Annotated in this window: 101 protein-coding genes, 1 other RNA gene and 3 pseudogenes (1 of these 105 running past the window's edge); 40 read left to right on the forward strand and 65 right to left on the reverse strand. The window is 62.9% G+C overall.

Annotated elements, in window-relative coordinates:
* Positions 1-171: 171 nt before the first annotated feature.
* Positions 172-564, forward strand: a pseudogene (locus tag C1720_RS10290) (transposase); the annotation flags it as partial.
* Positions 565-575: 11 nt separating this feature from the next.
* Here C1720_RS10290 and C1720_RS10295 read toward each other — a convergent pair.
* The 4 genes from C1720_RS10295 to C1720_RS13815 all read right to left on the reverse strand — a co-directional run bounded on the left by C1720_RS10295 (position 576) and on the right by C1720_RS13815 (position 4217).
* On the reverse strand, positions 576-1091 hold the full coding sequence (locus tag C1720_RS10295; protein ID WP_102284134.1) for a hypothetical protein: 516 nt from the start codon (positions 1089-1091) through the stop codon (positions 576-578).
* Entirely contained in the window at positions 1088-1516 is a 429-nt protein-coding gene (locus C1720_RS10300; RefSeq protein WP_146006981.1) for a hypothetical protein, read from the reverse strand. Before C1720_RS10300 ends, C1720_RS10295 begins: the two co-directional genes overlap by 4 nt.
* Before the next feature lie 187 nt (positions 1517-1703).
* Positions 1704-3194 (reverse strand): SafA/ExsA family spore coat assembly protein, encoded by a 1491-nt coding sequence (safA, locus tag C1720_RS10305; protein ID WP_158241706.1) that lies wholly within the window; start codon positions 3192-3194, stop codon positions 1704-1706.
* A gap of 861 nt (positions 3195-4055) precedes the next feature.
* A complete protein-coding gene (locus C1720_RS13815) occupies positions 4056-4217 on the reverse strand; it encodes a hypothetical protein (protein WP_158241707.1) in 162 nt (53 codons plus the stop codon).
* A gap of 110 nt (positions 4218-4327) precedes the next feature.
* On the opposite strand from C1720_RS13815, the gene orn reads away from it, so the two are divergent.
* The 3 genes and pseudogenes from orn to C1720_RS14745 form a co-directional block, all read left to right on the forward strand.
* A complete protein-coding gene (gene orn, locus C1720_RS10310) occupies positions 4328-4909 on the forward strand; it encodes an oligoribonuclease (protein WP_050714438.1) in 582 nt (193 codons plus the stop codon).
* Positions 4910-5398: 489 nt separating this feature from the next.
* Positions 5399-5548: pseudogene (locus C1720_RS14740) on the forward strand (hypothetical protein); the annotation flags it as partial.
* A gap of 15 nt (positions 5549-5563) precedes the next feature.
* A pseudogene (locus C1720_RS14745) lies at positions 5564-5849 on the forward strand (IS5/IS1182 family transposase); the annotation flags it as partial.
* A gap of 137 nt (positions 5850-5986) precedes the next feature.
* Here C1720_RS14745 and C1720_RS10320 read toward each other — a convergent pair.
* From C1720_RS10320 to ptsP, 6 genes are all read right to left on the reverse strand, one after another.
* On the reverse strand, positions 5987-6265 hold the full coding sequence (locus C1720_RS10320; protein ID WP_199170993.1) for a hypothetical protein: 279 nt from the start codon (positions 6263-6265) through the stop codon (positions 5987-5989).
* 233 nt (positions 6266-6498) lie between these two features.
* Positions 6499-8298 (reverse strand): fructose-specific PTS transporter subunit EIIC, encoded by a 1800-nt coding sequence (locus C1720_RS10325; protein WP_102284627.1) that lies wholly within the window; start codon positions 8296-8298, stop codon positions 6499-6501.
* Between the two features lie 23 nt (positions 8299-8321).
* Entirely contained in the window at positions 8322-8789 is a 468-nt protein-coding gene (locus tag C1720_RS10330) for an SMI1/KNR4 family protein (RefSeq protein WP_102284139.1), read from the reverse strand.
* A gap of 66 nt (positions 8790-8855) precedes the next feature.
* Positions 8856-9806, reverse strand: a complete 951-nt coding sequence (gene pfkB, locus C1720_RS10335; RefSeq protein WP_102284628.1) for a 1-phosphofructokinase — start codon at positions 9804-9806, stop codon at positions 8856-8858.
* A gap of 201 nt (positions 9807-10007) precedes the next feature.
* The gene (locus C1720_RS10340; RefSeq protein WP_102284140.1) at positions 10008-11438 is read right to left on the reverse strand and encodes a phospholipid carrier-dependent glycosyltransferase; all 1431 of its coding nucleotides are present in this window, start codon (positions 11436-11438) and stop codon (positions 10008-10010) included.
* Between the two features lie 57 nt (positions 11439-11495).
* Positions 11496-14048: a phosphoenolpyruvate--protein phosphotransferase gene (ptsP, locus tag C1720_RS10345; RefSeq protein WP_102284141.1), complete on the reverse strand. Its 2553-nt coding sequence runs from the start codon at positions 14046-14048 to the stop codon at positions 11496-11498.
* A 577-nt stretch (positions 14049-14625) separates the two neighbouring features.
* Here ptsP and C1720_RS10350 point away from each other — a divergent pair.
* A complete protein-coding gene (locus C1720_RS10350; protein ID WP_102284142.1) occupies positions 14626-20640 on the forward strand; it encodes an alpha-2-macroglobulin family protein in 6015 nt (2004 codons plus the stop codon).
* Here the strand turns inward: C1720_RS10350 and C1720_RS13180 are convergent.
* Positions 20583-20873, reverse strand: a complete 291-nt coding sequence (locus tag C1720_RS13180) for a hypothetical protein (RefSeq protein WP_146006984.1) — start codon at positions 20871-20873, stop codon at positions 20583-20585. The genes C1720_RS10350 and C1720_RS13180 overlap by 58 nt on opposite strands.
* On the opposite strand from C1720_RS13180, the gene C1720_RS10355 reads away from it, so the two are divergent.
* The 4 genes from C1720_RS10355 (at position 20872) to purH (ending at position 25033) form a co-directional block, all read left to right on the forward strand.
* Positions 20872-21153 (forward strand): hypothetical protein, encoded by a 282-nt coding sequence (locus C1720_RS10355; RefSeq protein WP_102284143.1) that lies wholly within the window; start codon positions 20872-20874, stop codon positions 21151-21153. The genes C1720_RS13180 and C1720_RS10355 overlap by 2 nt on opposite strands.
* A gap of 652 nt (positions 21154-21805) precedes the next feature.
* A complete protein-coding gene (gene dusB / locus C1720_RS10365) occupies positions 21806-22831 on the forward strand; it encodes a tRNA dihydrouridine synthase DusB (RefSeq protein WP_102284145.1) in 1026 nt (341 codons plus the stop codon).
* A 74-nt stretch (positions 22832-22905) separates the two neighbouring features.
* Positions 22906-23139, forward strand: coding sequence for a helix-turn-helix domain-containing protein (locus C1720_RS10370; RefSeq protein ID WP_050714428.1), 234 nt, complete (start codon positions 22906-22908; stop codon positions 23137-23139).
* Positions 23140-23395: 256 nt separating this feature from the next.
* Entirely contained in the window at positions 23396-25033 is a 1638-nt protein-coding gene (gene purH / locus C1720_RS10375; RefSeq protein WP_102284146.1) for a bifunctional phosphoribosylaminoimidazolecarboxamide formyltransferase/IMP cyclohydrolase, read from the forward strand.
* Between the two features lie 478 nt (positions 25034-25511).
* Here the strand turns inward: purH and C1720_RS10380 are convergent, their stop codons facing one another.
* From C1720_RS10380 to C1720_RS10405, 6 genes are all read right to left on the reverse strand, one after another.
* A complete protein-coding gene (locus tag C1720_RS10380; protein ID WP_102284147.1) occupies positions 25512-26288 on the reverse strand; it encodes an arginyltransferase in 777 nt (258 codons plus the stop codon).
* Positions 26276-27094: a leucyl/phenylalanyl-tRNA--protein transferase gene (gene aat / locus C1720_RS10385; RefSeq protein ID WP_102284148.1), complete on the reverse strand. Its 819-nt coding sequence runs from the start codon at positions 27092-27094 to the stop codon at positions 26276-26278. Before aat ends, C1720_RS10380 begins: the two co-directional genes overlap by 13 nt.
* On the reverse strand, positions 27091-27672 hold the full coding sequence (locus tag C1720_RS10390) for an NUDIX hydrolase (protein ID WP_233199930.1): 582 nt from the start codon (positions 27670-27672) through the stop codon (positions 27091-27093). The genes aat and C1720_RS10390 overlap by 4 nt, the downstream gene beginning before the upstream one ends.
* Before the next feature lie 164 nt (positions 27673-27836).
* On the reverse strand, positions 27837-28655 hold the full coding sequence (locus tag C1720_RS10395) for a segregation and condensation protein A (RefSeq protein WP_050716326.1): 819 nt from the start codon (positions 28653-28655) through the stop codon (positions 27837-27839).
* Positions 28656-28825: 170 nt separating this feature from the next.
* On the reverse strand, positions 28826-29062 hold the full coding sequence (locus tag C1720_RS10400) for a DUF3460 family protein (RefSeq protein ID WP_050714423.1): 237 nt from the start codon (positions 29060-29062) through the stop codon (positions 28826-28828).
* 35 nt (positions 29063-29097) lie between these two features.
* Entirely contained in the window at positions 29098-29796 is a 699-nt protein-coding gene (locus C1720_RS10405) for an RnfABCDGE type electron transport complex subunit B (RefSeq protein WP_050716325.1), read from the reverse strand.
* A 304-nt stretch (positions 29797-30100) separates the two neighbouring features.
* On the opposite strand from C1720_RS10405, the gene C1720_RS10410 reads away from it, so the two are divergent.
* Positions 30101-30652, forward strand: a complete 552-nt coding sequence (locus tag C1720_RS10410) for a hypothetical protein (protein ID WP_102284629.1) — start codon at positions 30101-30103, stop codon at positions 30650-30652.
* Between the two features lie 170 nt (positions 30653-30822).
* On the opposite strand, the gene C1720_RS10415 is transcribed toward C1720_RS10410, so the two are convergent.
* Together C1720_RS10415 and pssA are read right to left on the reverse strand one after the other, a co-directional pair.
* Positions 30823-31299: a VOC family protein gene (locus C1720_RS10415; RefSeq protein WP_050714422.1), complete on the reverse strand. Its 477-nt coding sequence runs from the start codon at positions 31297-31299 to the stop codon at positions 30823-30825.
* A gap of 58 nt (positions 31300-31357) precedes the next feature.
* Positions 31358-32284, reverse strand: coding sequence for a CDP-diacylglycerol--serine O-phosphatidyltransferase (pssA, locus tag C1720_RS10420; RefSeq protein WP_102284150.1), 927 nt, complete (start codon positions 32282-32284; stop codon positions 31358-31360).
* Between the two features lie 178 nt (positions 32285-32462).
* Between pssA and hpnD the strand changes: the two genes are divergently transcribed.
* Entirely contained in the window at positions 32463-33305 is an 843-nt protein-coding gene (gene hpnD, locus C1720_RS10425) for a presqualene diphosphate synthase HpnD (RefSeq protein WP_050714421.1), read from the forward strand.
* A gap of 225 nt (positions 33306-33530) precedes the next feature.
* Here the strand turns inward: hpnD and C1720_RS10430 are convergent, their stop codons facing one another.
* The 11 genes from C1720_RS10430 to C1720_RS10495 form a co-directional block, all read right to left on the reverse strand.
* Complete coding sequence (locus C1720_RS10430) at positions 33531-34784, reverse strand: MFS transporter (protein ID WP_102284151.1); 1254 nt, start codon at positions 34782-34784, stop codon at positions 33531-33533.
* Between the two features lie 518 nt (positions 34785-35302).
* A complete protein-coding gene (locus C1720_RS13190) occupies positions 35303-35692 on the reverse strand; it encodes a hypothetical protein (protein ID WP_146006986.1) in 390 nt (129 codons plus the stop codon).
* Between the two features lie 12 nt (positions 35693-35704).
* A complete protein-coding gene (locus C1720_RS13195; RefSeq protein ID WP_146006987.1) occupies positions 35705-36130 on the reverse strand; it encodes a hypothetical protein in 426 nt (141 codons plus the stop codon).
* A 1127-nt stretch (positions 36131-37257) separates the two neighbouring features.
* Positions 37258-37629, reverse strand: coding sequence for a hypothetical protein (locus tag C1720_RS10440; RefSeq protein WP_102284153.1), 372 nt, complete (start codon positions 37627-37629; stop codon positions 37258-37260).
* A gap of 285 nt (positions 37630-37914) precedes the next feature.
* A complete protein-coding gene (locus tag C1720_RS10445; protein ID WP_102284154.1) occupies positions 37915-38436 on the reverse strand; it encodes a hypothetical protein in 522 nt (173 codons plus the stop codon).
* A gap of 837 nt (positions 38437-39273) precedes the next feature.
* Complete coding sequence (locus C1720_RS10455) at positions 39274-40263, reverse strand: hypothetical protein (protein WP_102284155.1); 990 nt, start codon at positions 40261-40263, stop codon at positions 39274-39276.
* Positions 40264-41609: 1346 nt separating this feature from the next.
* On the reverse strand, positions 41610-42539 hold the full coding sequence (locus tag C1720_RS10465) for a hypothetical protein (protein WP_146006988.1): 930 nt from the start codon (positions 42537-42539) through the stop codon (positions 41610-41612).
* Positions 42540-42997: 458 nt separating this feature from the next.
* A complete protein-coding gene (locus C1720_RS10470) occupies positions 42998-46336 on the reverse strand; it encodes a transglutaminase-like domain-containing protein (protein ID WP_102284158.1) in 3339 nt (1112 codons plus the stop codon).
* Positions 46333-51252: a carboxypeptidase regulatory-like domain-containing protein gene (locus C1720_RS14515; protein ID WP_158241708.1), complete on the reverse strand. Its 4920-nt coding sequence runs from the start codon at positions 51250-51252 to the stop codon at positions 46333-46335. The genes C1720_RS10470 and C1720_RS14515 overlap by 4 nt, the downstream gene beginning before the upstream one ends.
* 129 nt (positions 51253-51381) lie before the next feature.
* Positions 51382-52686 (reverse strand): branched-chain amino acid ABC transporter substrate-binding protein, encoded by a 1305-nt coding sequence (locus tag C1720_RS10490; RefSeq protein ID WP_102284159.1) that lies wholly within the window; start codon positions 52684-52686, stop codon positions 51382-51384.
* A gap of 670 nt (positions 52687-53356) precedes the next feature.
* A complete protein-coding gene (locus C1720_RS10495; protein ID WP_102284160.1) occupies positions 53357-54847 on the reverse strand; it encodes an ABC transporter substrate-binding protein in 1491 nt (496 codons plus the stop codon).
* A 340-nt stretch (positions 54848-55187) separates the two neighbouring features.
* On the opposite strand from C1720_RS10495, the gene C1720_RS10500 reads away from it, so the two are divergent.
* Positions 55188-55790, forward strand: coding sequence for a hypothetical protein (locus C1720_RS10500; protein ID WP_146006989.1), 603 nt, complete (start codon positions 55188-55190; stop codon positions 55788-55790).
* Positions 55791-55972: 182 nt separating this feature from the next.
* Here C1720_RS10500 and C1720_RS10505 read toward each other — a convergent pair whose 3' ends face one another.
* Complete coding sequence (locus tag C1720_RS10505) at positions 55973-56563, reverse strand: YggT family protein (protein ID WP_102284162.1); 591 nt, start codon at positions 56561-56563, stop codon at positions 55973-55975.
* Between the two features lie 344 nt (positions 56564-56907).
* Here C1720_RS10505 and C1720_RS10510 point away from each other — a divergent pair, with 344 nt between their 5' ends.
* Positions 56908-58128: an aromatic amino acid transporter gene (locus C1720_RS10510; protein WP_102284163.1), complete on the forward strand. Its 1221-nt coding sequence runs from the start codon at positions 56908-56910 to the stop codon at positions 58126-58128.
* A gap of 87 nt (positions 58129-58215) precedes the next feature.
* On the opposite strand, the gene C1720_RS10515 is transcribed toward C1720_RS10510, so the two are convergent.
* Positions 58216-58431, reverse strand: coding sequence for a YgaP family membrane protein (locus C1720_RS10515; protein WP_102284164.1), 216 nt, complete (start codon positions 58429-58431; stop codon positions 58216-58218).
* A 52-nt stretch (positions 58432-58483) separates the two neighbouring features.
* The gene (locus tag C1720_RS10520) at positions 58484-58846 is read right to left on the reverse strand and encodes a carboxymuconolactone decarboxylase family protein (RefSeq protein WP_102284165.1); all 363 of its coding nucleotides are present in this window, start codon (positions 58844-58846) and stop codon (positions 58484-58486) included.
* 54 nt (positions 58847-58900) lie between these two features.
* On the opposite strand from C1720_RS10520, the gene C1720_RS10525 reads away from it, so the two are divergent.
* The 3 genes from C1720_RS10525 (at position 58901) to hpnC (ending at position 60754) form a co-directional block, all read left to right on the forward strand.
* The gene (locus tag C1720_RS10525; protein ID WP_102284166.1) at positions 58901-59227 is read left to right on the forward strand and encodes an ArsR/SmtB family transcription factor; all 327 of its coding nucleotides are present in this window, start codon (positions 58901-58903) and stop codon (positions 59225-59227) included.
* A gap of 475 nt (positions 59228-59702) precedes the next feature.
* Positions 59703-59799, forward strand: an RNA gene (gene ffs, locus C1720_RS10530) — signal recognition particle sRNA small type.
* A 58-nt stretch (positions 59800-59857) separates the two neighbouring features.
* Positions 59858-60754, forward strand: a complete 897-nt coding sequence (hpnC, locus tag C1720_RS10535; RefSeq protein ID WP_102284167.1) for a squalene synthase HpnC — start codon at positions 59858-59860, stop codon at positions 60752-60754.
* 222 nt (positions 60755-60976) lie between these two features.
* Here the strand turns inward: hpnC and C1720_RS10540 are convergent, their stop codons facing one another.
* The 11 genes from C1720_RS10540 to C1720_RS13215 form a co-directional block, all read right to left on the reverse strand.
* Positions 60977-61606 carry a GDSL-type esterase/lipase family protein gene (locus tag C1720_RS10540; protein ID WP_102284168.1) on the reverse strand — a complete coding sequence of 210 codons (630 nt, stop codon included), beginning with the start codon at positions 61604-61606 and terminating at the stop codon, positions 60977-60979.
* A gap of 329 nt (positions 61607-61935) precedes the next feature.
* A complete protein-coding gene (locus C1720_RS10550; RefSeq protein ID WP_233199931.1) occupies positions 61936-63477 on the reverse strand; it encodes a glutamate--cysteine ligase in 1542 nt (513 codons plus the stop codon).
* A gap of 330 nt (positions 63478-63807) precedes the next feature.
* On the reverse strand, positions 63808-64866 hold the full coding sequence (cobT, locus tag C1720_RS10555; protein WP_102284170.1) for a nicotinate-nucleotide--dimethylbenzimidazole phosphoribosyltransferase: 1059 nt from the start codon (positions 64864-64866) through the stop codon (positions 63808-63810).
* A gap of 80 nt (positions 64867-64946) precedes the next feature.
* Positions 64947-65477, reverse strand: coding sequence for an NUDIX domain-containing protein (locus tag C1720_RS10560; RefSeq protein ID WP_102284171.1), 531 nt, complete (start codon positions 65475-65477; stop codon positions 64947-64949).
* On the reverse strand, positions 65474-66403 hold the full coding sequence (locus tag C1720_RS10565) for an ATP-binding protein (RefSeq protein WP_102284172.1): 930 nt from the start codon (positions 66401-66403) through the stop codon (positions 65474-65476). The genes C1720_RS10560 and C1720_RS10565 overlap by 4 nt, the downstream gene beginning before the upstream one ends.
* Positions 66400-66828 carry a holo-ACP synthase gene (gene acpS / locus C1720_RS10570; RefSeq protein WP_102284631.1) on the reverse strand — a complete coding sequence of 143 codons (429 nt, stop codon included), beginning with the start codon at positions 66826-66828 and terminating at the stop codon, positions 66400-66402. The genes C1720_RS10565 and acpS overlap by 4 nt, the downstream gene beginning before the upstream one ends.
* A gap of 184 nt (positions 66829-67012) precedes the next feature.
* Positions 67013-67537 carry a phosphoribosyltransferase gene (locus C1720_RS10575; RefSeq protein ID WP_050714398.1) on the reverse strand — a complete coding sequence of 175 codons (525 nt, stop codon included), beginning with the start codon at positions 67535-67537 and terminating at the stop codon, positions 67013-67015.
* Positions 67537-67779, reverse strand: a complete 243-nt coding sequence (locus C1720_RS10580; RefSeq protein ID WP_050714397.1) for a hypothetical protein — start codon at positions 67777-67779, stop codon at positions 67537-67539. The genes C1720_RS10575 and C1720_RS10580 overlap by 1 nt, the downstream gene beginning before the upstream one ends.
* Positions 67776-69152, reverse strand: coding sequence for an adenylosuccinate synthase (locus tag C1720_RS10585; protein ID WP_102284173.1), 1377 nt, complete (start codon positions 69150-69152; stop codon positions 67776-67778). Before C1720_RS10585 ends, C1720_RS10580 begins: the two co-directional genes overlap by 4 nt.
* A 56-nt stretch (positions 69153-69208) precedes the next feature.
* A complete protein-coding gene (locus tag C1720_RS10590) occupies positions 69209-70453 on the reverse strand; it encodes an ATP phosphoribosyltransferase regulatory subunit (RefSeq protein WP_050714395.1) in 1245 nt (414 codons plus the stop codon).
* Positions 70454-70749: 296 nt separating this feature from the next.
* Positions 70750-71112, reverse strand: coding sequence for a hypothetical protein (locus C1720_RS13215; RefSeq protein ID WP_146006990.1), 363 nt, complete (start codon positions 71110-71112; stop codon positions 70750-70752).
* A 258-nt stretch (positions 71113-71370) separates the two neighbouring features.
* Between C1720_RS13215 and C1720_RS10605 the strand changes: the two genes are divergently transcribed.
* On the forward strand, positions 71371-71664 hold the full coding sequence (locus tag C1720_RS10605) for a hypothetical protein (protein ID WP_146006991.1): 294 nt from the start codon (positions 71371-71373) through the stop codon (positions 71662-71664).
* Positions 71665-71710: 46 nt separating this feature from the next.
* On the opposite strand, the gene C1720_RS10610 is transcribed toward C1720_RS10605, so the two are convergent.
* Positions 71711-72163: a four-helix bundle copper-binding protein gene (locus tag C1720_RS10610; RefSeq protein WP_050714393.1), complete on the reverse strand. Its 453-nt coding sequence runs from the start codon at positions 72161-72163 to the stop codon at positions 71711-71713.
* A gap of 198 nt (positions 72164-72361) precedes the next feature.
* Between C1720_RS10610 and C1720_RS10615 the strand changes: the two genes are divergently transcribed.
* The 6 genes from C1720_RS10615 to C1720_RS10640 all read left to right on the forward strand — a co-directional run bounded on the left by C1720_RS10615 (position 72362) and on the right by C1720_RS10640 (position 76177).
* Complete coding sequence (locus C1720_RS10615; protein WP_050716320.1) at positions 72362-72892, forward strand: GbsR/MarR family transcriptional regulator; 531 nt, start codon at positions 72362-72364, stop codon at positions 72890-72892.
* 246 nt (positions 72893-73138) lie between these two features.
* Entirely contained in the window at positions 73139-73543 is a 405-nt protein-coding gene (locus tag C1720_RS13220; RefSeq protein WP_158241709.1) for a hypothetical protein, read from the forward strand.
* Between the two features lie 42 nt (positions 73544-73585).
* On the forward strand, positions 73586-74002 hold the full coding sequence (locus C1720_RS10625) for a hypothetical protein (protein ID WP_102284178.1): 417 nt from the start codon (positions 73586-73588) through the stop codon (positions 74000-74002).
* Complete coding sequence (locus tag C1720_RS10630) at positions 73999-75024, forward strand: NAD-dependent epimerase/dehydratase family protein (RefSeq protein ID WP_102284179.1); 1026 nt, start codon at positions 73999-74001, stop codon at positions 75022-75024. Before C1720_RS10625 ends, C1720_RS10630 begins: the two co-directional genes overlap by 4 nt.
* A 263-nt stretch (positions 75025-75287) precedes the next feature.
* Complete coding sequence (locus tag C1720_RS10635) at positions 75288-75689, forward strand: DoxX-like family protein (RefSeq protein ID WP_233199932.1); 402 nt, start codon at positions 75288-75290, stop codon at positions 75687-75689.
* Positions 75686-76177: a DUF2269 family protein gene (locus C1720_RS10640; RefSeq protein WP_102284632.1), complete on the forward strand. Its 492-nt coding sequence runs from the start codon at positions 75686-75688 to the stop codon at positions 76175-76177. The genes C1720_RS10635 and C1720_RS10640 overlap by 4 nt, the downstream gene beginning before the upstream one ends.
* 334 nt (positions 76178-76511) lie before the next feature.
* Here C1720_RS10640 and C1720_RS10645 read toward each other — a convergent pair whose 3' ends face one another.
* On the reverse strand, positions 76512-77015 hold the full coding sequence (locus tag C1720_RS10645) for a tetratricopeptide repeat protein (protein ID WP_082202756.1): 504 nt from the start codon (positions 77013-77015) through the stop codon (positions 76512-76514).
* 43 nt (positions 77016-77058) lie between these two features.
* Between C1720_RS10645 and C1720_RS13225 the strand changes: the two genes are divergently transcribed.
* From C1720_RS13225 to C1720_RS10670, 6 genes are all read left to right on the forward strand, one after another.
* A complete protein-coding gene (locus C1720_RS13225; protein ID WP_146006993.1) occupies positions 77059-77277 on the forward strand; it encodes a hypothetical protein in 219 nt (72 codons plus the stop codon).
* A 167-nt stretch (positions 77278-77444) separates the two neighbouring features.
* Positions 77445-78851 carry a YihY family inner membrane protein gene (locus C1720_RS10650; RefSeq protein ID WP_102284181.1) on the forward strand — a complete coding sequence of 469 codons (1407 nt, stop codon included), beginning with the start codon at positions 77445-77447 and terminating at the stop codon, positions 78849-78851.
* Positions 78852-78912: 61 nt separating this feature from the next.
* The gene (locus C1720_RS10655; RefSeq protein ID WP_102284633.1) at positions 78913-79551 is read left to right on the forward strand and encodes a bifunctional adenosylcobinamide kinase/adenosylcobinamide-phosphate guanylyltransferase; all 639 of its coding nucleotides are present in this window, start codon (positions 78913-78915) and stop codon (positions 79549-79551) included.
* A gap of 154 nt (positions 79552-79705) precedes the next feature.
* On the forward strand, positions 79706-80689 hold the full coding sequence (locus C1720_RS10660; protein WP_102284182.1) for an ABC transporter substrate-binding protein: 984 nt from the start codon (positions 79706-79708) through the stop codon (positions 80687-80689).
* Positions 80690-80898: 209 nt separating this feature from the next.
* A complete protein-coding gene (locus C1720_RS10665) occupies positions 80899-81996 on the forward strand; it encodes an NADH-dependent flavin oxidoreductase (RefSeq protein WP_050716317.1) in 1098 nt (365 codons plus the stop codon).
* Between the two features lie 5 nt (positions 81997-82001).
* Entirely contained in the window at positions 82002-83105 is a 1104-nt protein-coding gene (locus C1720_RS10670; protein WP_233200050.1) for a DUF1176 domain-containing protein, read from the forward strand.
* A gap of 327 nt (positions 83106-83432) precedes the next feature.
* Here C1720_RS10670 and C1720_RS10680 read toward each other — a convergent pair whose 3' ends face one another.
* From C1720_RS10680 to C1720_RS10695, 4 genes are all read right to left on the reverse strand, one after another.
* Entirely contained in the window at positions 83433-84560 is a 1128-nt protein-coding gene (locus tag C1720_RS10680; protein WP_102284185.1) for a M48 family metalloprotease, read from the reverse strand.
* A gap of 77 nt (positions 84561-84637) precedes the next feature.
* Positions 84638-85120 carry a hypothetical protein gene (locus C1720_RS10685; RefSeq protein ID WP_102284186.1) on the reverse strand — a complete coding sequence of 161 codons (483 nt, stop codon included), beginning with the start codon at positions 85118-85120 and terminating at the stop codon, positions 84638-84640.
* 66 nt (positions 85121-85186) lie between these two features.
* On the reverse strand, positions 85187-85774 hold the full coding sequence (locus C1720_RS10690) for a LemA family protein (protein ID WP_102284634.1): 588 nt from the start codon (positions 85772-85774) through the stop codon (positions 85187-85189).
* Between the two features lie 119 nt (positions 85775-85893).
* Positions 85894-86886: a hypothetical protein gene (locus tag C1720_RS10695; RefSeq protein ID WP_102284187.1), complete on the reverse strand. Its 993-nt coding sequence runs from the start codon at positions 86884-86886 to the stop codon at positions 85894-85896.
* Between the two features lie 361 nt (positions 86887-87247).
* On the opposite strand from C1720_RS10695, the gene C1720_RS10700 reads away from it, so the two are divergent.
* Entirely contained in the window at positions 87248-89506 is a 2259-nt protein-coding gene (locus C1720_RS10700) for a M48 family metallopeptidase (protein ID WP_146006994.1), read from the forward strand.
* A 397-nt stretch (positions 89507-89903) separates the two neighbouring features.
* Here C1720_RS10700 and rplS read toward each other — a convergent pair whose 3' ends face one another.
* From rplS to C1720_RS10730, 6 genes are all read right to left on the reverse strand, one after another.
* Positions 89904-90293 carry a 50S ribosomal protein L19 gene (rplS, locus tag C1720_RS10705; RefSeq protein ID WP_050714381.1) on the reverse strand — a complete coding sequence of 130 codons (390 nt, stop codon included), beginning with the start codon at positions 90291-90293 and terminating at the stop codon, positions 89904-89906.
* Positions 90294-90451: 158 nt separating this feature from the next.
* The gene (locus C1720_RS10710; protein WP_050714380.1) at positions 90452-91960 is read right to left on the reverse strand and encodes a tripartite tricarboxylate transporter permease; all 1509 of its coding nucleotides are present in this window, start codon (positions 91958-91960) and stop codon (positions 90452-90454) included.
* 76 nt (positions 91961-92036) lie between these two features.
* The gene (locus C1720_RS10715; protein WP_102284189.1) at positions 92037-92525 is read right to left on the reverse strand and encodes a tripartite tricarboxylate transporter TctB family protein; all 489 of its coding nucleotides are present in this window, start codon (positions 92523-92525) and stop codon (positions 92037-92039) included.
* 166 nt (positions 92526-92691) lie between these two features.
* Positions 92692-94104 carry an FAD-binding oxidoreductase gene (locus C1720_RS10720; RefSeq protein ID WP_102284190.1) on the reverse strand — a complete coding sequence of 471 codons (1413 nt, stop codon included), beginning with the start codon at positions 94102-94104 and terminating at the stop codon, positions 92692-92694.
* 46 nt (positions 94105-94150) lie between these two features.
* Positions 94151-94603 (reverse strand): DUF2069 domain-containing protein, encoded by a 453-nt coding sequence (locus tag C1720_RS10725; RefSeq protein ID WP_050714377.1) that lies wholly within the window; start codon positions 94601-94603, stop codon positions 94151-94153.
* Positions 94604-94779: 176 nt separating this feature from the next.
* Positions 94780-95010: a hypothetical protein gene (locus C1720_RS10730; protein ID WP_146006995.1), complete on the reverse strand. Its 231-nt coding sequence runs from the start codon at positions 95008-95010 to the stop codon at positions 94780-94782.
* A gap of 444 nt (positions 95011-95454) precedes the next feature.
* On the opposite strand from C1720_RS10730, the gene hemC reads away from it, so the two are divergent.
* Positions 95455-96372: a hydroxymethylbilane synthase gene (gene hemC, locus C1720_RS10735; RefSeq protein ID WP_233199938.1), complete on the forward strand. Its 918-nt coding sequence runs from the start codon at positions 95455-95457 to the stop codon at positions 96370-96372.
* Positions 96373-96774: 402 nt separating this feature from the next.
* On the opposite strand, the gene C1720_RS13230 is transcribed toward hemC, so the two are convergent.
* The gene (locus tag C1720_RS13230) at positions 96775-97038 is read right to left on the reverse strand and encodes a hypothetical protein (protein ID WP_146006996.1); all 264 of its coding nucleotides are present in this window, start codon (positions 97036-97038) and stop codon (positions 96775-96777) included.
* Here C1720_RS13230 and C1720_RS10740 point away from each other — a divergent pair.
* Positions 97037-97882: a uroporphyrinogen-III synthase gene (locus C1720_RS10740; protein ID WP_102284192.1), complete on the forward strand. Its 846-nt coding sequence runs from the start codon at positions 97037-97039 to the stop codon at positions 97880-97882. The genes C1720_RS13230 and C1720_RS10740 overlap by 2 nt on opposite strands.
* Here the strand turns inward: C1720_RS10740 and C1720_RS13235 are convergent.
* The 4 genes from C1720_RS13235 to C1720_RS10755 form a co-directional block, all read right to left on the reverse strand.
* On the reverse strand, positions 97797-98324 hold the full coding sequence (locus C1720_RS13235) for a hypothetical protein (RefSeq protein WP_146006997.1): 528 nt from the start codon (positions 98322-98324) through the stop codon (positions 97797-97799). The two genes, C1720_RS10740 and C1720_RS13235, sit on opposite strands and share 86 nt — an antisense overlap.
* Before the next feature lie 104 nt (positions 98325-98428).
* Positions 98429-99322: a 3',5'-nucleoside bisphosphate phosphatase gene (locus C1720_RS10745; protein WP_233199940.1), complete on the reverse strand. Its 894-nt coding sequence runs from the start codon at positions 99320-99322 to the stop codon at positions 98429-98431.
* A gap of 236 nt (positions 99323-99558) precedes the next feature.
* Positions 99559-100989, reverse strand: coding sequence for a DNA recombination protein RmuC (locus C1720_RS10750; protein WP_102284193.1), 1431 nt, complete (start codon positions 100987-100989; stop codon positions 99559-99561).
* A gap of 20 nt (positions 100990-101009) precedes the next feature.
* The gene (locus C1720_RS10755; protein ID WP_102284194.1) at positions 101010-101906 is read right to left on the reverse strand and encodes a DMT family transporter; all 897 of its coding nucleotides are present in this window, start codon (positions 101904-101906) and stop codon (positions 101010-101012) included.
* 231 nt (positions 101907-102137) lie between these two features.
* On the opposite strand from C1720_RS10755, the gene C1720_RS10760 reads away from it, so the two are divergent.
* From C1720_RS10760 to C1720_RS10785, 6 genes are all read left to right on the forward strand, one after another.
* Positions 102138-103844 (forward strand): electron transfer flavoprotein-ubiquinone oxidoreductase, encoded by a 1707-nt coding sequence (locus tag C1720_RS10760; RefSeq protein WP_102284195.1) that lies wholly within the window; start codon positions 102138-102140, stop codon positions 103842-103844.
* Between the two features lie 37 nt (positions 103845-103881).
* Complete coding sequence (locus C1720_RS10765; RefSeq protein WP_102284196.1) at positions 103882-105849, forward strand: O-linked N-acetylglucosamine transferase, SPINDLY family protein; 1968 nt, start codon at positions 103882-103884, stop codon at positions 105847-105849.
* Between the two features lie 10 nt (positions 105850-105859).
* Positions 105860-106243 carry a glycine cleavage system protein GcvH gene (gene gcvH, locus C1720_RS10770; RefSeq protein WP_102284197.1) on the forward strand — a complete coding sequence of 128 codons (384 nt, stop codon included), beginning with the start codon at positions 105860-105862 and terminating at the stop codon, positions 106241-106243.
* Between the two features lie 372 nt (positions 106244-106615).
* Entirely contained in the window at positions 106616-107269 is a 654-nt protein-coding gene (locus tag C1720_RS10775) for a C40 family peptidase (RefSeq protein WP_082202754.1), read from the forward strand.
* Between the two features lie 276 nt (positions 107270-107545).
* The gene (locus tag C1720_RS10780) at positions 107546-108307 is read left to right on the forward strand and encodes a class I SAM-dependent methyltransferase (protein ID WP_102284198.1); all 762 of its coding nucleotides are present in this window, start codon (positions 107546-107548) and stop codon (positions 108305-108307) included.
* Positions 108292-109140 (forward strand): class I SAM-dependent methyltransferase, encoded by an 849-nt coding sequence (locus C1720_RS10785; protein WP_050714369.1) that lies wholly within the window; start codon positions 108292-108294, stop codon positions 109138-109140. The genes C1720_RS10780 and C1720_RS10785 overlap by 16 nt, the downstream gene beginning before the upstream one ends.
* Before the next feature lie 153 nt (positions 109141-109293).
* Here the strand turns inward: C1720_RS10785 and C1720_RS10790 are convergent, their stop codons facing one another.
* The gene (locus C1720_RS10790; RefSeq protein ID WP_102284199.1) at positions 109294-110418 is read right to left on the reverse strand and encodes an FAD-dependent monooxygenase; all 1125 of its coding nucleotides are present in this window, start codon (positions 110416-110418) and stop codon (positions 109294-109296) included.
* A gap of 248 nt (positions 110419-110666) precedes the next feature.
* On the opposite strand from C1720_RS10790, the gene C1720_RS10795 reads away from it, so the two are divergent.
* Positions 110667-111032 carry a DUF2628 domain-containing protein gene (locus C1720_RS10795; RefSeq protein ID WP_158241710.1) on the forward strand — a complete coding sequence of 122 codons (366 nt, stop codon included), beginning with the start codon at positions 110667-110669 and terminating at the stop codon, positions 111030-111032.
* An 813-nt stretch (positions 111033-111845) separates the two neighbouring features.
* Here the strand turns inward: C1720_RS10795 and C1720_RS13240 are convergent.
* Positions 111846-112040 (reverse strand): hypothetical protein, encoded by a 195-nt coding sequence (locus tag C1720_RS13240; RefSeq protein ID WP_146006998.1) that lies wholly within the window; start codon positions 112038-112040, stop codon positions 111846-111848.
* An 18-nt stretch (positions 112041-112058) separates the two neighbouring features.
* Between C1720_RS13240 and C1720_RS10800 the strand changes: the two genes are divergently transcribed.
* Positions 112059-112238 (forward strand): hypothetical protein, encoded by a 180-nt coding sequence (locus tag C1720_RS10800; protein ID WP_102284201.1) that lies wholly within the window; start codon positions 112059-112061, stop codon positions 112236-112238.
* Here the strand turns inward: C1720_RS10800 and ispF are convergent.
* Together ispF and ispD are read right to left on the reverse strand one after the other, a co-directional pair.
* Entirely contained in the window at positions 112228-112749 is a 522-nt protein-coding gene (gene ispF, locus C1720_RS10805; protein ID WP_233199942.1) for a 2-C-methyl-D-erythritol 2,4-cyclodiphosphate synthase, read from the reverse strand. The genes C1720_RS10800 and ispF overlap by 11 nt on opposite strands.
* Positions 112736-113118 carry the 3' portion of a 2-C-methyl-D-erythritol 4-phosphate cytidylyltransferase gene (gene ispD / locus C1720_RS10810; RefSeq protein ID WP_102284202.1) on the reverse strand. 373 nt of this gene lie beyond the right edge of the window, so the window shows 383 of its 756 coding nt (coding positions 374-756); its start codon lies beyond the right edge, outside the window — the gene reads right to left on this strand; it ends in the stop codon at positions 112736-112738. Before ispD ends, ispF begins: the two co-directional genes overlap by 14 nt.

Consider the following 113118-nt stretch of genomic DNA (forward strand, 5'->3'; position numbering starts at 1 on the left):
CAGAGACTGTTCTCAAAGAGAGAATTTGCGGCAAACGATCGTCATGTATCCAAGTGACATGACCGGTGAACAGACCGTCGATAGCGCGCACCACCCAAGGGCTACCCGCCCTGGAAACAGGTCTACAGCACCTCTGCCCGCTGGTGCGGCTGCGTCAGCAAGCGCCAAGCCCAGCGCGGATATGACGCAGGCAAAAGAGTCAAGGGGCGCAAGCGCCACATAGCCGTAGACACAATGGAGCGGCTGCTGGCCGTGGTGGTGCACTCAGCAGGCATTCAGAGCCGAGTGGGTGTCAGGGCTTTGCTGGCGAGGCCGTTCTTGCGCTTTGAGTGCCTCAAGACTGTTTTTGTGGATGGCGGCTACTCGGGCCGTCTGATCAATTGGGCGCTGAGCTTGTTTGGCTGGAACATGCAGGAGATCAAGCCAAATTCCGCGCCCACCGGGGCTAGAACCCTTGCGAAACCAGGCGTCTCCGCAGTCAGAAGCAAAGCGGAGACAGCATGGATGTCAAAAAAGCGGATGGGTGCAAATGCATTCCGCATGCGCACCCATCCGCTTTTTTGAAGAATCAGGCGTCAGCGCCCGCCCGCTGCACCGGACGCGCTGCCTTCTGGGCAAGATGCCTGCGTGTACACACCCCAGGCGAGGCGCTCGCCCTTGGCCAGCTGCTTGTCGCTGGCAAACACAGCCACTTCCAGATCACACGCCTGCTTGGCGCTGCGCTGCACGCGCAAATGGCTGACAGGCGTGCCGTCAAGCTGGCAGGCTGGCTGGCCCACCAGCTTCAGCAGATGGCCCGTGCCATCTGCTTGTTCTTGTAATTGCATGGCATGGGCCGCCGCGCCACAAGGCAGCCAGATCAGGCTTTGCGTCTGTAAGGTCAGATTGCCTGCTGACTCCAGCGCGCGGCTCACCGGCTCCCACTCGCCTTGAAGGGCGGCGGGCAGGCTTTCAGCGGCTGCAGGCGCGGTTTGCACAGGCGCGGCTTGGGGCGGGCTGGCGTCCGCATCTGCCGCCGCCCAGGTTCCCTGCGCCAGCGCTGCCGCCAGCAAGCCCATGACGGCAGGCCACAGCAGGCGGCGCGCTTTCATTTGAAAAGCCCTTCGGGCGCGTGGTGCCGCCCAGCCCAGTCTTCCCAGGCCACATCGCTGGGGCCAACGGCAATGTCAATCAGCTTCCAAGCCTGGCCGTCGCGGCGCAGCAGCGCCACGCATAAATCGGACATGGCGCCCGCTTGAGCCGCTTTATGCAGGGCGGTGCCCGCATAGTCAAAGCGCTTGTCTGCGGCATCGCGCAGGCGGGCCTGCATGAAGGCCCAGTCGCCGTCGTAGCGGATGTTTTCTGGCGCCAGCTTCAGCTGCTCCGCATCCAGCTTGAGTGATTGTGCGGCCGCCTGAATGGCGATGGCGGTGATGGCATCGTCATCCGCTTTGTGCACGCTGGGAGCGCCCGCTCCTGCGGCAGGCATGATGGACAAGACCAGCGGCAAGGCCAGCCACTTCACGGGAAATTTCATGTTTTCACTCCGGTTGTTTGAAACGGGGCATTTCAGCATTGCCAACGAATGGCGCTGCAACAGAACGTTGAATGCGCCCTGAGGCGCGCTGCCTCCCTACGAAAAACCCCTGCCCACTGAACCATGGGCAGGGGCCGTTGCGGGCCACGCCAGAAAGCGGCGCGACGCCGCTTTGCTTTGCTGCCGATCAATTCGGCGGCGTCAGGATGGCGGAGAGGTGGTTGTGCCACCAGTTGCTGGTGTCGTAAGTAATGCGCTGGCTGCCATCCGCATTGCGGTTGTTGGAGCCAATCAGCGTGACCTTGCCGTTTTCATTCGACGCCACGATTTCCGTGTGCGAAACGCCATTGCGTTCCATGATGACCACGTCGCCCGGCTTGGCGTTGGCCAGCGACACCGGCTGCCAGCCCTTGCGGCGCAGCGTGACATCCAGCTGGCGCACGGCGTCGGTGTGCTCGCCTGCCGACAGCAGGCCGTTTTTCTGCAATACCGCCGAGACGAAATTGGCGCAGCAGACGTTGTTGGGCACATTGGGATTCATCGGCAGCGCGCCGCTGCGCTTGAGTTCGGAGGCGTTGCGGCCTTCAAAGCTCTTGGCGATGGCTGCCGTGTTGGCGCCTTTCCCGTTGCCTGCTGGCGTGGGCGTGGAAGTGCCTTGCGTGCCTTGCGCACCGCCAGTCCCGCCAGCTCCCCCCGTTCTGCCTGCGCCTTGCGCGCCGGAAGGCAGGTTGATCTTTTGATTGGGATAAATCAGGTCAGGGTTGGCGATTTGCGGATTGGCCGCAATCAGGCTCTTGAGCGAAACGCCATGCGAGCGCGCGATATCCCACAAGGTATCGCCCTTCTTCACGGTATAGGAGCCGCCCGCAGCCTTGGCGGGCTGGCCGCCGCCCGTGCTGGGCGCTGCAGGAGAAGGCTGCTGGCTTTGCGCGCCGCCAGCGCCTGTTGGCTTTTGATTGCCAAACATCTGCGCTTCCTCATTGCGCCGGCGCGTCAGGCCGGGCAGCACGCGCCCGCCACCGTGGTTGTACTTGCCAAATTCGGCTTGCGCTCCGGCGTAATCGCCTGCGTTGAGCTTTTCCAGAATGGTCGATTTCTGGAGCGTGCCCGCGCCGCAGTTGAAGGTAAAGCTCACCAGCGCGTCGAACTGGCCTTGTGTCAGCGGCACCTTCACGGCCTTGCGCACGGCGTTCTCGGCCGTGCCCAAGTCCTTGCGCAGCAGCTCGGTCGCCTGTGCTTCGCTAATGGTCTGGCCTTCACGCACATCACTGCCTGTATGGCCGTAGCCGATGGTCAAAATGCCCACCGGGTCGCGATAAGCCGTAGTGCGCAGGCCCTCGTATTTTTTGACCATATCCAGCCCCGCCTGGCTCATGCTCATGCCAGAAGGCTGCGAGCCGCCTGCGCCAGAAGCCGCCGCCGTCTGCTGCACGCCTGCGATCTGGTTTGCCGCGCCGCCGCCAGCAGCGCCTGCACCGCCCGGCAAATTAATGGTGTCGCCAGCAAAAATCAAATCAGGATTGCTGATCTGCGGATTGGCCGCCAAAAGCGCCTGAAGCGAAACGCCATTGCGCGCGGCAATGGCCGAAAGCGTATCGCCCTGCTGGACTGAAACGGAGCCTCCGGCAGCGCTTGTGCGCGCAGCATTGGCATGGGAAGAAAAATTGACAGCGGTCATGTTGAGTCCTTTCCTTTGACCAGGGTTGCTACCTGTGCCATATCCCAAAAGGCTGGCAGACGCATTCATTGTCGGCATTCGCATTTGAAAAAGATAGCTGGGGCGATTACCCTGGGAAAAGCATTTATAAAACGTGTCGTCAGGTAACGAGGCAATCCTTTCGAATATTTATTTTTCTGTTTATCTACATGTGCCTGCGATGACGGTCAGCATTCTTATTTCGATAATTTCTATTTCGGAAAAATGCATATAGAAACACGAGCCAGGACGCTTGCGTAGAACGAATCCCCTTTCATTGGGAGAAGTCACACAAATAGCAATATAAATGTAAAATATAATTTACGTGAATGTAAAAGTGCTCTGATGGTAAAAATATTTTTCATTTTATCCGCGTCGTGCAATATTAATTTGCAATTTTTCTTGACGGCCTGCATTAAAGGTGTTCCATGAAAAGCTGTTTCGTCTCATGCCTGAACCCGTTCGCGGCCCTGCCTCAGGTGCGTAAAAACGGGTCAGGTCGGAATGCGAAGCACAGGTGGTTAGTCGTAGCGTTTTCAACGCGATGTCCCCTTCAAGCTTGAGGCAACAAGCGGGAGGTTGTGTTTGTCGGCAGAGTAAGGGCGATGGAAGTTGTCGCGCTGCATCCCACGGCGCCAGCTCATCAATGCAGTGGTCTGAAGCGTAATAGCGATACGCATAGGCCCACTGTCTGAATAAAGTCTGGATGAGCCGCCCGGCCATTGCCATGGGTTCTGGGCGTGTAGGGCTTGGTGCGAAAGCGCTTGTGATCCTCAGGCGATGCAGCAGCGCTGGTAAAGCGCCGTGACTGGCAAGCTGTGCCATCGCCAGCTCATCACCGGCTCAACGCATGCCTCCAGGCTTGTCGTAGTGCAGCGCTGCCAGCAGGTGCTGACAGGCGTTCTTGGCCATCTCACGGAAAGCGCCGGGCTGAAGCCCATGGAAACACACGCTTTGTGGATGTCCATTCAGGAAGTTCTGACGTGGATGGTTTGGATTGTTCATGTGTGCCAATGTGGCGGAAGGAAGCGGTCGTGCGGGAAGCGGGGCAGGAATGAAGCAGATTTCGGGCGCGCAGGCCGTCGCGCCTTGCCAAAAGAAGAAAATCCGCGCCCATGACTGAAAACCACACTGCCAACCCAACGCCCGCCCTGGCTTTTTCAGACCAGAACCTTGTCTGGCTGGACTGCGAAATGAGCGGTCTGGACCCCGAACGCGAGCGCCTGCTGGAAATCGCCATCGTCATCACCGACCCGCAGCTGCAAACCCGCGTGGAAGGCCCCGTGCTGGTCATCCACCAAAGCGACGAGCTGCTGGCCGGCATGGACGCCTGGAACCGGGGCACGCATGGCCGCAGCGGGCTGACGGACAAAGTCCGCGCCTCCACCCTCACCGAAGGCGAAGCCGAGCAGCAGCTCATCGCTTTCATCTCACGCTACGTCTCCAAGGGCGTGGCGCCCATGTGCGGCAACACTATTGGGCAAGACAGGCGCTTTCTCGTCAAATACATGCCCCGGCTGGAATCGTTTTTCCACTACCGCAATATTGACGTGAGCACCCTCAAGGAACTGGCCCGCCGCTGGAAGCCCGAGGTTGCAGACGCCTTCCAAAAACGCCAGGCCCACACCGCGCTGGCCGACGTGCACGAATCCATCGACGAGCTGCTGCATTACCGCGAACATTTCATTCGCATTTGAAAACCCGTTCACAGGCGCTTTTTCCCGGAAAGCGCTTTTTTGTTTGAAAGCGGATTCCGGCGGCGTATTTCAGCGCGGATTTGGGCTTTTGTTCTCTTGCGGCCTTTCATTCTTTGCCGGGCCATTCCGCTCCGCAGCTTTCGCGGCCTGGCCCAAAGCATGGTCCCGCCAGGAAGCATCAAAAGAAGGAGCAAATTGAACAGGGCTAAAAACGGTTTCTGCGCACGTTTCACTAGGACATCACGCTCTTTTTTAAGGAGCGGAATCAGACCTTTGTTTCCACATGGAAGGTGGAGACAAATGCAGCCAGGTTTTCCCAAGCTGATGACCGCAATACATGATGTGCAGAGCGCGCTTGTTTCAAGCCACAAAAAAGGCCGTCCAATCAGGTCTCGGACGGCCTTTATTCTGGCTGCCTATTTGAAATCGGCATCCGTTAGCAACTTGCTGCCTTGTATTTCTGTCACGTTGCGCGTGCCAGCCCGCATCATGTTGATCGTCATTTTTTTTGAACTGCGCCATGACCGAATTGACGCGCTTGCGCACAGCAACCTCACCGTCGGCCTGCCCGTTCAGTCCGTGCCTGCGCTGGGCGGCTGGGGCCTGGGCCTGCTGGCTTTCGCGCTCGGCTTCATGGGCGTGCGCTGTGGGTGCTGCAAGAGTAGCTTGAGTCGGGAGCAAAGCCTGCTGTGCGGCGTCGCTTACGCGGGCCAGCCATTTGTTGCAAGGCGTCAAAGACATCTCGGGCAGGCGCGTGATGGTTCGCAAAGAGAAGCGAACTTCACGCTTTCAAGGTGATGCCCAAACGCTGGGTGGTTGAGCACATCCTTGTCTGGCTGGAGAAAAGCCGGAGGCTGTGGAAGAGCGGTGAGCGGCTGCTTCGCGCCAGCTTGCCGTTCGTTTATTTGGCATCCTGGCTCTCTTGAGCAAAAGATTTTGAACAGGTTCTGAGAATAAGCAGCGAACGGGCCTTGCGGCTTTCAATGCGTTTGGCGCGGCAGTGGCATCAAGCCGTTTGGAAAACTTGCCAGGCATCTGAAACCTGATTTTGAACCGCTTGTTTTCCCTGCGGGTGCTTCAGGAAAATAGCTTATCCACCGCAATGAGAAACTTTTCAAGGACTTCATTCCAGGACTGGCCTTTCAATTTGTCTGGATCGAACATTTCATCCATTACGAAAATAAGCGCATCATTGATCCAGTCAGGCGGATTTCCTTGACTCTGGGGAAACGTTGGCTGGAGCCGGTAGGTTTCCAGCCTGTAAACCTTGCCGAGAAAGATTTTTTCGCCCCTTTCTTGCAGGATTTCCAAACGAAATCGGAAAGTTTCCCCGTCGCCCGCTTCGAACGGTTCCAAATCAAAAACTTTCACCTGTTCGCAAATCTTTTTCATGATTATTGGGCATGGTTTTCGAACCAGCGATGGCAGCGCGGGCGGCGGCAAAGGACAAGGCAAAGGCTGTTCAACATCAAAAAAAGGAGCGAATTTCAGCCGGTGTAATGCCGTGATGTCCTGGTGCAGTCAGGAAACTTTGCTATGAATGCGGGAGCGAAAAAATCGCTGGCGGGGCAGGGCAGGGCAGGGCTCTTTCAGGCTGTTTGCGCCGGTTTCTTGAGCGCGCCCAGCAGCACGGCGCTCAAGACTGTTCCGGCGGCAATCGCTGCCAGATACAGGCCCAGATGGGTGACGGCATTGGGGATGGGCAGCACGAAGGCGCCGCCGTGGGGCACGCGCAATTCGCACCCGGCGAGCATGGAAACCGCGCCGGTGAGGGCCGAGCCTGCGGCCAGGGCGGGGATGACGCGCAGCGGGTCTTTGGCGGCGAAGGGAATGGCGCCTTCGGTGATGAAGGCCAGGCCCATGACGGCGGCGGCTTTGGCGCCGTCGCGCTCTTCGGCGCTGAAGCGGCTTTTGAACAGCCAGGCGGCCAGGGCGATGGCCAGCGGCGGCGTCATGCCGGCGGCCATGACGGCGGCCATGGGCGAATAGACCTCGCTGGCGATCAGGCCGGTGCCGAAGGTGTAGGCGGCCTTGTTGATGGGGCCGCCCATGTCGATGGCCATCATGCCGCCCAGCAGCAGGCCCAGCAGCAAGGCGCTGCTGCCTTGCAGGCCCTTGAGCCACTGGGTGAGCGCGGCCAGCAGCGCGGCCACGGGCTGGCCGATCACGTAATACATGAGCAAGCCGGTGATGAGCGTGCCCAGCAGCGGGAGGATGAGCACGGGCTTGAGGCCGTCCAAGTTGCGGCCCAGCCGGATTGTTTCGTTCAGCCACTTGACGGCGTAGCCCGCGATGAAGCCGGAGGCCAGGCCGCCCAGAAAGCCCGCGCCGATGCTGTTTGCAATCATCCCGCCAGCCATGCCGGGCGTGATGCCGGGGCGGTCGGCCACGGAGTAGGCGATGTAGCCCGAGAGCACGGGAATCATGAGCGCGAAGGTGGCGCTTTTGCCAATGGAAAACAGCGTCCAGCCCAGCGTGCCCTGGTGCGCGTCGTCATACACGTAAATGCCGCCCAGCGCGAAGCCCAGCGCAATGAGCAGCCCGCCGGTGACAACGAAGGGCAGCATGAAGGACACGCCCGTCATCAGGTGCTTGTAGGCCCCGGTGCGCTCTTTTTTGGCGGCGGGGGCGGCTTCTTTTGGGGCGGATGGGGCCGCGCCGTGCGGCTGCGCTTCGGCCAGCGCCTGGCGGATCAGGCCTTGGCCGTTTTTGATGGCCGCCTTGGTGCCGCTGGCAAAAAGGCGTTTGCCCGCAAAGCGGCTGGCGTCCACTTGCGTGTCGGCAGCGATGATGACCAGATCAGCCGCCGCAATGTCGTCAGGCGAAAGGGTGTTTTGCGCGCCAACCGAGCCTTGCGTTTCCACCTTCATCTGGCAGCCCAGCGCGGCGGCGGCGGCCTTCAGCCCTTCTTCGGCCATGAAGGTGTGGGCAATGCCCGTGGGGCAGGAGGTGACGGCAACGACTTTGAGCGCCTGCCAGTTTTCTGCGCCTGGCCGTTCAGCCTCTTTGGGGCCGCCTGCCCCCGTGGCCTCCGTGACATCAGCGCGGGCCGCCATCAAACCGGGCGAACCGGCGGGCAAACCGGCGCCTGCTTGCTGCAAGCACTGGCGCAGCACGCCTGCTGCATCGGCCAGCACGGCGGCCAGCGTGGCCACGTGCGCGGCCTTGCCCGCCAGCCGCTGCGCGGGCGCTTCGCCCACGCACAGCACCAGCGGCGCGGCGGCCAGTTCTTCGGGCGCAAGAGGGTCTTGCGCGCCGCTTTCCAGCAGGGTTTCGATGCGCAAGGGCAGCTGCATGGCGCGGGCGGCCTCGCGCAGCGCCTCGCGCGCCAGCAGCGAATGCGTGGCGCGGGCGGGCGTGTTGATGATGACCAGCAGGGAGGAAGGCATGGCTTGCAGCTCCGGCAAGGTGATTACAGGTTGAAATGAGACATCAAATCGCGGCGCAAATCTTCATAGCACGCCGCCAGCCAGGGCACAAAGCCATCGGCCAGCGGGAAGGTGCTGCCATCGCGCATGAACCACACCACCGGCGGCTCCGCCGGGTTGGGCGCGCCATCGAGCTGAAAGGCCAGCCCGTCGCCGCCGTCTTTCCAGAACGGCAACAGCCCCAGCGCCAGATAGCCGCTGCCCTGCGCCTCGCCCAGCAGGCTTTCCAGACTCAAATGCGGCTCCAAACCGGCATTGGCCCACCGAAAGCCATCGCCCACCGCGCGCATGCGGGCCGCGTATCGGGTTTGAAATTCGACATAGCTTTTCGGGAAAACCACGCCGAATGCTTTTTCCAGCCGATCAAAATCCGCCTGCGTGGGCAGGCCGAAATCGGGGGAAAAATCGCCGCAAAAATCGGGATAGCGGGCTTGAAGGTCGGTGAAGGTCATTTTCTTTGAATGATTAATTCATTTTGTTTGCAGCTATGTTTTCACGCATGGATTCAGGAAGATGAATCATGATGGAATGGCCGACAAGGTAATGGCCTGCAACAAGGCATTGATTTCACTGGCAGGCGGCAAATCCGGCCCCAATCGATTCAATTTGGCCGTGGCAAATGCCACGCCATGCCGCAAAGCCTCGCGCCAGTCCAGCCCTGCATGCCGCGCGGCGAGCAGGCCGGCCACTTGCGCATCGCCTGCGCCCACAGTGCTCACGGGCTTGACGGGCAAGGGCGCGGCCAGCCACGCGCCTTCGGGGCTGCTCATGAAAGCGCCTTGCGCGCCCAGGGAGACGACAACGGTTTCCACGCCCTGGGCGTGCAGGCCGCGCGCGGCTTCGCGTAAATCGGCGCAAGTGGGCAGCGGGCGGCCCAGCAGGGTTTCCAGCTCGTGGCGGTTGGGGTTGATGAGGGCCAGCGGCACGCCGCAGGCCAGGGCCTGCTTCAGCGCCGCGCCGCTGGTGTCCAGCGCAATGCGCGCGCCGCGCTCGTGCAAAAGTTTCAGCAGCGGCGCGTAGCCTTCGGTTTGCAGGCCGGGCGGCAGGCTGCCGGCGGCCAGCGCCCACTGGCCGGGTTGTGCGCGCTGGCGCACGTCTTGCAGCAGGGCCTGCCAGGCGGCGGCGGGCACGGCGGGGCCGGGCAGGTTGATGTCGGTGGTGTCGCCCGTGTCGGCCGCCACGATCTTGATGTTGGTGCGCGTGCTGCCGGGCACGCGCTGGCAGGCGTCTGCAATGCCTTTGCGGGCAAACAGCGCCTCGAACGCCGCCGCGTTGTCTTGCCCCAGCAGCCCGAGCGCCACGACGGGCGCGCCCCAGTCGGCCAGGCAGCTGGCCACGTTGATGCCTTTGCCGCCCGCGTTGCGGCGCGCTTGCGTGGCCACGTTCACCGCGCCGGGGCGCAGGCTGGGCAGGCTCACGGTTTCGTCAATGGCAGGGTGGGGCGTGATGGTGAGGATGGGCAGGGGCATGGCGTTTTTCATGGCGTTTCCGGCAAGTCATTCATTTTTGAAGCGCGTGCATTCAAGGATGGATTCGCTCCTGCTTCAATAGCAGACTCTCCGCGTGGAATGTGCGACATATGGCTTTTTGCAGTGCCTGAATCCGCTCCTTTTTTTGAGGCGATTCCGCCAGCTTTCGGCAGAGGGCGGGCATGGCGGGGCAGGGCTGTTTCATTTCCATGAATCAAACAGCATCAGCGCATTGAATGTGGATGCCTGTATGGGCAGGCCATATACCACGGGCGCAAGCCACAAAAAGCCCAGCAGGCCCGCTGCTGCAAAAAACCATGCCCAGCGCCGCGAAAGGCCCGCGCAGGTGGCCAGCCGGGCGCTCATGACATAACTGACGGCCAGCGCCGGAAAATAGTGGTAAATGAACATGGGCCGGTGAATGAAGAAAAAAGGCGCGAAATTCACCAGATACGCCAGCGCCAGCAAATAATCGCTTTGCGCGGGCGGGGCTGCCGGTTTGCCCATATTCGCGCCGCGCCAGGGCGAGGGCAGCAGGGCGGCCAGAAAATACAGCGCTCCCAAAGCCAGCGGCCACCAAATGGCGATATTGGCCGCCATGTAAATGCGCTCCGGCGGCTGGTTCTGGCTGCTCCACACGAAAATGCCGCGCCAGCCCCACGGCCAGGTGTACCAGGGGCTGGCATAGGGGTGCCCTGAAACCTGGCTGGAATACGAAGCCATGGCGCGGTGCAGCTCCAGCGTGGCATAAGGGGTGAAAAGCCAGTCGCTGCCTGCCGGGTTTTCACGCCGCTCTTTCAGCCGCTGCTGCATGGGAGCAGACATATACGCATCGCCCGGCCCCGCCTTGGGCAGCAGCGCAAAATGCAACGCATATCCGACGCCTTGCACCAGCAATATCACGGCCACAATTGCCAAAAATGCGCCTGTTTTTGCGCGCCATTGCCGCCGTATGTTTTGCCAGATTGGCCCAATGGCCGGAAAACCTTCCAGCGCCAGCGCAGCGAGAACCGGCGCGACAAAGCCCAGCCCCGTCCACTTCACGCCGCAGGCCAGCCCCAGCGCCAGCGCGCCCAGCAGCAAATGGCGCTTTTTGCCCTGCCGCCGCCAGGCCGCCATGCCGCACCAGCCCGCCAGGCCGAAAGTCAATAGCGGAATATCGTTGAGGATGAAGCGCGATTCCACCATCAGCACGGTGTCAAACGCCGCCAGCCAGCCCGCGCACAAGGCCCAGCGCCGCGCCGCGCCAAAATCCAGCGCCAGCCGCGCCACCAGAAGCGGCAATACCGTGCCGCACAGCGCCGGAAACAGGCGCATCCATAAATAAAAACCGCCCGGATAATGCAGGCCGTGCGGATGAAACGAAAACCCTTGCGACACGCCCGCCAGCGCGCCCAGCGCCGCGTAAATGAGCTTCATGTGCGGCGGATGAATATCAAAATAATATTCCCCGCTGAAATAATACGAAGCAAACCGCCCCACCAGGCTTTCGTCAAAAGCCACTTCGGCAGGCTCGGCCAGCCGCCATAAATGCAGCAGGGCGGAAACGGCCAGCAAAAGCAGCCAGGGCCAGCCTTGCCGCCAATGCTGGCGGATGGGCTGCCCTATTTCTGTTTTCAGACTGAATGGCATTTTTAAAATCTGGCGCGGCCGCTGGGCGAATATGAAACGTGTGTTTTTTTGCGTGCCTTAGCGCTTGACCTGCCTGGGCGCTTGCAGCCTGGCGGCCAGGGCGCGGACGCTGTCGGCGTCGGCGCTGTCAAGGGCCAGCTGGGCCAGCTCGGCCAGCAGGGCGCTGTCGCAGGCGCGCAAGGCGGCCTTGACGGGGGCAATGTCGCGCTGGCTCATGGAGAGTTCGCGCACGCCCAGGCCCGTGAGGATGGCCGCGCCGAGCGGGTCGCCCGCCAGGCCGCCGCACACGCCCACCCAGCAGGGGCGCCCGGCTTGCGTGGCGGCTTGTGCGCCTTGCACGGTGTGCTGAATCATGCGCAGCACGGCGGGGTGCAGGGTGTCGGCTTCGCGGGCCAGCTCGGGGTGCTGGCGGTCGATGGCGAGCACGTATTGCGTGAGGTCGTTGGTGCCGATGGAAAAGAAGTCGGCATACAGCGCCAGTTGCCCGGCCATGACGGCCGCTGCGGGCACTTCCACCATGATGCCGATGGGCACGGCGGGCGCGTTCAGCTGCTGGCGGATGCGTTCGCATTCGGCGCGCAGCGCGCGCAGCTCGGCCAGGCTGGTGATCATGGGAAACATGATGGAAAGCGGCCCGGTTTTGGCGGCGCGGTAGATGGCACGCAGCTGCGGCTCCAGCAAATCCGGGCGGCGCAGCATGAGGCGGCTGCCGCGTATGCCCAGGAAGGGGTTTTCTTCGTGCGGCAGGTTGAGGTAGGGCACTTGCTTGTCGCCGCCGATATCGAGCGTGCGGATGATGAGGGGGCGGCCCGCCAGCTCGCGCACCATGCCGCAGTAGGTTTCGCACTGCTCGTCTTCGCCGGGGGCGCTGTCGCGCTCCAGATAGAGAAATTCGGTGCGCATCAGGCCCACGCCTTCGGCGCCGGCGGCCAGCGCGGCGGGCACTTGTTCGGGGCGATTGACGTTGGCGGCCACTTCCACGCGCACGCCGTCTTGCGTGGCGGCCGGTTGCAGGGCCAGCCGGGCGATTTCGCGGGCGCGCGCCTGCTGCGCGTCGCGCCACTGGCGGGCGCTTTGCAAATCGGCCTCATCCAGCCCCCAATACAGGCGCGCGCCGTCGCCGTCCAGCACCACGGTTTGGCCGTCGGGCACATCGAGCAGGGCGCCGCCTGCGGCCACCACGGCGGGCAGGCCCAGCGTGCGGGCGATGATGGCGGTGTGCGAGGAAGGGCCGCCCTGCGCGGTGCACAGGCCCGCCACCTGGCGCAAATCGAGCGCGGCGGTGTCTGACGGGGTGAGGTCGGCAGCGGCGATGACGAGGTTTTCGCCGCCCTGCTCCTGCCCGCCGGGCACATCCAGCTCTGGCGCGAGCTTGCGCAGCACGCGCAGGCCCGCATCGCGCAAATCGGCTGCACGCGCGGCCAGCAGCGGGCTGCCCACGCTGGCCAGCTGGCCAGCGGCGGCTTGCACGGCTTCGTGCCAGCTCCAGGCCGCGCCGTGGCCTTGCGCCATGCGCTGGCAGGCCTGGGCGATCAGGCCGGTGTCGCCCAGCAGCTCGGCTTGCGCGCGGAAGATGCCGCCTTCGGCCTTGCCAATGCGCGCGGCGGTGTCTTGCGCCAGTTGCAGCAGCTCGGCGCGGGTGGCGGCCAGGGCTTCGTCCAGCGCGTCAGCGCCTTCGGCCAGCGGGGCCGGGCGGTCGGGCACGGCGATGTCGGCGGCGCGGCGCACGCGCAGCGTGCCAATGGCCAGGCCCGGGCTGGCGCTGATGCCTTGCAGCGACGGCGGCTGGCCCGCAGGCTGCCAGGCGCTGCGGCTGGCCGCTTGCGCCTTGGCCTGGCGGGCTTTTTCGGCCTCGGCCTCTTCGGCGGCGGTCAGCCGGTTCATCACGCCTTGCAGCGCTGCCAGGGCGGCGGCGGCATCGTCGCCTTGCGCGGAAACGTGAAGGGTCTGCCCGTGGGCGATGCCCAGTTGCAGCAGGGCCATGAGGTTTTTGGCGTCGCCCGCCTCCTGCCCGTTTCGCACGCGCACGCTGGCGGCAAAGCGCCGGGCCGTTTCCACCCACTGCTGGGCGGGGCGCGCGTGCAGGCCGTTGGGATAGGGCATGCGCCAGTCAAAGCCTTGCGCGTAGTCGCCGGCCGGGGCTTGGGCAGCGGCGTCAGCGGCGGCGGCAGGTGCAGCAGGCAGCTCCAGCGCGCGCAGGATGTCGCCCGCATCTGCCGTGCAGGCCAGCTTTTGCAGCGTGGCCTCGTCTTGCAGCAGGCGCGTCAGGCGCCGCAGCAGCGCCAGGTGCTCGTCAGACTGCGCGGCAATGGCGAAGATGAGCGTGGCGCGCTGCCCCGCGTTCCACTCCACGCCGCCGGGCACTTGCAGCACGGCGATGCCGGTGCGCTCGATCAGGTGCCGGTCGGCAATCTGCCCGTGCGGAATGGCCACGCCGCTGCCCAGATAGGTGTTGGCCGTCTGCTCGCGCGCCAGCAGGCTTTGCACATAGGCCGGGGCGATGCAGCCGGCGGCCACCAGCAACTGCCCCGCCTGCCGGATGGCGGCGGTCTTGTCGGCGGGCGCGGCGCCCAGTTGAACCAGTTCGGGGCGGATGAGGGCTTCGGGCATGGCGTTTTTCCTGAATGTGCTTCTGAATCTGAAGTTCTTCTGAGCGGCGCGTGTGATGGCCGCGCAGTCTAGCCGCAGGGCAGGGCGCCGGAGACATCAAAAAAAGGAGCGAATTCAGGTATATCTAAATGCCTTCCTGCGCAGTTTCCACTAGGACGTCATGCTATGGATAGAGGAGCGAAACAGAGGGCGGAATGGTGCGCTCCGCTTTTTGCCCTCGCACATGCCTGGCCCCGCTTTTTCCGCCTGTGCGGCCAGCGCTGGCAGCGGGCGCTGAAGGCGGATGAGCCTCGCCGGAAAAGCCTGAGAGCCTGTTCACAATCTCTGCCGTGGGTGCGAAAAGCACGGCCTCAAGGCGCTCTGCGACCTTGCAAATCTTCGCTGGGCTGCAATGGGGCTGCAAGGCCCGCCTGCGGTTTGCACCTTGCAGCCCATCCTGATTTCCGGGGTGTCGCCCCTCACGGCCAGACTCCGAACAGATTCTGAAAACATGAGGCAAAGCAAAGTGGGCGCGAGGGTATTGGGCACAATGCGGATTTGTCGCTTCCAGGGGTCTTTTTTCACACTTTTCGCCGCCATGAAACGTTCTGTCTGGTTCCGTCTTTCCCTTCTTTGTTCTGCTCTGGCGCTGGCGGGGCAGGCCCATGCGCTGGCCGTGGCCAGCGTTTCGCCGCAGGGCGAGGTGTCGCGGGTGCGGCAGGTGGTGGTCAGGTTCAAGACGAATGCGGTGGCGTTTGGCGATGCCAAGCTGGCCGCGCCGTTCACGCTGGCCTGCAATGACGCCCAGGCGCAAAAGGGCGAAGGGCGCTGGACGGGCGCGCGCGAGTGGGTGTACGACTTTGAAGACGATCTGCCGCCGGGCACGCGCTGCACGCTCAAGGCGGCGGCGGGCTTCAAGGCAGCCGACGGCTCGGCGCTGGAGGGCAAGAGCAGCTACGCCTTTCACACGGGTGGCCCGATCGTTCGGGACGTGCTCCCCGGCACCTGGCGCAAGGTGGATGAAGACCAGCATTTCGTGCTGGCGCTCAACGGCGCGGCCACGCCGGAGAGCGTGCAGGCCCACGTGTGGTGCAGCGCTGAAGGCGTGGGCGAGCGCGTGCCGGTGAAGCTCATCACGGGCGCGGACCGCGCGGCGCTGCTCAAGGAGCTGGACTGGAGCCAGCGTGATGAAAAGAAGCCGGGCACGGTTTTTGTGATGCAGTGCCAGCGGCGGCTCACGCCGGAAACGAAGGTGGAGCTGGTGTACGGCAAGGGCGTGGCCACGCCCAGCGGCATACCCAACACGGTGGAGCGCCGCTTTGAATACGAGGTGCGCCCGCTGTTTCAGGCCAGCATGAGCTGCGAGCGCGAGAACGCGCAGGCCGCGTGCATGCCCCTGCGGCCGGTGACGCTGGATTTTTCGGCCAGCGCGCCGCGCCGCCTGCTCCAGCAGGCGCGGCTGACTTCGGACAAAGGCGAAATCGCGCCCGAGTTCAACGAAAAAGGCGATCCGGATGATTTGCTGGACAGCCTGAAATTTCCTGCCCCGCTGGCCGAAAGCGCCACCTACACGCTCACGCTGCCTGCCGATTTGAAAGACGACAGCGGCCGCCCGCTGGCCAACGCGGCGAGCTTTCCGCTGACGGTGCGCACTTCGCCCATGCCGCCGCTGGCCAAGTTCGCGGCGGGCACGTTCGGCATCGTCGAGCGATTTGCCGAAGGGCCGAACGGCACGCCCCTGCTGCCGGTGACGCTGCGGCGCGTGGAGCCGCAGCTGGGCGTGCAGTCCATGCAAATCAGCCGCGCGCGCTTTGAGAGCGACGCGGACATCATTGAATGGATGCGCCGGGTAGAGGAGTTTGACGACGCCTCCATCGAGCGCAAAAAGGCCGCGCAAGTGGTGCGGGGCACGCTGCCGCCGCCGCTGAAGGATTCGCCGTATTCGGAGAACTATGTGGAAACGCGGGCCATCTCGCTGCTGGAAGGCCGCGCGGACGCGCAAACGCAGCCGCTGCCCGGCACGCAAGAGGGCGACACGCGGCCCTTCGAGGTGGTGGGCATTCCGCTGACCCCCGGCTTTCACGTGCTGGAAATCGCCTCGCGCCAGCTGGGCCAGGCCCTGCTGGACGAAGGCTACGGGCCGCAGCGCACCATGTATGTGCGCACCTCTGCGCTGGTGACCAACCTGGCCGTGCATTTCAAGTGGAGTCCGGAAGGCTCGCTGGCCTGGGTGACCACGCTCGATCACGGCCAGCCCGTGGCGGGCGCGCAGGTGAACGTGTCGGACTGCTACGGCAAGCCCGTGGCGCGGGCCGTGACCGACGCGCAGGGCCTGGCGCGCCTGCCGGAAGTCACTCAATCCAGCCCCTGCGCGCATGAATGGCGCGTGCCCGAAAGCACGCGCGGCTACTTCATCAGCGCGCGCAGCGGCGAAGGCAGCGAGCAAGACATGGCTTTTGTCTGGAGCAACTGGAACCGGGGCATTGAACCCTGGCGCTTCAACGCGCCCACGGGCCGCGACGGCGGCGCGTCCGCCGAAGTGGCGCACACCGTGCTGGACCGCACGCTCGTGCGCGCGGGCGAAACGGTGTCGATGAAGCACTACCTGCGCCAGTCCGTCAGCCCCGAAAAAGGCACGCTGGCGCTGCCGCCCGCCAACAGCATGCCGCGCACGCTGACCATCACCCACGTGGGCAGCGGGCAGGAATACACGCAGGAGCTGAACTGGCGCGACACCCCCACGGGCGGCCGCAGCGCCGCCAGCCAGTTCGCCGTGCCCAAAAACGCCAAGCTGGGCGTGTACCGCATCACGCTTGGCGCAGGCGGCGGCGATGATGACGACAGTGGCGGCCATTCCGCCGGCTCCTTCCGCGTGGAAGAGTTCCGCCTGCCCGTGTATCGCGGCAGCGTGGCCGTGGCCGACGAAAACGCCCTGATCGCCACCGCAGACGTGCCCGTGCAGGTGCAAGTGAGCTACGTGGCTGGCGGCGCGGCGGCGCACCTGCCCGTGCAGGTGTCGGCGGCCGTCAAGGACATTGCGCCGCACTTTGGCGACTACGACAGCTTCAGCTTCACCTCGCCCGACGGGCGCCGCAGCAGCGAAACCCGCGTGGACGATGACGGCGATGACAGCGATGCGCCCAGCTCCGCCAGCCAGAAGCTCGTGGCCGACAAGCAGCCGCTCACGCTGGACGCGCAAGGCGCGGGGCGCCTGGTGCTCGCCAAGCTGCCCGCCTCCAGCCGCCCGCGCGAGCTGCTGCTGGAAGCCACCTACGCCGACCCCAATGGCGAAACCCAGACCCTGAGCCAGACGCAAACCTTGTGGCCCGCCGCCGTGGTGGCCGGCCTGCGCGCCGACAGCTGGGTTTCCGTGGACAAAAACCTGAAATTGCAGGCGCTGGCGCTCGATCTGCAAGGCAAGCCCAAGGCGGGCGCGGCCATGACCGTGCGCGCCGTGGCGCACACCACCACCACCACGCGCAAGCGGCTGGTAGGCGGCTTCTATGCCTACGACCACCACCACGAAACGCATGACCTGGGCGCGCTGTGCAGCGGCAAGACCGACGCGCGCGGCCTGCTGCACTGCGATGTGAAGCTGGCGCAGCCCGGCCGCATCGAACTGGTGGCCAGCGCGGCTGACGAAGCGGGCCGCAAGGCCGAGGCCGCGCAAAGCGTGTGGGTCACGCGCCAGGGCGAACTGTGGTTTGACGGCGAAAACAACGACCGCATGGACGTGCTGCCCGAGCAAAAACGCTACAACGCGGGCGACACCGCGCGCTTTCAGGTGCGCATGCCCTTCCGCAAGGCCACCGCGCTGGTGGCCGTGGAGCGCGAAGGCATCGTGCAGACGCAAGTGGTGCAGCTCAGCGGCGACGACCCCACCATCAGCCTGAAAGTGGGCGAAAACTGGGGGCCTAACGTCTACGTGAGCGTGCTGGCGCTGCGCGGGCGGCTGTATGAAGTGCCTTGGTACAGCTTTTTCACCTGGGGCTTCAAAAGCCCCATCCAGTGGTGGAGAGCCTTCCGCAACAAAGACGGCGACTTCGCCCCGCCCACCGCGCTGGTGGACCTGAGCAAGCCCACCTACCGCTTCGGCATGGCCGAAATCCGCGTGGGCGAGCAAAACTACCGCATGCACGTGGGCGTGGAAGCCGACAAGACGGTTTACGCCCCGCGCGGCACGGCCCGCGTGCGCGTTGAGGCCAAGCTGCCCGGCGGCCAGCCCGCTGCCCAGGCCCGGGTGGCCGTGGCCGCCGTGGACAAGGCGCTGCTTGAACTCATGCCCAACACCAGCTGGAACCTGCTGGAAGCCATGCTCCGGCGCCGCTCCTGGGACGTGGAAACGGCCACCGCGCAAATGGAAATCGTGGGCCGCCGCCACTATGGCCGCAAGGCCGCGCCCCCCGGCGGCGACGGCGCGGGCGGCGCGCCCGTGCGCGAGCTGCTCGACACCCTGCTTTTGTGGAAGCCTGACGTGGAGCTGGACGCCAACGGCCAGGCCATCGTGGACGTGCCGCTCAATGACGCGCTCACCACCTTCCAGATCGTGGCCGTGGCCGACAGCGGCGCCAACCGCTTTGGCACCGGCAAAACCAGCGTGCGCGTCACGCAAGATTTGCAAATCATCAGCGGCCTGCCGCCCCTGGTGCGCGGCGGCGATGCGTACGAAGCCGCCTTCACCCTGCGCAACACCACGGACAAGCCCATGAAAGTGCAGGTGCGGGCCGAAGCCGCCCCGCTGCAAACCGAAGCGCAAACGCTGGAAATACCCGCTGGCCAGGCGAGCGAAGCCCGCTGGCAAGTCACCGCCCCGCCGCACATGGGCGTGCCCGGCGCGCAGGAAATCACTTGGAAAATCAGCGCCAAGGATGAAAACGGCAGCGCCAGCGACGCCCTGAAAGTCAGCCAGCGCGTCGTGCCCGCCGTGCCCGTGACGGTGCAGCAGGCCACCCTCGTGCAGCTTGAAAAACCCTACACCCTGCCCGTGGCCCCGCCCGCCGACGCCCTGCCGGGCCGTGGCGGGCTGCGCCTGGCCCTGCAACCGAAGCTGGCCGATGGCCTGCCCGCCATCAACGACTGGTTTGCCGCCTACCCCTACTCCTGCCTGGAGCAGCAGACCAGCAAGGCCATTGGCATGCGCGACGAAGTGCAGTGGCGCAGCGTGGCAGCGCAAATGCCCTCCTACATGGACGGCGACGGCCTGCTCTACTACTTCCCGCCGCGCAGCAGCCAGGAAGACAAAGGCAGCCCCATCCTCACCGCGTGGATGCTGGCCGCCACCCACGAAGCCAGCCGCATCGAGCCGCAATACGCCCTGCCTGAAGACGTGCGCCAGCCCATGCTGGACGGCCTGGCCGCCTTCGTCGAAGGCCGCATCACGCGCCGCTACTGGTCGCCCCGCAAAGACCTGGACGTGCTCAAGCTCGCCGCCATCGAAGCCCTCTCGCGCTACGGCGCCGCGCGCGCCGCCATGCTGGAGAGCATCACCATCGCCCCCAACCAGTGGCCCACCAGCGCCGTCATTGACTGGGTGAACGTGCTGCGCCGCGTCAAGGGCATTCCGGCCCAGCCGCAAAAGCTGGAAGAAGCCATGCAAATCCTGCGCTCGCGCCTGTCATGGCAAGGCTCGCGCCTGATCTTCAGCGCCGAAAAAGACGACGACTGGTGGTGGTTCATGGCCGGCGGCGACGTGAACACCGCCCGCCTGCTGCTCACCGTGCTGGACGACCCCGAATGGCATGACGACATGGGCCGTCTCATCAACGGCTTCATCCAGCGCCAGCAAAGCGGCGCCTGGCACACCACCACCGCCAACCTCTGGGGCAGCTTCGCCATCGAGCAATTCGCCCGCGCGCGCGAATCCGCCCCCGTCAGCGGCATCACCCGCGCCAGCCTTGGCGGCGAAAAAGCCCAGGTGGACTGGAACGAAGTGCGCCCTGCGCCCAAGGAAGAAGGCGTGGACCACGCCAACTCCCGCCTGAGCTACTCCGGCGCGCCCGCCAGCCCCGGCCTCTACGTGAACAACACCATGCAGCTGCCCTGGCCGCAAAAGACGGGTCAGCAGGCGGGCCAGCCAGCTGGCAAGAGCGAGCTGGCCGTCACCCACGAAGGCAGCGGCAGCCCCTGGCTCACCCTGCAATCGCTGGCCGCCGTGCCCCTGAAAGCCCCCTTCGCGGCGGGCTACCAGATCAAGCGCAGCGTCACCCCCCTTGAGCAGGCCGACAAGAGCCTGCCGGCGGGCCACTACTCGCGCGGCGACATCCTGCGCGTCACGCTGGAAGTCAATGCCAGCGCCGACATGACCTGGGTCGCCATCACCGACCCCGTGCCCGGCGGCGCCACCATCCTCGGCAGCGGCCTGGGGCGCGACTCGGCCATTGCCTCCAGCGGCGAAAAATCCGAAGGCTGGGGCTGGCTCGCCTACGAAGAGCGCAGCTTCGAGGCCTTCCGCGCCTACTACGAATACCTGCCCAAAGGCAAACTGAAGATGGAATACACCGTGCGCCTGAACAACCCCGGCGTCTTCAACCTGCCCCCCACCCGCGTCGAAGCCCTCTACGCCCCCGAAATGTTCGGCGAAGCGCCCAACGCGCCGGTGCAGGTGCGGCCGTAACGGGCATCAGCGCCGCCTGAATGGAAAAATGGCGAAAAGCGGGTTACGGACGGGTCTGCAACCCGCTTTTTTTCACTTTGTATGCCATGCATGGCTGTTTTAAAAATGGCGCGAGACAAGTTTGATTCAGGCAGGAGAAAATGATTTTTTGAAACGCCATGAAGGCGCGCCAGTCGATATTCAAGCCTGAAGACAAAATGATTTGATGAAATGGCCGAAAGATAATAAACCATGTCAAAAGAATACGGTGAATATGATTTTGTCTGGCTTGCCGCAGCGTATGTGGCGGCCAGCGTGGTGGAGCATGGCGCGATGCTGGCATTTACTTTTGCGCCTGCATTTGAAGGCGGCGAAAAAGCGGCGGCCTTTCCATACGTCTCTTTGCTTGTGTATTTGCGCGGCCTGGCTTTTGAAAAGCGCAGGGCGGGCATCGCCGGGGCATCACTGGCTTTGGGCCGCATTCGGGCTGTTTGCCGATTTGATGGGCGTGGCGCTTTTTGTTTTGTTCAATGAGGCACGGCCGCCCCATCGGCCCAAGCCGTCATCGACAGCCTTTCACCCCGATTGCGAGAAGTGACATGCGCCAGTGGCTGAACCAGCACGGCGAGCGCCCTTTGCTCTGGCTGGCGGCGGCTTTTGTGCTTGCCGTGGTTTTGCGCAGGGTCTTTTTTCACTCAGAAACGGCGCATTGGGGGCGCAAGCGGCTTTTGCCATCGATCACGCCTATCAGGCCGTTTGCGGCTTCTGGCTGTGGCGGTATGCCGGGCGCCATCGCTGGCTCTGGCTGGCATTGGGCGCTGCGGCGGGGCTGCCCGCCGTTTGGCTGTTTTTCGTGCTGGAGCGGGCCAGGCGTGAGCGGGGGCATGCATGACGGAAGCAGTGTCATCAAGCTCATCTATTCATAGCAATAGGTCCTAGTGGAATAAGCGCAGGGCGGCATTTCAGGCCCTTCATATTCGCTTCTGTTTTTGATGCGGCCAGGCAGGAGCAGGGCGGCCCGCAGCCTTTCTTGGCGTTCCTGGCTGCGCGCCTGCTGGCAGGGGCTGTTCAAGAGCGGGCGTAAACAGGTTTTCACCGGATGCCTTTTTTTGCGGCAGCTAGAATCCCGCGCTTGCTCTTTGTTGCCATGACAACTTTTTCACACTTTTCGCCATTGCCGACGGCCATGCGCATTGGGCCGCACGCGCTGCCCAATGCCGTGTTCGTGGCGCCGATGGCGGGGGTGACCGACCGGCCTTTCCGCCAGCTTTGCCGCCGCTTCGGGGCAGGCTACGCGGTGGCGGAGATGGTGGCGGCGCGGCCTGATTTGCGCGGCACGGCCAAGAGCCGCCTGCGCGGCCGCCATGAGGGCGAGCCTGGCCCCTTTGCGGTGCAAATCGTGGGGGCTGATGCGGCGGCCATGGCCGAGAGCGCGGCCTGGAACGTGGCGCGCGGCGCGCAGGTGATTGACATCAACATGGGCTGCCCGGCGCGCAAGGTGTGCAGCCAGTGGTCGGGCAGCGCACTGATGCAGAACGAGGCGCTGGCGCTGCGCATCATCGAGGCCGTGGTGGCCGCTTGCGCGCCGCAGGGCGTGCCGGTCACGCTGAAGATGCGCACGGGCTGGAGCGCGGCGCAGCGCAACGCCGTTTCGCTGGCGTGCGCCGCCGAGGGCGCGGGCGTGCAGATGATCACGGTGCATGGCCGCACGCGCGAGCAGGGCTACGCGGGCGAGGCGGAGTACGAAACCATTGCCGCCGTCAAGGCCGCCGTGCGCGTGCCGGTGGTGGCCAATGGCGACATTGATTCGCCCGAAAAGGCCGCCGCCGTGCTGGCTGCCACGCGGGCCGACGCGGTGATGCTGGGGCGCGCCGCCTGGCGCGCGCCCTGGCTGCTGCGGCAGGTGGCGCACTACCTGGCCACGGGCCGCCAGCTGGCCGCGCCGCTCACGCTGGAAGTGCGCAGCGCGCTGCTGGATCACCTGCACGCGCACTACGCGCTGTATGGCGAGGCGGCGGGCGCGCGTTCGGCGCGCAAGCATTTGCAGCGCATGCTGGGCGGCCTGCCGGGGGGCGACGCCTTTGTGCAGTCGCTCATGCCCGAGGCCAGCGCCTTGCGGCAGTGGCAGGCGGTGGCCGACTTTCTGATGCTGCTGGCCGAGCGCCACGAGCGCCTGCCAGGCGAAGCGCCCATCAGGAGCCAGGTGGCCTGAGGGCGGCAGGCCGCAGCGGGCTGGCTGGCCGCTGCGGCGCTTTTTTCATTTTTTCTGTCATTTCCATCACACCCATGAGCCAAACCCATCTTGATGCCTGCGTGCGCGAGAGCCTGGAAGCCTATTTCCATGACTTGCATGGCGTGGAGCCGCACAACATGTATGACATGCTGATCAAAAGCGTGGAATCGCCCCTGCTGGAAGTGGTCATGCGCCGCGCCAACAACAACCAAAGCCGCGCCGCCCAGTGGCTGGGGCTGAACCGCAACACGCTGCGCAAAAAGCTGCTGGAGCACAAGCTGCTTTGAGGCGGCCCGCTCGCGCTGCCTGCCGGGGCCGAGCCTGCCCGCGCGAGTTGGTTCGCGCGTTCGTCCGCGCATTCGCTGGCGCATTCATCAGGCGATTCATCAGGCGGTCTGGAAAGGCTTTTTTCGCTCCTTGATTCATAGCATGAGGTCCTGCTGGAATCTGCGCGAACGCCGTTTTCTGCCCCCCTTGATTGGCTCTCTTTTCTGAACCCGTCCAATACCTGGCCGCCCTTCGTTTTCATCCCACCCCACTGCCATGAACACCACTGCCCGAAACGCCCTGATTTCCGTATCCGACAAAACCGGCATCGCCGAATTCGCCGCAGCGCTGGCCGCGCTGGGCTTTCGCCTGCTGTCCACCGGCGGCACCGCCAAGCTGCTCAAAGACGCGGGCCTGCCCGTGACCGAAGTGGCCGAAGTCACGCACTTTCCCGAAATGCTCGATGGCCGCGTGAAAACCCTGCATCCCGCCATCCACGGCGGCCTGCTGGCCCGGCGCGACACGCCCGCGCACATGGCCGCGCTGCAAGCGCACGGCATTGGCGCAATTGACCTGGCCGTCATCAACCTCTACCCCTTCGAGGCCACCGTGGCCCGCCCCGGCTGCACGCTGGCCGAGGCCATTGAAAACATCGACATCGGCGGCCCCGCCATGGTGCGCAGCGCCGCCAAGAACTGGCAAGACGTGGCCGTGCTCACCCACGCCAGCCAATACGCCGCCGTGCTGCAAGAGCTGCGCGCCAGCGGCGGCCAGCTCAGCGCCAAAACGCGCTTTGCCCTCTCCGTGGCCGCCTTCAACCGCGTGGCCCAGTACGACGCAGCCATCAGCGAATGGCTCTCCAGCGTGGACTTTGACGCCAGCCAGGGCCAGGGCGAAAGCGGCTCTGCCCCATTTGCCCAAAGCGCCCCCGTCCGCGCCCCCTTCCCCGCGCAAGCCAACCCCGTCTTCATCAAACTGCAAGACCTGCGCTACGGCGAAAACCCGCACCAGCAGGCCGCCTTCTACCGCGACCTGCACCCCGCCCCCGGCACGCTCGCCACCGCGCGCCAGCTTCAGGGCAAAGAGCTGTCCTACAACAACATCGCCGACGCCGACGCCGCCTGGGAATGCGTGCGCCAGTTCACGCAAGCGGCCTGCGTCATCGTCAAACACGCCAACCCCTGCGGCGTGGCCGTGGCCTCCAGCGCAGGCCAGGCGTACGCCAAAGCCCTGCAAACCGACCCCACCAGCGCCTTCGGCGGCATCATCGCCTTCAACCGCCCGCTGGACGGCCCCGCCGCCGAACACGTCGCCCGGCAATTCGTCGAAGTGCTCATGGCCCCCGCCTTCACGCCCGAAGCCCTGGCCGTCTTCGCCGCCAAACCCAACGTGCGCCTGCTGCAAATCGAACTGCCCGCCGATACGGCCCAGGCCGCCCCCGCCGCCCGCGCGCTGGAATACAAGCGCGTCGGCTCCGGCCTGCTCATCCAGACGGCCGACCAGCACCGGCTGCAAGAAACCGACCTTCAAGTCGTCACCGAAAAACGCCCCACGCCGCAGCAAATGCAAGACCTGCTCTTTGCCTGGCAAGTGGCCCAATACGTCAAAAGCAACGCCATCGTCTTCTGCAAAGATGGCATGACCGTCGGCGTCGGCGCAGGCCAGATGAGCCGCCTGGACTCGGCCCGTATCGCCAGCATCAAAGCGCAAAACGCCGGCCTGAGCCTGACCGGCGCCGCAGCCGCCAGCGACGCCTTCTTCCCGTTCCGCGACGGCCTGGACGTACTGGCCGACGCCGGCGCAGCCTGCGTCATCCAGCCCGGCGGCTCCATCCGCGACGCCGAAGTCATCGCCGCCGCCAACGAACGCGGCATCGCCATGGTCTTCACCGGCGTGCGCCACTTCAGGCATTGAAAGCGGGCTTCAAATCCGCCCGTGGGGCGAAAAGCGCGGACTCGGGCGGCCTGCGGCGTTGCAAGCGTGGCGACTCTCTGCCGGGCAGTCGAACGGACAACGGCCCGGCCGATGCGCGGCAGCCCCTCAGAGGCTGTTCAAAGTCTGGGCGTCAGGGGCCTTTCAAGACCAGGCGCGCGGCCAGATGCGCCTTCTGCCGTTCGCCAGCGCCGGGGCTGTTTACTAAAAACAGGAGCGGATTCAGGGGGTATGAAAATGGCACTCGCGCTCATTCCACTAGGACGTCGTGCTATTGACATGAGAGCAAAAAAACCGCCTGCCGCCCTGCATGCTCCGGCCTTTTGCCACTCATGAGCGGACTGCGGCAGATTGGAGGCAGGAGCGGGCCAGGATGGGAAACGGGGCGGCCGGCCCTCTGCCGCGGCGGCGTTATCAGGTGCCAAAGCAAAGCGGAAGGCCCGCATTCCCTGGCGCAGCGCTAGCCCGCTGCCACCGCAGGCGCTTCCTGCCAGCGCCCCTGCGTCAGGATTTCGCAAGGGCGAAACTGCGTTTTGTAGGCCATCTTGCGGTTCTGGGCGATCCAGTAGCCCAGATACACGTAGGGCAGGCCCAGCGTGTGGGCCTGGGCGATTTGCCAGAGCACGCCATAGGTGCCATAGCTGGCGTGGGGCGTGTCAGGCTCGTAGAAGGTATAGACGGCTGAAAGCCCGTCCTTGAGCACATCCACCACCGACACCATGCGCAGCGCTCCAGTCTGCGGCCCATCCGGCTCGCCCTCGCCTGGCTCGCCGCCCTCGCGAAACTCCACCAGCCGCGTGTTCACGTGGCTGTGCAGCAGAAATTGCGTGTATTGCTGCGCGTCATCCACATCCATGCCGCCGCCCGTGTGGCGGCTGGCCTGGTAGCGCCGGTACAGCGCGTAGTGCTCCGGCACGAAGCCCGGCTGCAGCACCCGCGCGCGCAAGCTGGCGTGCCGCTGCTGGGCGCGGCGCTGGCTGCGGCTGGGCGAAAAATCAGCCACGCGCACGCGCAAGGGCTTGCAGGCCTGGCACTGGTCGCAGTGCGGGCGGTAGGCGAACAGGCCGCTGCGGCGAAAGCCCAGCTGCACCAGCTCCGAATAAGCCTCGCCCTGCACCAGATGGCTGGGCGTGGCCACTTGCGAGCGCGCCATTTGATCGGGCAGGTAGCCGCACGGATACGGCGCGGTGACGTAAAAGCGGATGGCCTGAAACGGCAGCTCTTTCAGGTGCGCCACGGCGTCTCCCTGCCATCGTCTTTGCCGCTGTTTGCACTGTTCAGACCCAGCGCGCTCCAGCATGAGGGCGAAAAGCGCCAGGCGGGGCCGGGCTGCGCCGCCAAAAGCGCCACTTGCGCCGCGAAGTCCGCGCGCGGCATGGGCGCAGCGCCCAGCGAGGCCAGATGGCGGGTGTTTTGCTGGCAGTCAATCAGCGGCAGCGCGTGGGTGCGGCAAAAGGCCACCAGCGCCGCCAGCGCGATCTTGGAGCCGTCCGTGACCCGGGTGAACATGGATTCGCCAAACACCGCCCGCCCCAGCGCCACCAGATACAGCCCCGCCAGCAGGCGGCCTCCGGCCCACACCTCCACGCTGTGCGCCAGCTGCTGCGCGTGCAGCTCTTCGTAGGCGGCCACCATTTGCGGCGTGATCCATGTGCCCGACTGCCCCGGGCGCGGCACGGTCGCACAGGCGCGGATGACCCGGCCGAAGGCGCTGTCAAACCGCACTTCGCACGCTGGCGCGGCCAGAAATCGCTTGAGGGCCTGCTTCAGCGAGCGGTGCAGCCGGAAGCGCTCCACGGCCAGCGCCATGCGCGGCTGCGGACTCCACCACAGCAGCGGCTCGCCCGGCGCGAACCACGGAAAGATGGCCGCCGCGTAAGCGCGCCGCAGCGTCGCCGCATCCAGCGCGCCGCCCACCGCCAGCAGCCCCGGCGCGGGCGAGTCGGCGGGCCAGGCCGCTTCCAGCGGCGGAAACGCATCGCCCGGCTTGAGCGCCGCCAGCGGCGGCAAGCCGCGCGCGCCTTCAGCGCCCGGCCCGCTCATGACGGCAGCTCCTGCTCATGCACACCCAAGCGGCCTACGCGCCAGTCGTCAAAAAAATGCTGCAACGTCAGCCGCACCGTCTCAAAGGCCAGTTGCGGCCAGGGCACCTGGCTTTCGGCAAACAGGCGCGTTTGCCGCGTTTCATGCCCGAAGCCGCCGGGCAGGCCCTGCCGCAGGCATTCCTCCAGCAGCGGGGCCAGGTAAAACACGTGTACCTGTCCCACTCGCGGCACGCTGATCACGGAAAACAGCGCCCCCGGGCGCACATGCCGCCTTGCCTCCAGCGCGGCTTCCTCGCCGGTTTCACGCAGCGCGCCGCCGCGCAGCGTCTCGCCCAGCTCCATGAACCCTGCCGGCAGCGTCCACAGCCCTTTGCGCGGCTCTATATCGCGCTGGCACAGCAGCACGCGCCCATCTGGCGCGAAAGGCAGCGTGCCCACTACCAGCAGCGGGTTCTGGTAATGCACCAGACCGCAGGCCGTGCACACATCGCGCAGGCGCGTGTCGCCATCATCCGGCAGACGCCTGGCGGTCGGCGCGCCACAGCGGCGGCAGTAATGAATGGCAGAAGCGGGCATGAGCCGCATTGTGCCTTTGCGCCCCGGTCTGACATGCCGCTCTGGAACCAGGGCTGAGAGGCTGTTCAGAGTCTGCCTGGTGTGGCTCAGCGAAGATTTGCAACGCAGCAGGTCGCCCGGATCCGCGCTTTTCACAATCACGAATGGACTTCGTGAGCAGGTTTTCAGGCGGGCGTGAATGCCAGGCGCACGTAAATGGGCGCGTAGGCTTCGGCTTGCGTGATTTCCACCAGCGCCTCCTTGGCCAGTTCCAGCAAGGCGATGAAGGTGACCACAAGCACGGGAGCGCCGCGCGTGAGGTCAAACAGTTCTTCAAACGGGGCAAAGCGCCGGCCTTGCAGCTTTTTGAGCACCAGGCTCATGTGCTCGCGCACGCTGAGTTCTTCGCGGGTGATGCGGTGGCTTTGCACCAGACGCGCGCGGCGCAGGATGGCGCGCCAGGCCTGCTGCAAGTCAGCCGGGTCCACCTGCGCGAAGTCCGGATCCAGCGCCTGCTCCACGTGGATTTGGGCGGTGATGAAGTCGCGCTGCGCCACCTCGCCCAGCCGCGCGGCGGCGAGCTTGATGCGCTCGTATTCAAGCAGGCGGCGCACCAGCGCGGCGCGCGGGTCTTCAGGCTCTTGGTCATCTGCCGTTTTCACGGGCGGCAACAGCATGCGCGACTTGATTTCAATCAGCGTGGCAGCCATGAGCAGGTATTCGGCCGCCAGCTCCAGATTGCGGTTGCGGATTTCTTCCACGTAGCCCAGGTATTGCCGCGTGACGGCGGCCATCGGGATGTCAAGAATGTTGAAGTTCTGCCGCCGTATGAGGTAGAGCAGCAGGTCAAGCGGGCCTTCAAAGGCTTCGAGAAAGACTTCCAGCGCGTCTGGCGGGATGTACAGGTCTTGCGGCAGCGCGAGCAGCGGCTCGCCATAAAGGCGCGCCACGGCCAGGCTGGCGTCTGCCTCCGGCGGGGCGGGCCGCGCGTGCGTTTCAGGCAAGGTGTTGGCAGGCTGCACGGCGGCGGTTGTTGCTGCGGTTTTGATAGCGGCTCGCGCCCATTCCACGGGGGCCAGCGGGCTTTTTCAATATGAAAGGAGCGGCGCGAGCTGGCATGGCGTCAGGGCCTCCGGCTTGAGAACAGCCAGGGGCGCGCGAATTGCCCGCTATTTCAGCCTTGCCTGCTTTTGCCGAAATTGCCCATCGGGTAGTACACGTAGCTGGGCTGGGCCACGCGGCCCGCGCGCATATCGGCCTGCTGCTGGCGGTCAATCTCCTTGTCCCACAACAAGGCGCGGCCCTGTTGCTGGGCGGCATCCAGCCAGGGGCGCTGGGCCTTGAGTTCGTTCAGGAACTGCGTGGCGTCTGACGTGTAGTGCGGGCGGCGGAAGAAGTTGGCGATCGGCATGTTTCAGGCGTTTCGGAACGTGGGAAAAGAAAGGATTATTTCAGGGCCGCAGCGGCAGCGGCGGCCCGGGCGCGCGCCATGGCCGCTTCAATGATGGCGCGGCGGGCATCGGGCGATGCGGTTGAAGGCGATGGAGACAAGGGCGATGCGGACGCGGGCGATGCTGGCGGCGAAACAGCCAACTTCTCAGGCGACTGGGCCTGGAGCCGGCTGGCCTGCGCCTGTGCGCCGCGCTGGCGGCGCGCCTGCGTGGCGGCGTATTCGGCGCGCGCCTTCGCCGCCTGTGCGGGCGACCAGGCCTGCCAGCCCGTGAGCGGGGCCGTTACGTCTTGCATGGCAATGCAGTCCACCGGGCAGGCGCTCACGCACAGGCCGCAGCCGGTGCAGTCGGCCTCGATCACGGTGTGCATGCGTTTGCTGCCGCCCACGATGCAGTCCACCGGGCAGGCTTTCACGCACAGCGTGCAGCCGATGCACCAGTCTTCATCAATCACCGCCACCTGGCGCGGCGCTTCGCTGCCGTTTTCAGGGTTGAGCGGCACGGCGGGCCGCCCCGTGAGCGCCGCCAGCCGCACGATGCCTTCCTGCCCGCCCGGCGAACACTGGTTGATGGGCGCGCCCTCATGGGCAATGGCGTAGGCGTAGGCCGCGCAATCGTCATAGCCGCAGCGGCGGCACTGCGTTTGCGGCAGGGCGTCGAGCACGGCGGCGGCAAGTTCGGCAGGCGTAGGCATCAGGCGAGCGTTCGTGGGAAGGGGCGCGGAAGTTTCCGTGGCGGTTTCCGGATGGCGGATTTTGCCTGCGGCCACGCAGGCGCCGGTCTTGCGGGGTTTTCGCGCGGGCTGCATGAAATGATTGCGGGTATTGCGCATGGCATGCACGAATGCGCCCATTCACGAATGGCCATTCATGGATGCAATTTGGCGCTTTTTCATGCCGCGCGCACAGCGAAGCGCCGTGGATAATCCCCCGCTTTTCACGATTGCGGCTGGCCTGAAAGAGCCTTCAAACACGAAAAGCTGGCCGATGAAACTGGCAATGAACCTCAAATCGAAATTCGCGCAGGCGGCCTTGGGGCTGTGGCTGGCCGCGCCCGCCCTGGCGCTGGCCGCCTCCGCCGCTCCTGAAGCCGCCCCCGGCTCCCATTCCGATTCCATTTTTTCGGGCTGGACTTTCGGCTACGCCCCTTACACCTACCATTTTTCGGAAGCGAAGAAAAAGCACGAATTCGAGCCAGACGTCAAACACTCCTACGTCTGGCTGGTGCAGGCTGAAAAACGGCTGGCGGGCCGCAGCGTGGCAGGGCTGGCCCTGTTCAGCAATTCATTTGGCCAGCCCAGCCAATATCTGTACTACGGCTGGCGCTTCACGCCCCTGCGCGCCGCGCCCGGCGTGTTTTTCAAGCTCACGGGCGGCGTGCTGCACGGCTACAAAAAGCCCTTTCACCGCAAGATTCCGCTGAACACTTCCAGCGGCTGGGCTGTCACCATCATTCCGGCGGTGGGCTACAACTTCACCCCGCACATTGGCGCCCAGGTGAATGTGCTGGGCAAATCTGCCTTGATGTTCCAGCTCAATTACAGCTTCTGAAAACACGCCCCAAACAGGGCCGAAGACAGATCCAGCAGGGTGATTGACGCTCTTGTTTCAGGAGCATGATGTCCTAGTGAAGCCTGCGCGAGACGGCTTTTTCACCCCGCTGAATTTGCTCCTGTTTTCAAGTCAAACGGGCAGGCGCTGCGCTGGCCTGAAAACGCCGTTCAGGCCAGCTTGGCAAACGCTGCCACCACTTCGGGCGGGGCCTGAACCAGCTCGATCAGCACGCCTTCGCCGGCAATGGGAAATTCCTCGCTGGCCTTGGGGTGCAAAAAGGTGATGTCGTAGCCCGCCGCGCCTTTGCGGATGCCGCCGGGCGCAAAGCGCACGCCTTGCGCCGTGAGCCATTCCACGGCCTTGGGCAAGTCGTCAATCCACAGCCCCACGTGGTTGAGCGGGGTGGCATGAACGGCGGGTTTTTTATGCTCGTCCAGCGGCTGCATCAGATCAACTTCCACCTTGAAGGGGCCGCTGCCCATGGCGCAGATGTCTTCATCCACGTTCTCGCGCTCGCTTTTGAACGTGCCTGTGACTTGCAGGCCCAGCATGTGCACCCACAGTTGTTGCAGGCGCTGCTTGCTGGGGCCGCCAATGGCGATTTGCTGAATGCCCAGAACCTTGAAGGGGCGTGGCGAGGTCATGTGTTTGTCTCCTTGAAGTGGCTTGAGTGGCGCGCCGCAGCGCGGAAAAAAGGGGGCTTCAGCGGTGCAGGCCCTGTTCGTCCGGTTCTTCGGTCGAGGTGCTCACGATGCTGGCGTGCTGCCCTGTGGCTTTGCGCCAGGCGTAAATCAGGTAGCCCGAGAGCGCGTAGCCGACGAAGAGCAAAAACAGCATGGTGGCCGGTTCGATGCTGATGACGGCCAGCAGCAGCGCCACCAGCACCAGCATCACGAAAGGCATGCTGCGGCGTCCGCCCAGATCCTTGAAGCTGTAGTAGGGAATGTTGGTCACCATGGTCAGCCCTGCCAGCAAGGTGATGCCAAAGAGCGTCCAGGAGAGATCGCCGCGCTCCAGCGGCGCGCCGCCCAGCAGGGTGAACAGGCTGCGGAAGATGGGCACATCCTTGTGCGCCAGCAGCATGGCGCTGGTCAGCCAGATGAAGCCGCCCACCAGCGCGGCGGCGGCGGGCGAGGGCAGGCCCTGGAAATAGCGCTTGTCTACCACCGCCGTATTGACGTTAAAGCGCGCCAGCCGCAGCGCCGCGCACGCGCAGTACACGAAGGCGGCGATCCAGCCCCAGCGCCCCAGCGGGCGCAGCGCCCATTCGTAGGCCACCAGCGCAGGAGCCACGCCGAAGCTGACCATGTCGCACAGCGAATCCATTTGCTCGCCAAAGGCGCTTTGCGCGTGCATCATGCGGGCGGCGCGCCCATCCATGCCGTCCAGAATCATGGCGGCGAAGATGCTGGTGGTGGCGTAGTCAAAGCGTCCGTTGATGGCCATGACGATGGCGTAAAAGCCGCAAAACAGCGCCGCCAGCGTGATGGAGTTGGGCACGATGTAGATGCCCTTGCGCAGGCGGCGCACGCCCGCTGGTGCGGCAGGCGCCGGGCTGGGCGCTGGCGGAGACGCCGGAAAAGGCGCAGGGGAATGCGGGCGGTTTTCAGGCGTTTGCGAATCTTGCATGCTGGGGCGGCCTTGTCTCTGGGAATCTCGCCAGGCAGGCTTGCGCCAGCGCGAACGCCTGCGCTGCCCACCCGGCAAGCCAGCCAGTGTAGCGAGCGGAAAACCGCCTTCGCCAAAAGGACTGGCGCCGAATGCAAGAATCCGCCCCTTCCCACAAGCCGCCCACGAGCCGCCGCCCATGAGCACCCCGCAAGAGTACGTTCAGCAAAAGGCCGCCGCCTCTGGCAGCAGCTTCTATTACGCCTTTTTGTTTCTGCCGCCGCCCCGGCGTGCGGCCATCACCGCGTTCTACGCCTTCTGCCGCGAAGTCGATGACGTGGTGGATGAAGTCAGCGACGCGGGCGTGGCCGCCAGCAAGCTGGCCTGGTGGCGCGGCGAAGTGGCGCGCGCCTTCGCGGGCCAGGCCACGCACCCGGCCATGCAGGCGCTCATGCCCCACGCCGCCGCCTACGGCATCGAAAGCCGCCACCTGCTGGCCGTGATTGAAGGCTGCGAGATGGATTTGACGCAAACGCGCTATCTGGACTTTCCCGCGCTGGAGCGCTACTGCCACCTGGTGGCGGGCGTGGTGGGCGAAGTGGCCGCCCGCATCTTCGGCCAGACGCAAGAGGCCACCACCGCCTACGCGCACAAGCTGGGCCTGGCGCTGCAACTGACCAACATCATTCGCGACGTGGGCGACGACGCCATGCGCGGCCGCATCTACCTGCCCATCAACGAGCTTCAGCAGTTCGATGTGAAAGCGCACGAAATCACCAACCGCGCGCACTCGCCGCGCTTTGTGGCGCTCATGCAATTTCAGGCCGACCGCGCCCGCCGCTGCTACGACGAGGCCCTGGCCCTGCTGCCCGACGCCGACCGCCGCGCCCAAAAGCCCGGCCTGATGATGGCCAGCATCTACCGCACCTTGCTGGACGAAGTGCAGGCCGAAAACTTCCAGGTGCTGCACCAGCGCATCAGCCTCACGCCCCTGCGCAAGCTCTGGCTGGCCTGGAAGATGCAGGCGCTGGGGCGGTTCTGAGAGCATGTTCGGCTGGAACATGCAGGAGATCAAGCGCTGCCAGCAACACATCTTCAAGGTATTGCTCAAACGCTGAATTGAGGAGAGAGCCTTTGCTTGGCTGAGTCAATCGAGAAGACTGAGCCAGGGCTACGAGGTCACGGCCCTCTTCAGCCGAAGCATTCGCGAAGATCGTTTGCATTCGGCGCACGGTCAGGCTTCCGGGATGATTTTTGGGACTGGCTCTCAGGGCTGCTGGCCTTCAGGCGCATCCAGCGTCAGCCCCTGCGTCTCACGCCCCAGAAAAGCCACGGCCAGCGCGCCGGTGGCAATGGTGAGGGCGAAGAACGTGAAGATGGCGCTTGTGCTCCAGCCCCAGCCGCCCAGCACGGGAATGGCCAGCGGCCCCAGCACGCCGCCCATGCGGCCAACAGCTGCCGCTGCGCCTGCGCCGCTGGCGCGAATGGCGGCGGGATAGTTCTCAGGCGTGTAGGCATACAAAGCGCCCCACGCGCCCAGGTTGAAGAAAGACAGCATCGCGCCTGAAAACAGCAGCGTCGCATCGTAGCCAGCGTTGCCAAAAGCCCAGGCGCTGCCCGCTGTGCCCATCAGGTAGCCCACCAGCACGAACTTGCGGCCCATGCGCTCAATCAGCCAGGCCGCGCTGAAATAGCCTGGCAACTGCGCCAGCGTCATCAGCAACACGTATTCAAAGCTCTGAATGAGTTCAAAACCCTTGCTCACCATCACGCTGGGCAGCCACAGGAACATGCCGTAGTACGACAGCACCACCGTGAACCACAGCACCCACAGCATGAGCGTGGCGCGGCGATGCGGCGCCGACCACAGGGCCGCCAAGCGCCGCAGCCACGGCAAGCGCTGGGCGGCGCCAGCTGGCGCGTCCGCTGGCAGCTTGCGGCGCAGGTACAGCGCATAAAAAGCAGGCAGCGCCCCCAGCAGCAAGGCCACGCGCCAGCCCATGTCAGCCGCGAACAGGGGCATCACGAAATAGGCGATTAGCGCCGCCAGCAGCCAGCCTGCGGCCCAGAAACTCTCCAGCAAAACCACCACGCGGCCGCGCTCATGGGCAGGCACGCGTTCGGCCACATAAGTGGCTGCCACCGGCAACTCGCCGCCCAGCCCCATGCCAATGAAAAAGCGCAACGCCATCAGCGCCGCCAGCGACACGCACAGCGCCGACAAGCCGCTGGCCGCAGCAAACAGCAGCAGCGTGGCAATGAACACGCGCTTGCGCCCCACGCGGTCAGCCATCAGCCCGAACGCCACCGCGCCCACGGCCATGCCTATGGAATTGACCGCGCCCAGCCAGCCCATCTCCGCGCGGCTCAGCCCCCAGGCAGCCTGCAAGGCAGCCAGCACAAAGGCCAGCAGCCCCACGTCCAGCGCGTCAAACATCCAGCCCAGGCCGGAAGTCAGCAACAGGCGGTTGCGCGACACGGGCGCCGCCGCAGGAACAGATACAAGGGAAATACTGCTCATGACATCTCCTGAAAAAACAGTCTCAGACGAAAGCGCCTGGCCAAGCGGCATCGCTCCCATTCATGCCTGAAACGATAACCGCAACCCCTGACCCTACCAGACCACACGAGCCATTCATTTTCTGGAAATGGGTCTTGCCAACGGCCCCGGCGCCCTCACCCGGTTTCGCGCATGCCTTGGTGGACTGACTCGCGGCCCCATAAGCGCAGCGCGCAGCCATGCTGCTGCGCGGCGTGCTTTTCCCGAGGTCTTAGTTGTCTTGATATGCGATCCATTCATTGAATTACGCATCTTCCAGATTTTATTCACGACCGCTGGAAGCAGCTATGCAGCAGATAAAACTGGCGAACGGCACAGGAAAACAAGTTTTCTCTCTGCCGCACGAAACCCAATCCGCATTCATAATAAGCAAGCAAATTGTCCGCAACAATCACCTCCTGCCATCTTAAAACGGATGAATGGAATCTCCGTGGAATCATGAAATAACATGAATCCATATGGAAACTGCAAGTGGAAGATCATTGCACGCCCAACAGCAAAATAAATTGAACAATACTCAAACTAGCTAAACCATGTTGAATGACACCAAGCACTATTGAATCCAGCATGCCGGACGCGTAACAGATGCAAGGTAAACAAGGTTCAAAGAAGCAGTCTGATTTGCTCCTTGATTGATAGCATGAAGTCCCCGTACTTACTGCGACAAATGGCTTTTTAATAGGGTTGAATTTGCTCCTGCTTTTGATGTGGCAAGAGGCTGGTGATGCAGCATTGACAGTCTTGGTGAATCCGGCCTTGATTGCGGGATCATTCTCCCGCAACGAAATGAGGCGAAGCCTTTTTCTCGCACTGCTGTTCATGGTGGCATGATTGAAGTCATCAGCAGGCAAACCTTCTTTGAGTGGCAAGGCGGCAATATTTCAAAGATAAGGTGAATTGCCTTCTTTCAGCCTTTTACGCACTTCCGCAAAAGTTTTGTCCAGTTCCCAGGGACCAATATCAATAGTCCCATTTTCTTGTCTAAAACCATTCATAACGTAAAGATAGTTTGACATAAGAAAAGCTATTCCGGTATATTTTTCATAGACTTGACCTAAATAATCAAAAACCAAACTTTCAACAACGCTGTCAGCGCAATGAAGTCTTAATAAAACCTGGAGAGCAGCGTGTTTTTGGTCAAAATTTAGGCTCGGATACAATGATAAAATATTATTTCTTATGTATGAAATGTCGTTGCTATCAAGAGGTTCATCCCGCAGATGCTCCCATAGATAAAATATAGCCTGCTCCTTTCTTTTTCCATGCAGCCTTTTTATTTTCTCAATCTGAGTAGTATGTTTAGACATGATTATTGCTTGAAATTCGTTCCATAAAGATTATCGACATCAATGCGAAAGCATGTCTTTTTATACATTTGTTGCGACGAAACCGCATCGATATTTCCGATTTTTTAAGGACACCAGAGATGTTGCATAAATAGTTGCTACGAATATATTTCGTTGAAATATGGGTACATATTTGTCACTATCCATATACCCATGCAGTGAATGTAATATATTTTCTCATCATGAACAATGGACTGAAAAGCAAATCCAGTGGAGAAATTTTCAATTAATCTCAGACTACATGATTTATTTCGCTATGCTTATGACCATGTTTTCTAAACAATTTATATCCCGATGTAATTGCGCAAACAATAGATGCAGAGGTTCCCAAGTAAAAAACAAAATCTTCTTTCGAATAAAATGCGATTGATATTATGAAAACCAGTAAAAAACATAGAAAAGACATGAAATGCCAACTATATTTTTTGGTTTTATGGGTTGCGTATGTGTCTATGATTACGCCAAGGATAAATATTATAATTAATAAGATGTTCAGTGCTTGCATGTGTCTGTTCATAGAGAAAGTTGTGCGCAATGCCATGTTGAGACATGATGTTTGAGATAGGTTGTCTTGTAGTTGGTAATCAACTCATCAAAGCACATGGCGTCTAAATGCCGCTATCGGAATGACTGATACATCATAATAATCTGCATGGCTATTAGTGATACGATAATAAACCACCATGTGAACGGCGACTTCTCATAAGATATCTCCCCATTTGTTTTTGGCAGACTGATTTTTTTTGCGACTACCCAAATAAAAAATAGGAAAACGCTGACCCAACCTAATATCTTCAGTAAAGTCATAATTAGCCTTTCAGGAAAAGGATGCTTCTTATAAGAAACCAGAGAATACTCCTCTAGATCCCAAACTTGGTAAAAAGGTCATTGCTGTCATGAATCGCTCATTAGGCTCAAACCTTTCATTTGGTTCGTCAAAATGATAGGCTAGCTCTGTCACGATAAGTGTGATGGCGGTGACCGCCATTAAAAGCCAAGTGGATATAACAGGCGCCGCCAAAGTTATGCCGATTAGCGCAAATATGGTGCTGTTATTGGTGTCAGAATTGCCGCAATATACATAGATATCACAATGTGGGCAACTTTTGCCGCGCCATCTGCGCGTTGGCCTTGTTGATCGTGTAAATCTTCTGTCCTTCAGCTTGTGCGATGGCAATAGCCTTTACGGCGGATATGCCTTCCGCGTACGGATTTAATGTCGGGATCTGGATTCGCCTGTTTTCATCCGCATGGCTGCACTTCGTTTTATCCACCCAGAACGCCTCCGGCGCCGCATGCTCCATTGCGCTGGCGTATTGGCCTCTCATCTTGTTGTAGGCAATCCAGCGGTTTTGCGCAGCGCTTTTGTTGTTCTGCTTCAGCTCGGGCTTGTCGTTGATCTGACTCTTGGGATCATCATCTTTCACCCAGCGCACATGCCGCAAGTGGCCTATGTCCATAGCCAGACTCTCAATCAACAACGCTAAATTCTGCGCTCGTAACTACGTCTAGATCATATTTTATTAAACACGCAACCCGACCAAACGTTTTTGATCCATAGATCAAACCTGTACCATCGCTAAATGAAAATTTTAGATTCTTATTGCTTGATCGGACACTTAGTTCTGATATTTTTAATTCTAACGAATTGCTGCAAATCTCCCTGATTTCATCATGTTCTGATTTGATCTGATAGACCAAATAAACAGCGAATAGAAATATCAAAAGAAATACCCAAACTCTTTTCATTGACGAATCCCTGCACATCCAAAATTTGCACAATATCCACCATATAGGCCGGCAATCAGCTGATCCCAAGTCACCGGACTACCTCTGAATGGCGAATATCCCTGGAGTATTAGGTTGGACAACGCTTTCACAATCCAATATCCCTCTGTAGCTATTGCATTAACAAGCCATCCTTGTTCAGGCGTAAGATGCTGAAGTGCATATAAGAAATGCTCAGCTTCCCGATAGTTGGCATTAAGCTGGCCTGTGATGGATTGTAGGGTGATCCTGTCTTGGCGAATTTTTTCCCAAGCCATTAGGCTATACAAAACCAGGTAATTATTTGCCAAAGCAAGCCATCCCCCATTCCCACTCCCTTCTATGATATAAGCCCCGGCCCCGGTTTCCGGATCAATAACAATATACCCGAACCCCTTCCACCCGTGCTTGTTGATGCTTTTCTCATGCACGGTCACTTCCTTGCCAGCATTGACGGCATTCCTGATGATAAAATGTAGCCTACTCCTTTCTTTTTCCATGCAGTTTTTTTATTTTCCCAATCTGAGTATTATGTTTAGACATGATTATTGCTTGAAATTCGTTCCATAAAGATTATCGACATCAATGCGAAAGCATTACCCTTTTATACATTTGTTGCGACGAAACCGCATCGATATTTCAGATCTTACTCACTCCATAAGGACGTAATTGCTGCAACTTGGACAATGTCTGAACACTCATTGATGCTAGGTCAGGTAAAACTTGTTTGGAATCCAAGGCGCTACTGCCGCTCTCGCCAGTAATTTTCCATGCCTTGTTCACCATAGTATAACCAAGAGCGTATATGGTGCCAAATGTTAGAGATATATCCAAGCAGGCACTCAAAAGAAATAAACCTCGCCTCCTAGCCTATAATATCACGAATAAAATTCTTCAGGCACATAGCATACATGTGCTCATTAATTCTTGTTAATTCGCATTATATGATATGAGAAGGCCATTAATAATATATACATCAGTTTGATGAATAATTTTTCGTTGTAATATCCTACGAATACCAACAAAAATAACGAATAACTTCCAATAACCAATATTGATAATACTATGGAGAGTTTGTGATTTTTCAACTTGGCAAAGTAGAAGACAAGTAAAAAGGACGCCAAGGTTATGATATCAAGCATATCTTTAGCCATTTTACACCTCAAGAAGCGAAGCAGGCTTTCGCGCCTGATGCAGCACCAACAGTTGTTCCCCAAAAAGCGCCTTCCAGATGGACTAAACTAAGTATCTGCTTGGCAACCTTGGCAGTCACTCCGACTGGAAGCGTAATCATTGATGTGGCCAATGTTTGAAAGAGCATTTGCGCGCAAGGATTATCATTGAGATTTTTTTTCTGCGCTTATCCATAATGCCAGTCCAGAAAGGATAACAGATATAGCAGCTGCTGTGAAGATCCCTGTGACTGCGGCAATGGCAGAAAATATAGTTATTAGCAATGGGGCAAACACTGCTAAAATTATTGTAGCTACCACGATTGCAAATATGATGGCAAAAATTACACATCCATTACCGCCCCCCTCAATCAAATAAGCCCCGGCCCCCGTCTCCGGATCAATAACAATATAGCCAAACCCCTTCCATCCGTGCTTGTTGATGCTCTTCTCATGCACGGTCACTTCCTTGCCGGCATTCCTGATTTCACTGCCCACTTCTCCGCCTATGGGCAGTTTAGCCAGCGCCGTCTGCGCGTTGGCCTTGTTGATCGTGTAAATCTTCTGCCCTTCGCTTTGGGCAATGGCAATGGCTTTCACTGCCGAGATGGCTTCCGCACACGGATTTAATGTCGGGTTCTGGATTCGCCCGTTTTCATCCGTATGGCTGCACTTTGTTTTATCCACCCAGAACGCCTCCGGCGCCGCATGCTCCATTGCACTGGCGTATTGGCCTCTCATCCTGTTGTAGGCAATCCAGCGGTTTTGCGCGGCTGTTTTGCCGTTTTGGGCGAGATTGGGGTCCTTGTTGATCTGGCTCTTTGGATCATCATCTTTCACCCAGCGCACATGCCGCAAGTGGCCTATGTCCATATTCAAGCCCTGAAACGTGACGCCCCGGTTGACAAGGCCATACAGCTTGTTGGGTTTGACTTGCGCATGAAACAGCCCATAGCTCAAGGCGGGCGCATCCACCATTTGCGCCTGTGATGCGGCAATCAGCCCCTGGCTTTGCAAACTGGCAAAGTAGCCCCACACCGTGGCCGTGAGCATGTCCCCCGTGAGCTTGTCTCCGGTGATGCCCTTCAGGATCTGCTCGCGCTGGCTATCGGGCGCAGCCTGCGCGCGCTCCAGCGTCTGTTTGGTTTCTTCCATCCGGGCCTTGAGCCTTTATATTTAAGTCAATCAATAATTACAAGAAAAAAGCCTAAACCATATATAAGCAATGCTCTTTTATTGGACATTGTATAAAATTCATAAAAATCGGAATCAACATATTTTTTGAATGCCTCAACAATGTACCCCATTAGTGTTATAAAAATACATTGCCAGATAACATAGTAGCTGTTGTCTAACTTCCAGAAGATAGCTGCAGACAATGCGGATTCAGCGTATAGGAATAATATGGCGTCAATATGCCACTTTCCTTTCATTTGATTAATTATGTGTTCTCTCGTTGACATGCTAGCACCCCTCAATGAAGGATTGGTATATATCTTTTGCGGTGCCTGTAAACAATAGAGCCATGGCCGCCGATAAATCTTTTGCGGACCGCAGAGATGCGAATCCGGGCAATATGTTTCCAATAAATTTGCCAATTGCCCTGTAACACCCCTCCAAGAAGAAGTGCGAGTATGTCTATATCCCAAGTCCAATTACATCGATCTTGCCAGCCAAACTCAATCCTGCAAATGCAACTCCAAGCATCGGAATGCCGAACGAGACAAATGTTAAGATGGCTCCACCAATCAATATAAATAGCGATGACATCCCCATGATTACCAAGAACCATAAGAAAAATAATAGTGCATGCGTGAAAATGGTGAATAGGATGCCACCGTTTCCACTCCCTTCTATCAGATAAGGCCCGTATCCTGCTCAATGACGATGTAGCCCAACCCCTTCCATCTATGCCTATTGCTGCTTTGCTTTCCTCATGCGAGATCACTTCTTTTCTTACATTGACAGCATTTTAATCTTACAAGCAATCTCCCTATCTATGGTCAGCTTCGTCAGCGCTGTGGCGGCCGCTTATTACAAGCTTTCGATCTTGTTATTAAATATTATTAAGGGCGAATCAAACAAGCGTAAAAAAATGAGAACAAACAATACGATCGATAGATTCATCGCCGCCGATATTTGCATATTACACAGGCAAAGCAATACCGCGAACGAATGCGACAACAATATAAAAATGAAAGCTTTCATCATCTTTTTTATTAGCGCCCAAAATATAATACATGCAAGCGTCAATACGTATAAGAAATAGATAATTACTGGTTTGTCAATAATGTATTTCGTGTATATAATATAATCAATACAACAAGCCAATAAACATAATTGAATAACAGGTTCTCTAAAGATAGCCGTCAATATCTGTTTAATCAACTTGATCGTAAGATCAGGCTTTGATCTTCTTGACGCGGACGTCCGCTTCAAGAGAAACTGACTGAAAAAGAGTACATCCAATGTCGCATGATAGATGATATATGCAAGCAGCTTCATCCGCCTATCTCCAAAGGATCCTTATTAAAAAGACATTGAAGTGGCGTATCTCCTCCCAAAGTATCCAAACTTATTCCCAGTATACTGAAAGTTATTCCCGTTAATTTCCCTGCGATTTCTCCAATGCCAAATGCAGCAAAGACGCCATATGCGGAAAGCATATACCCTAGTCCGCCTGTGAAACATTTAATTTTTGTAGTTTGATCTGCTGCACTGCCGCTATGTAACCATGACGCTAGTGAAGCGACATATACGGTCAGGATAGGAACAATTATGGCCAAGGTTATTGCTATTGAAGCAATTCCTATTGGACCTGTCATTATTGCAGCGGCAGCATCATACAAGAGGGTCAAGATTACAGCGCTCGCCCCCACTCCTAAAAGAAAGGCTACAGCCCCATTCCCGCTCCCCTCAATCAAATAAGCCCGCGCTCCGGTTTCCGGATCAATAACAATATAGCCAAACCCCTTCCATCCTTGCTTGTTGATGCTTTTCTCATGCACGGTCACCTCCTTGCTGGCATTGACGGCATTCCTGATTTCACTACCCACTTCTCCGCCTATGGGCAGTTTCGCCAGCGCCGTCTGCGCGTTGGCCTTGTTGATCGTGTAAATCTTCTGCCCTTCGCTTTGGGCAATGGCAATGGCTTTCACTGCCGAGATGGCTTCCGCACACGGATTTAATGTCGGATTCTGGATTCGCCCGTTTTCATCCGTATGGCTGCACTTCATTTTATCCACCCAGAACGCCTCCGGCGCCGCATGCTCCATTGCACTGGCGTATTGGCCTCTCATCCTGTTGTAGGCAATCCAGCGGTTTTGCGCCGCGCTTTTGTTGTTCTGCTTCAGCTCGGGCTTGTCGTTGATCTGGCTCTTGGGATCATCGTCTTTAACCCATCGAATATGCCGCAAGTGGCCTATGTCCATGTTCAGGCCCTGAAACGTGACGCCCCGATGATTTATGAGCACATAAAATTCTACATTGAAACTACATTAATAAATCCGCAAACAATATGCAACCAATAAATGCAACAAGAATAATTTGACCAGTTAAAAATATCTTAATATCAAAGTACATTCTATCTATATTGCTGCTTATAATAACAAGACAGAAAAATAGTGCAAATAAGATCTCGCTTTCATAACTAATATTAATGTCAATACCAAAAAGAATGCTAATCGAACTGATTAAGATGACAGCCTTTCCAAATAAGGGAGATTTTTGCTCCTGAGAGGGTTCCAATAACGCTTTTTTGATATCTTTAGTGGTTTCGTATGCAGTAATAGAAGAGGTTATTATAAATATGCATATGTGGAAGAGGATTAATAATACTATATTTATCGAATGGTTATCTGAATTCCATAGATTGTTCATGGCGTACTCATCAAAAACAATTTCTTAATCTCTCTGTTGGCGTATCTAGAGCAGTCACGCCAATTATTGCAGAAAGAAGTGCCACCCTAATTGTTCCTCCTGGGAGAGGCGCTTTTGATAAATACTCTAGTATTGCCATTGTAACATTTGCGCTTATTAAACCTAAGCCAATACCAGTGACAAAACATTGTTGAGCTTTATCGCCATACAATGCCCCATAAGCCTGCCATATTACTGCGATTGACGCCAGCTCAAGAGCAAGCGCCTCCAGTATGGGAACTATAAAGGCAGACGAGGCTTTTGAAGCAATGGCGGCATCAAGCCCAAGCATGGTATAGCCAAGAGCGAAACCATACACGTAGCCAATTGCTAAAAATATTCCCCCATTCCCACTCCCCTCAATGATATAAACCCCGGCCCCCGTCTCCGGATCAATCACAATATATCCAAACCCCTTCCACCCGTGCTTGTTGATGCTCTTCTCACGCACGGTCACTTCCTTGCCGGCATTGACGGCATTCCTGATTTCACTGCCCACTTCTCCGCCTATGGGCAACTTTTGCAGCGCCGTCTGCGCATTCTGTTTGTTGATCGTGTAAATCTTCTGCCCTTCGCTTTGGGCAATGGCGATGGCTTTCACTGCCGAGATGCCTTCCGCACACGGATTTAATGTCGGGTTCTGGATTCGCCCGTTTTCATCCGTATGGCTGCACTTCGTTTTATCCACCCAGAACGCTTCAGGCGCCGCATGCTCCATTGCACTGGCGTATTGGCCTCTCATCTTGTTGTAGGCAATCCAGCGGTTTTGCGCCGCGCTTTTGTTGTTCTGCTTCAGTTCAGGTTTGTCGTTGATCTGGCTCTTGGGATCATCGTCTTTAACCCATCGAATATGCCGCAAGTGGCCTATGTCCATATTCAAGCCCTGAAACGTGACGCCCCGGTTGACAAGGCCATACAGCTTGTTGGGTTTGACTTGCGCATGAAACAGCCCATAGCTCAAGGCGGGCGCATCCACCATTTGCGCCTGTGATGCGGCAATCAGCCCCTGGCTTTGCAAACTGGCAAAGTAGCCCCACACCGTAGCCGTGAGCATGTCCCCCGTGAGCATGTCTCCGGTGATGCCCTTCAGGATCTGCTCGCGCTGGCTATCGGGCGCAGCCTGCGCGCGCTCCAGCGTCTGTTTGGTTTCTTCCATCCGGGCCTTGAGCCTTTCCATCTGCGCCTGGCTGATGCCCTGAATACTCAGCCCCAATGCCGTTTGCTGCCCGGCGATGAGCTGGTCATACGTTTCATCCCATTGGCGGCTGCCGTACTGGGTAAAGGCCCCGGCGCCGACCGGCTCGCTGCCCGCTCTCAAGGCGCTGCCTTCGGCCTTGACAGCGCCCTCCACCAAAATCTGCGGCTTCAGGCTGATGCTGGCGGGCAGCCCTCTGGGCAAATCTTGCGGCTTGAGCGTCTGTCCGGGGCGCGCCTGGGGAATCAGCGCCTCAATGGCCCGCTGATCGGCATCGCTGGCCGCCACCCAGGCCAGCGTCAGCTTCTTGCCCGCCAGACTGGCCGTGTCCGCTTCAAATTGCAAGATGGGGCTGCCCTCGAGCACGGCGCTTTGCTTGTCGGGATAGATGGCGTATCTGAACCTGGCCTTGAGGCTGTCAGGAATGGCGCCGAAAGACTGGCTTCGGGCCTTGACTTCATAAGGCAGCGTAGCGGCAAAAAAGGGCAGGGGATCGATTTGCGCCGCGCGCTGGCCCAGCACCTGGCCGACAGTGCTTTGGCCGCCGTTTTGGCGGTCGATATAGGCTTTGAGCCTTTGCTGATAAGCGCTGAGCTGGCCTTGCAAGGCAGCGGTGTTCAAGTGCTGCACCCAGCCCTCGGCCTCATTGACTTGCGCGCCTTGCCCGGCGGCGCTGATCAGGGCGGCCGCATCCAGCGGCACGGCCTGCTGAAGATCCATGCCGTCGCTGTAGGTGTATTGCTTGAAGCTGGCGTCCATGGGAATCCAGGCGTCGGGTGGGTAGCGGNCTTGCGCGCCTTGCCCGGCGGCGCTGATCAGGGCGGCCGCATCCAGCGGCACGGCCTGCTGAAGATCCATGCCGTCGCTGTAGGTGTATTGCTTGAAGCTGGCGTCCATGGGAATCCAGGCGTCGGGTGTGCTCTGGCCGGGCACATGGCGCGCGCCCCAGCCGGGGTGGTACTGAATGAAGGCTTCGGCCCACACGTGCTCCATGCGAATGGCCACGGGTTGGCCGCCTTTGACCAGCAGGGTGTTGGCAATGCCGCCCTGGCCCAGGATTTGTTGCAGGGCTTCAGGCGTTTTCAGGCCCCCGGCCCAGTTCTGCGCTTGCGCCAGCGGAATATCCACCGTGCCATAGACATAGCGGGCGGCGATACCGCTGCTGCGCAGCAAGGCAATGAGCAAGCTGGCGGTGTCTGTGGCGTTGCCCGCCTTTTTGTCCAGGGTGTCGGCCGCGCCTTGCACGCTGCCCTGGGTGGGCGTGTAGTGAATGTGGTCATGCACCCACTGGTAAATCTTCAAAGGGTTGCGCTCCAGCTTTTGGGCCAGCTGGCGGATTTCGGGGCTGTCGGGCGCTTCCGGCGTGAAGGCCGTGTCGGCAGCCGTGGCGGCGCTGGCGGCTTTGGCTTGCGGCAGGCCGAGCTTTTGTTGCAGGGCGGCTTCGCTTTCGGCGGGCCGGGCTTCAAGGGGTTTTTGCACTTGCCAGGGCAGGCGCTGCCAATCAATGAGCGAGGGGGCCGGGCGCGGGGCGTTGTCTGCCAGAAACTGTTGCAGGGCGCGGCGGGCGGATGCCTGGGCGCTGGCGCTGCTTTTGGCTGCGGAGCCTTGCGCGGCTTCAAGCAGGGCCATCAGACGATGGTGCTTGTCAAGAAACTGCTGCTCAAGAGCCGCTTGCCTTTCAAGGATGGCAGCCTCCACGCCTGCGGCTTGCCACTGTTGGCGCAGCTGCTGCGATTGCTGCCGGATGCCCTCGGCGTAGGTTTGCAGGGTTTGCGCGCTGGCCAGGGCTGCGGCGGACATGGCTTTGGCGCTGCCCTGGTTTTCGTTTTGCAGCGCCTGTTCAATGGCTTGCAGGGCCTGGGCGTAGCGCTGTTCGTCGGAAGCGGCGCTGTCTTCAGCGGCCTGTGCAGCGGCCAGCTGTTTTTGATGCTGCATGGCGCGCGCCAGCGGCGCGAAGCTGGTGTTCAGCAAGGCGGCAATGACCAGCCAGGACACAAGCCGCAAGGCGCGCCCGCCCAGGCCGCAGAAGGCAGGGCGGTCCAGGCCGCCGTGCTGCACTAAAAGCTGGCGGCGTGCGCCCGTTTGCAGCGAATGGAGCAGAAAGCGGGCGGTCATGGCTGGGTCTCCTGTGTGGCGTGGTCAAGATGGCAGGGGTGATGGGCGGCGCGGCGAATGGCGCCGTTTTTGCGGCGGCGCGCGGTCAGGGCCACAGCTGCGGCAAGCAGCGCCAGCGCGGCCGGACTGCTGGCGGGCACGGCAGCGATGCGGCCTGACGGGCTGGGCGTCGGTGTCGGTGTCGGCGTTGGCGTTGGCGTTGGCGTTGGCGTTGCGGTGTTTTTCTGCACCGTGTATTGCGCCGTTGCGGTGGCCAGGGTCACGCCGGTGTCGTAGGTCTTGCGGGCTGTCTGGCGCTTGAGGTTGTGGCCGCTGCCGATGAGGCTGGCCTGCACGGTGTAGATGCCTTCGGGGGCATTGCGCAGTTTCTGGGCTGCCTGCAATTCGCGCAGGGCGCGCGGGGCCAGCTGGCCCAGTGCATGGCTGTGGGTGAAGACCACGCTGCCTTGCGGGCCACGCACCGTGAGCTGCACGCTGGCGTCGTCAATGATGGCGTTGGCGGCCAGACTGGCGGCCACGTTGGCGATGAACACAGCGTCATCAGGCGCGTAAACAGCTTTGTCGGTGGCGACGGCGAGGCTGGCCGTGGGGCGCGCCGCGCCGCCCGCGACGATGGCAAACGCCGCGCTGTCTTGCGCAGCGAGCCGGCCTGCGGCGTCAAACAACTGGCCGCGCAAGGTGTAGTTGCCAGTCAGGGTCAGGCCGGTGTTCCAGGGCTGAGTGGCGCTTTTTGCAGCGCTGGCGGCCAGCGTGCCCAGCGGCTGGCGGGTGAAGCGGGCCACTTCGGCGCCTTGGCTGTCTTCAATGCTCAGTTGCAGTTCAAAGTCAGCGGGCAGGCTGCCCTGGTTGGTGGCGGCGGCATTCAGGCTCACGGGGGCATTGGGGCCGTAGGCGGGCTGGTCGGTGCTCACATGCAGCGCTGCCAGCGCATTGGCGGCTGCGTCAGGGGTGATTTGCTGACGGTTGTTGGCTACGTTGCATTCGGCGTTGGCGCGCGCTTCATCCACCACGGCTATCAGCGGATCGTTGCCTTGCAGGGCGGCAGCGGGCAGCGCCACATCCAGCCATTCGCCTGTTCCGAGCGCTGGCAAGGCCACTTCACCCAGCAGGCGCGTGCCTTGGTAGAAGCGCACGGCGCTGGCTTGCGCCGGGCTGCCCGCGTTGCCCACGCGCGCCGCCAGCCGCACGGGCTGGCCCGCGCCCTGGTCGATCAGGCGCAGGCGTCCCAGCGTCAGATCCACCGTTTGAGCGGCAGTACCCAGCGCCTGCGCCATGGCGGCAGCCACTTCGCCCGCGCTGTAGGCCACGGTGACCTTGCCGCCATGCTGGCTGTTGGCGGGCTTGGGCCAGGCGTTGGCTTCCAGCTCGGGCAGATTGACGGTGCCAATGCCGATAACGTCCACGCGGCTTACGCCATTGGCCACCGTTTTGGACAGCTCGGAAAGAGCCTTGGGAATGCCTTCCCAATATCCGTCGCCCACGGTAATAACGGTTCTGCTGGAGGCGATCTGAGGCAGCGTTTTCATGTATTCGGACATGCGCCGCACGCAGGTCGGGCCGGAGCTGTAGCCGCCGTAGTTGCGCTTGTCTTTCAAGTTCTTGATGAGCTGCGGCAGCACGGCAGGCGTGATGATTTGCGCCTCATGCAGCGGAATGCCGTTGCCGTAGTACATCTCCTGATCAGTGCCTAGCATGAAGCGGATGGAGCCGTCATGCGGAATGATGTTGGGGTTTTCGACCGCCTTGATGACGCCTTCCATCTCCAGGTTGTAGAGGTGGCTGACGCTGCCGGAGGTGTCAATGCACACGCCCACGTCCTGCACGCTGCCGCCGCCCGCGCAGGTCACGCCCACGCGCAGGGTGTTGTTGCCTTCGATGTTTTCAATGACTTCCAGCCCGCTGTCGGCCATGACGTAAATGGGCGCATCACGGAAGGGCAGCTCCTCATTGCGGATCCGGAACGTCACGCTTTGCGATTGCTGCTGTGCCAGCGCGGCTACGCGCTCGCGGCCCAGCAGGGTGTCTTCGCCTGCGTCCCAAGCCTGGTTGCCGTTGGCGTCGATGAAGGCGATGACGTCAAAACCGCCCGCGTCGTAATTGCTGTTGTTGGTGACGGTGGCTGAAAGAGTGCCGCTGGCGCGGAAGGTGTGGTCATCCATTGTCAGCGCCGAGCGGTCGGCGCGGCTGACCATCAGGTCAGGCAGGGCCGCGTTGTAGCTGCGCTTAAGCTTGATGGTGTCTAGCGCTTGCGAGGCCACGCCCTGGTAGGCAAAAGGCAATAGCGCGGAGTCATAGCCAGTCAGGCTCACCAGCACGCGGGCGTTGGTTTGCGTCAGGCCGTTGAAGGCAAAGCGGCCATCGGCTTGGGTGGCGCCTGTCTGGCGGCGCAGTACAGCAGTGCCCAGGGAGACTTCTTCCAGAACCAGTTGTGCGCCAGCCAGTGGCTCCAGGGTGTCAGCGTCCACGACGGCGCCGGAAACGTCCCATCGGATGGCTCCGGGCTGCGAGAGGGGCGTGAGGGGAATACGCGCCTCGGTTGTGCCCGTCAGGCGCAGCGTTTGGCGGTAGGCAGCGTAGCCGTCGCGCGTGACTTCAAGCTGCGCGTCACCTGGCAGAACACTGGCGAACTCGTAAGCGCCGTTGGCCGCCGTGGTGACGGCGCCTGCGCCCGTGAGCGCCACTTTCGCGCCCGCCACGGGTTGCTGGCTGACGGCATCGACCACCTGCCCGTAGAGCCTGTGCTGAGGGTTGGCTTGCGGCAGCAGCTCCACGGGCAATTCGTAGCGCCGTCCCGGCTCAACATGGACGGAAGCCACAGCCGATTCGTGCCCCGCCGCCGAAATCTGGATTTGCGTGCTGCCGGGCGCGAGGTTTTCCACGCTGGCGCGGCCGTCTGCTCCCGTTTGCGCGGTGCGCTGGTTCGCGCCGGTGAGGATGATTTCGGCGCCTGCCAGCGGTGTGCCCAGGCCGCGTGCCTGCACGCTCACTTCCAGCCGGGCCGGGCCGGATGAAGCGGATTCGGGCTTGAGCGCCACGTTGAAAACAGTGGTGGCGCCACCTTGTATTTGCACCTCCTGGCTGTGGGTCTGATAGCCCGCTTTTTCAAAAACAGCGGTTTTGTTTCCGGCAATGGCGTGGCTGGCAAATTCGTATTCGCCCTGAGCGTTGGTCTGGGTCTGCCACGTGCTGCGCTCCAGCCGCACGGAAACGCCTGCCAGGGGCTGCTGCGTGCCGGCATCCGTGACGACGCCTTTGAAAACCACCTTTCCTGCAATGGCCTTGCGCAGGGAAACGGTCAGTTCGGTGCGCATGCTTTTGGGGGGCATTTCCAGCGGCACCACAAGCCGCTCATAGGCATTGGCGTGCGTGATGGTGATGCGGTTGTCGCCCGCTACGTCCACCATCAAGGCCGTCGCCTGGCCGTTTGAGCTGGTGTAAGCGGTGCGCCCCTGGAAGAAGACGCTGGCGCCTTGCAGGGGCTGGCCGGAGTCGGCATCGAGCACGGTGACCAGCAATTCCGGCTTGCGGAAAACCGGGTTGAATTCAATTACCTGCCCAGCCACGGCGTTGAGCGAGGCCGTGACGGCAGGAAAGTTGGAAAAAGCCGCCGTAATTTCCAGCGTGCCTGCCGGCAGGTCATTCAGTTGGTACTGGCCGTTGCCATTGGTGCGCGCTTTTTGTCCGGCCACTTCAATGACGGCAGAAGAAACGGCGTAATAGTTTGTGCCATTGAACTGCCGCGCAACTCCTTTCAAGGTAACCCCGGCGCTGGCGTTGCCGCTGCTGCTTGCTGTCATGCGGATGGCGCCCAGATCCAGCTGCTGGCCGGGTTGCAGTTGCAAGGGTGTTATCAGTGGACGAAAGCCGCTGGCTTGTATTTCCAGCTGCCAGGCGCCAGCGGCCAGGCGCTCAAAGCTGAAGCGCCCCTGCGCGTCCGCCGCCGTTTGCAGGCCCGCCTGCAACAGGCGTGCAGTGGCGCTGGCAAGGGGCTGCCCCGCTTCATCCACCACCTGCCCCCGCACGCTGGCCAGATCAGGATTGGTGGCGGGTTGCGCGGCCAGCCGCAGCGCGCGCAGAGCCAGCGCTGTCAGGTGTGGATCGCCCTCCCAGCTGCCATCAGGCCGCTGGGCCTGTTTCAGTGCCGTGAGGGCGGGCTGCATGGCTGCTGCCGTGTCCAGCCCCGGCAGCACGGCCAGCAGGGCCTGGGCGGTATGCAGATCGCTGCTCCAGGCTTGTTGCGGATTGCGCTGAGCAGTGAGCCAGGCGCGCGCTTTGGCAAGGGCGGCCTGCGCAGCGGGCTGTTGCCGCCAAGGCAGCAGGGCCTGGGCGGCAAGGGCGGTGGTGATGGTGGCGTCGCCATCTGGCGCGAGGGGCCAGGAGCCGTCAGCGTGCTGGGCGCTGGCCAGCCATTGCAGCGCCTTGAGTGTGGCCTGGGCGCTGGCGCGGCTGGCGGCCAGGGCGCGCAAGGCCCAGGCCGTGTCCAGCGCGTTGCCGGGCAGGCCCTGTGCGGCGCCAAAGCTGCCATTGGGGTTTTGCAGCGCGGCCAGTGCGTCCAGCAGACTGGCATCGTCCGCGCCTGCCTGCTGGCGCGTAAGGGCGCGCTGGGCAAGGTAGCGGGTGGCGGGGGCCGTGAAGCCGTCCATGCCTGTAATCAAGGTGGCAGGCACGCTGGCGTTCAGCGCCTTGAGCGCGGCAATCGTTTCATGGCGCGATTGCGCGGGCAGCGCAGGCGAAGCGGATTCGCTCGCCAGGCTGCCATCGGGCTTGGTCTGGGCTTGCAGCCATTGCTGGCCTTTTTGTAGCGCGGGGTCTGGCCCGCCTTGCGCCACGGCCTGGCAGGCCATGAACAGCAGCATGAGCAGGCATACCAAGCTGTGACGTGCGGATTGGCCGCCCTGTGCCCTGAACCACTGCATTTCTGTTCCCTGTATAAGAGTTGTTTCTGACGAATGGATACAGAATAAACGAATTCAGTAATGAAGACACATGGCACGCGCGCAAGCAAGCAGCGGATTGCGTGAACGAATTCACGCAATCCGCCGTTTTTACGGCTGCCAGGGCCGCTGCATGGCGCAGGTGGTGGGCATTTCGGCTTCGCTGGCGGGGATGTCGCGCACGATGCGAAAGCCGTAGCCGCTGCCTTCCACGTCAAAAGGCACGCCGGGCGCGCCTTGCTTGTCCATCACGCCGACAACGAGGTTTTGCTGGAACTGGTGGTCTTGCGCGCGCATGTGGCCGCTGCGGCCGGCCAGTTGCACTTTGGCGTTTTCAAGGCTGGCGGCGATATTGGCGGCGGTGGGGCCGCCGGGGCGCTTGCTGGCGGCGTCGATGGCTTGCGCCAGCGCTTCAATGAGCAGTTGCTGGCGCAGGTGCACGTAGTCGTCTTCGGGTTTGGGGAAACGCTCGCGGAAGGCCTTGTAGAAGGCGGCGCTTTCGGGCGCGGGCACGTTGGGCATCCAGTCGGCCACGGCAAAAACCTTGCCTATGCCCGCTTCGCCAATGGCGGCGGGCGCGCCCAGGGCGTTGCCGTAGAAGGTGTAGAAGCGCCCGTCAAAGCCTGCTTCGCGCACGGCCTTGACGAGCAGGGTGAGGTCATTGCCCCAGTTACCGGTGAGCACGGCTTGCGCGCCGCTGTTTTTGATTTTGGCGGCGTAGGGGGCGAAGTCTTTCACGCGGCCCACGGGGTGGAGTTCGTCGCCCACGATTTGCACGCCGGGCCGCTCTTTTTCGAGCTGGCGGCGCGCTTCGCGCAGCACGGCCTGGCCAAAGCTGTAGTCCTGCCCGATGAGGTAGATGCGCTTGAGGTCTTTGTCTTCTTTGATGACTTGCATGAGCGCGGCCATGCGCATGTCGGCATGCGCGTCAAAGCGGAAATGCCAGGGGCTGCAACGCTCGTTGGTCAGGGCCGGGTCGATGGCCGAGTAGTTGAGAAACAGCACTTGCCGCTCTGGCTCGCGGCGGTTGTGTTTGTTGATGGCATCTACCAGCGCGGCGGCCACGGCCGATGAGTTGCCTTGCAGCACCACGCGCGCGCCGTGGTCAATGGCCGCACGCAAGGCGGCCAGCGATTCATCCACCTGGCCTTTGTTGTCGTAGCGGCGCAGTTCGATTTGCGCGCCGCCACGGGCATTGACGCGCTCGCTGGCCATGAGCAGGTTGCGCCAGACGGATTCGCCCGTGTTGGCAAAGGGGCCGGACAGGGCTTCGATGAAGGCCACCTGCACGGGCGCGGGCTTGCCAGCGGGTTGAACAGGGGCCGCTTCAGCGGCCAGAGCCGCGCCAGGCAGGGCGGCGCAGGCGGCCAGAGCCAGCAGGTTTTGCAGCAGGGCGCGGCGGGGGGGATGCGTCATGGGGGTGCTCCTTGGATGGTGAAAAAACGGGAATGCTAGGCGCTGGATGAGCGGGGCAGAACGCTTGCCATTATTTAGCTTCTCTTTCTGTAGCAATGGGTCCTAGTGGAACAGGCGCGAGAGCCTGTTTCATGCCCCTGAATTTGCTCCTGTTTCTGATGATCAAGAGCGCTTGTCAAGACTTGCTCATGGCTTGCCGCAAAGGGCGGCGCAAGGTGGTTCCGCTCTATTTCTTTTCCTGAAAAAGGGGACAGAGAGCAGGTCGGCAGTTCGCACAAACCAGTCCAGCCACTCCGCGCTCCAGCCTTGTCAGAGAGCTTGCCCACAATCTGTTCGCGAGTGTCTGTTCGCAAGTGCAGTAAGTGCGGCCTTGGGGCGGCCCCGGGCGCTCGTGACCGTTGCAAATCTCAAATGAGGCGTGAGGTCCGCCTGCGCTTTGCGCCCATCCCGATGCGCCTTTTTGCCCCTCATGGTCAGATCGTGGGCAGGTGCTGATAAAAAACCATCGCCCGCACAAGTCGGGAATGCAGGCGGCCTGCGAGGTAATAGAAGAGAAAAGCGGATCGATCTCGCTCCTAAAGCAATAGCGTTAGGTCCTAGTAGAACTTGCGCAAAGCGGCCTTTCGACCCCCTCAAATTTGCTTCTGTTTTTACTGCCGCCCGGCCGCGCTCATTGCCAGCGCAGGGTCGCCAGGTCATTGACCGAGATGGGCATCTGCTCCCATAGCCCTTGCAGGCCCTTGCGGGCGGCGGTCAGCCAGTGCGGCTGGTACAGGAAGATGGCAGCGGCGTCTTCGGCCAGCAGGCGCTGGGCTTGCTCCAGCAGCTTCAGCCGCTCGCCTTCATCGGCGCTGGCGCGCAGGCGCTCGTAGAGGGCGTCGAAGGCGGGGTTTTCGTAGCCCCAGTAGTAGCCGGGCTTGCTCCAGTTGCCCAGATCGAGCGGCTCGACGTGGCTGATGAGGGTGAGGTCAAACTGCGCCTGCCCGTAAACGTGGCTGAGCCACTGCGCCCATTCCACGTTTTGCACTTTCACGCGCACGCCCGCTTGCGCCAGCTGCGCGGCCACGACTTCGCCGCCCTGGCGGGCGTAGGGCGTGGGCGGCAGGGTGAGGGTGAGCGACAGGGGGCCATCGGGCAGGGCCTCTTTGAGCAGCTGGCGGGCCTTGTCCGGGTCATAGGCATTGACGCCGGTCCGGTCCACGTAGCCGGGGCTGCCGGGGGTGTAGTAGCTGCCGATGGGCGTGCCCAGGCCGTTTTGGCCCGCTTGCAGCACGGCCTGGCGGTCAATGGCGGCGCACAGGGCGCGGCGCACGCGCACATCGCGCAAGGCCGCGTGGCGGTGGTTGAATGCGACGATGGTTTTGGCGCGCGAGCCGCTTTGCAGCAGCGCAAAGCGCCCATCGGCCTTCAGGCGCGCGGCGCCGCGCTCGCTCATGCGGACAAAGGCATCCACATCGCCCGCCAGCAGCGCGGCCACTTGCGCGGCCGGGTCGCTGATGAAGCGAAAGACGGCGCGGCCAATGGCAATGGCGCCCGCCTCGCGCCACTGCGGCCAGGCCTTGAGGGTGAGGGAAGCGCCGCGCTGCCATTTGTCCAGCACGTAAGGGCCGCTGCCGACGGGGCGCGTGGCGTTGCCGGCGGCGCTGCCCGGCTCGACGATGATGGCGGTGGCCTGGCCCAGCTTGAAGGGCAGATCGGCATCGGGCTGCTCCAGTTCGATGCGCACGGTGCGCTCATCGGGCGCGGCAATCTGGCGCATGGCGGTGAAGGTGCGCCGGTCTTTGTTGGTGCTGCCTTCGCTGGCGGCGCGCGTGAAGGCCCATTGCACGGTTTGCGCCGTCAGCGGCGCGCCGTTGGAAAAGCGTGCGTCTTCGCGCAGATGGAACGTCCACTGCTTCAGATCAGGCGAGCTGTGCCAGCTTTGCGCCAGCAGCGGGCCGACGCTGGCGTCGGGGCGGATTTTGGGGAGCGTCTCAAAGACGTTGTAGAGCATGATTTCGGCGATGGCCGAGGCTGCGCCGGCCGTGGGATCCAGCCCGGGCGGCTCCAGCGTCATGCCCAGCGTGAGCGAGCTGGGAGAGCGAGCCAGCGCGGGCTGCGCCAAGGCGGCCAGGGCCGGCAGGGCCAGGGTGAAATGGCGGCGTCGTATCGAGACAGTCATGTGAGAGGAAAGCGCTCAGAGACAAAAGGGCGCGCATGGTAGCGCGCCAGCCCGTGAAGCGGCCTGCCTGGCCGGCATTTGCCACTTGCTTCGGCTTCAGATGGGAGGATACGTGTTTCGTATGAAGGTTATTTGCATGGAAACCCATGCGACAAACAGATGCCAGAGCCGTCGCAGCGAGGCTATTTCTGGTTTTGGGCTTTTGTTGGATATTCCGAAGCAAGGAGTTGATATATAACCCCGAATTGGCAGGCCACGAAAAACATGCGCGTGGCAATGAATAATATGATGCCGAACAAAATGCACCTGCCACACTGCCTCTTGATGGAGACGCTGACAATTGAGCAAAACCCTTTCTTCCCTGATTCATCATTTCATTCTTCTGGCAAGTGGAATGTTCATCATGACTTTTACGGCAGATACCGCAGCCGCCTCCGCGCTGGAGCGCGTTCTTGCCCAGGCGGAGGCCGAATCGAACTGGCCTCGTTCACAAGTGGAAGCCAGCGTCATTGACGTTCTGACGCGCAACGGCTGCACGTTTTATGGCGTGCGAAACAAGCAGCAAATGGATGGCCCCCGGTATGGATATGTCGCGCTGCCTGACGGATCTATTTTGGGCGTGCGCGAAGAAAACCGGGCCGAACGCGCTTTGAATCCCTGCGGCCGGGGAGCTGATTCCGTATGGTGGGCCGGCGTGATTGCCCGTTTAGAAAATGCAGGGGGCGTATTGGTGACCGAAACAGCGCCTCTGGCTATTCAGCAAATCAGGAAAGCAGGCATTGAAAACGCCTTGCCAAACATGAAACGCAGCGCCGACGGGACGGTTTTATTGCATTTTCATACCTATGATCCGAACCGGAATCTGATTCACCAGGTTGATGCAATTTTGCCGCCACGGGGGCATTTGGAAATCAGGAAATCCATTATTCAGTCACCAGACTGAAACCGTGAACAGGACGAAGCGGGGATGGGGCTGCGGAAAGAATGGCTCAAGGGTGGCTTGGCTTGTATAGCTGGCTGCGCGGAGCCGTTTTTTCGCATTCAGGGTCAGACGCTGAAGCGATTCCCGCCGTTTCTGGACATTCCGTGGGCCGCAAGTCCTGGCCGAACGGGCCTGGGCCGCTTTTATTTCAAGAGCAGAAAAACCTGTACCAGCCGCCCCTGCAAGTAAGACACCCCCACGCCCAGTAGATAGAGAACCAGCAGCACGAGCAGCGGTGACCAGTCAATGCCCTTGAACGGCGGCAGCAGGCGGCGTGCGGGGGCCAGCAGCGGGCGGGTGAGGCGCTCCAGCCAGCGCAGCTCATCCATGCCGGGCCGCAGCCAGGAAGCCAGCGCGGCCAGCAGCACCATGATCTGCGCCACGGAAAGGGCCATCCACAGCACACCCAATAGCGCCAGCGGCAGCCATGCGCTCCAAGGCGGCTGGCGCAGGCCTGACAGCAGAACGGCCTGTCGCAGCAGCTCCAGCACGAAGGCCACCAGCAGGCTGATCACGTCCCAGCGCTGGCCAGGCTGGTTCACTGGCAGGCGCAGCGCCTGTGCCAGCGTTTCAAGCGGAGTGACCAGCCAGCCGGTCAGCACGGTCAGCAAAGGAGCCAGCACCAGTTTTTGCCACGACTCGCCGCGCAGGCGCAGCCATACACGCAACAGGCACGCGCCCCCCACCACGGAAGCCAGGATTTGTGTCAGCAGATTGAGAAAGTCATGCAGCATGGCGTTTCCAAAAGCAAAAAAATCGGTGCAGTGGATGATAGACGCTAGCAATCGTTTGCAACGCGATCGTGTGACGCGTGAGCGCGTGAGGCCAGAGGCGCCTCGCACGAAGACGCGCAAAAATGGCTGGCGGCCTGTGAATTGCGGGCCTGCGTCTTTCACTTTTCATTCAGACCACCAGCTTAATCAATGCGTTTGTATTTGTATAATTTTTGCCTGCTGATGAAACGGGTGGCCTGATGGGATTGACCGATATGCAGCCAATCAGACGGGCCGCAATGGTGCGATTCGCCTGGAATTGCCGTAAAACTGCCACACCGCACTGAATAACGGAAAGCCTGAACATGAATTCCAGAAATCCCTCCATTTTTGGCGGCGCCATGATCATTGCCGGCACGGTTATTGGCGCGGGCATGCTCGCCAATCCAACGGCTACTTCAGGCGTCTGGTTTATTGGTTCGCTGGCGGTGCTGCTTTACACCTGGTTTTCCATGCTGTCGTCGGGGCTGATGATTTTGGAGGCCACCACGCATTATCCGCGCGGCGCCAATTTCGACACCATCGTCAAAGACCTGCTAGGCCCGGCCTGGAGCGCCGTCAATGGCCTTTCTGTCGCTTTCGTGCTGTATTTGCTCACGTATGCCTATATTTTTACGGGCGGCAATCTCACGGCGCATGCGTTGGGGCAGCCCTTGTGGGTGGGGCAAATCATTTTCACACTGATTTTCTCGGCTTGCGTTTGGTGGTCGGTTTATTGGGTGGATCGCGCGACCACTATTTTGATTGGCGGCATGGTCGTCAGCTTTTTATGGGCCAATGGCGGCTTGCTTGCTTCGGCGCAGCCAGATATCTTGCTTGATACGGCTTCAGGCGGCCAGGCGCATTACTGGATTTATGCGGGCGCGGCCCTGCCCGTGTGCCTGGCTTCATTCGGCTTTCATGGCAACGTGTCAGGCCTGTTTGACTATTTCAAGGGCGATGCACGCAAGGTGGCCCGCTCGCTGTGGCTGGGCACATTGATTGCGCTGCTGATTTACGCGCTCTGGCAATTTGCTGTGCAAGGCAATCTGCCGCGCAGCGAATTCGGCCCGGTGATTGCCGCGCAGGACAACGTGGCCGCCTTGCTTGACGCGCTGGCGGGTGTGGCAGGCAGCGGGCTGGTCAGGGTGCTATCGTTTTTCTCCTACATGGCCATTGCTTCGTCGTTTCTTGGCGTCACGCTGGGCTTGCTGGATTACCTGAGCGACCTGTTCGGATTTGACTCCAGCCGCGCCGGGCGCAGCAAGGCCGCCGCTCTGACTTTTTTGCCGCCGCTGGCAGCTTGTTTGCTGTTTCCCACAGGATTCGTGCTGGCAATCAGCTACGTAGGCTTCGCCGCCACGGTATGGACGGCTTTCGTGCCTGCCTTGCTGCTGCATGCGTGCCGCAAGAAATTTGGCGCAGGCAAGGGCTACCAGGTGTATGGCGGCCTGTGGCTGATGGTTTGGGTTTTTTTGTTTGGCGTGCTCAACGTTCTGGCGCAGATTCTCAGTCGCGCCGATGTTCTGCCGGTTTTCAGGGGCTGAAAACGCCATTTACGCCTTTTCAGAAGGCCGATTGCATAAAAAAGCCCGGGAATGCTTTCCGGGCTTTTTTGTGGCATGAATTGACGCCTATTTTTCTTCCTGGCCGGGCGGCTGCAATTTCACCGGGCAGGTGCTCAGGCCCAGCAGCCGGTATGCTGGACAAAACTGGAAAATCCCCGTCACCAGCGGCGCCACGCCGATATAACCCCACCAGCCAATATAGCCCAGCGCCGCTGCCACAATCAGCACCAGCCCTACGAGAATACGCAAAATGCGGTCAATGCCGCCAACGTTGAGTTTCATGGCTTGTCTCCTTTCTGGATATGCCTGGGTTGATGAAACCATCGTGGGGAATTCATGCCGCCGTGGCGGCCTTTTCGCCGCCAAATTCCTCGTAGGCGGCCAGTGCGTTGGCAGCATACATCAGAGAGGGGCCGCCGCCCATGTAAACGCACACCGCCAGCATTTCTTCCAGCTCCGCCCGCGTGCAGCCCAGCCGTACCAGCGCCTGTGCGTGGAAGCCCAGGCAAGGGTCGCAGCGCGCCGCCACGCCCAGCGCCAAGGCGATCAATTCCTTGGTTTTCTTGTCCAGCGCTCCATCGCCTTGCCCCGCCTGCGACAGCGCGTGAAACGCCTGCATGGTTTGCGGGATATCCTTGCGCAGCGGCCCCAGCCAGGAAGTCACGTGTTCAATGATGTCGCGGTAGCTTTTGCTCATGAAGGTACACTCCTTTCAGTTAAGAAAGCAATAGTATATAAAAATATAGATTGTATGGACGCCTCTGTTCTCTCCGTCACCCCCGAAGCCATGCGCAGCGGCGCGGCGGCTGCCGTGCGCATGCTCAAGATGCTGGCCAATGAAGACCGCCTGCTGCTGCTGTGCCAGCTCTCGCAAGGCGAAAGCTGCGTGAGCGATCTGGAAGCCGCGCTGGGCATTCGCCAGCCTACGCTCTCGCAGCAACTGGCCGTGCTCCGCAGCGAAGAGCTGGTCAGCACCCGCCGCGACGGCAAGAACATCTACTACGCCATCGCCCGCCCGGATGTGCTGCGTCTGCTGCAAACGCTGCATGAGCTGCACTGTCCCGCTGCCTTAGGGTGATGTGCCGAAGGTGAATCACGCGAAAGGCGCCAAAGCGCCTTGGCAGATCGCGTCAAGGGAAGTCTGCCCGGCAGTGATAAAGCACGGCATCGACAAACAGTCTCGTGCTTGAAGCGTGGCCAACGCGATTGGCTATTGGCTTGCGTCCGCGTGCCTTGCCTTTCTGTCCAGCGCTTCTCTTGCGGAAAAGGGCAATTGGCTGCCGGAAAGCGGGGGCCGCAGATTTCTGAATGGCCGCCGCAATCCACCTGGCTTTCAGGAATGTGCAGCGCGGGCCTGGGTGAAGAGAAAACGCGGGGCATCAAAAACAGAAGCGGATTCAACGCCCTGAAAACGGCGTTTGCGCCCGTTTGGAGGGGAGTTTCTGCTATCGAATGAAGAGCAAATCCAGGCCGCTGGCCTGAGCCGCCCAGGGCTGCGCATGAAAGCAGGCGGACAGTCTGCTCGCCGCGCCCAGCCACTACAATCGCGCCCCGACGGGCCTTCCCGCATGGGGAAGCGGCCAACCGGGTCAGGTGGGGAACCAAGCAGCCCTAACCGTGGAGCCAGTGCCGGGGTCAAGGCTCGTCATCCTTTCTTCTCCCTTCTCTCCCGCTCCGGCGGCGCGCCTGAACGAAAACGCGCAACGCGATGCCCCCAGACGAACGCCCGCCGCCAGCCGGATTCGCGCCCCAGCCGCCCCAGCCGGTTGAGCATTACGAAAACTTCCCCGTCGCTTCCTGGCTGTGCCCGCCGCGCTTGCGCGCGCCCATTGCCGCCATCTACCACTTCGCCCGCACGGCGGACGACCTGGCCGATGAAGGCGATGCGCCTGCCGCCGCCCGGCTGCGCGATCTGGCCCGCTACCGCGCTGACCTGCTGGCCGTAGCGCAAGGCCAGCCGCCTTCGCCCCGCTGGCCGCAGGTGTTTGTTCCGCTGGCAGCGCAGATGCGCGCCTTCGGCCTGCCCGCGCAGCCGCTGGACGATTTGTTCAGCGCCTTCGTGCAAGACGTGACGATGACGCGCGACGGCGCCGCCTACGCCGATATGCCCGCCTTGCTGAACTACTGCCGCCGCTCGGCCAACCCCGTGGGCCGCCTGCTGCTGCACCTGTATGGCGTGACGCAAGAGCAGGCCCTGCGCGAGAGCGACGCCATCTGCACCGCGCTGCAACTCATCAACTTCTGGCAAGACTTGAGCGTGGACATTCCCCGTGGCCGCTACTACCTGCCGCTGGCCGAATGCGCCGCGCACGGCATCGCCATCACCGCCCCGCGCGAGCAGTTCGCGGCCCTGCGCCCAGACGATGAGCGCGCCGCCCGCCTGCTGGAATCGCTCACCCGCCACGCCCGCGCCACCATGCTGCAAGGCGCGCCGCTGGTGCATCGCGTGCCGGGCCGCGCGGGCTGGGAATTGCGCGCCGTGGTGCAAGCCGCCCTGAGCGTGCTGGCGCAGACCCGCGCCCTCGGCCCGCGCGCCCTGGCCACGCGCCCCGTGCTGCGCCGCCGCGACGCGCCGCGCGTGCTGTGGCGCTGCCTACTCATGTGAGAGGCGGCTCACCCGCGCGTTCGTGAGCGCAAAAAGCACGGACTTGGGCCTTGCGAACCCTTGCCTAGCCCCAAGCAAGCCGCAAAACCCGCGCTGTCGTGGCAACAAATGTTCAATCAAGTTCCATGGCAAATCCGCAAGGGCGCATCTGCGTATCGCGCTCCTGATTCCGATGCCGCCCGGCTAGCGCCAGAACGCAGGTGGGCTGCTTTGAAAAGGCTCTTAAAGCAGGCCGGCCTGCCGTGCGAAAGCGTTCAACGCCCGGGCGAATTCGGCATAGCCTTGGGCGTTGGCATGCACGGCGTCGCTGCGCAGAGCGGGCTGGGCGAGCACGCGGCTCCAGCCGTTCGCAAACAGGGGCAGTTGCAGCTCGTCAGCCAGGCTGGCGTAGAGCGCGTGGTCATTCAAGCGCCCCAGGGCGGCGGAAAGGGTGAGGGCGGGTACGGCCACCAGCAGCACTTGCGCGCCGCTGGCCTTGGCTTGCTCGCAGATGGCGCGGATGTGGCGGTGCGTGTTGGCTTCGGGCAGGCGGCGCAGAAAGTCATTGCCGCCAATGCTGACGATGACCAGTTGCGGCGCGTGTTCTTGCAGCAGGCCGGGCAGGCGTTGCAAGGCTTGCGCGGCAGTGTCGCCGGGCACGCCACCGTTGGCGATGCGCCAGCCCGTCAGCGCCGCCAACACGGCTGGGTAGCTGGTTTCAGGCGTCGCGCCAACGCCCCAGGTGAGCGAGTCGCCCAAGGCCAGCACGGGCGCACCGGGCGGCACACGCGTGACGGGTGGCTTTTTGCGGCCGCAGGCGGGCAGCAGGCAGGCACAAGCAAGCAGGAGGAAGGCGCAGCGGCGCGAGGGCATGGAGGAGAGAAATCAGGCGGATGCGTCTGGCCTCGGCCATTGCGCCCAGGTTTGCGGCACGTGGTTTGCGCTGTCTGCGCCACTTGCCTTGCGGGGAGGAAAGAGCAGTACGGGGCTTCTGATGAGACTGGGGCGGACCAGCATCAGGGCACTGGTGCCATCTTGCATCAGGGCACTGGTGCCGTCTTGCGCCAGCGCAGCGGGCAGCGCGCCCTGCTTTTTGAAATCATGAAAAACCAAGGCCACGGCTGGCGACGCACTGACGGCTTTTGCAGACGGCCATGCCGTAGGACATGAGACTGTCGCAGAGCTGGGCATGGGCGCGGCTTTCAGGCCTGGGGCGACAGGCGCGCGGGCGAGGTGTATTCGCGGCGGTATTGCTCGAAGCTGAGGGTGTCGCTCACTTCAATTGCATGCTGCTGCGCGCGCGATTGCACGGCCATTTCGGCAAAGCGCTGGCGCAAGGCGGTGCCGGGCGGCTGCGCCAGCATGAGGGAGCGGATTTGCTGCGAGCGGTCGAGCATGAAGGCCACGTAGCTGTCGCCATAGCCGGGCAGCGCCGCCAGCACACGGGCCGAGGGCAGCAGGACGGGGTTGTGCAGGGCCTGCTGCGCGGCCTGCACGGCGGCCTGGTGGCCGTCGCCGCCCAGGGCTTCGTCCAGCGCGCGGGCCAGCGCGGGCAGCTCGCCCAGCACCTGGGCGGCCCAGTCGGTCAGCGCCACTTCCATGCCGCCGCAGGCAAGCTTGAGGCCCGGCTCGCGGCCGCGCTCGGCCACCAGATGCTGGTTGCGCTTGAGCGCTTCGATTTCGGCGGGGCTGTCGGGCGGGCTGTCGCTGAGCAGGCAGTGCAGCAAGAACACATCCAGAAAGCGCATGGTCTGCTCGTCTATGCCCACGGGCAGGAAGGGATTGAGGTCCATCAGCCGCACTTCCACGTATTCCACGCCGCGCGCGCGCAAGGCGTGCAGGGGGCGCTCGCCCGGCTCGATCACGCGCTTGGGACGAATCGTGCCGTAGAACTCGTTTTCAATTTGCAGCAGCGTGACGGCCAGCTGGTTGTAGTCGCCGCTGGGCGCCTGGATGCCGATGGCTTCATACGCGGGCCAGGGGCGCGTGAGCGCGTCTTGCAGCGAGGCGGCGTAGCCTTCCAGGCCGTTGTAGCTGACGGCCAGCGTGGATTGCGCATCGCTCTGGTACCCCAGCCGCCCCATGCGCAACGACGTGGCGTGCGGCAGATACATGGCCCGGCTGCCCAGCGGCTGCAAGGCATGCTGGCGGCCCTGCACGAAAGTGCCGCACACAACGGGGGAGGCGCCAAACAGGTACAGCAGCAAAAAGGCGTGGCGGCGGAAGTTGCGGATCAGCCCGAAATACTGCTCGCTGCCCGCGCCCGGCAGCGACCAGTTGTAGTGAATGCCCGAAATGGTCTGCATGCGCCGCCCGTAGCGGTGCCCCAGCCCCATGCGATAGACGCTCTTGGCGCGGCCCACGTTGCTGGTGCCGTAGTAGCCCAGCGGAATCATTTCATCAGGCGGCAGCTTGCAGGGCATGCTGGAAGCCCACAGCATCTCATCGCCCAGCGCCGCCATTTCGGCATACACCACTTGGTGAATCTGCCGCAGCTCATCCAGGCAAGCCTGCACGCTGCCATGCGTGCCCGTGACCAGCTCCGGCTGCGACTCGCTGAAATCCGTGGTGATGTGCGGGTGCGTGAGCGGCGAGCCAAGCGCCGCCGGATGCGGCGTGAGCGCCAGCGCGCCATCTGGCGCGGCGCGCAGGCTTTCTTTTTCCAGCCCGCGCCGCATGCCCGGCAGGGCCTCGGGCGGCAAGGCCGCCAGGCGGCGCAAAAGCAAATCACTGGATGCGTTCATGTCGTCAAGCCCCGGGGTCGTTCAATGGCAAAGGAAGGTAACACACGGCCCCTGCGCGGCGGGCGGAGCGTCTTTCTGCGCCTGTCTCGTGTTTGTTCAGCGCCTGTCGCACGCCCGTTCTACGCTTTTTCCGCCCAATTCGCGTTGATGGCCAAGCAGAAAGCATGCAGGTCAGTTTAGCTATTTAATCAATAGCATGATGTCCTAGTGGAATGTGCGCAACAAGGCATTTTTGCCCCCATGAATCCGCTCCTGTTTTTGGGTGGCGCTGGCATGAAGGCCCTGCCAGCCATTGACCGCGCTCTGCGGTTTGGCGGGATTGGCAAGCCCTCAAGCCCGGTTGGAGACTTGCGCGGATTCAAACGTGGCCATTTCGTTCAGGATGGCGCAGGCGCTTTGCAGCAGCGGCCAGGCCAGCATGGCGCCGGTGCCTTCGCCCAGGCGCAGGCCCAGATCGAGCAGCGCCTGGGCGTGCAGGCGCTCCAGCATGAGCGTGTGGCCGCGCTCTTGCGAGTGGTGGGCGAATACGCAGTAGGGGCGCGCGTTGGGCGCGAGTTCGCAGGCTGCCAGCGCGGCGGCGGTGGTGATGAAGCCATCGACGACGATCACGCGCCGCTCGCTTGCCGCTTGCAGCAGCGCGCCGGTGAGCGTGGCGATTTCAAAGCCGCCCAGCGCGGCCAGCGCGGCCAGCGGCGTGCGCGCGCCGGCATTGGCCGCCAGGGCGCGCGCCAGTGTTTCGCACTTGCGTTGCAGGCCCGCGTCGTCCAGGCCGGAGCCGCGCCCCACACATGCGGCCAGCGCGGCGCCGCTTTCGCGCCCTGTCAGCCGCGCCAGCAGCAAGGAGGCGGCGCTGGTGTTGCCGATGCCCATTTCGCCCAGCAGCACGGCATTGCCCGGCAGGCTTTGCACCAGCGCGCGGCCATTGCGGATGGCCTGCTCGCACTGCGCCAGGCTCATGGCCGGCCCTTGCGTGCTGTCGGCCGTGCCGGCGGCAATGCGCATCTGGCGCAGGCCGGGCGCGTCTTCAAAGGGCTGGCGAACGCCGCAGTCGGCCACCGTGAGCGCGACGCCGTGCTGGCGCGCCAGCACGCTGATGGCGGCGCCGCCAGCGAGAAAGTTGCGCACCATCTGCCAAGTCACGTCCACCGGGAAGGGCGAGACGCCTTGCGCGGCAATGCCGTGGTCGGCCGCGCACACCAGCATTTGCGGCTGCGCCAGGCGCGGCGCTTCGCTGCCCAGCGCCTGGCCGATTTGCACGGCCAGCGCTTCCAGGCGGCCCAGCGAGCCGGTCGGCTTGGTTTTGCTGTCGAGCAGGCTCTGAATGCGCGTGGCCAGGGCGGTGTCGGGGGCGGCGATGTCTGGAATGAGGCCGGGCAGTTCGGATGTCATGGTGTTTGTCCTTGCGAGGTGGAAGAAATGCCGTCACCAGAGACTTTCAGGCGCGGAATCGGGCGTTTGTCCTTGTGCAGTCAGCGCATGCCGCTATTGTTTGAGGAGCGATGGGCCGGTTTTGCCGAGGGCGCGGCTGGCGGTTTTTCCCGCGCTTGTTCTTGCAGCCATTGCAGCACGGGAATCGTGCCGGGCAGCACGGGCGCCACTTGCACGGGCAGGGTTTGCCAGGCGTGCTGCTGGCCTTCGCGCATTTGCGGCTGGCCGCGCCAGGCGTGGACTTTGCAAAAGTGCAGGCGCACCAGGGCGTGGGGGTAGTCCACCAGTTGCTGGCGCCAGGGGCGGATGGCGGCGGCCTCCAGCGTCAGGCCCAGCTCTTCATTGAGTTCGCGCGCCAGGGCCTGGGCGACGGTTTCGCCCGCTTCGAGCTTGCCGCCCGGAAATTCCCAGTAGCCCGCGTAGGCTTTGCCGGGCGGGCGCGTGGTGAGCAGGAATGAGCCGTCTGCGCGGATGAGGATGCCGACGGCCACGTCGATGGCCTGGCGCTGCGCCTGCTGCGCGCCGCCCGTGCGGGGCAGCTGCGGGTCGGCGTGGAGGATGCGGCTGTTCATGCCGGGCCGCCTTGCGTGGCAGCTGGCGCGGCGGCTGCCGGGGGTTGATCAGATGCGCTCCGCCCCATGTAGTCGCGCGCGAATTGCTGCGCCACGCGGCCGCTGCGCGAGCCGCGCTCCAGCGCCCAGATCAGGGCTTCGGGCCGCGCGGCGGCGATTTGCTCGGGGCTGGCGCCCAGCGCGGCCAGCCACTGGGCGGCGATGCGCAGGTATTCGTCCTGGCTGAAGGGGTAAAAGCTCGCCCACAGGCCGAAGCGCTCGGAGAGGGAGACTTTTTCCTCGATGGCCTCGCCCGGGTGCAGCTCGCCGTTTTCGCCGTGGCGGGCGGCCAGGTTGTCGCGCATGGTTTCGGGCAGCAGGTGGCGGCGGTTGCTGGTGGCGTAGATGAGCGCGTTGGGCGCGGCGGCGGCCACGCTGCCGTCGAGCGCGCTTTTGAGGGCCTTGTAGCCCGGCTCGCCTTCGTCAAAGCTGAGGTCGTCGCAGTAGATGATGAATTTTTCGGGGCGGCCCGCCACCAGGGCCATGATGTCGGGCAGGTCGGGCAGGTCGGCCTTGTCCACTTCAATCAGGCGCAGGCCCTGCGCGGCCCATTCGTTCAGGCAGGCGCGGATGAGCGATGACTTGCCCGTGCCGCGCGCGCCGGTGAGCAGCACGTTGTTGGCCGGGCGGCCTTGCAGAAATTGCAGGGTGTTGCGCGCGACTTTTTCTTTTTGCGCGTCGATTTCCTTCAGGTCGCCCAGGGCGATGGCGCCCACGCTGGGCACCGGCTCCAGCCGGCAGGCGCCGCCGCGCTTGCGGTAGCGCCAGGCCACGGCGCGCGGCCAGTCGGGCGCGGTCAGCGGGCGGGGCAGGGCGGCGTCCAGCCGCTCGGTCAGGCGCTCCACGCGGGCGATGAGCGTGGCCAGCAACTCTTCCAGCGCGGTCATGGCTGGCTCCCTGGCGCCTGAATGCGGGTTTCATCGGCGCATTCAACGACGCAGAAGCTGGCGGCGTATTCGCTCTCGTCCGTGAGGCTGATGTGCGCGCGCAGGCCGCGTTCGGCAAACCAGCTTTGAAGCGCGCCGTGCAGCACCACTTGCGGCGCGCCGCCGGGGCGGTTGGCGATTTCACACAGCTGCCACTGCATGGGGCCGCTCATGCCCGTGCCGATGGCCTTGCTGAACGCTTCCTTAGCCGAAAAGCGCGTGGCCAGGTAGCGCAGGCCGCGCTCGGGCCAGCGGGCGCTGCGGCGGCGCCACACGGCCAGCTCGCCGCCGGAGAGAATTTTTTCGGCGAAGCGCTCGCCATGCCGCCCGAAGCTGGCGCGGATGCGGCGGATGTCGCAGATGTCAGTGCCGATGCCGTAGATCATGGTGAGGCGCAAGAGTGCAGAAGGTTGAAGGGCAGGAAAAAAGGGCAGGGCGGGGCAGAATTAGCTCCTTGATCCATAGCATGATGTCCTAGCCGAATGTGCGCTGAACGCCCTTTTGATGGGTCTGAATTCGCTCCTGATTCAGGAGTGTTTTCGGGGCATTGCAGGCGGCCTTCCGGCTTGCTCACAGCTTCCAGCGGGCCATGAGCTTTTCGGGCGGCAGCTCGTCGTAGTTCTCGAAGGGCTGGTGTATCCAGGGGTTGGTGGGCAGGCGCTCCACGCAGTAGTCGGGCTGGAAGCTGGAGCAGCCTTTGCTCCAGAGCACGGCGGTGCGCATTTCGGTGATGGGCGGGTAGCTGCTGCGCAGGCGCTGCACCACGGCTTGCAGCGTGACGCCGGTGTCGGCCAGGTCATCAACGAGCAGCACGCGGCCTGCGATTTGGCCCTGGGGCGTGGTGATGTAGTGGGCAATGTCCAGGTGGCCTTGCACCTTGCCCGCTGCGGCGCGGTAGCTGCTGGTGGACATGATGGCCAGCGGCACGCCGAAGATGCGGCTGAGGATGTCGCCGGGCCGCATGCCGCCGCGCGCCAGGCACAAGATGGTGTCAAAGCGCCAGCCCGAGAGGTGGATTTTGAGGGCGAGCTTTTCGATGAGCTGGTGGTATTCGTCGTAGCTCACATACAGGTGTTTGCCGTCTTCGGTCAGCATCAGCGGGGTCCTTGCAGGGAAACAATGTCATTGGGCAGCCACTGCACGCGCCAGCCTTGCTGGTCAATGAAGGCTTGCACGGCATCCAGCGTGGGCAGTTGCGCATCGGCCGTCCGCAGCGTGCCGCCGGGGCCGTTCCACCACTGGCACACCAGGCAGCCGCTGTCGCCCTGGATGATGTGGATGCGGTGCCGCAGCCGCCCGCTGCCGCTGACGGCGCCCAGCATGAACAGGGTGCTCATGGGGCCAGGAAGGGGTGCCGCGTCATGATGGTGTGATCGCGGTCGGGGCTGGTGGAGATGAGGTGGATGGGTACGCCCGTGGCGTGTTCGATGCGCTGCAAATACAGGCGCGCGTTGATGGGCAGCTTGTCGTATTCGGTCAGGCCCACGGTGCTGTCGCTCCAGCCTTCCAGCGTTTCGTAAACAGGTTTGCAGCGGGCGATGTCGTCTGCGCCCAGGGGCAGCAGGTCGATGTGGCGGCCGTCCAGTTCGTAGCCCACGCAGAGTTTGAGTTCGGGCAGGCCGTCGAGCACGTCGAGCTTGGTGATGCACAGGCCCGAGAGGCCATTGACTTGCGCGCTGCGCTTGAGCAAGGCGGCGTCAAACCAGCCGCAGCGGCGCGGGCGGCCCGTGGTGACGCCGCGCTCGGCGCCCACGGTGCTCATGTGCCAGCCGGGGGTGCCTTCCTTTTCCCATTCCAGCTCGGTGGGGAAGGGGCCGCCGCCCACGCGGGTGCAGTAGGCCTTGGTGATGCCCAGCACGTAATGCAGCAGGCCGGGGCCGATGCCCGCGCCAGCGGCGGCGTTGCCCGCCACGCAGTTGCTGCTGGTCACGAAGGGGTAGGTGCCGTGGTCCACGTCCAGCAAGGTGCCTTGCGCGCCTTCAAACAGCAGGTTGTCGCCGCGCAGGTGGGCTTCGTTCAGCTCGCGCGAGACATCGGCCAGCATGGGGCGGATGGCTTCGGCCTGCTGCATGGCCTCGGCGTAGATGGGTTCAAACAGCAGCTCGCCGTCTTTCATGTAGGGTGCCAGCGCGGGGCCGAAGGGGTGCTGGCGCGAATTCAGCAAGCCGGTGAGGATGAAGTTGTAGAGATGCAGCAGCTCGCGCAGCTTGGCGGCAAAGCGGTCGGGGTGGCGCAAGTCTTGCGCGCGCAGGGCGCGGCGGGCCACTTTGTCTTCGTAGGCGGGGCCGATGCCCCGGCCCGTGGTGCCGATTTTTTCGCTGCCGCCTTGCTCGCGCGCGGCTTCGCGGGCCACGTCCAGCGCGGCGTGCAGGGGCAGGATGAGCGGGCAGGCTTCGCTCACGCGCAGGCGCTGGCGCACTTGCACGCCGGCTTTTTCCAGCTCGGCAATTTCTTCCAGCAGCTTGGCCGGCGAGAGCACGACGCCGTTGCCGATGTAGCACGTCACGCCCGCGCGCATGATGCCGCTGGGTATGAGGTGCAGCGCCGTGCGCTGGCCGCCAATGACCAGGGTGTGGCCCGCGTTGTGCCCGCCCTGAAAGCGCACCACGCCTTGCGCGCTTTCGGTGAGCCAGTCCACCAGCTTGCCCTTGCCTTCATCGCCCCACTGGGAGCCGACGACAACGACGTTGCGTCCGCTTGTGCTTTTCATGAAATGCGCTCCTGAAAAAGAAAAAAGAGAAGGCTCGCGGCCATTTTTGCGGCCATTTATGTGTGCTGCACGATCCATTCGCCGGCGATTTCCACCAGCTGCAACTCGCACGCGAATTCGTCGGGCTGGCACTCGGTGCCCGGCAAGTCGCTGATCACCGTTTCGCCGCGTGCGCGCAGCGCGGCAATGGCGGCGGCCAGTTGCGGCGCTTCGGCGGGCGTGGCCCACGGCGCGCGTATGGCGGCGCGGCGCGCGCGCGGGGCCGTGGCGCGGGCCAGGTGGCGCACATCCAGGCTGAAGCCCACGGCGGGGCGTTCGCGCTCCACATAAGGGTTGAAAACGGCGCCTACGCCGTCGTAACGGCCGCCGCGCAAAACGGCATCGGCCCCACGGGCCTGGCGGCGCGCCTGCTCGGCGCTGGAAAGCGCCTGTGCGTCGTCTTCGCACGCGGGCGAGCCGGCGTACACCGCAAAGCGCATGCCGCTGTAGTAGGCGTAGCCGCGCGCGTCGGCCAGGTCAAAGCTCACGCGCACATCCGGCCCCAGCCGCGCGGCCAGCCAGCGCAAATCTTTCAGCGCCTGGCGCAGCAGCGGGGCCGTGCCCAGCGTGCGCTCGGCGCGCGCCAGCATGTTTTCGTCGCCATACAGGCCGGGCAGGGCCAGCAGGCGCTGGCGCGTGTCGGAAGGAAAGTCGCGCGTGAGCGCGTCCAGCCGGCTTTCATCCTTGGCGGCCAGCGCGGCCAGCACTTCGTCCAGCGCGCCCGCTTCCAGCGGCAGGCCCGCCAGCAGCGCGCGGGGAATGCGGGCATCGGCCAGATCGACCGTGAGCGGCCCTTGCGCGGCCAGGCCGGTGGCGCGCAGGCAGTCCAGCGCCAGCAGCAGGATTTCCAGATCGGCCTCGCGCCCGGCGTAGCCGTAAATTTCCGCGCCCATTTGCAGCGGCTCGCGCGAAGCCAGCGCGCGCTCGGGCCGCGTGTGCAGCACCGGCCCGCAGTAGCAAAGGCGCGCTACGCCTTCGCGCCCCAGCAGGTGCGAGTCAATGCGGGCCACTTGCGGCGTGGTGTCGGCGCGCACGCCCAGCGTTTTGCCCGAGAGCTGATCGACCAGCTTGAAGGTTTGCAGCTCCAGCGCGCTGCCCGTGCCGGTGAGCAGCGAATCCAGATACTCCACCAGCGGCGGCATGACCAGCTCGTAGCCATAGGCGCAGGCCGCGTCCAGCAGCTGGCGGCGCAAGTCTTCAATGTGCCGCGCCTCGGCGGGCAGGGCATCGGCAATGTGATCCGGCAGGAGCCAGGCAGACATAGGCAGTGAAGGCAGTCGAAAAAGGGGAAATTCTATCGGCGCAGCGGCGGATGTAAGCGTCTGTAGCCGCCGCAGGCCGCGCCTTCGCTGCCGGAAGCGGCAGCGTGCATTAAAAAAAGAGCGAATTCGCGCCGCTTGAAACCGGCGTTCCCGCCCATTCGGCGGGGAGGTCTTGCTATGAATCAAGGAGCGAAAAACGACGCTTTGCTCCCTTCGCCGCTTGTCTGCCTGCACAGGCTCATGGCGCAAGCGCGCAACGGCCTGCCCGGATGCCGCTCATGCCGTCTCCAATCATTTCACCCCGCCATTCGGATAGGCCCTGTTTTTGCGCCTGCCTGGCATGCATAATGGAAATTCAAATGGACGGAGAGCATGGATATTGGATCAGGACGCAGCAAAATCGGGCTGGCTGCACTCTGGCGAGTTGGAAAGATATTCGGGAAACAGCGTTTTCCGGTATTCGCAAGGATTTTCTGAATGATTTTTCGCACCCATGTCAGGGAAAGAAAATCTTTTTTCACGCCATGAGGAATTTCGTTGGCCAGTTCGAACCGTTTTCGCTTTTTATTTTCGCGCGCGGGCAAAAGCTTAAAATGGCGTCTTTGGTTGTAGGCGTGTATTTTTTTTAGGGGATCAATAAGATATGCGTGGATTTTCATTTTTCGATGTAATTTTTACTGTGCTCAGCATATGGTTGTCTGGTCATTTATTACTGTTTACAGCAAAGTACACTAATAGTTTGTTGGCGATGTTTATCGTAGTATGTTTGCTGCCCTTCCTGTTTATCATTTCAAGATGTCTATATATTTTGGTATTGGCGAAGTTTGGTTTGGTAAAAATTTATATTCAGGACGACTAATGTTTCAAACAGCGCCAACGCAACCAGCGCTATTGCCAGCAGCTCCATAGAATCTTTGTTGAAATACTATGAATGCCTCAATATAAAAACAAAATGGTGGCAGCGAATGGCGGCGGCCTTATTGATTGCCCCGGCCATGATGTTTATTTTGGGCGGCGGAACGCGGGATAAATTCTGGCTTGCCGCGCTGGTGTTCGCATTTGTTTACGCATTTCTGGCATCAGCCTTTTGTGAATGGGCGCTTTATATCCGCAGCGGCTTGAGGCGCCAAATGGCGGGCATGAAAAAATCCGCTGCGGGCGGCGGGGCCGGCAGCGGATTTTTCAGAAATATCCGGAAAGAAAAGGCATGACGCCCGTTTCGGGCCTGCCGCGCCTTTCCGGGGCCGCATCAGCGCATCAGGCGGCGATTTTTTCGCATTCCTTGATGCAGGCCAGGCAAGACTCGTGGCAAGCCTTGCATTCGGCGTGGTGCGCGGCGTGCTCCTTGCAGGCGTCGGCGCATTCCTTGCAGGCTTTGGCGCAAACCTTGGCTAGCGCGGGCGTGAGGGCGGAGTTTTGCGCGGCCAGGCTTTGCAGCGCGCCGCACAGGGCCAGCATCTGGTTCACGCTCTTGGCGCACTGGGCCATGCTGGTGTCGCCCTTGGAGAGCTGGCGAATGCAGTGGTCCAGGCACACCTGACCGGCGCTCAGGCAGTGGGCGGCGGCCAGGCGGGCGGCGTCATAGGGGTTGGGCGCGGCCTTGGCGGCAGCGTGGTCGCCGTGCTGGTGCTCTTCGGCGGCGATGGCGGCGGCCGACAGGGCGGCAAGGGAGACGGCAGCGGCGCTGCCCACGAATGAACGACGGTTCATGTTGATATGGCTCACAAATGAAAGATCAAAAAAACAGATGCGGCCCGGATTGGCCGCACCGGCGCGGATATTAGGGGAAACCTGAATTGCATGCGTGACGAATGGCTTTCCGCAAGCGCGCGGGCCAGCAGGGCAGGGCGCTTCACGTTCCAAATTTCACTATTGACAGAAATTTCAGCCAGCCTACAATCCGCGCTCATGGAACTCACTGACATTCAGCAACGCTTCGTCATCCACTGGGGCGAGATGGGTTCGGCCTGGGGCGTGAACCGCACGGTGGCGCAGATTCACGCGCTGCTGTTCATTCACGGCAGGCCGCTACACGCCGAGGAGCTGGCGGCCACGCTGGGCGTGGCGCGCTCGAACGTGAGCAACAGCCTCAAGGAATTGCAGAACTGGGGCCTGGTGCGCGTGACCCACACGCTGGGCGACCGGCGCGACTATTTCGAAACTTCGGGCGATGTGTGGGAGCTGTTTCGCACCATCGTGCGCGGCCGCAAGGAGCGCGAGTTCGACCCCACCACGCGCCTGCTGGCCGAGCTGGCCGCGCGCGAAGACTTCGCCCAGGAGCCGCCCGAGGCGCAAGACCGCGTGCGTGAAACGCTGCGCCTGATGCAGGCGCTGGGCGCGTGGACGGAGGAGATGCTGCGCCTGTCGCCCCACACGCTGGAGAAAGTGCTGCGCCTGGGCGCGAGCGTGCAACGCTTCGTGCGCGACAAGCCGGACTGAGGCAGGACTGGGCGCCGGCGCGAAGGGTTCAGCGCTTCGTGCGCGACAAGCCGGACTGAGGCAGGACTGGGCGCCGGCGCGAAGGGTTCAGCGCTTCGCAATGGCGCCAGGCGCAGACGGCGGGCGTACGGCTTTTTCTAGCTCCTTTCTTCATAGCATGATGTCTTGGTGAAATCTGCGAGGAACGGTATTTTTGACCCTTTGAATTTGCTTCTGTTTTTGATAAAGCTCTGAACGATGGCGCCTTTGTTTTCACCCCTTCGCCGGGCTGGCCCGCTCTTGTTTCGCGGCGCGGGCGCTTTGGCTTCGCCGCTGGCCGGGCTGCGGACAGCGGCTGGAGCGGGGCTTCAGGCTTCGCGCTGCGGCGCGCCACCCCTTTTTTGTCCATCATTTTCATTTTCAACTGAAATTTTGAAAGCAACTGCCATGACTGATGAAAACAGCTGCGCCAACCCGGCCAGCCAGGCCGATGCCGCCCAGGCGCATCAAGAAAAGGAGCAGACACGAAAGCTCAAGAACCTGTTCAAAGGCTGCCGACAGGCGCGAAAAGCGCGGCCTTCAGGCGGTCTGCGCCCCCTCACGGCCAGGCTCCGGGCAGGTTCCAAAACCGCGAAACGTCCCTGCAAAAACGGAAAAGCCCTGCGCCATTGATGCGGTAGCGAATGCATTGCCTCAACCCAACCGGAGAAAACCATGTCCCTGTCCCCCTTTGCCGCTTTGCTCATCTGCCTGGCGCTTGCCGTCGCCGGGCCGCTGGCCGCCATGCGCTATTTGCGCCCCATCCTCATGCAGACCATTGGCCGCCTGTGTGACGACGGGCAGGGCAGCGGCCCCATTGCCGCCGATTTCTGGACGCGCGCCGCCTATGTGCTGGCCATCAGCGGCACGGCCCTGCTGGTGCTGCTGTGGGGCGATTTCGACGCCATTCACCCCATGCAGGCCCTGCGGCGCGGGCTGCTGCTGGTGTCAGGCGGCGTGTTTGCCAGCGTGTCTTTCATTGCTTTCAATGTGTGGAAGCACGTGGCGGCCCTGCTGGCCGCCCGCCGCCCGCCTGGGGCCGTGCCCGCGCCCGCTGTGTGCTGGCCTGAAGACGGGGAGTCCAGCTCATGAGCGCCCAAGCCGCAACTCCATCCGCCGCATCCGCCGCATCCGCTGCCCCGCCCCTTGCACTGCTGTGCGGCACCAGCGGCTTCATTGGCCGCCACATCGCCTGCGCCCTGCGGGCCGCCGGCTGGCAAGTGCGCCCCGCCAGCCGCCGCAGCGCCCCGGCGGTGGACTACACCCGCGCCACCCATGCCAGCGACTGGCAGCCCCTGCTGCAAGGCGCCAGCGCCGTCATCAATGCCGTGGGCGTGCTGCGCGACAGCCGCGCGCGCCCCATGCAGGCGCTGCATGCGGATGCGCCCTGCGCCCTGTTTGAAGCCTGCGCGGCCAGTGGCGTGCGGCGCGTCATCCACATCTCCGCCCTGGGCATAGACGGCGGCGGCCCCGCCGCCCGCACGCCCTATGCCCGCACCAAGCGCCAGGCCGAAGAGCGCCTGCTCGCCCTCACTGCGCAGGGGCGGCTCGATGGCATCGCCTTGCGCCCCAGCCTGGTTTTTGGCGCGGGCGGCGCCAGCACCCGCCTTTTTCTGGCCCTGGCCCGCCTGCCCGTGCTCGCGCTGCCGCGCTGCGCCTTCACCGCCCGCGTGCAGCCCCTGGCCGTGTGGGATTTGGCCGAAGCCGTGGCCCGCCTGGCTGCAAGCCCTGCCGCCAGCCATGCGGCGAACGCCCGCCCCCTCACCGGCCTGCTGGAGCTGGCAGGCCCCCAGCCGCTGACGCTGGCCGCCTACATCCAGCAACTGCGCGCCAGTCAGGGCCGCCCGCCCGCCCGCGCGCTGGCGCTGCCCGCCTGCATCACCCGCGCCAGCGCCCGCCTGGGCGACGCGCTGCCCTTTTCGCCGTGGTGCACCCAGTCGCTGCACCTGCTGTCTGCCGGCAATGTGGCCAGCCCCGCAGCTTTATCGGAGCTGCTGGGCCGCCCCGCCACCGCCCCCGCGCAATTCATGCAGGCTTTGGCCGCTGCCGCCCAGGCGGACGCGCCCGGGGTGCGAAAGCCTCAAAACGGCAGAGACGAAGGAGGCGCGCCATGAGCCACAGAACGCACGGAGCGCCTGCATGCCCGCGCGCTTCAGCGCCCGGAACGCCTGAAGCAGGCGGAACGCCCAGCCCGGCTGAATTCGCTCATGTTTCCATAGCAATACGTCCTGGTGAAATCTGCGCGAGGCGGAATTCACGGCCCCTGAATTTGCTCCTGTTTCTGATGACCTGCGGCCTTCTTCATGGCCTGACGGCAAGAAGCCCGCAGCCGCGCTTGGCCCAACGCCAGCCGGCCCCGTTTCCGCCTTTGCCTGCCATGACCTCTCCCGCCATGCCCACTGCTTTGCGCCCCCATTCGCCTGACGACGCCCGCCTGCTGCGCGCAAGCCTGATCGCCGTCTGGCTCATCACCATCGCCGCCAGCCTGCTGGAATGCAACGGCCAGAGCCTGGCGCTGCTGCGGCAAGGCGGCGTGCATTCGCTGCCCTTGGCGCACGCCCTCATCGCCGCAGGCGTGGCGCTGGACGCCGCGCTGGCGCTGGCCCTGATCTGGCGGCCCGGCCGCGCCGCCTATGCCCTGGCGGCGGCCAGCGTCATTGGCCTGACCCTCACCGCCACGGCGCTGCTGCCCGCGCTGTGGCTGCACCCCATCGGGCCATTGAGCAAGAACCTGCCCATCCTCGCCATCCTGGCCGTGCTGTGGAGGCGCGCGCCATGAGCCACGCCTTCAGCCTCTATCTGGCCGTCAAGTGGCTGCACATCGTCAGCAGCGTTTTCATGGTGGGCACGGGCTTTGGCTCGGCCTTCTACATGTTCTTTGCCAACCGCAGCGGCAGCGTGGCCGCCCAGGCCGTCGTCAGCCGCCTGCTCGTGCGCGCCGACTGGTGGTTCACCACGCCCGCCATCCTCATCCAGCCCGCCAGCGGCCTGTGGCTGGCCCACGCCGCAGGCTGGCCGCTGGGCGCGCCGTGGATCGCGCTCACCCTCGCCCTCTACGCCCTGGCCGGCGCATGCTGGCTGCCCGTCGTCTGGCTGCAACTGCGCATGGCCCGCATGGCGCAAGCCGCCCACGCCCAGGGCGCGCCCCTGCCCCCGCTCTACTGGCGCTACGCCCGCCGCTGGGAGGCGCTGGGCTACCCCGCCTTCGCAGCCATGGGCGTGATCTACTGGCTCATGGTGAACAAGCCCGCGCTGTGGGGCGGCTGAAGGCGCGCCCAATACGCCAATGGCCACACACCCGTTGCTTCAAGACAAGGCGAATTGAATTGCCTGCGCGAATGATGAATAAACGCTCTGAAGATGAATAAACGCTCTGAATACCGGATGGCATTCAAGCACATTGTCATCCGGTTTCTCACTTTTTGATTCATGCCCCTGTTCCACGGAGCAATCAACCATGCTTTGAAAAGAACAATCAAGCGTGAAAAAATTCACCTGCATGCATCATGCAAGGCGATAAATATCATCTTCCAATGATTCGCTTTGCATGAAGCGGCTGAAACGTATTGTTCGGCGAACAGTCTGGAATGAAAAATAATGTTCAATGAGAACCGGCCCTTGCCATCAAACTTCGCTTGCCAACAAGAGTACGATCAATATACCGCTTGATTTCCCTTGCCTGCTCATCCGTCAAACATTCTTGCCCGAGCACTGCCAAAAAATATCTGACTGATCTGCGGGAAGGTATATGCCTGGATGGCGCGCGTGCATATAAAATGCCCAGCTCATACGCCGCGTCAAAATCGCCCAACGCATATGCTTTCTTGAACCAAAACCTGGCTAATCTCTTTCGCCCAGCATTTTTGTAAACAAGGCCGAGATTAAAGCATGCGACAAAATATCCTTTGCTTGCAGCCAGGCGATACCATTGAATGGCAAGCCTGCGGTTTTTTTTCACGCCCCGCCCATGATCATACAAGAAACCAATGCTATTCAATGAATCTGGTCCTCCGTCTTGTGCATCCTGCATGAAAAGGCGAAATGCTTTATCTGCATCTCCACAATCCAGCGCCTTATTGGCCGCATCAAACAAAGAAGTATTCATTCCGGTCGCTCCTGATGCAAACTGTTTTCTTCTGCTTACGTGAATGATCAAACCCGGGCTGCCTTGTTTTTTTGTCTTTCCCGGTTTGACGGCCGGTTCAAATATTCCTGAAATTTGTCAGGTGCGGCCATGCGATGTTTGCATGGATTATCTGTATACCGCCCTGAAGAACCTTCTGCCGCTCCTTTTTCACCCCCGCTGCCCATGGCAAACGAAAAAGCAGCTGGCGGATGCTTTGCAAGACGGTAGCGGCAAGGCCTGAGCCAGGAGCAGGCACAGGAAGAGGAGGACCATAGCCTTCGCTCTTTGATTGATAGCTGCAAGTCTTTGTCCAGACTGCGCAAGAGGCGTTTTTCTGCCCTTTGAATTTGCTCCTCTTCTTGAGTCGGCCCGGCCCTGTGGGCAGGCGCTCAGGCATCATGCCCGGCCATGACGGAACGCGCTGCTCTTTCCCGCTGGCTTTTTTTCTTGCCGCGCAGGCTGGCCTGGCATTTCATGAATCCGGCGGCTTCGCCTGTGCTGGTGGCCTGGCGCGTGCTGATGCGGCGCTGCGCGCAGGAGCGGCTGAGCGTGACGGCCGGCTCGCTGACTTTCACCACGGTGCTGGCGCTGGTGCCGCTGGCGGTGGTGGCGCTGTCGCTTTTCACGGCTTTTCCTTCGTTTGAGCGGCTGCGGCTGGCGCTGCAAGAGTGGCTGGCGGGCAACCTGATTCCGGCCGGCATTGCCCAGAGCGTGCTGGAGAACCTGACGGCTTTTGCGGGCAAGGCCAGCCAGCTTGGCGCGGCGGGGCTGGCGGTGCTGGTGTTCACTTCGCTGTCGCTGATGCTCACCATCGACCACGCGCTAGGGGGCATTTGGCGCGTGCCGCGCCCGCGCCCGCTGGGGCAGCGCCTGCTGGTGTATTGGGCGGCGCTGACGCTGGGGCCGCTGCTGCTGGGCGCCAGCCTGGCGATTACGAGCTATGTGATGTCGCAATCCGGCGCGTGGCTGGCCTGGCTGCCGCAGAAGGCGGGGGTGGCCCGGCATGCCCAGCAGGGCGCCGTGGCGGCGCTGCGCGCTTTGCAGCTGCTGCTGCCGGTGGGCGGGCTGGCGCTGCTGTATCACTATGTGCCCAATACGGCCGTGCTTTGGCGGCACGCGCTGGCGGGCGGCGCTTTTGCCGCGCTGGGGCTGGCTGCACTGCGCTGGGGCATGGGACTGTATCTGGCGCAGGCGCCCAGCTATTCGCTCATTTACGGCGCTTTCGCCGCCGTGCCGCTGCTGCTGCTGTGGATGCATCTTTCGTGGTTCATCGTGCTTTTGGGCGCGGTGCTTGCGGCCAGCCTGCCTTTGTTGCAGGAGGCGGCAGGCGCGGCCCGCGCGCGCTTGCGCTGCGGCCAGACGCCAGGCTGGCTTTTCCAGCTGGCCGCTGAAGCCTTGCAGCAGCTGGCCGCCGCCCGCGACACGCCCGCGCATGGCCTCACGCTGATGGAGCTGGCCGCCGCTTTGCGCGCCGATCCGCTGCAATTGCCGCCCGTGCTGCAAGCCTTGCAGGAGCTAGGCTGGACGGGGCAGCTGAGCGCGCAGGGCGCCTGCCCGCTGCCGCGCTACGTGCTGCTGGCTGATCCGGCGCGCACGCCGCTGGCGCCGCTGGTGGAGCGCCTGTTGCTGGCCCCGCCGCAGGCTGGCGCCGGTGCGCCGCTGGATGCCTTGCCAGACGCACCGCCCGCCTTGCCCGCGCTGTGGCGGCACTGGCGGGCGCTGAAGTTGCTGGATTTGCTGGAGCCGGGCCGAGCGGCTGGCAAGGCCGCTTGGGCAGCGGAGCAGCATGCGCGGGGCGCATCGCCCGGGCCATAGCCCGCCAGCGGGTGGTCTGTGCGCGGCAGGCGGCGGCAGCGCCACTATGCTTCGCGCCCTGATGTCCTCTTCCCCATTGCCTTCTTCGCCTCGCCTTTCAGATGTTTTCGCGCGCGCCCATCTGGTGCTGGGCGGCCAGAAAAGCGGCAAATCCCGCTGGGCCGAAGAGGCGGCGGCCCGCTGGCTGGCGGCAGACCCCACCCATGAAGCCGTGCTGCTGGCCACCGCCTGGCCGCACGGGCCGGAAATGCGCGAGCGCATCGCCCGCCACCAGCGCGAGCGCGCCGAGCGGGCGCCGGGCATGCGCACGCAAGAAGCCTGGCGCGATCTGCCCGCAGCCATTGCTGGCGCAGGCGGCGAGCGAACCCTGCGCGTGGTGGACTGCCTCACGCTCTGGCTCACGCAAATCATGCTGCCGCCGCCGGGCATGCCCGCCTTGCGGCAGCCGCCCGACGCCTTTCTGGCCGCGCCCGCCGCCCCGGCCTGGCAGGCGCAGGCTGCCTGGCTGCTGGACGCCGCGCGGGCCTGCCCCGGCCCGCTGGTGCTGGTGAGCAATGAAATCGGGCTGGGCGTCATCCCCCTGGGGCGCGAAACGCGCGCGTTTGCCGACGCCCTGGGCTGGCTCAACCAGCAGGCCGCCGCCTGCTGCGAGCGCGTGACCTTCATGGCCGCTGGGCTGCCCCTGCACCTCAAGGCATGAGCGCGCGGCGGCAAGCGAAGGCGCGCGAAGCTGGCAGGCATGAAAGAGCGCTGATTCAGCTCCTTGATCAATAGCGTGATGTCCTAGTGGAAACTGCGCGAACAGCCTTTTCACACCCCTTGAATTCGCTCCTTTTTCTGATGAAAGAAATGCCATGATTTCTGAACCTCGCTTGCCAGCCGCTGCGCCTTGCACTGGCGGCCCCAATCTGGCTTGGCTGGCTCGTCTGGCCCGTCTGGCCGCCGTGGCGCTGCTGCTGGCCGGCGCAAGCGGGCTGGCGCAGGCGGCGCAGGGCTACGAAGCGCGGGATGACCGCGGCCAGCTCCTGCGCTTTGCCGCGCCGCCGCAGCGCGTGGTGAGCCTGCTGCCATCCATCACCGAAAGCATTTGCGCACTGGGCGCGTGCCAGCGCCTGGCAGGGGTGGACCGCTACGCCAACTGGCCCGCCAGCGTGCAGGCGCTGCCGCGCGTGGGCGGCGGGCAAGACCCGGACGTGGAAGCCATTCTGGCGCTCAAGCCTGATCTGGTTTTCATGGCCGCAGGCTCGCGCGCCGCGCCGCGCCTGCAAGCGCTGGGCCTGCGCGTGGCGCAGCTCGACACCCGCACGCAGGCCGACGTGCGCCGCGTGCTGCACACGCTGGCGGCCATGCTGGCGCTGCCCGGCGGGCAGGCCGAGCAGACATGGCAATCCATTGAAAACGCGGTGGATGAAGCCGCGCGCGGCATGCCCGCGCAGGCCCGTGGCGCGAGCGTGTTCTTTGAAGTCAGCAGCGGCCCCTACGCAGCGGGCGAAAGCTCCTTCATCGGCGAAACGCTCCAGCGCCTGGGCGTGCGCAACGTAGTGGGCGCCGCGCTAGGCCCCTTCCCGCACCTCAACCCCGAATACGTGCTCGAACACCGCCCCGACGTGCTGATGGCCACCAGCCGCAGCCAGCTGGCCGCGCAGCCCTACCCCGGCTGGGAAAAGCTGCCCGCCTGGCGCGAAGGGCGCCTTTGCATCTTCAACGCCGAAGAAACCGACACCCTCATCCGCCCCGGCCCCCGCATGGCCGAGGCCGCCCGCCTCATGGCCCGCTGCCTGGCCGAAAAAGCGCCGCGCGCAAGCCCTGGCGAGGCCCGCGCAACGCCCCGGCCCTGAAGCGCCCGAATATCTGACGGCCCCGGGAGCGCTTTGCGGCCCGCCGTTTTCAGGGCGCGCTCCGCGCCTTTCGACCATTTATCTGGCCATTTGAAACCGGAAAACGCACAATACGCCAGGGCCGGTTATTGCACGGCAGCGCGAAAAACTGCCCGCCCGGCGAACCGGAAAAACGCGCCATTTTCAACAACCTCTGCCCCAAAACCGCCATGAAAAACCTTTTCCAGCCTTTCACCTTCAATAACGGCGTTGAAATTCCAAACCGCCTGGCCGTGGCGCCGATGACCCATTTTGCTTCCACGCCGCAAGGGCGCATCAGCGAAGAAGAGCGCCTGTTTCTGCAAGGGCGCGCCAGCGGTTTCGGCCTTTTCATCGCTGCTGCCACGCTGGTTTCGCCCGAAGGCCAATCCTTTGAAGGCGAGCCTTACGCCATCAGCGCCGCCGATGTGCCCAGCCTGAGCGAAGTCGCGAAAATCATTCAGGCCCAGGGCGCCAAAGCCATTTTGCAATTGCACCACGGCGGCAAACTGGCGGAAAAGCATTTGATTGGCAGCCTGGACAAAATCGCCCCCAGCGACGACAGCGCCACCGGCTCGCGCGCCATGACAGAAGCGGAAATCGCCCGCGTCATCGCCGCATTCGGCCACGCCGCCGAATGGGCCATTCAAGCCGGATTTGACGGCGTGGAAATTCACGGCGCCAATGGCTATCTTTTGCAGCAGTTTTATTCCGGCCACAGCAACCGCCGCGCTGACGAATGGGGCCAAAACCGCCTGCGCTTTCCCCTGGCCGTGACGGACGCCGTGCTGGCCGCGCGCGAAAAGCACCGCCGCCCCGGCTTCATCATCGGCTACCGCTTCTCGCCCGAAGAGCCGCAAGAAAACGGCATCACCATGACCGAAACCTTCGCGCTGGTGGACGCGCTTGTGCAAAAGCCGCTGCAATACCTGCACGTTTCCCTGCACGACTTTTTCAGCTGCGCCCGCCGTGGCGCAGACAGCCAGCGCATGCGCGTGGATTTGCTGCACCAGCATATTGGCGGCAAACTGCCCCTCATGGCCGTAGGCGGCCTGCTGACCGCTGCGCAAATTGAAAAAGCCTGGGCCACCGGCGCGGCGGAACTGATCGCGCTGGGCCGCGCCGTTTTGCTCAATTCCAATATGGCCGAACTGCTGAAAAGCGGCGAATATGACCGCATTGAAACCGAACTGGACCCCGCGCAAAAAGCCAAATACCGCTATCCCGAAAACCTGTGGAAACGCAATATGCAGAATGCGGGATTTCTGCCCAAAGTCAAGGGAGCGTGAAAATCATGCATAGGCATGCCCGTTTTTGGTTTTTTGCGCTGCTTGTTTGCCTGCTGGCCGCCCGTGCAGCCGGCGCCGCTGAAACCGCCGGCCCCAAGCCCGCCGATTTATGGACGGGCGACTGGCTGACCGTTTGCGATAACACGGGCAGCTGCCGCACGGCAGGCTACAACGCTAATGGCGCTGACCGCCTCATTACCTTGTCTTTTTATCGCAAGGCAGGCGCCCAAGCCAAGGTTGCAGGCCTCTGGTTTGCCATTTATCGCGGCAGCGACGAGCCATTGCCTGAAGGCGGCAGTTTGCGGATTGACGGCAAACCGCTCACTCGCAATGAAATACTCACGCCGCAGGAAATTGCCGCGCTGCTCGAGGCACTCAAGCGCGGCAGCAGCATCACTTGGGCGGCTGAGGGCGGGCCGGTCTGGCAGCTTTCCAGCAATGGCGCGCTTGCTGCCCTGCGCTTCATGGACGATTACCAGCAACGCAGCGGCACGCCATCCGCGCTCATTGACAAAGGCCGCTCGCGGCGCCCCGTGCGAGCGCCTGCCGCCGTGCCCAAAATTCAGGCGGCGGCTGCCACGGCCAGGGAGCAAAGGCGCGTGCTGGCGCATTCCGATCCGCAATTTGCCGCCTTGCGCGAAATGCTGGAAAAAAAGGAAAACGCGAATAAATGGAGGCTGGATGGGTGCGATGTGTTCAGTCACGACGAATGGCGGACCATTACGCTTGACCCTCTGACTTCCAATCTCACGCTGGCAGAAATTCCCTGCGCGCATACGGGTTTCAACAGCCATAATGCCTATGCCGTGCTGACTCGCGATCTGAATCACGTTGTGGACGTAATTGACAGCCATATCACTAACGATTATGGGCTTGACGAACAAGGCGTTTTGACCATTACCGGATACTGGAAAGAAACGGCCCCGGGCGATGGGCAATCATGGGAAACCTGGGTGTGGACAGGCAGGCGTTTTGTTCTGGCCAGCAAAAGCAACAGCGGTATGGCGCGCGGTTTTGACGGATTTGCTGATACTCCACCTTGGGAATTTACGCAGCACACCAGCCAAGTGTTGCCGCCCAAAAAGAAACGCCGCTCAGGAAAACCGTAAAGGCCGCCTATTCGAATGGTTTGGCGGCTGCACATTCAGCCGGGAGCGGCAGCGCCTGCTGGCGGGAGCGCCATTCACTCCCCGCCTTGGCCGGTTTCCGCCGGGCCAATGCCGGCATCTCACGGAAAAAGCCGCGTCCATGCCCTCGCATGAAAGCCGCCTTGCGCGCCAGCCTGATGCGGCATCTGACGGCCACGCCCGCCGGGAGCATCACATCAGAATCAGGAGCAAATCCAAGGGGGTTGAAATGCCGCTTCGCGCAATATCCACTAGGACATCATGCTATTGAATAAGGAGCGAATATGAGCCGGTCTGCTTTGCGGCCGCCTACCAGGCGTGGGGCGGCAGCTCAATGACGGGTTCGCCTGTGCGCTGGTCGATGAGCGGCAGGGGCAGGGGGCTGCGGGGGCGGCCATAGATGCGGCGGATGCGCTCGGGCAGCGGCGGGTGCGTGGCAAGAAAGCGGCCCAGGCGGCCCGGGTTTTCGGGGGTGGGCCACTGGCCGTCGTCGGCCACCAGAAAGAGGTGGGAGGCGCGGCTGAGCCGCAGCAGCGGGCGGGCCAGGGGGCGCCGGGCGGCGGCTTCCTGCTGCTGGGTGAGGATTTTGCGCAGGGTGCGGCCCAGGCCGTCGGCCTGGCGCGTCCATTGCACGGCGCGGGCGTCGGCCAGGTATTCGCGCTCGCGCGAGACGGCTGCTTGCAGGATGTGGCCGGCCAGCCAGCCCAGCCAGCCCACGGCCATGATGATGGGGCCGAAAACAAGGCCGAGCGCGGCCAGCGGCGTCTGGAAGGTGCGCAGCTGCCAGCGCCAGTCTTTGTTGCGCCGCTCGCCGTCCGCCTCCAGTTCAGGGATGAGGCTGCGGCCAAAGTCCCACACCATTTCCAGGCCGGCCACCATGCCCATCAGGCGCATGTTCAGGGCGGTGTCGCCTTCTTTGAGGTGGCTGCATTCATGGGCGATGAGGCCCATGAGTTCGTCGCGCGTGAGGCGCTCGAGCGCGCCATCGGTGACGGTGACGGCCCAGTCCAGCGGCGTGGTGCCGGTGGCAAAGGCGTTGATGCCTTCATGGCGCGGCAGCACCATGACGGCGGGCGCGGGCATGTGCGCGGCAATGCAGATTTCGCCGACGATGTTCACCAGCCGCTGCTCGGCAAAGCGCGTGCCCGGCTGCGCGCGGCGCGCGCCCAGCTTTTCGGCCAGGCGCACGCCGTGGCGGCAGTTGCTGCTTTCAATCCACCAGCCGCCCAGGATGAGCAGCAGCGTCAGCCCGATGTTGATGGGCATGAAGCCCAGCGGATACGCGGCGTAATGGGGGTCGAACGCATTCCAGATGACCCACGGCAGCGACAGCGCCAGGTTCATGCCCACGGCGGTGGCCGTCACCGCCAGCGCGAAAGCCCATGAGAGCTGGCGGGAACGGGTGCGGGCGTCGGCTTGCTGGTCAAAAAAGCGCATGTTTTCTGAAATCAGATGGAGATGGCTGGATAAAACCGCTGCAAATCACCTTGTTCAATATGCAGCGCGGATGGCGCTTATTTTTCCAGGCTTTTTGAGACGAAAATACTGACGCGATGCTGGCTCATGTCGAAATTGACGTTTCCCGCCTCTATTAAAACTCTGGTTTCGGGGCACGCCAAGCGCCATTTTCCGGGTTTGAGAAGCAGTGTTTTGATCCAGATTCCCTTGCTGTTCATTCCCGTGGATGTTTCGAGAAGATTGATGCCGTGCCGCTCGGTCACGCCATGGGACGAAAAGGAAAGCGTGGTATTTCCCGCAATGGCCTTGCTGAAGTTCGCGAAATCAGCCACGGGAAGCGGAGGGGTAATTTCGAAGCCAATTTCCATTGCATGAAAGCGGTTGCATGGAACTTCAAATGCCGCCCGGAACCCGTTTTTGAAAATGGAAGGCTCGTGCATTTCTTTTTCCCTGAGTTCAGAAAAGAACAGAAAACCCAGGGCCAGCGCAGGCGCCAGGATCAATATCATGGCGCAGAGCATTTGCTTGTTTGTTTTCATGAACAGGGCTGCATGCCAATGGCAAATAGCGGGCCGGAGTGGCCCGCTTTGCGGCTTGGGGCGCGTTCAGAAGGCCACGCGCGGCGCGGCGCGTTCGGCCTCGCTGGCGGTGGATTCCAGCGGCGCGGCGGGGGCGAAGCCGGTCAGGCGGGCGAGCAGCACATCAGGGAAAGCCTGCACGGCGTTGTTCAGGTCAAGCACGGCGTCGTTGTAGGCCTGGCGGGCGAAGCCGATGCGGTTTTCGGTGCTGGTGATTTCCTCGCTCAGCTCGCGCATGTTCTGGTCGGCTTTGAGCGCGGGGTAGCTTTCAGAGACGGCCAGCAGGCGGCCTACCTGCCCCATGAGCGCCTGCTCGGCCACGGCCAGCGCGCCGATGGCCGCCGCGTTGCCCGGGTTGGCGCGCGCGGCGGCAGTGGCTCCTTGCGCCTGCCCGCGCGCCTGGATGACGGCGGTGAGCGTGGCGTTTTCATGTTCCATGTACTTGCGGGCGACTTCCACCAGGTTGGGAATGAGGTCGTGGCGGCGCTTGAGCTGCACGTCAATCTGCCCGAAGGCATTGGCGATGCGGTTGCGCAGCTCCACCATGCGGTTGTAGGCGCGCACGGCCCACAGCAGCACGCCTGCAATCAGCGCGCACACGATGATGAGACCCATGAAAGAAACCGGCATGGCGTTTTTCCCTTTCTGGCAATGGAGGTTGGAAGGTTTGCAAATGTATCAAATAAGAGGCCATGTTATGTCTGATTCTGGCTTTTCATGTCGCTTTTTTTTGCTTATCCCAAGGGCAGGGCGCAGGTGGCGCGGCTGAGTTCGTCGTGCCAGTCCAGCACGGGACGGACGTTGATATCGATCTGTCCGGCGCCCAGCGTTTCGATGAAGGCGCAGGCGGCCCAGGCGCTGGCCGTTTGCTCGTAGCGGGCGATCCAGACGTCGCGCTCGGCCTGCCTGCCGGGGGCGATGGGCCATGCCCGGCTTCCGTTCCGGATGTGGGCATTGATGCCGATGCGCCAGGGCTTGGCCGTGACGCGGGCGCGAAAGCACTGCTGCAACAGGCACATGCGCTGATAGACCGGATCAACCCGCACGGCTTTGAACAGCTCCTGAACGGCGGGATCGCCGGGCGCGAAGGTGCGGTGCGTGGCCAGCAGGCGCAGGCCCGCCGGTGTTTGGTAGAGGCGCAGGCTCCAGTCCGGGCGGGCTGAGGCGAAGCGGCGAATTCTTTTCAGCGAGGCGCGGCGCGCGGCGGCGGGGCGATGGCGCCAGCGCTGCCAGTGCGCATAAATCCATGCGGATAGCAGCAGCGCGCACGAGATGTAAAAGGGCAGCGGCGAGCACGGCGGTTTGCAGGCTGGGGAGAGCAGCCAGCAAAGCGCGCAAAGCAGCGTGACCAGGGCCAGCAGTGCGATCAGGCAGCCGATGCCGTGGCCGGTGTATTGGGCATCGTCCACGTCGGCAAACAGCACGTCGGGTGTGTTGATGCAGTGCGCGCCATAGCTGTTGCGCGTGAGCACGGCGCTGCCGTGGCGGGCCAGCACTTCCTCGCAGATGGGCAGGCCCTGCGCGCCGTTGTAGCCGGGGCGGTTTTCATGGGCGCTGGCCTGGCCTTGCGCGTAGGCGGCCAGCGCCTGCCGCAGGCGCTCTTGCGCGTGCGCTTCGGCGGCCTGCTGGCTGTCGTCAGACCAGCCCCAGCGGCGCACGGTGACGGTGTGGCGCCAGCGGTTTTGGGCGGGGGCGGAGGCGCTGGCCCAGTATTTCGGAATCAGCATGGCGGGTGAAGGCAGGCGAGGCAGGTTTCAGAATGTGACGATTGTGATGCTGCCAGCGGAGCAGTCCAGGCGCCCAGTCCAGACGCCTCGTCTGCCCCAGAGAAAAACCGCCTTGCAGCCCATCCCGATCCGCACTTGCGCCCCTTGCGGCCCGATCATGTGCAGGACCTCATCATTGCGCGCAGGCTTTGGGTGAAGACGCAACGGAGCCGTTCTGGATGCTCTTTGCCGCTGGATGCGCAACGAGGGTTTGCCATGGATAAAAGAGCAGGCGAATTCCTTGCGCAGCCAAACCAGCGGCTGGCCGTTGTGCCCGCAGCCTTTGCCCGGCACGGCGCTGCCGCTCTGTTATGGCTTGTATTTGTTTGCAACAATCGCGCGCTTTGGCTCGTCCGGTTTTGCGGCTGTCCTGCCCGCTGCGGCCATTGGCTTTTTTCCGCTGCCCTGCCAGCGCCTGCCCTGTATGTTCCAGTACCTGTCAGACCTGCTGTTCAAGTTTCTGCAAAACCTGCCGCGCATTGTTCGCGTGTTGCTGTGGGCGGTGGCGCTGCCTCTGGCCGTGGCGGCTGTAGGGGCGTGGCAGCTGGCGCTGTATCCCGATGGGCAGGCCCAGCGGCAGGAAGAAATCCGCCAGCTGGAAGGTATTCAGGCCGATTTGCAGGCTGCGCTGCAAGCCCGCCCCGCCGCCCCGCTGCTGGCAGAGGTGACTGACGAACAGCAGGTAGGGCAGGCCGCGCAAATGCAGGTGGAACGCCGCCTGCAACGCCTGCGCGAGGAGGCGGCGGCCGCGCCTGACGGCGATGAGCGCGCGGTCCGCCTGGTGCGGCTTGCGGCGCAGGTGACGGTGGCCGCAGGCGTGGCGGCGGCGCTGTGGGGCGGCCTGGGCATTTGGGCGGCGCGCCGCTCGGGGCGGCGGGCCATGCGCTCGCGTGACGAATTGATCAGCGCCTTTTCACGCTGGCGGCATGGGCTGGGGCGCTATCTGGGGCTGCTGCTCGCATTGCTGGCGCTGGCCCTGGTGGCGCTGTTGGTAGCGCGCGCGGCCGCCATGTGGGCGGCGCTGGCGGGTGACGGCGCGGCGCGGAGCCATATGCGGGGCGGCGTCTGGATGTTGCTGCTGGTGGCCTTTGCCGCCCTGGGCGCGCTGGCGGCTCTGTGGCGGCTGCGGCATGCCATGCCGGAGGCCGATGAGCCGGGCGAAGTGCTGGGCATGCTGCTTTCGCATGGGCAGGCGCCCGGTTTGTGGCGGCACGTGACCGATCTGGCCCGCCGCGTGGGCACCGCGCCGCCCGATCACATCGTGCTGGGCATGACCGAAAGCTTTTACGTCACCTGCGCCCGCCAGCGCGTGATGCCCGGCGGGCAGCTGCTGGAGGGCCGCACGCTGCATCTGCCGCTGACTTACCTGAGCTTGCTGCGGCGTGATGAGACGGATGCCATCCTCGCCCACGAGCTGGGCCATTTTCTGGGGGAAGACAGCGCCTACAGCGTCCGCTTTGCGCCCATGTACGCCAGCATGATGCACGCTCTCGACAGCGTGGCCGACGGCGATGAGGACCGGATTTCCTGGGGCTGCATCTCTGCCGTCATCTTTGGCGAATACGTTCTGGAGAGCTTTCACCGTGCCGTAAGCCACTGGAGCCGCGTGCGCGAGTTGCAGGCCGACGCTGTCAGCGCCCGCGTGGCCGGCCCCGAAGCCGCAGCCCGCGCGCTGGTGCATGTGAGCGCGCTGGAGCCGGTGGTGTATGAACGCCTGAGCGCCATTGCCCGCCGCCCCGCCGAGGCCGGGCAAGACCTCATCGCCATGCTTCAGGCCGACGTGCAGGCCCACCCCTTGCAGACGCATGACCTTGACGCCGAAGCCGCCACCAGCCACCCCTTTGACAGCCACCCACCCACGCTGGAGCGCCTGCGCGCCCTTGGCGCTCTGCCAGAAGGCAGCGGCAGCGCCAGCGCTCTGCCCGCGCTGGCCGCGCCCGATGCCGACTCGCTTGCCTGGGTGCGTTCCCTGTTTGCCGACAGCGACGCCGTGCAGCGCCAGCTGCTGCAAGACTTCAAAACCGACGCCGCCATGCACAACGAAGAAAGGCGCCGTGAACTGACCGAAATCCGTGACCAGGTGCATGGCGAGGTCATCGTGCGCGAGGGGCGCTTTTTTCTGGGGCTGACCGCGTTCATCACCCTGGGTCTGGGCGCTGCCGTTTGCGCCTGCGTCATGCACCGCGCCTGGCATGCCGCATTGGGGCTGCTGGCCGCCTGCGCCTTTTTCGCCTTCATGACCCGCTGGTTCTGGCTGCGCTGCCGCCACCCGGTGATGACCCTGACGCCCGCCGCCCTGCTTTTGCCCGGCCTGGCCGCGCCCCTGGAGTGGGGCGATATTGAAGATTTCAGCGCCGAAGACATCGGCAACTTCTTCACCATCACCTTCCAGCTCACTTCCGAAGCCGCCTTGCCCGTCCGCCAGCACGGCAACTATCAGCGCTTGAGCGTGAAGGCCAAAAAACGCAGCGTCATTGCACAAATGTCCAGCCCCAGAGGCCTGAAAAGACAGCGTCTGCTCGACTTGCTCGTCATCTACTTGCGCGCCTGGCATGCCAGTGAGGCGCTCAGGCAGATGTGAGCGTCCGCGCGCTTGCGGGCCGGTTGCGAACAGGTTCTGAAAACCGGCTCTTGCGGCTTGCCCATCAGCTGCCCCGGCTGGCGGCGGCGCAGCGGCGTCTCCAGTTCGCTTCCCGCCCGCCAGGCTGCATCAAAGACAGGAGCAAATTCAAGGGGGCAAAAATCCCATTTCGCGCAGTTTCCACTAGGACCTCGTGCTACGAATAAAGTAGCGAAAATAAGCGTTTGTCTGCGGCGCTTGCACGAACGGATTGCGAACGGATTCCCGGAATGCGGCGACGGTGATGCCGCCAGCGGGGCAGCCCAGACGCCTTGTCTGGCTCAAATAAAAACCGCCTTGCAGACGGCGAATCTGCAAGGCGGCTGATGAGAAGGCGGCAAGGCCGCCCGTGTGTCGGTCAGGCTTCGGCCTTGGCCTGCTGCTTGGCCACGCGGCTGGGCAGCTTTTCCTTGATGCGGGCGCTCTTGCCGCTGCGGCTGCGCAGGTAGTACAGCTTGGCGCGGCGCACGTCGCCACGGCGCTTGACTTCAATGCTGGCAATCAGCGGGCTGTAGGTCTGGAACGTGCGTTCCACGCCTTCGCCGCTGGAAATCTTGCGCACGATGAAGCTGCTGTTCAGGCCGCGGTTGCGCTTGGCGATGACCACGCCTTCATAGGCCTGGGCGCGCTTGCGGTTGCCTTCCACCACGTTCACGTTCACCACCACGGTGTCGCCGGGGGCGAAGTCAGGAATTTGCTTGCCGAGACGCTCGATTTCTTCTTTTTCGAGCTGTTGAATCAGGTTCATGAAAGTCCTCGTTTTCCGATCATGCTCACGCTACGCTAAAGGCGGCAACCCTGGGGGAAAGGACTCCCGCAGGGCCTGGGGTTCCGTGCCGCGGCTGGCAGAGGATCGCAAAGCCCGCCATTATAGCCAGCGCGGATGGTTGAGGCGCAGGCGCCCGGCTACTCTTCGACGAAGGCTTCTTCGCGCTTTTTGCGGATGGCTGGCAGCAGCACGACAGCCAGCAGCGAGGCGGCGGCGGCCAGCAGCGCGGCGGAAATGGGGTGCGTGACAAACACGCTCCAGTCTCCGCGCGAGAGCAGCAGGGCGCGGCGCAGGTTCTCTTCCATCATCTGCCCCAGGATCAGGCCCAGCAGCAGCGGCGCCGGCTCCATGCCGAGCTTGATGAACACGTAGCCGATGATGCCGAACCAGCCCAGCAGCCACACGTCCCAGGTGTTGTTGTTGAGCGAGTAAACGCCGATGGCGCAAAACAGCACGATGGCCGGAAACAGCCAGCGGTAGGGCACTTTCAGCAGCCGCACCCAGATGCCGATGAGCGGCAGATTGAGGATGACCAGCATCAGATTGCCGATCCACATGCTGGCGACCAGGCCCCAGAAGAGATCCGGGTTGCCCGTCATCACCTGCGGGCCGGGCTGAATGTCGTGAATGGTCATGGCGCCCACCATCAGCGCCATCACGGCATTGGGCGGAATGCCCAGAATCAGCAGCGGAATGAAGGATGTTTGCGAGCCTGCGTTGTTGGCCGACTCCGGCGCGGTCACGCCACGGATGTTGCCTTGGCCGAAGGGCACCTCTCCCGGGCGCAGGCGCGTTTTCTTTTCGACGGTGTAGGCGGCAAAGGCCGAGAGCATGGCACCGCCGCCGGGCAGCACGCCCAGCGCCGCGCCCAGCGCCGTGCCGCGCAGCATGGCGGGCATCATCAGGCGGAAGTCTTCCCGGGTGGGATACACGTGTTCCAGCTTGCCCGTGAAGACTTCGCGTTTTTCAGTGTGCGAGAGGTTGGAGATGATTTCGCCATAGCCGAAGATGCCCATGGCAATCACGATGAAGCTGATGCCGTCGCTCAGCTCCGGCACGTCGAACGTGTAGCGCATCACGCCTGAATTCACGTCCGTGCCCACCATGCCCAGCAGCAGGCCCAGAACGACCATGCCCACGGCCTTGAGCAGCGAGCCGGAGGCCAGCACCACCGCGCCGACCAGCCCCAGCACCAGCAGCGAGAAGTATTCGGCCGCGCCGAACTTGAAAGCCAGCTCCGCCAGCGGCGCCGCGAAAGCCGCCAGCGTGAGCGTGCCTACGCAGCCGGCGAAAAACGAGCCAATGGCCGCCGCCGACAGCGCCGGCCCCGCGCGCCCGCGCCGCGCCATCTGGTAGCCGTCAATCACCGTGACCACGGACGAGGCTTCGCCCGGCAGGTTCACCAGAATGGCCGTGGTGGAGCCGCCGTACTGCGCGCCGTAGTAAATGCCTGCCAGCATGATCAGCGCCGCCGTGGGCGGCAGCCCGTAAGTGGCGGGCAGCAGCATGGCAATGGTGGAAACCGGCCCAATGCCGGGCAGCACGCCAATGAGCGTGCCCAGCAGGCAGCCCACCAGCGCGTACAGCAGGTTTTCAACCGTGAAGGCGACGGAAAAGCCCAGCGACAGGTGCCCTTGCAGTTCCATCAGGGCGGGGGCGAAACCCGCCGCCCACTGACTCAGAATTTCCATTTTTCTTGTTGTTGCGGCTATCGGGGCCTGATCACCCGGAAATGAAAGCGGGCCAAACCTGGAACGGCAGCTTCAGCCCCACGACGAAAGCGCCCCAGCAACCCAGCGCCAGGACGGTGGCCAGCGCCAGCGATTCCTTCAGGCGCGATTCGCGGCTGGCCAGCGACGCCACCAGCACCAGCGCGTACACCGCAGCGATCAGGCCCATCGGCGGCAATCCCAGCCAGGGCGCGCCGCCCAGCAGCACGCCAAACAGCACGTTGGCCAGCGTCACGAAAAACAGCGGCCGCCAGGCCCAGCGCCCGACCGGCTCGCCGTCGGCGGTTTCAATAACCAGCGCCTTGAAGGCGATCACGGCCCCCAGCGCCGCCAGCAGCGCGCCCAGCGCCATGGGAAAGTAGCCCGGCCCCATGCGCGCCGTGCTGCCCAGTTCGTAATCCGTGGCGCCCCATGCAAAGCCCAGGCCAATGGCGATGAACAGCAAGCCGGCGAAAAAATCCTTCTGGCTTTTGATGAGCACGGCTCTCTTCTCCTCGCTCGTGTGTGAATGAATGGGGGCGATTGTTGCCAGCCGCATGAATGTTTTTCTTGTGGATGCCACCTATGAATTCATAAGCAGTGGCGCATCGCGCGCCCTGCTGCAAGGCGGACGGGCAGCGCCGCGCCAGCCGCCCGCAGCGGCCCTTTCAAGCCAGCACGCGGCCCGGGTTCATGATGTTTTGCGGGTCCAGCGCGCCCTTGATGGCGCGCATCAAATCCAGCGCCACGGCGGGCTTGTAATGCGGCAGCGTGTGCGCCTTGAGGCTGCCCACGCCGTGCTCGGCGCTGATGGAGCCGCCGTGCGCCTTCACGCTGCCATAGACGATGTCGTTGATGCGCTCTTCTTGCGTGCGCAGGAATTCGGCGGCATCCGCGCCTTCGGGCGCTTGCACGTTGTAGTGCAGGTTGCCGTCGCCCAGGTGGCCGAAATCGACCAGGCGCACGCCCGGTATGGCCTGGGTGAGCAGCGCGTCGGTGGCTTGCACGAATTCGGGAATGCGCGAGATGGGAATGCTGATGTCGTGCTTGATGTTCAGCCCCTCGGCGGCTTGCGCCAGCGGCACGCTTTCGCGGATGTGCCACAGGTTCTTGGCTTGCGCCAGGCTTTCGGCCACCACGGCGTCGCTCACGCAGCCCGCTTCCAGCGCGGCTTCCAGCAGGGCCTCAAAGCGCGCGCGGGCGTGGGCTTCGCTCTCGTCGTCGGAGTTTTCCAGCAGCACGCACCAGGGGCTGCTCTGCCACAAGGGCACGCGCAGCTGCGGGTAGTGCCGGTCCACCAGCTGGAGCGCAAATTGGCACATGGCCTCAAAGCCCGTCAGGCTGGAGCCGAGAAACTTTTGCGCCAGCCCCAGCAAATCAACGGCGGCGGCAATCGATGGCACGGCGGCCCAGGCCGTCAGCCGCGCGGCAGGCAGCGGATAGAGCTTGAGCGTGGCGGCCGTGATCAGCCCCAGCGTGCCTTCGCTGCCGATGTAGAGGTTGCGCAAGTCATAGCCCGTGTTGTCCTTGCGCAGGCCCGTCAGGCCGTTCCAGATGTCGCCTTGCGGCGTGACCACTTCCAGCCCCAGGCACAGCTCGCGCGCGTTGCCGTAGCGCAGCACTTGCGTGCCGCCCGCGTTGGCGGCCAGATTGCCGCCGATGGTGCAGCTGCCTTCGGCCGCCAGGCTCAGGGGAAAGAGCAGGCCTGCGTCACGCGCGGCTTGCTGCACGTTTTGCAGCACGCAGCCGGCTTCGGCGGTCATGGTGAGATTGGCCGCGTCAATGCCGCGCACGGCATTCAGGCGCGTGGTGGAAAGCACGACCTGGCGGCCGCTGGCATCGGGCACGGAGCCGACCACCAGCCCCGTGTTGCCCCCTTGCGGCACGATGGCCACGCCATGCGCGGCGCACGCGCGCACGCAAGCGGCCGCCTCCGCCGTGCTGCCGGGGCGCAGCACGGCCAGCGCCTTGCCGCGCATGCGCTGGCGCCAGTCCTGCTCCCAGGCCGAAAGATCGCCTTCAGTGAGCACGTGTTCGGCGCCAATGGCGCTGCGAAAAGTATCGAGAACAGGATGGGACATGAATATCTGGCTATTTGCAGTGGGAGAAAAAAGGAAAGGCTGATTTTCAAGCGCCCGCCGCTTCCTGCCTGGCGGTCTGCATGGCCTGCGCAGCCAGCCGGCCCGCCTTCAGCCGCGCCCGAATGTGCAGCACGCACGCGGCAAACAGCCCCAGGCACAGCAGCACCTCGCCCAGCGCCAGCCAGCGCGCAGGCGCGCCTTCTGTCGTGGCGCGCACCACGCCTTCGGTGAAATACAGCCACAAAAACAGGCTCACCCAGCGGTAGGTATAGAGCCGGTAGCGCCACAGCCCGCCCAGCGGCAGCAGCACGGGCAGCGCCTTCAGCGCCACCCACGAGCCGCCTGGCCGCAGCGGGGCCAGCCACAGCTCCCAGGCCAGCGCCAGCAGCGCCAGCGCCAGCACGCAGGCCACGGCGGCAGCGCGCGTGGCGCGCGCGGCAGGCGAAGGCCGGGCGGGGCAGGGCGCGCAAGCTGGCAAAGGAGCGGAAACAGCGGTCATGACAAGGGGCGGGCATCATACCGGCCTGCATTGATGCGTGGATGGACAGTCTGGCCGCACCCGGATGGGCAGGCACAGACGCCAGGGCCAGCAGCGCAAGAAGAGTGGAATAGCCCCAAAAAATAGAGCAAATCCAGAAGGCCAAAAAAGGCTTCTGCGCCCGTTCCACTAGGACCTCATGCTATCGATGCAGGAGCGAAATAAGCTTCTCCATCCTGGGTAAACAGCTTCTGCAACCCGCCCTTTTCGATATCCGCTGCCTGGCGCGCCACGCTGCTCCGAGCGCAAGCCGCGTTGGCCCGCTGGCTGAATGGCGGCCCCGGCAGCAATGACAAATCAGATGCGGCATGAAAGATTGAAGCAATGGCTGCCGCGAATTTCAGAAAGCTGATTTTTATCGCGTGCATGACGCTGGCGGCTTTGATTGATGAGCTGGCCTCATTGCCTCTGCGCATCCGGCGCAGTCTTTCGCCTGAAAATGGTTTTACCCGCCTGGCTGCACGTCATTAACCAATTGAATGTCACTGCTTTCACAAAACGCCGGAAAACAGCCGGCGCCCATGCGAAATAAACCCCATATTGATGCATGCGGACACCTTTGGTGGCGCTGTCGATGATTCAAAAAAAGAACAGCGTTTATAAAAAAGGCTCTTGCATTCTTGATTGACGCCTGGCCTGGGGCCAGACGGCAAAGCAAAGCGGGTTTTTGAAGGGGGCAGACTGGCGCGGAAAACGGCGTGGAAAACGGCGCGAAAAACGGCGCGAAAAACGGCGCGGACAGGGGCGCGAGGCTTTCCGGCGCCAAGCCTTCCGATAATCGCCTGCTTCGCCACTCGAACATGCCGCGCACCATGCTCCTCACCATTGCCACCCGCGAAAGCCGCCTGGCCTTATGGCAGGCCGAACACGTCAAAACGCTGCTCCAGCAGCAAGGGCATGCGGCTGCCCTGCTGGGCATGACCACGCGCGGCGACCAGATTCTGGACGTGGCGCTGAGCAAAGTCGGCGGCAAGGGCCTGTTCGTGAAAGAGCTGGAAACGGCGCTGCATGAGGGCCGCGCCGATCTGGCCGTGCACTCGCTCAAAGATGTGCCCATGGAGCTGCCGCCCGGCTTCGCGCTGGCCTGCGTGATGCGGCGCGAAGACCCGCGCGATGCTTGGGTGTCGCCCGGCTGCGCCAGCCTGGAGGAGCTGCCGCCGGGCGCGGCCGTTGGCACTTCCAGCCTGCGCCGCACCGTGCTGCTGCGCGCGCGGCTGGCGGCGCTGGGGCGGGCTGACGTGCGCATTGAGCCGCTGCGCGGCAACCTGGACACGCGCCTTCGCAAACTGGACGAAGGGCGCTACGCCGCCATCGTGCTGGCTGCCGCCGGCCTCAAGCGCCTGGGGCTGGGCGGGCGCATCCGCCGCCTTTTTTCTACTGACGAAATGCTGCCTGCCGCAGGGCAGGGCGCATTGGGCATCGAAATTTGCGAAGGCCGCGCTGATGTGCAAGCCGCGCTGGCGCCGCTGGCGGATCAGGCCACCTGGCTGGCCGTGGAGGCCGAGCGCGCCGTTAGCCGCGCCTTGGGCGGCAGCTGCTCCATGCCGCTGGCCGCCCATGCCACGCTGGAAGGCGGCGCCATGCGCCTGCGCGCCGCCTGGGGCGATCCGCAGGGACAGCCGCGCCTGGTGACCGCGCAAGGCAGCGCCGCCGTCGCCACGCAGGCCGAAGCGCGCGCCCTGGGCCAGCGCGTGGCGGCCGATTTGCAAGCGGGCGGCGCCAGGCCCTGAAAGCCTGCTCAACGTCAGGCCGTAGGGGCAAAAAGCGCGGCCTCAGGCGGCCTGCGGCCTTGGAAATCCTTGCCGAGTCACAAAGCCCGCTTGTGGTTTGTGATTCGCGCCGCGCAGCCCCCGATCCGCCGCCCCCACAGCCAGATGGCAGACGGGATCTATGCGACTGCTTGCGACTGATGCCGGAGCAAGTGGCGGTATGCCCGCCATGCGGCATTAAAAACAGGAGCGGATTTGATGGGGCAGAAATGCCTTTCTGCGCACGTTCTACTAGGACGACATGCTATGAATAAAGGAGCGAAAATATCCCTTCGTTATCGCTTTAAACGCCATAGCCCGCCCTTTCCGCCCTTGCTGCCAGGTTGCGGGCAGTCTCCGGACTTTGGTGAAAAAACAGCAGGATCAGCACAGCTCTTTTGGCGGCGGCCTTGTGTGACGGGTATTTTTCAAACACGGCAAAAATGCTTTTTGCAAATATGGACATTGCGGCTTTGAAAATGGCGGTTTTCGTGCGTTGAATGGCCCTTGAACCGGGGTGCACGGCGCCGCACGCGGGACGAGCGGGGCCGGTGCACAGGCAATGGCGTGACAAAATGCGCGGAAATCCGTTTGGACGGAAATCTCTTTTTGTTTTTCCCTTCCGTTTTTCGAGTAGTTGACGATCATGACCGAGCTTCTTTGCCCCCGTGCCCTCATTACCCGTCCGGAGCCTGAAGCCAGCCGCTGGGTGCAGGCGCTGGCCTCGCGGGGAGTGCCCGCGCATGTGCTGCCGCTCATCGCCATTCAGCCCGTGCCGGATGCAGCGGCGCTGATCGACACATTTGCACGCCTGGGCAACTATTCGGCGCTGATGTTCGTGAGCGGCAATGCGGCGCGGCACTTTTTCATGGCCTTCAAGCGCTTTGCGCCCAAGTTGCTGGAATCGGGCTTGCTGGAGATGGCCGCCTGGTCGCCTGGCCCCGGCACCAGCGCAGTGCTGCGCGAATGCGGCTGGCCTACGGCGTTGATCGTGCAGCCTGCGGCGGATGCGCCGCAATTCGATTCCGAATCGCTATGGCAGAGCGTGCGCGAAAACGTGCGCCCCGGCGAGCGCGTGCTGATCGTGCGCGGCGGCGATGCCCAGGGGCGCAGCCAGGGGCGCGACTGGCTGGCCGAGCAGCTGACGGAGGCGGGCGTGACAGTGGAGCAGGTGGTGGCCTACTGCCGCACCGCGCCCATCTTCAGCGCCGAGCAGAAGGCGCTGGCGCGCCAGGCGGCGGGCGATGGCACGGTGTGGGTGTTCAGCAGCTCCGAAGCCATTTCCAACCTGCGCAAGTCCGCGCCCGGGCAAAACTGGCAGAAAGCCCGCGCGCTGACCACGCATCCGCGCATCGCGCAGGCAGCGCGCGAGGCGGGCTTTGGCACGGTGCGCGAGTCCCGCCCTGTCATGCAGGCCGTGGTGCAGGCGCTGCGCTGCTGGGACGAGCCGCAGCAGGAGCCTGCGCAGGAGCAGGGCGCGCCGCAGCCCTGAAAAAGCGGCGCACATGAAAATAACGCCCGGATTCCGTCAGATCAATGGTTTGAAAATCGCTGAAATCCGCTCGCCAGAGCGGGCGATTGGCCATATTGGAGATGCGCTGGATTGACTGGGCGATGTGTCTTTCAAGACAAAGATGGCCGGATAAATCCGGCAACAATTTGCCGCCTGTCGCTTTCGCCTCGTCATTAGGGGTGATTTTCAAGGTATCCAGCGCATGACGGCAGGCGGGCGTTTTCAGATTCGCCATTGCGCCGTGCCGGGCATGGGTTTGTCTGGCGCTATTTTTTCGATAGGCTTGCATGAAGCGCTGGCGCGCGCCTGAAAGACGCCGTTGTTTCAGGATGCTGACAGGGCATTCAGGGTATTTGCAATGCCGCGCCGGATTTTGAATGCGCTTGAATGAATGGCTGAAATGAATATCGCCAGAGCGCATGGCGATGCTGGAAATGGATATTTCCTGTTGTTTGCGGTGCCGGGCGTTTGCCGGTTTGCATCAAGCTGAAAAAGGCAAAAAGGCGAAAACGGCAGCGCTGGGATTTAGCGGCTAGCCAGCTGCGGCAGCATCCAGACGGGAGTAAGGCCTGCAGGCAGGGGCGGCAGGCGGCCCAGGTCGGTGCGGCTTTCGCGGGGGCTGTGAAAGTCGCTGCCGCGCGAGGCGGCCAGGTTGAATTCCCGGGCGATGCTGGCGTAGTGCGCGATTTCGGCCGGGGTGTGGCTGCTGGTGACCACTTCAATGCCATGCCCGCCGTGCGCCTTGAATTCGGTAAACAGCGCGTATTTTTCGACGGGCGTGAGCCGGTAGCGCGCCGGGTGGGCGATGACGGCCACGCCGCCCGCCTGCGTGATCCAGCCTATGGCCTCGCCCAGCCCGGCCCAGTGGTGGGGCACATAGCCGGGCTTGCCGGCGGTGAGGAAACGGCGGAAGACTTCGCCGTTGTCGCGGCACACGCCGGTTTCAATCAGAAAGCGGGCGAAATGGGTGCGGGCGATGAGGGCGGGGCTGCCCGCATGGCGCAATGCGCCTTCGTAAGCACCTGAAATGCCTGCCTTGGCCAGCCCTTCGGCCATCTTCTGGGCGCGGGGGCCGCGCCCGTCACGGTTGGCGGCCAGGCCGCGCGCCAGGGCGGTGCTTTCCGCCGGGTCAAAGCCCAGGCCGACGATGTGGACGGTATCGCTTGCGAAGCTGACGGAAATTTCCACGCCGGTGAGGTAGCGCATGCCGCAGGCGCTGGCGGCGGCATGCGCGCGGGCCTGGCCGCTGATGACGTCGTGATCGGTCAGCGACCACAACTGCACGCCGTTGGCAGCGGCGCGCTCGGCCAGCGCTTCAGGCTCCAAGGTGCCGTCAGAGGCAGTGGAGTGGCTGTGCAGGTCGGCATTGAGTTCGGGCGAGAGGGGGGAGATGGAGGTTTTGGGGCGGCTGATGTTCACGTAGGCATTCTAGGAGGAAGGCAAGGGCGGGCAGGCCTGGAAAACCACCTAAACGAAGGGCTGAAAAAGCTTTTTCCGCTTTGAATTTAATAGCATGAAAACACGAGTGGACTAGGACATAAGGCCGTTTTGATGCTTGCTCAGCCAGATGTCACAGATATATTTGAAAATCATTTTCTTTCTTGAAAAGGTTTGGAGCCTGTTTTGCTTCTTACGGCCAGATTGCAAACAGGCGCTTAGCGGGGGGGCTCACTTTCAGCGGCCGGGCGGCTGCTGGGCGGATCGGGCGGCAGCAGGGTTTGCGCCGCGCTCTCGGGCAAGGCTTCCACTTGTTTGAGGGCGCGGTGCATCACGTTGCTGCGCGTTTGCGCCTGCTCGAGCGTGTTGAGCACGGTTTGCGTCTGGCTGCGGATGCGCGCGAGCACGTCGCCGAATTTGCCGAATTCGGTTTTCACCGCGCCCAGCACCTGCCAGACTTCGCTGCTGCGCTTTTGCAGCGCCAGCGTGCGAAAGCCCATTTGCAGGCTGTTGAGCATGGCCAGCAAGGTGACGGGGCCGGCCAGGGTGATGCGGCATTCGCGCTGCAAGGCTTGCAGCAGGCCGGGGCGGCGCAGGGCTTCGGCATACAGGCCTTCGGCGGGCAGAAAGAGGATGCCGAAGTCGGTGGTGTGCGGCGGCTGCAGGTATTTGTCGGCCATGCTGCGCGCTTCTTGCCGCAAGCGCGCTTCCAGCGCGCGGGCGGCGGCTTCGGCGGCAGGCGCGTCGGCTCTTTGCTGGGCGTCCAGCAGGCGCTCGTAGTCTTCGGTGGGAAATTTGGCGTCGATGGGCAGCCAGACGCTTTCGCCGTCTTCGCCCCGGCCCGGCAGGCGGATGGCGAAGTCCACGGCCTGGCGGCTGCCGGGGCGCGTGGCCACTTGCGCGGCGTATTGCTCCGGTGTGAAGACCTGCTCGAGCAGGCCGGCCAGCTGCGCTTCGCCAAAGATGCCGCGCGTTTTCACGTTGGCCAGCAGGTGCTTGAGATCGCCCACGCCTTGCGCCAGCGTGTGCATTTCGCCCAGGCCGCGATGCACTTGCTCCAGCCGTTCGGCCACTTGCCGGAAGCTCTCGCCCAGGCGCTGCTCCAGCGTGGTTTGCAGTTTTTCATCGACGGTGCGGCGCATTTCGTCCAGTTTTTCGGCGTTGCCTTGTTGCAGGCGGGCCAGCTCTTGCTGCAAGGCGCCGCGCACTTCCTGCAAGCGGCGGGCGTTGTTTTCGCTGAGCGATTGCAGTTGCGTGGCCAGCGTGTCGGCCAGCGTTTTTTGCAGCAGGGCCAGCTGCTGGGCGAAGGCGTCTATCTGCGCATTTTGCGTGCGGGTGGCTTCGGCGTTTTGGCGGGTGATGGTTTGCTGAAAGGCGGTGAGCGCGTGCAGGCTTTCTTGCCGCCCTTCGCGCGCGCCTTGGGCGATTTGCTGGCGCAGTTCGCGCTCCAGGCGCACGGAGGTTTCACGCTGCTCCTGCGCATGCGCGGCAGCCTGTGCGGCAGCGCTTTGGGTCAGCAGCTGCATGTCTTGCAGCGAAGGTGCATCCGCCGCGCGCTGCGGCCTGCGCAACAGCACGGCGATGAGCAGCGCGGCATTCAGCAAGCCCAAGGCCAGGGCGGCCCAGAAAAGAAAAGCAGGGTGGTTCATGGAAGCGAGCCGGTCCGGTCTCAATGACTGCCGTGGTGCGCCCGGATGGCGGCCACGATGCCCAGGGTGAAAAGGAGGGCGGCGGCCAGTTGCATGCCATCAGGCCAGGCGCGCGCCCAGAGCGCGTCGTAACACAGCGCGAAGAGGGTTTCGCTCACGATGAGCTGCCCGCACAGGCTGGCGGGCAGGCGCCGGCTGGCGACGTTCCACAACACGGTGGCCAGCCAGCTTGCGCAAAAGCCGATGGCGAAGGCCACCAACAAAAAAACGCCCAGGCCGGGTGTGGCGGCCAGCCGCGTGGCGGGCGTGCCGACGGCCAGCCACATGAGCGCGCCGCCCAAGCCCGTGGCCACGCCCAGCCAGTTGGTCCAGTCGCGGGCGCCGACATCAGGGTGGCGCTTGAGCCAAGCGGCGTTGAGCAGCGCGAAGGCCGTCCAGCTTGCCAGGCCGCCGCAAGCCAGCGCCAGGCCTGCGGCGTCTAAGCGGCCCGTGGCTGCGCGTTGCGCGCTGTGCAGCCCCATCAGCCACAGACCTGCCGCCGTGAGCGCCAGCCCCGGCAGCAGGGCGGCCCAGCGTAGGGATTGGGGCTTGCCCAGCAGCATCACCCAGATGGGCACGGTGCCCATGATGAGCGCGGGCAGCGCCACGCCCAGCCGCCGGATGGACAGCACGACCAGCAGGTAGTAGCCCGTAAAGCCCAGCACCGACAGCGCCAGCGCCGCCAGCCAGTGCCGCAAACCGGGCAGACGGCTGGGAGCAAAGCGCCAGGCCATCATGAGCAGCGCCGTCAGGCCATAAACGATGAAGCGGGCCGCGCTGACATCCAATGCCGAAAAAGCCGGAACCACGCGCGGCGCCAGAAAGGAAAAGCCCCAGAACGCGCCCGCGCCCAAGCCCGCAAAAACGCCAATCCACATGCTTAGAGCTTCGCCCGAAAAACGTTCATTTGCACACGCGCAACTCCTGAAAGGATAGCAGTGAATCAGGGCCGCGTAACGGGCTGGCCAGCGTTGAAAGCAGGTTCAGTGACCCACCTCAATACCTTGTATTACGGAGCGCTCCAGCCCTGTGCTGTTCCTTCGTTTTGACGGAAGGCATATTTACAATGAGAAGTGATCTTCTCCCACTCACAAGAAAGAGACAAAACCATGAGTACAGCACAAGCCATTTTGGAGCAGTACGGCCCGCGCGAGGCCATGGAATACGACGTGGTGATCGTTGGCGGCGGCCCCGCCGGCCTGTCAGCCGCCATCCGGCTCAAGCAGCTGGCCGCCCAAGACGGAAAAGAGCTTTCTGTCGTGGTGCTGGAAAAAGGTTCGGAGCCGGGCGCGCACATTCTTTCAGGCGCCATCATGGATCCGCGATCGCTGAACGAGCTGATTCCCGACTGGAAGGAAAAAGGCGCGCCGCTGAACCAGCCCGTCACGGACGAAGCCTATGTCTTTCTGAACCGCAACGGCGGCGGCGCGCGGGTGCCCGGCGTGCTGCTGCCGCCTTTTGCCGACAGCCACGGCTGCTACATCGTCAGCCTGGGCAACGTCACGCGCTGGCTGGCCGCGCAGGCCGAAGAGCTGGGCGTGGAAATCTTCCCCGGCTTTCCCGCCGCCGAAGTGCTGTATGACGAAGAAGGCCGCGTCAAGGGCGTGGCCACGGGCAACATGGGCGTGGGCAAAGACGGTGAGCCGACCGAAAACTTCCAGCTGGGCATGGAGCTGCTGGGCAAATACACGCTGTTTGCCGAAGGCTCGCGCGGCCAGCTGGGCAAGCAGCTCATCGCCCGCTACAAGCTCGACGCCGAAAGCGACCCGCAAAGCTACGCCATCGGCATCAAGGAGCTGTGGGAAATCGACCCCTCGCGCCACACCCCCGGCTTTGCCATGCACACCGCCGGCTGGCCCATGGACGAAATGACCTACGGCGGCGCCTTCATGTACCACGCCGAAAACAACCTGATGTATTGCGGCTTCGTCATTGGCCTGAACTACACCAATCCCTACCTCAGCCCCTTCGAGGAATTCCAGCGCTGGAAAACGCACCCGCGCATCAGCTGGTATTTCACCGACGACCACGGCAACGTGAACGCCAAGCGCGTGTCCTACGGCGCGCGCGCCATCACCGCTGGCGGCGTTTTGTCGCTGCCCAAGCTGGTGTTTCCGGGCGGCGCGCTGCTGGGCTGCAACGCGGGCTTTCTGAACGTCAGCCGCATCAAGGGCGCGCATGCGGCCATCAAAAGCGGCATGCTGGCTGCCAAAGCCGCCTATGACGCCGTGACGCAAGGCCGCCAGCAAGACGAACTCACCGATTACCCGCGCACCTTCTACTCAAGCTGGCTGTATGCCGAGCTGGACAAAGACCGCAACTTCAAGAACTGGTTCAAGAAGGGCCTGACGGTGGGCAGCCTGATGAACGGCTTCGAGCAAATGGCGCTGCGCGGCCACATGCCCTGGACGCTGCACCGCCACCAGCCCGACCACGTGCAGCTCAAGCCCGCTGCCCAGTGCCAGCCCATTGATTACCCCAAGCCTGACGGCAAACTCACCTTTGACCGCCTCTCGGGCGTTTTCATCAGCAACACCAGCCACGAGGAAAACCAGCCCTCGCACCTCACGCTGAAAGACCCCGATGTGCCCGTGAAGGTGAACCTGGCCCAATACGCAGGCCCCGAAGCGCGCTACTGTCCCGCCGCCGTGTACGAATACGTGCCCGACGAGACCCAAGGCGGCAACGCCCAGCGCCTGCAAATCAACGCCTCCAACTGTCTGCACTGCAAAACCTGCGACATCAAGGACCCCACGCAAAACATCGTGTGGGTTGCGCCCGAAGGCGGCGGCGGCCCCAACTACTCCGGCATGTAAGCCAGCCCGGCGAAACCGGATCCGACAGGGAGAAAACATGGGATTTTTCGCGAACTGGTTCAAAAGCAAGGCCAAACCTGCCGATCCGCCCGCCGGGCCGCCCGTTGAACCGCCTGCCGCAGCCAGCCAGAACGCGGAATCTGCCGCATCCGCACCAGCGCAGCAGCAGGCCGATGCGCTGATTGCCGAAGGCAACGCACTGGAAGACGCAGGCGACATCCAGGCCGCCATTGGCAAATACGAACAGGCGCTGGCCGCCGCGCCCGGCTACTGGCGCGCGCTGCTGAATCTGGGCATTGCCTTTGATGCAGAAGGCAACGTGCGCCAGGCCGTGCCCATGCTGCGCCAGGCGCACGCGCTCCATCCCCAGTCGCACATCACTTGTTACAACCTGGGCCGTGCGCTGGCAAAAACAGGCGATTACGCGCCGGCCATTGAGCTGCTGCAAACGGCGCTGCGGCTCAAGCCCGATTTTTTTGAAGCCCATATCGTTCTGGCCGATGCCTATGAAGAAAACCAGCTGCCCAACGAAGCGCTGCGCCAGCTGAATCAGGCCCTGGCGCTGCGCCCGGGCCACACGGGCGCGCTGCGCAACAAAGCCATCTTGCTCAAAGATGAGCACCCCGACGAGGCCGAGGCCATTTATGAAGAAATCATTGACCAAGCGCCCGATTTGCTGACCGGATACGCCCAGCTGCTGCTGGCCAGAGGCGAGTCAGAGCGCGCTTTTGAATTTCACAAGCGCGCTTTTGAAAGCAATTCCGGGGCCGAATCGCTGGGCGCCTTGCTCATGTCCATGTGCTACACCGCCAGCGTCAGCGGCGCTGATTTGCTGCCCTGGCACCGGAAAATCAACGCGTTTCTCGATAAAACCGGCTCAATTGGTGCAATTGGCGCAAAAGATAACGAGCTGCACGAAAAAATCAGGCTGGGATTTATTTCGCCTGATTTCAGGCGGCACCCGGTCGCCTATTTTGCGGAGCCTTTGTTTGAAAATATCGACAAGGAAAAATTCGATATTTTCATGTATTTCTCGCACGAGAAAAAAGACGATTTGACCGAACGCTTTCGCGCCCTGGCGCCGCACTGGCGCGAAATCATCGACCTGAACGCGCGTTCAGCTGCCCGCCAGATTCGCGAAGATGGCATAGACATCCTGATCGACCTGGCTGGCCACACGGCTGGAAACAGGCGCGACGTCCTAGCCCTTAAACCTGCGCCCATACAGGCCACCTGGCTGGGCTATATCGGCACCACGGGCATTGATGAAGTGGACTTTCGCATCGTCGATGAAACGTCCGACCCGCCCGGCATGACCGAAAACCAGCACAGCGAAACCCTGATTCGCCTGCCTTTGACGCAGTGGTGCTACAAGCCGCAGCCGAACACGCCGGCCGTCTCGCCGCTGCCGGCGCTGGCAAACGGCTGCATCACCTTCGGCTCATTCAACCAGTGCGCCAAGCTCAGCGATCCCTGCCTGCAAATGTGGGCGCGCCTGATGCAGCAAGTGCCCGGCAGCCGCATCCAGTTCATGGCCATTGCCGAGGGCAAAGCCAGGGAACGCATTGCCGCCCTTTTGGGCCAGCACGGCATCGAGCGCCAGCGCATCACGTTTCACAAACGGGTGCCGTGGACGCAGTATTTCAATTCATATGCCCAGGTCGATATCGCGCTGGATTCATGGCCTTACACCGGCGGCACCACCACGTGCGACACGCTGCTGATGGGCGTGCCGGTCATCACCTTGGCGGGCACGCGCTCTGTGGCGCGCAGCGGCGCCAGTTTGCTGACGGCGCTGGGCCATCCTGAATGGATTGCGCAAACGCCGGATCAGTTTGTGCAAATCGGCGTGCAACTGGCCTCGGACCTGCCTGCGCTGGAGCGCCTGCGCGCTTCGCTTCGCGAACAATTCATGGCCTCGCCCATTGCGGACGCGGCGGGTTTTGCCAGACGGTTTGAAAACGCGATGATGCAAATGTGCGATTTGCGGACCGTTATTTCCTGACCTTGCGATCATGACCCTCAAATACACACCCGAGCATCAATGGCTGCGCGTGGACGATGCAGCGGCGGGCATGGCCACCGTAGGCATCACGATTCATGCGCAAGACGCGCTGGGCGATATCGTTTACGTGAGGTGCCCTGATGTGGGCCAAGTCATTGCCAAGGATGCCATTGCCGCTGTGATTGAGTCCGTGAAAACCGCCGCAGACGTTTTCATGCCCGCTTCGGGTGAAATTGTCGAAACCAACGCCAGCGCCTTGGCAGCCAATCCAGCCCTGCTCAACACCGACCCGATGGGGGCGGGCTGGATTTTCAAGGTCAGACTGAGCGATCCATCCCAGCTGGAAACCCTGCTGGATGAAGCGGACTACCTGGCACTGACGCGAGCGCCTTAAGAGCCTGTTGACGGTCGGCTGTGAACAGGCTTTATGCAACCTGAAGGGGTTCCCCGACTTTCAAGCGCCTGTTTCAGGCGCTTTTTTATGCCTGCAGGAATAGCTGTCTGCGCTGGATACATGCCAACGCGAAAAGCAGAAAGCGGGTTTTGAGCTGCTGCGCGAACCGGTTTCGACGCTTCTCTTTGTTGTGAGCAGGGGCGAATTGCCAAGCATCCAGGAAAACGCGTCCGGATACGCTGGAAATGGACGCAAGCGCCAGGCGGTTGCGTATCTTTTGTTTCAAGGTGCCTGTTTTATTTGCCTTGCAGCGGAATAGGCGCTTAAACTTCAGGCGTTTTTTTGCCCCATCTTCCTCCTGCCGGTGCTGTCATGCTGAACAAACTGCTGCCCCTGTGTCTGGCCTTGACGGCCTTTGCCGTCCATGCCTCGCCCGAGCAGGACCCACTGGCAGCCTTGCTGGCCAGCCGGGGGCTTTTGCCAGTCAGCACGCCGGTTAGCGGCCCATCCGTCAGCCCGGATCAAGCCAGCAAGCTGCTGATGACGGCGCTGGGGTTCAGCGGCAGCACCTACCGGATGGGCGGCACTTCGGTGGAAACGGGTTTTGATTGCAGCGGCTTTGTGCAGCACATGTACCGGGACGCGGTGGGTTTGAAACTGCCGCGTGATACCGCATCGCAAGCGGCGGCCACGCAACCCATTGACGCGGCTCATCTGGCACCGGGCGATCTGGTTTTTTTCAATACGCAGCGCCGCGCCCATAGCCATGTGGGCATTTACGTGGGGGACGGCAAATTCATTCACGCCCCGCGCACGGGCGAGAAGGTGCGTCTGGAGAGCATGAATGCCCGTTATTGGCAGCAACGCTTTGATGGCGCGCGCCGCGTGTTGTCCGGCCTCAAGCCGCCGGTGCCTTCAGCCATTGCCGCTCCGTTGATGCCGCCGCCTTCATCGCCCACGGAAGCGGCCGAGTCGGCCATTGCCGCTGCTGAAAGAGCAGGCTTGCTGCCCCGGCGGTCGCGCTGAGAGCCTGATGCTGAAACGGCCAGCATGGCCGCGCGTCTGGCAGAACCCGCCCTTGGCATGAAAGCGAGCGGCGAAGGGTGAGGGGCTGGCGCAACAAGTCGCCTGCGCATGCCTGGAGTCAGCAAAAACAGGAGCGAATTTGAGCGGCCTGAAATGCCGCTCCGCGCAGTTTCCACTAGGACGTTATGCTATGAAACAAGGAGCTGAAATATCCCGTGCATTCGGGCTTTGTCCGTGCGGTGCGCTCCATCCCGATTTGCTCTTTGAGGCCAGACCATGAACCCTTCCGAATCAGACATTCCCTTTAAGCCTGGCCTGGCCGCTGCGGGCATTCCCATGCGGGACGGCATCTGGCAGTGCCTGGACGCGAGCCAGGTGCAGGGCAGCAATGCCAGATACATGCGCATGTACGACCGCCTCGCCCGCTGGTACGACCTGGGCGAGCGCTGGATAGGCCGGCTGCTTTATGGCCGCTCCATCGCCCGCATGCGCCGCGAGCTGATGGCCAGCCTGCCTTGGCAGCCTGGCTGCCGGGCGCTGTATGTTTCCATCGGCACGGGCATGGATCTGGCCTCTATTCCGGCGGATCTGAACGCCATCCGCCTCATTGGGGCGGATCTGTCGCAGGGCATGCTTTGCCGCTGCCGCGCCGTCTGGGCGCGGAAAGCGCGCCTTGAGCTGGTGCGCTGCCAGGCGGAAGAGCTGCCGTTTCAGGATGGCGCTTTCGACATCGTTTTTCACGTGGGCGGCATCAACTTCTTCAGCGACCCGGCGCAGGCCGTGCGGGAGATGCTGCGCGTGGCCCGCCCTGGCGCGGCCCTGCTCATTGCGGATGAAACGGCTGAGCACATCGAGCGCCAGTACAAGCGCAGCCTTTTCACGCGCCGGGATTTCCGCGACGCGCGCTTTGACCTCTCCGCCATTGAAAGCTGCATTCCGCCCGGTGTTCTGAACCGCCGCACGCGCCTGCTCTGGCAGGGGCGCTTTTACTGCATTACTTTTTCCAAAGAAGGAGCGCGACCATGCAACCCGGCCTGACGGGCATTTCCGAAACCATGCTCTGGACGCTGCACAACCGCGCCAGCGAAGCCGCCCGCCCTGACGGCTGTCTGCGCGATCCCATGTGCCTGCACATCTACCGCGCCCTGCATTACGACTACGAGCGCCACTTTGGCCATGCCGATGGCTCGCACGGCGTGCGCTCGCAGCTGTTTGATGAGCACCTGCGCATCTTTCTGGCCGCCCATCCCCGCGCCGCCATCGTCAATTTGGGCGAGGGGCTGGAAACCCAGCGTTACCGCATTGACGCGCCCGAGGCCCTGTGGATCAGCGTGGATGTGCCCGAGGCCCTTGCCATCCGCGAGCGTTTCATCCAGCCTGACGCGCGCCACCTGCACGTGCGCGCCAGCGCGCTGGACACCGCCGCCTGGTTCGGCGCCGTGCCGCCAGAGCGCCCCTGCTTCATCACCGCCCAGGGCCTGTTCATGTATTTCAGCGAAGAGGAAATGGCCCGCTTCGCGCGGGCGCTGGCGCAGCGTTTTCCCGGCGCCATCCTCATGTTCGACTACATCAGCCGCAGCCTCTCGCGCCGCACCTTGAGCAAGCATGGCTGGATGAAAACGCCCTACTACCGCACGCCGCCCATGCCCTGGGGCGTGAACCGCGACGAGCTGGAGCCGCTCTTTTCGCGCTGGCTGGGCCAGCCCGTGCGGGTGCACAACGTCACCTTTGTTTTTCCGCGCGGCCCCCTGCATTGGCTCATTCCCATGAGCGAGCATTACCTGCCCTGGCTGGCCAATCATTTCCCCGGCGTGTGCTGGCTGCAATTGCCGCAGGAAGGGCCGTCTGGCCAAGAGTCCGTTTCCGCCTAGAAAAAAGCAGGCAGGGCGGGGGCGGCAAGGCGGCAGGCGGGCTGGCGGCGGCGGGCTGGGCCTGGCCGTTTTTTCGCCAGCCGCTGCATGCCCGGCCCGCGCTTGCGGGCGATGGGCCGCGCGAAAAAGCGGCCTCTGGCGCAAAGCGGCGGATCACATGGCTTGGCGGGCCAGCCAGCGCTTGAGCGCAGGCAGCTGATTGACGCCGCTCAGCCCCCAGTTGCGCAGGGCGGCCAGCGGGGCGCAGTCCGGCTGGCCAAAGAGCTGTTGCAGCCCGTCGGTGGTGCACTGCATGGCGGCCACCGGCAGGGCGCGGGCGCGGGCGTAGCGGCGCAGCAGGCGGGCATCGCCCACGCTGCGCCAGTATTCGCGCTGCGCCAGCGTGGCGGCCAGGCAGGCCACGTCGCCCAGGCCGGTGTTCAGGCCCTGACCCGCAAGCGGGTGCATGGCGTGGGCGGCATCGCCCGCCAGCGCCCAGCTTTGGCCGGGGCGCCCGGGCATGGGGCCGCTCCAGCGGCTGGCGCGGCCCAGCATGAGCGGCCAGCAGGCGCGCTCGCCCTCCAGCGCCAGCGCGCCCAGCGCGTGTTCGCTGGCGGCAGCGGCTTCTGCGGCAAAGGCTTCGGGCGGCAGCGCCATCAGCTGCGCCGCGTGCTCCGGGCGGGCTGACCACACCAGCGCCACGCGGCGGCCCGCCGGGCCATCCAGCGGCAGCAGGGCGGCGATTTCGCCCTCTGGCGTGAACCACTGCCGCGCCACTTGCTCATGGGGGCGCTCGCACGCCAGCCGCGCGGCCACGGCGTGCTGCGGGTAGGGCACGGCCTGCCAGCCCGCGCCCAAGGCTTCGCGCGTGGCGCTGTCGCGGCCCTCGCAAATCACCTTCAGCGGCGCAGGCACGGCCTCGGGCGTGACTTCAATGCCCGGCGCAAAGCGCACGGCCTCGGCCAGCAGGTTTTCCAGAACCGGCACGTCCACGATCCAGTTCAGCGCCGGCACGCCCTGCATGGCGGCAGTAAAGCGCAACTGGCCGTGCTGGTCGCCGCGCACCTGCATCTCCATCACGGGCGTGGCGTGCTCCGGCGCGGGCCAGCAGCGCAGGCCGGCCAGCAGCCTTTGCCCGGCGGGGTTGATGGCGTAGGCGCGCACGTCAGGCGCTTTGGACGCACGCTCAGGCGGGGCCATCAGCGCCACGCGCAGTTTTTCACGCGCCAGCAAAAGCGCCAGCACACGGCCCGTAATGCCTGCGCCGCGTATGCAGATGTCAGCTTGAAATGCACTCATGGCGGCGGATTTTAGGCGGGGCAGGGGAGCAGAAAACCCGAAAGCGCGGCCATTGAAGACGGAAAAACAGAATGGGCATGTTTCTCGCGGCAGGAAAGCGGGATTTGCTGAAAATGCCACGCTCACTCCGTTTTACCCCTGTTCAGCAGATGGAGCCATGACAGCCCGCGTTTTCAACCTTGTCTGGGAATGGCTCATTTCATGCTTTAACCCAACGCATGAGACAGGCGTCACGCTCCCGGGTTGTAATGGAAATAGAAAAGCGCTTCGCCTTTTTCGACAGCGTGCCGCCCGTGCGAATGTTCAAAGGCTCGCCCGAAATGGCCGCCAGGCTCAAGGCCATGCCGTGGAAGGAGCGGCTGCTGGTTCTGAACAACTGGTTTGCCTTCTTTTTCACATTCATCTACGTCGGCTTTTTCCTGAAACTGTGGAAACAGGCACTCATGATCTTTGGCCTGGCCATGCTGGCAGGCGTAATTGGCGCCATTTTCGACTTGTCTGACAATGTCGTTCGCGCCCTGGGTTTCAGCATTTCGTATCTGTTTTCCTTGCGCGCCAATTACTGGTATTACCTGAGCAAGGCCAAGGGCAAGAATATTGGCTGGATGCTGTAATACTGGCGCCCGGCGTTGGCCGAATAAATGAGCGGGGAATTGGAAACCGGGAAAGCCGCGCGCGTTCCGGTTTCACTTGACCGCGCGCCTGGCGCAGCGTGGCAGCCAGTTTCCCGGCGGCTAGCAAAACCGCCTTGATGAAACGCCCGGCCCGCCCGCATTTCTGATGCCGCTCCCGCCCCGCCAGCGTGGGAGGGGCGCGCCTTGGGGCAGGCCGCGCTTGCCAGATGGCATCAGAAACAGGAGCAAATTTAAAGGGTGCAAAAAGCCGTCTTGCGCAGTGTCCACTAGGACCTCATGCTATGAATGAAGGAGCAAAAAGCGCTGCGTGCAGCAAAGCGGCATCCTGCACTGTCCGCATTCGCTCCTGCGCGGCTTTTTTACGCTTGCAACCAGATCGGAAACGGCAAAAAACGGCTTTTGACGAAAAGGCCCGATTTTCAGATTTCAGACTGAATGCTGCGGCCCTTTGCTACTGTGTTCGCAAAGCTGGAAAATTGGGCGGGTAGATAATAGCCGCCGCGCTGAAGGGCAGCATTTTCATACTGACGCTTCAGGGGTGTGATTTCATTTCACGGGCAGGCGAAAAGCTCCGGGCGGCTATGCGCATGGCAATGGGCTTGCCTCAAATTCATCTGCCGCGCGATGTTTTCTGATGCCCGGAACTGCTGCCAAACTGCGCCAGGCGAAATGACGGGCCGCCATTCCGATATGGCTTTTGCCTGAAGTTGATTTGCGGGCCGAATTTCGCGGGCCGAATTCCACGGGCCAAATGGCATGGGCCGGCGCGGATGGCATTTGATTCAGGTGTTTTCAGATGGTTTCGTTCCATTTTCCGGTTTTCTTCTGTTTTCGCGCCGAAACATTGGAGCGGGGCAATTTTGCCGCTTTGATCAACCCCTTTTGAATTGCTTGTACCGGTGCCGATTCACGGCGCTGAAAATGATCGGCCAGTATGAAAAACCGGCCGCTTGTGCAATGACCGGTTTCTTGCGCAGCGCCAGCCAATCATCATTTGCATGAATCATGCACGGTCTGCCGGTTTGGCTGATGCGTCATGAAGAAATGGGCGCGTGCGTTTTTGGCGATGGCCTGAATGGGAAAAGTTTTTTTCCGGAAGAAGCGGCATTCATTTTCATGGCCGGCAAGCGCAAGGGCATTTTTCAGGCATGCGCTTTTTGCCGCCTTTTCGCGCCTAGGGCCTGACCAGCAGCGCCACGGCGCGCGCCTCCATGCTTTCGCCCCGGCCTACGGGGCCGAGCTTTTCGGCGGTTTTGGCTTTCACGTTCACCTGTTCGGGCGCCACACCCAGGGCGCTGGCGATGCGCTGCGTCATGGCCGGGCGATGAGGGCCGATGCGCGGGGCCTGGGCGATGACCGTGCAGTCCACATTGGCGATGCGCCAGCCGGCGGCGCGCACGCGGCGGGCGGCTTCTTGCAGCAGGGCGTGCGAATCGGCCCCGGCAAAGGCGGCGTCCGTGTCGGGAAAGTGCGTGCCGATATCGCCCAGGCCCGCCGCGCCGAGCACGGCGTCGGTGATGGCGTGCAGCAGCGCGTCAGCATCTGAATGGCCCGCCAGGCCGTGGGTGTGGGGCACGCGCACGCCGCCCAGAATGAGCGGGCGGCCCGGGACGAGGGCGTGGGTGTCCCAGCCTTCGCCCACGCGCATGGGCGGCAAGTCAGCAGGGGCGGCAGAGGTGTTTTCAGGCAGGTTCATGGCGGGTTTGCAAAAGGGCGGTGGCCAGGGCGAAATCTTCCGGCCAGGTGACTTTGATGTTGTGGGCGCTGCCGCGCACCAGCAGCGGGCGGCTGCCAACGGCTTCCATCGCGCTGGCTTCGTCGGTGATGCCCGCAAAGCCGCTGGCCGCGCGCGCCGCCAGCGCGGCATGCAAGGGGGCGATGCGGAACATCTGCGGCGTTTGCGCCAGCCACTTGCCCTCGCGCGGCAGCGTGGCGGCGGCGCGCCCCGTAGCGTCAGCGGTCTTGAGCGTGTCAGGCAGGGGCATGGCCAGCAGGGCGCCAGACAGGCCGCCTTCTTCGTCTGCGCTGGCGGCATTCAGGCAGGCGTCGATCAGGCGGTTGATGA

Origin of the sequence: Ottowia massiliensis, from assembly GCF_900240305.1 — a bacterium.
GTDB classification, from domain to species: Bacteria; Pseudomonadota; Gammaproteobacteria; order Burkholderiales; family Burkholderiaceae_C; genus Ottowia; species Ottowia massiliensis.

Bases quoted from the DNA above. Each gene is read 5' to 3' on its own strand.
- C1720_RS10650 (WP_102284181.1), top strand. From the start codon at position 77,445: ATGACGGAACGCGCTGCTCTTTCCCGCTGGCTTTTTTTCTTGCCGCGC.
- C1720_RS10400 (WP_050714423.1), bottom strand. From the start codon at position 29,062: ATGCCGATCGCCAACTTCTTCCGCCGCCCGCACTACACGTCAGACGCC.
- C1720_RS10590 (WP_050714395.1), bottom strand. From the start codon at position 70,453: ATGTCTGCCTGGCTCCTGCCGGATCACATTGCCGATGCCCTGCCCGCC.
- C1720_RS10565 (WP_102284172.1), bottom strand. From the start codon at position 66,403: ATGACCGCGCTGGAAGAGTTGCTGGCCACGCTCATCGCCCGCGTGGAG.
- C1720_RS10740 (WP_102284192.1), top strand. From the start codon at position 97,037: ATGACCGAGCTTCTTTGCCCCCGTGCCCTCATTACCCGTCCGGAGCCT.
- C1720_RS10680 (WP_102284185.1), bottom strand. From the start codon at position 84,560: ATGCGCTTTTTTGACCAGCAAGCCGACGCCCGCACCCGTTCCCGCCAG.
- C1720_RS10780 (WP_102284198.1), top strand. From the start codon at position 107,546: ATGAACCCTTCCGAATCAGACATTCCCTTTAAGCCTGGCCTGGCCGCT.
- C1720_RS10370 (WP_050714428.1), top strand. From the start codon at position 22,906: ATGAGCCAAACCCATCTTGATGCCTGCGTGCGCGAGAGCCTGGAAGCC.
- C1720_RS10775 (WP_082202754.1), top strand. From the start codon at position 106,616: ATGCTGAACAAACTGCTGCCCCTGTGTCTGGCCTTGACGGCCTTTGCC.
- safA (WP_158241706.1), bottom strand. From the start codon at position 3,194: ATGACCGCTGTCAATTTTTCTTCCCATGCCAATGCTGCGCGCACAAGC.
- C1720_RS10710 (WP_050714380.1), bottom strand. From the start codon at position 91,960: ATGGAACTGCAAGGGCACCTGTCGCTGGGCTTTTCCGTCGCCTTCACG.
- C1720_RS10765 (WP_102284196.1), top strand. From the start codon at position 103,882: ATGGGATTTTTCGCGAACTGGTTCAAAAGCAAGGCCAAACCTGCCGAT.
- C1720_RS10630 (WP_102284179.1), top strand. From the start codon at position 73,999: ATGAGCGCCCAAGCCGCAACTCCATCCGCCGCATCCGCCGCATCCGCT.
- C1720_RS13225 (WP_146006993.1), top strand. From the start codon at position 77,059: ATGATCAAACCCGGGCTGCCTTGTTTTTTTGTCTTTCCCGGTTTGACG.
- C1720_RS10300 (WP_146006981.1), bottom strand. From the start codon at position 1,516: ATGAAATTTCCCGTGAAGTGGCTGGCCTTGCCGCTGGTCTTGTCCATC.
- C1720_RS10750 (WP_102284193.1), bottom strand. From the start codon at position 100,989: ATGAACCACCCTGCTTTTCTTTTCTGGGCCGCCCTGGCCTTGGGCTTG.
- C1720_RS10655 (WP_102284633.1), top strand. From the start codon at position 78,913: ATGTCCTCTTCCCCATTGCCTTCTTCGCCTCGCCTTTCAGATGTTTTC.
- C1720_RS10350 (WP_102284142.1), top strand. From the start codon at position 14,626: ATGAAACGTTCTGTCTGGTTCCGTCTTTCCCTTCTTTGTTCTGCTCTG.
- C1720_RS10585 (WP_102284173.1), bottom strand. From the start codon at position 69,152: ATGAAAAGCACAAGCGGACGCAACGTCGTTGTCGTCGGCTCCCAGTGG.
- C1720_RS13180 (WP_146006984.1), bottom strand. From the start codon at position 20,873: ATGGTTTATTATCTTTCGGCCATTTCATCAAATCATTTTGTCTTCAGG.
- C1720_RS10635 (WP_233199932.1), top strand. From the start codon at position 75,288: ATGACCTCTCCCGCCATGCCCACTGCTTTGCGCCCCCATTCGCCTGAC.
- C1720_RS10505 (WP_102284162.1), bottom strand. From the start codon at position 56,563: ATGCTGCATGACTTTCTCAATCTGCTGACACAAATCCTGGCTTCCGTG.
- C1720_RS10730 (WP_146006995.1), bottom strand. From the start codon at position 95,010: ATGCACGCGATAAAAATCAGCTTTCTGAAATTCGCGGCAGCCATTGCT.
- C1720_RS10325 (WP_102284627.1), bottom strand. From the start codon at position 8,298: ATGCCTTCCTCCCTGCTGGTCATCATCAACACGCCCGCCCGCGCCACG.
- hpnD (WP_050714421.1), top strand. From the start codon at position 32,463: ATGAGCACCCCGCAAGAGTACGTTCAGCAAAAGGCCGCCGCCTCTGGC.
- gcvH (WP_102284197.1), top strand. From the start codon at position 105,860: ATGACCCTCAAATACACACCCGAGCATCAATGGCTGCGCGTGGACGAT.
- C1720_RS10430 (WP_102284151.1), bottom strand. From the start codon at position 34,784: ATGAGCAGTATTTCCCTTGTATCTGTTCCTGCGGCGGCGCCCGTGTCG.
- C1720_RS14515 (WP_158241708.1), bottom strand. From the start codon at position 51,252: ATGCAGTGGTTCAGGGCACAGGGCGGCCAATCCGCACGTCACAGCTTG.
- C1720_RS10440 (WP_102284153.1), bottom strand. From the start codon at position 37,629: ATGGACATAGGCCACTTGCGGCATGTGCGCTGGGTGAAAGATGATGAT.
- hpnC (WP_102284167.1), top strand. From the start codon at position 59,858: ATGCCCCCAGACGAACGCCCGCCGCCAGCCGGATTCGCGCCCCAGCCG.
- C1720_RS10790 (WP_102284199.1), bottom strand. From the start codon at position 110,418: ATGAGTGCATTTCAAGCTGACATCTGCATACGCGGCGCAGGCATTACG.
- C1720_RS10495 (WP_102284160.1), bottom strand. From the start codon at position 54,847: ATGACTGTCTCGATACGACGCCGCCATTTCACCCTGGCCCTGCCGGCC.
- C1720_RS10445 (WP_102284154.1), bottom strand. From the start codon at position 38,436: ATGGAAAAAGAAAGGAGTAGGCTACATTTTATCATCAGGAATGCCGTC.
- C1720_RS10540 (WP_102284168.1), bottom strand. From the start codon at position 61,606: ATGCCCTCGCGCCGCTGCGCCTTCCTCCTGCTTGCTTGTGCCTGCCTG.
- C1720_RS10670 (WP_233200050.1), top strand. From the start codon at position 82,002: ATGCATAGGCATGCCCGTTTTTGGTTTTTTGCGCTGCTTGTTTGCCTG.
- C1720_RS13230 (WP_146006996.1), bottom strand. From the start codon at position 97,038: ATGATCGTCAACTACTCGAAAAACGGAAGGGAAAAACAAAAAGAGATT.
- purH (WP_102284146.1), top strand. From the start codon at position 23,396: ATGAACACCACTGCCCGAAACGCCCTGATTTCCGTATCCGACAAAACC.
- pfkB (WP_102284628.1), bottom strand. From the start codon at position 9,806: ATGCCCCTGCCCATCCTCACCATCACGCCCCACCCTGCCATTGACGAA.
- C1720_RS13235 (WP_146006997.1), bottom strand. From the start codon at position 98,324: ATGCGCTCTGGCGATATTCATTTCAGCCATTCATTCAAGCGCATTCAA.
- ispF (WP_233199942.1), bottom strand. From the start codon at position 112,749: ATGAACCTGCCTGAAAACACCTCTGCCGCCCCTGCTGACTTGCCGCCC.
- C1720_RS10615 (WP_050716320.1), top strand. From the start codon at position 72,362: ATGGAACTCACTGACATTCAGCAACGCTTCGTCATCCACTGGGGCGAG.
- C1720_RS10405 (WP_050716325.1), bottom strand. From the start codon at position 29,796: ATGCCTACGCCTGCCGAACTTGCCGCCGCCGTGCTCGACGCCCTGCCG.
- C1720_RS10720 (WP_102284190.1), bottom strand. From the start codon at position 94,104: ATGTCCCATCCTGTTCTCGATACTTTTCGCAGCGCCATTGGCGCCGAA.
- C1720_RS10560 (WP_102284171.1), bottom strand. From the start codon at position 65,477: ATGAACAGCCGCATCCTCCACGCCGACCCGCAGCTGCCCCGCACGGGC.
- C1720_RS10330 (WP_102284139.1), bottom strand. From the start codon at position 8,789: ATGACCTTCACCGACCTTCAAGCCCGCTATCCCGATTTTTGCGGCGAT.
- C1720_RS10550 (WP_233199931.1), bottom strand. From the start codon at position 63,477: ATGAACGCATCCAGTGATTTGCTTTTGCGCCGCCTGGCGGCCTTGCCG.
- C1720_RS10415 (WP_050714422.1), bottom strand. From the start codon at position 31,299: ATGACCTCGCCACGCCCCTTCAAGGTTCTGGGCATTCAGCAAATCGCC.
- C1720_RS10510 (WP_102284163.1), top strand. From the start codon at position 56,908: ATGAATTCCAGAAATCCCTCCATTTTTGGCGGCGCCATGATCATTGCC.
- C1720_RS10625 (WP_102284178.1), top strand. From the start codon at position 73,586: ATGTCCCTGTCCCCCTTTGCCGCTTTGCTCATCTGCCTGGCGCTTGCC.
- C1720_RS10340 (WP_102284140.1), bottom strand. From the start codon at position 11,438: ATGCCATTCAGTCTGAAAACAGAAATAGGGCAGCCCATCCGCCAGCAT.
- ptsP (WP_102284141.1), bottom strand. From the start codon at position 14,048: ATGCCCGAAGCCCTCATCCGCCCCGAACTGGTTCAACTGGGCGCCGCG.
- C1720_RS10795 (WP_158241710.1), top strand. From the start codon at position 110,667: ATGGAAATAGAAAAGCGCTTCGCCTTTTTCGACAGCGTGCCGCCCGTG.
- C1720_RS10640 (WP_102284632.1), top strand. From the start codon at position 75,686: ATGAGCCACGCCTTCAGCCTCTATCTGGCCGTCAAGTGGCTGCACATC.
- C1720_RS10355 (WP_102284143.1), top strand. From the start codon at position 20,872: ATGTCAAAAGAATACGGTGAATATGATTTTGTCTGGCTTGCCGCAGCG.
- cobT (WP_102284170.1), bottom strand. From the start codon at position 64,866: ATGACATCCGAACTGCCCGGCCTCATTCCAGACATCGCCGCCCCCGAC.
- C1720_RS10645 (WP_082202756.1), bottom strand. From the start codon at position 77,015: ATGAATACTTCTTTGTTTGATGCGGCCAATAAGGCGCTGGATTGTGGA.
- C1720_RS13815 (WP_158241707.1), bottom strand. From the start codon at position 4,217: ATGAACAATCCAAACCATCCACGTCAGAACTTCCTGAATGGACATCCA.
- C1720_RS10525 (WP_102284166.1), top strand. From the start codon at position 58,901: ATGGACGCCTCTGTTCTCTCCGTCACCCCCGAAGCCATGCGCAGCGGC.
- C1720_RS10390 (WP_233199930.1), bottom strand. From the start codon at position 27,672: ATGCCCGCTTCTGCCATTCATTACTGCCGCCGCTGTGGCGCGCCGACC.
- C1720_RS10760 (WP_102284195.1), top strand. From the start codon at position 102,138: ATGAGTACAGCACAAGCCATTTTGGAGCAGTACGGCCCGCGCGAGGCC.
- C1720_RS10295 (WP_102284134.1), bottom strand. From the start codon at position 1,091: ATGAAAGCGCGCCGCCTGCTGTGGCCTGCCGTCATGGGCTTGCTGGCG.
- dusB (WP_102284145.1), top strand. From the start codon at position 21,806: ATGCGCATTGGGCCGCACGCGCTGCCCAATGCCGTGTTCGTGGCGCCG.
- C1720_RS10785 (WP_050714369.1), top strand. From the start codon at position 108,292: ATGCAACCCGGCCTGACGGGCATTTCCGAAACCATGCTCTGGACGCTG.
- C1720_RS10610 (WP_050714393.1), bottom strand. From the start codon at position 72,163: ATGAACCGTCGTTCATTCGTGGGCAGCGCCGCTGCCGTCTCCCTTGCC.
- rplS (WP_050714381.1), bottom strand. From the start codon at position 90,293: ATGAACCTGATTCAACAGCTCGAAAAAGAAGAAATCGAGCGTCTCGGC.
- C1720_RS10520 (WP_102284165.1), bottom strand. From the start codon at position 58,846: ATGAGCAAAAGCTACCGCGACATCATTGAACACGTGACTTCCTGGCTG.
- orn (WP_050714438.1), top strand. From the start codon at position 4,328: ATGACTGAAAACCACACTGCCAACCCAACGCCCGCCCTGGCTTTTTCA.
- acpS (WP_102284631.1), bottom strand. From the start codon at position 66,828: ATGATCTACGGCATCGGCACTGACATCTGCGACATCCGCCGCATCCGC.
- C1720_RS10410 (WP_102284629.1), top strand. From the start codon at position 30,101: ATGAACCTCAAATCGAAATTCGCGCAGGCGGCCTTGGGGCTGTGGCTG.
- C1720_RS10575 (WP_050714398.1), bottom strand. From the start codon at position 67,537: ATGCTGACCGAAGACGGCAAACACCTGTATGTGAGCTACGACGAATAC.
- C1720_RS10690 (WP_102284634.1), bottom strand. From the start codon at position 85,774: ATGGGTCTCATCATCGTGTGCGCGCTGATTGCAGGCGTGCTGCTGTGG.
- C1720_RS10800 (WP_102284201.1), top strand. From the start codon at position 112,059: ATGCACGGTCTGCCGGTTTGGCTGATGCGTCATGAAGAAATGGGCGCG.
- pssA (WP_102284150.1), bottom strand. From the start codon at position 32,284: ATGCAAGATTCGCAAACGCCTGAAAACCGCCCGCATTCCCCTGCGCCT.
- C1720_RS10725 (WP_050714377.1), bottom strand. From the start codon at position 94,603: ATGACCGCTGTTTCCGCTCCTTTGCCAGCTTGCGCGCCCTGCCCCGCC.
- C1720_RS10515 (WP_102284164.1), bottom strand. From the start codon at position 58,431: ATGAAACTCAACGTTGGCGGCATTGACCGCATTTTGCGTATTCTCGTA.
- C1720_RS10695 (WP_102284187.1), bottom strand. From the start codon at position 86,886: ATGCTGATTCCGAAATACTGGGCCAGCGCCTCCGCCCCCGCCCAAAAC.
- C1720_RS10665 (WP_050716317.1), top strand. From the start codon at position 80,899: ATGAAAAACCTTTTCCAGCCTTTCACCTTCAATAACGGCGTTGAAATT.
- C1720_RS13215 (WP_146006990.1), bottom strand. From the start codon at position 71,112: ATGAAAATCCACGCATATCTTATTGATCCCCTAAAAAAAATACACGCC.
- C1720_RS10755 (WP_102284194.1), bottom strand. From the start codon at position 101,906: ATGTGGATTGGCGTTTTTGCGGGCTTGGGCGCGGGCGCGTTCTGGGGC.
- C1720_RS10465 (WP_146006988.1), bottom strand. From the start codon at position 42,539: ATGGACATAGGCCACTTGCGGCATATTCGATGGGTTAAAGACGATGAT.
- hemC (WP_233199938.1), top strand. From the start codon at position 95,455: ATGCTCCTCACCATTGCCACCCGCGAAAGCCGCCTGGCCTTATGGCAG.
- C1720_RS10580 (WP_050714397.1), bottom strand. From the start codon at position 67,779: ATGAGCACCCTGTTCATGCTGGGCGCCGTCAGCGGCAGCGGGCGGCTG.
- aat (WP_102284148.1), bottom strand. From the start codon at position 27,094: ATGAGCGGGCCGGGCGCTGAAGGCGCGCGCGGCTTGCCGCCGCTGGCG.
- C1720_RS10685 (WP_102284186.1), bottom strand. From the start codon at position 85,120: ATGAAAACAAACAAGCAAATGCTCTGCGCCATGATATTGATCCTGGCG.
- C1720_RS13195 (WP_146006987.1), bottom strand. From the start codon at position 36,130: ATGTCTAAACATACTACTCAGATTGAGAAAATAAAAAGGCTGCATGGA.
- C1720_RS10455 (WP_102284155.1), bottom strand. From the start codon at position 40,263: ATGGAAGAAACCAAACAGACGCTGGAGCGCGCGCAGGCTGCGCCCGAT.
- C1720_RS10490 (WP_102284159.1), bottom strand. From the start codon at position 52,686: ATGACGCATCCCCCCCGCCGCGCCCTGCTGCAAAACCTGCTGGCTCTG.
- C1720_RS10660 (WP_102284182.1), top strand. From the start codon at position 79,706: ATGATTTCTGAACCTCGCTTGCCAGCCGCTGCGCCTTGCACTGGCGGC.